This is a genomic window from Microbulbifer taiwanensis (genome assembly GCF_014904815.1).
GTDB lineage: Bacteria > Pseudomonadota > Gammaproteobacteria > Pseudomonadales > Cellvibrionaceae > Microbulbifer > Microbulbifer taiwanensis.
In genome coordinates this window covers 57,126-139,157 of sequence record NZ_JACZFR010000001.1, presented here as the reverse complement: position 1 = coordinate 139,157, position 82,032 = coordinate 57,126, and the positions used below count along the sequence as shown (strand labels likewise).

At 59.2% G+C, this 82,032-nt stretch carries 61 protein-coding genes (1 of these 61 cut by a window edge); 40 read left to right on the top strand and 21 right to left on the bottom strand.

Features of this window, described 5'->3' with window-relative positions:
* Positions 1-137: 137 nt before the first annotated feature.
* Positions 138-1,211 (top strand): AraC family transcriptional regulator, encoded by a 1,074-nt coding sequence (locus IG627_RS00575; RefSeq protein ID WP_319024453.1) that lies wholly within the window; start codon positions 138-140, stop codon positions 1,209-1,211.
* 257 nt (positions 1,212-1,468) lie between these two features.
* Here the strand turns inward: IG627_RS00575 and IG627_RS00570 are convergent, their stop codons facing one another.
* Entirely contained in the window at positions 1,469-2,689 is a 1,221-nt protein-coding gene (locus tag IG627_RS00570; protein ID WP_193189192.1) for an OmpA family protein, read from the bottom strand.
* A gap of 223 nt (positions 2,690-2,912) precedes the next feature.
* On the opposite strand from IG627_RS00570, the gene IG627_RS00565 reads away from it, so the two are divergent.
* The 4 genes from IG627_RS00565 to IG627_RS00550 all read left to right on the top strand — a co-directional run bounded on the left by IG627_RS00565 (position 2,913) and on the right by IG627_RS00550 (position 9,646).
* Entirely contained in the window at positions 2,913-4,124 is a 1,212-nt protein-coding gene (locus IG627_RS00565; RefSeq protein ID WP_193189191.1) for an acetyl-CoA C-acetyltransferase, read from the top strand.
* A 21-nt stretch (positions 4,125-4,145) separates the two neighbouring features.
* On the top strand, positions 4,146-6,299 hold the full coding sequence (locus IG627_RS00560) for a 3-hydroxyacyl-CoA dehydrogenase NAD-binding domain-containing protein (RefSeq protein ID WP_193189190.1): 2,154 nt from the start codon (positions 4,146-4,148) through the stop codon (positions 6,297-6,299).
* Between the two features lie 116 nt (positions 6,300-6,415).
* Positions 6,416-7,564, top strand: a complete 1,149-nt coding sequence (locus IG627_RS00555) for an acyl-CoA dehydrogenase family protein (RefSeq protein ID WP_193189189.1) — start codon at positions 6,416-6,418, stop codon at positions 7,562-7,564.
* Between the two features lie 888 nt (positions 7,565-8,452).
* A complete protein-coding gene (locus IG627_RS00550) occupies positions 8,453-9,646 on the top strand; it encodes a CaiB/BaiF CoA transferase family protein (protein WP_193189188.1) in 1,194 nt (397 codons plus the stop codon).
* Positions 9,647-9,839: 193 nt separating this feature from the next.
* Here the strand turns inward: IG627_RS00550 and IG627_RS00545 are convergent, their stop codons facing one another.
* Both IG627_RS00545 and IG627_RS00540 read right to left on the bottom strand, forming a co-directional pair.
* On the bottom strand, positions 9,840-10,892 hold the full coding sequence (locus IG627_RS00545; protein WP_193189187.1) for a lipase family protein: 1,053 nt from the start codon (positions 10,890-10,892) through the stop codon (positions 9,840-9,842).
* 99 nt (positions 10,893-10,991) lie between these two features.
* Positions 10,992-13,868, bottom strand: a complete 2,877-nt coding sequence (locus IG627_RS00540; RefSeq protein ID WP_193189186.1) for a M16 family metallopeptidase — start codon at positions 13,866-13,868, stop codon at positions 10,992-10,994.
* Between IG627_RS00540 and IG627_RS00535 the strand changes: the two genes are divergently transcribed.
* The 10 genes from IG627_RS00535 (at position 13,867) to IG627_RS00490 (ending at position 22,663) form a co-directional block, all read left to right on the top strand.
* Entirely contained in the window at positions 13,867-14,202 is a 336-nt protein-coding gene (locus IG627_RS00535) for a hypothetical protein (RefSeq protein WP_193189185.1), read from the top strand. The genes IG627_RS00540 and IG627_RS00535 overlap by 2 nt on opposite strands.
* Before the next feature lie 24 nt (positions 14,203-14,226).
* Positions 14,227-15,819 carry an SAVED domain-containing protein gene (locus tag IG627_RS00530; RefSeq protein WP_193189184.1) on the top strand — a complete coding sequence of 531 codons (1,593 nt, stop codon included), beginning with the start codon at positions 14,227-14,229 and terminating at the stop codon, positions 15,817-15,819.
* A gap of 11 nt (positions 15,820-15,830) precedes the next feature.
* On the top strand, positions 15,831-17,093 hold the full coding sequence (locus tag IG627_RS00525; protein WP_193189183.1) for a nucleotidyltransferase domain-containing protein: 1,263 nt from the start codon (positions 15,831-15,833) through the stop codon (positions 17,091-17,093).
* A gap of 1 nt (position 17,094) precedes the next feature.
* Entirely contained in the window at positions 17,095-18,753 is a 1,659-nt protein-coding gene (locus IG627_RS20770; protein WP_226864562.1) for a HesA/MoeB/ThiF family protein, read from the top strand.
* Positions 18,750-19,235 (top strand): Mov34/MPN/PAD-1 family protein, encoded by a 486-nt coding sequence (locus IG627_RS21235; protein ID WP_226864561.1) that lies wholly within the window; start codon positions 18,750-18,752, stop codon positions 19,233-19,235. The genes IG627_RS20770 and IG627_RS21235 overlap by 4 nt, the downstream gene beginning before the upstream one ends.
* A 102-nt stretch (positions 19,236-19,337) precedes the next feature.
* Complete coding sequence (locus IG627_RS00510; protein WP_193189181.1) at positions 19,338-20,111, top strand: nuclease-related domain-containing protein; 774 nt, start codon at positions 19,338-19,340, stop codon at positions 20,109-20,111.
* Between the two features lie 37 nt (positions 20,112-20,148).
* Positions 20,149-20,517, top strand: coding sequence for a PH domain-containing protein (locus IG627_RS00505; RefSeq protein WP_193189180.1), 369 nt, complete (start codon positions 20,149-20,151; stop codon positions 20,515-20,517).
* Between the two features lie 54 nt (positions 20,518-20,571).
* Positions 20,572-21,648 (top strand): alpha/beta hydrolase, encoded by a 1,077-nt coding sequence (locus tag IG627_RS00500; protein ID WP_193189179.1) that lies wholly within the window; start codon positions 20,572-20,574, stop codon positions 21,646-21,648.
* Between the two features lie 20 nt (positions 21,649-21,668).
* Positions 21,669-22,040: a cupin domain-containing protein gene (locus tag IG627_RS21230; protein ID WP_193189199.1), complete on the top strand. Its 372-nt coding sequence runs from the start codon at positions 21,669-21,671 to the stop codon at positions 22,038-22,040.
* Positions 21,932-22,663: a polyamine aminopropyltransferase gene (locus IG627_RS00490; RefSeq protein WP_193189178.1), complete on the top strand. Its 732-nt coding sequence runs from the start codon at positions 21,932-21,934 to the stop codon at positions 22,661-22,663. Before IG627_RS21230 ends, IG627_RS00490 begins: the two co-directional genes overlap by 109 nt.
* Positions 22,664-22,776: 113 nt before the next feature.
* Here the strand turns inward: IG627_RS00490 and IG627_RS00485 are convergent, their stop codons facing one another.
* Positions 22,777-23,397, bottom strand: a complete 621-nt coding sequence (locus IG627_RS00485; RefSeq protein WP_193189177.1) for a glutathione S-transferase family protein — start codon at positions 23,395-23,397, stop codon at positions 22,777-22,779.
* 119 nt (positions 23,398-23,516) lie between these two features.
* Here IG627_RS00485 and IG627_RS00480 point away from each other — a divergent pair, with 119 nt between their 5' ends.
* The gene (locus tag IG627_RS00480; protein ID WP_193189176.1) at positions 23,517-24,476 is read left to right on the top strand and encodes a helix-turn-helix transcriptional regulator; all 960 of its coding nucleotides are present in this window, start codon (positions 23,517-23,519) and stop codon (positions 24,474-24,476) included.
* A 597-nt stretch (positions 24,477-25,073) separates the two neighbouring features.
* Here IG627_RS00480 and IG627_RS00475 read toward each other — a convergent pair.
* Positions 25,074-25,772 carry a DUF3592 domain-containing protein gene (locus IG627_RS00475; RefSeq protein WP_193189198.1) on the bottom strand — a complete coding sequence of 233 codons (699 nt, stop codon included), beginning with the start codon at positions 25,770-25,772 and terminating at the stop codon, positions 25,074-25,076.
* A gap of 335 nt (positions 25,773-26,107) precedes the next feature.
* On the opposite strand from IG627_RS00475, the gene IG627_RS00470 reads away from it, so the two are divergent.
* A complete protein-coding gene (locus tag IG627_RS00470) occupies positions 26,108-27,715 on the top strand; it encodes an ABC-F family ATPase (RefSeq protein ID WP_193189175.1) in 1,608 nt (535 codons plus the stop codon).
* 203 nt (positions 27,716-27,918) lie between these two features.
* Here IG627_RS00470 and IG627_RS00465 read toward each other — a convergent pair whose 3' ends face one another.
* A complete protein-coding gene (locus tag IG627_RS00465) occupies positions 27,919-29,139 on the bottom strand; it encodes an NPP1 family protein (RefSeq protein ID WP_193189174.1) in 1,221 nt (406 codons plus the stop codon).
* Between the two features lie 403 nt (positions 29,140-29,542).
* Here IG627_RS00465 and IG627_RS00460 point away from each other — a divergent pair, with 403 nt between their 5' ends.
* Both IG627_RS00460 and IG627_RS00455 read left to right on the top strand, forming a co-directional pair.
* Complete coding sequence (locus IG627_RS00460; RefSeq protein WP_455429751.1) at positions 29,543-29,851, top strand: VF530 family protein; 309 nt, start codon at positions 29,543-29,545, stop codon at positions 29,849-29,851.
* Between the two features lie 28 nt (positions 29,852-29,879).
* Positions 29,880-30,278, top strand: coding sequence for a nuclear transport factor 2 family protein (locus IG627_RS00455; protein WP_193189173.1), 399 nt, complete (start codon positions 29,880-29,882; stop codon positions 30,276-30,278).
* Here the strand turns inward: IG627_RS00455 and IG627_RS00450 are convergent.
* Positions 30,275-32,017: an ABC transporter transmembrane domain-containing protein gene (locus IG627_RS00450; RefSeq protein WP_226864568.1), complete on the bottom strand. Its 1,743-nt coding sequence runs from the start codon at positions 32,015-32,017 to the stop codon at positions 30,275-30,277. The genes IG627_RS00455 and IG627_RS00450 overlap by 4 nt on opposite strands.
* 452 nt (positions 32,018-32,469) lie before the next feature.
* Here IG627_RS00450 and katG point away from each other — a divergent pair, with 452 nt between their 5' ends.
* The gene (katG, locus tag IG627_RS00445) at positions 32,470-34,683 is read left to right on the top strand and encodes a catalase/peroxidase HPI (protein ID WP_193189171.1); all 2,214 of its coding nucleotides are present in this window, start codon (positions 32,470-32,472) and stop codon (positions 34,681-34,683) included.
* A 151-nt stretch (positions 34,684-34,834) separates the two neighbouring features.
* Here the strand turns inward: katG and IG627_RS00440 are convergent, their stop codons facing one another.
* The 3 genes from IG627_RS00440 to IG627_RS00430 form a co-directional block, all read right to left on the bottom strand.
* The gene (locus IG627_RS00440) at positions 34,835-35,251 is read right to left on the bottom strand and encodes a VOC family protein (protein WP_193189170.1); all 417 of its coding nucleotides are present in this window, start codon (positions 35,249-35,251) and stop codon (positions 34,835-34,837) included.
* Between the two features lie 248 nt (positions 35,252-35,499).
* Positions 35,500-35,877, bottom strand: coding sequence for a lysozyme inhibitor LprI family protein (locus tag IG627_RS00435; protein WP_193189169.1), 378 nt, complete (start codon positions 35,875-35,877; stop codon positions 35,500-35,502).
* A gap of 137 nt (positions 35,878-36,014) precedes the next feature.
* Positions 36,015-36,704: a glutathione S-transferase gene (locus tag IG627_RS00430; protein ID WP_193189168.1), complete on the bottom strand. Its 690-nt coding sequence runs from the start codon at positions 36,702-36,704 to the stop codon at positions 36,015-36,017.
* A 439-nt stretch (positions 36,705-37,143) separates the two neighbouring features.
* Between IG627_RS00430 and IG627_RS00425 the strand changes: the two genes are divergently transcribed.
* The 5 genes from IG627_RS00425 (at position 37,144) to IG627_RS00405 (ending at position 46,046) form a co-directional block, all read left to right on the top strand.
* Positions 37,144-37,353, top strand: a complete 210-nt coding sequence (locus IG627_RS00425) for a cold-shock protein (RefSeq protein ID WP_193189167.1) — start codon at positions 37,144-37,146, stop codon at positions 37,351-37,353.
* A 507-nt stretch (positions 37,354-37,860) separates the two neighbouring features.
* Positions 37,861-38,424 carry a phosphoribosyltransferase gene (locus tag IG627_RS00420; RefSeq protein WP_193189166.1) on the top strand — a complete coding sequence of 188 codons (564 nt, stop codon included), beginning with the start codon at positions 37,861-37,863 and terminating at the stop codon, positions 38,422-38,424.
* A 262-nt stretch (positions 38,425-38,686) separates the two neighbouring features.
* Complete coding sequence (gene pepN / locus IG627_RS00415) at positions 38,687-41,362, top strand: aminopeptidase N (RefSeq protein ID WP_193189165.1); 2,676 nt, start codon at positions 38,687-38,689, stop codon at positions 41,360-41,362.
* Positions 41,363-41,720: 358 nt separating this feature from the next.
* Positions 41,721-42,908, top strand: a complete 1,188-nt coding sequence (locus IG627_RS00410; RefSeq protein WP_193189164.1) for an efflux RND transporter periplasmic adaptor subunit — start codon at positions 41,721-41,723, stop codon at positions 42,906-42,908.
* 12 nt (positions 42,909-42,920) lie between these two features.
* Entirely contained in the window at positions 42,921-46,046 is a 3,126-nt protein-coding gene (locus IG627_RS00405; protein WP_193189163.1) for an efflux RND transporter permease subunit, read from the top strand.
* 35 nt (positions 46,047-46,081) lie between these two features.
* Here IG627_RS00405 and IG627_RS00400 read toward each other — a convergent pair whose 3' ends face one another.
* Both IG627_RS00400 and IG627_RS00395 read right to left on the bottom strand, forming a co-directional pair.
* Positions 46,082-47,266 carry an MFS transporter gene (locus tag IG627_RS00400; RefSeq protein ID WP_193189162.1) on the bottom strand — a complete coding sequence of 395 codons (1,185 nt, stop codon included), beginning with the start codon at positions 47,264-47,266 and terminating at the stop codon, positions 46,082-46,084.
* 95 nt (positions 47,267-47,361) lie between these two features.
* The gene (locus IG627_RS00395) at positions 47,362-48,738 is read right to left on the bottom strand and encodes an alpha/beta hydrolase family protein (RefSeq protein WP_193189161.1); all 1,377 of its coding nucleotides are present in this window, start codon (positions 48,736-48,738) and stop codon (positions 47,362-47,364) included.
* Positions 48,739-48,844: 106 nt separating this feature from the next.
* Between IG627_RS00395 and IG627_RS00390 the strand changes: the two genes are divergently transcribed.
* The 4 genes from IG627_RS00390 to IG627_RS00375 all read left to right on the top strand — a co-directional run bounded on the left by IG627_RS00390 (position 48,845) and on the right by IG627_RS00375 (position 55,261).
* Positions 48,845-49,333, top strand: a complete 489-nt coding sequence (locus tag IG627_RS00390; protein ID WP_193189160.1) for a MarR family winged helix-turn-helix transcriptional regulator — start codon at positions 48,845-48,847, stop codon at positions 49,331-49,333.
* Positions 49,334-49,745: 412 nt separating this feature from the next.
* Complete coding sequence (pepN, locus tag IG627_RS00385; RefSeq protein WP_193189159.1) at positions 49,746-52,454, top strand: aminopeptidase N; 2,709 nt, start codon at positions 49,746-49,748, stop codon at positions 52,452-52,454.
* A 194-nt stretch (positions 52,455-52,648) separates the two neighbouring features.
* On the top strand, positions 52,649-54,196 hold the full coding sequence (locus IG627_RS00380; protein WP_193189158.1) for an MFS transporter: 1,548 nt from the start codon (positions 52,649-52,651) through the stop codon (positions 54,194-54,196).
* 177 nt (positions 54,197-54,373) lie between these two features.
* Positions 54,374-55,261, top strand: coding sequence for an Nmad3 family putative nucleotide modification protein (locus IG627_RS00375; protein WP_193189157.1), 888 nt, complete (start codon positions 54,374-54,376; stop codon positions 55,259-55,261).
* Between the two features lie 15 nt (positions 55,262-55,276).
* Here IG627_RS00375 and IG627_RS00370 read toward each other — a convergent pair whose 3' ends face one another.
* A complete protein-coding gene (locus tag IG627_RS00370; RefSeq protein ID WP_193189156.1) occupies positions 55,277-57,448 on the bottom strand; it encodes a transporter substrate-binding domain-containing protein in 2,172 nt (723 codons plus the stop codon).
* 228 nt (positions 57,449-57,676) lie between these two features.
* Between IG627_RS00370 and IG627_RS00365 the strand changes: the two genes are divergently transcribed.
* The 3 genes from IG627_RS00365 (at position 57,677) to IG627_RS00355 (ending at position 59,366) form a co-directional block, all read left to right on the top strand.
* The gene (locus tag IG627_RS00365) at positions 57,677-58,345 is read left to right on the top strand and encodes a hypothetical protein (RefSeq protein WP_193189155.1); all 669 of its coding nucleotides are present in this window, start codon (positions 57,677-57,679) and stop codon (positions 58,343-58,345) included.
* A gap of 30 nt (positions 58,346-58,375) precedes the next feature.
* A complete protein-coding gene (locus tag IG627_RS00360; RefSeq protein ID WP_193189154.1) occupies positions 58,376-58,987 on the top strand; it encodes a class I SAM-dependent methyltransferase in 612 nt (203 codons plus the stop codon).
* Positions 58,988-59,135: 148 nt separating this feature from the next.
* Complete coding sequence (locus IG627_RS00355) at positions 59,136-59,366, top strand: DUF4287 domain-containing protein (RefSeq protein ID WP_193189153.1); 231 nt, start codon at positions 59,136-59,138, stop codon at positions 59,364-59,366.
* Positions 59,367-59,434: 68 nt separating this feature from the next.
* Here the strand turns inward: IG627_RS00355 and IG627_RS00350 are convergent, their stop codons facing one another.
* Positions 59,435-60,970, bottom strand: coding sequence for a hypothetical protein (locus IG627_RS00350; RefSeq protein ID WP_193189152.1), 1,536 nt, complete (start codon positions 60,968-60,970; stop codon positions 59,435-59,437).
* Between the two features lie 353 nt (positions 60,971-61,323).
* Here IG627_RS00350 and IG627_RS00345 point away from each other — a divergent pair, with 353 nt between their 5' ends.
* The 3 genes from IG627_RS00345 to IG627_RS00335 all read left to right on the top strand — a co-directional run bounded on the left by IG627_RS00345 (position 61,324) and on the right by IG627_RS00335 (position 66,123).
* Complete coding sequence (locus tag IG627_RS00345) at positions 61,324-62,874, top strand: alpha/beta fold hydrolase (protein ID WP_193189151.1); 1,551 nt, start codon at positions 61,324-61,326, stop codon at positions 62,872-62,874.
* Positions 62,875-62,967: 93 nt separating this feature from the next.
* Positions 62,968-63,276 (top strand): hypothetical protein, encoded by a 309-nt coding sequence (locus IG627_RS00340; protein ID WP_193189150.1) that lies wholly within the window; start codon positions 62,968-62,970, stop codon positions 63,274-63,276.
* 111 nt (positions 63,277-63,387) lie between these two features.
* A complete protein-coding gene (locus IG627_RS00335) occupies positions 63,388-66,123 on the top strand; it encodes a M1 family metallopeptidase (protein WP_193189149.1) in 2,736 nt (911 codons plus the stop codon).
* A gap of 115 nt (positions 66,124-66,238) precedes the next feature.
* Here the strand turns inward: IG627_RS00335 and IG627_RS00330 are convergent, their stop codons facing one another.
* The 3 genes from IG627_RS00330 to IG627_RS00320 form a co-directional block, all read right to left on the bottom strand.
* Complete coding sequence (locus IG627_RS00330) at positions 66,239-67,825, bottom strand: tetratricopeptide repeat-containing sulfotransferase family protein (RefSeq protein WP_193189148.1); 1,587 nt, start codon at positions 67,823-67,825, stop codon at positions 66,239-66,241.
* Positions 67,826-67,956: 131 nt separating this feature from the next.
* Complete coding sequence (locus tag IG627_RS00325; protein ID WP_193189147.1) at positions 67,957-70,419, bottom strand: TonB-dependent receptor; 2,463 nt, start codon at positions 70,417-70,419, stop codon at positions 67,957-67,959.
* A gap of 137 nt (positions 70,420-70,556) precedes the next feature.
* On the bottom strand, positions 70,557-71,411 hold the full coding sequence (locus tag IG627_RS00320) for a carbon-nitrogen hydrolase family protein (protein WP_193189146.1): 855 nt from the start codon (positions 71,409-71,411) through the stop codon (positions 70,557-70,559).
* A gap of 319 nt (positions 71,412-71,730) precedes the next feature.
* Here IG627_RS00320 and IG627_RS00315 point away from each other — a divergent pair, with 319 nt between their 5' ends.
* Both IG627_RS00315 and IG627_RS00310 read left to right on the top strand, forming a co-directional pair.
* Entirely contained in the window at positions 71,731-72,978 is a 1,248-nt protein-coding gene (locus IG627_RS00315) for an MFS transporter (protein ID WP_193189145.1), read from the top strand.
* A gap of 447 nt (positions 72,979-73,425) precedes the next feature.
* Positions 73,426-74,343: a helix-turn-helix transcriptional regulator gene (locus IG627_RS00310; protein WP_193189144.1), complete on the top strand. Its 918-nt coding sequence runs from the start codon at positions 73,426-73,428 to the stop codon at positions 74,341-74,343.
* 16 nt (positions 74,344-74,359) lie between these two features.
* Here the strand turns inward: IG627_RS00310 and IG627_RS00305 are convergent, their stop codons facing one another.
* The 4 genes from IG627_RS00305 to IG627_RS00290 form a co-directional block, all read right to left on the bottom strand.
* Entirely contained in the window at positions 74,360-76,168 is a 1,809-nt protein-coding gene (locus tag IG627_RS00305) for an aminotransferase-like domain-containing protein (protein ID WP_193189143.1), read from the bottom strand.
* Between the two features lie 232 nt (positions 76,169-76,400).
* Positions 76,401-76,979, bottom strand: coding sequence for an HdeD family acid-resistance protein (locus IG627_RS00300; protein ID WP_193189142.1), 579 nt, complete (start codon positions 76,977-76,979; stop codon positions 76,401-76,403).
* A gap of 200 nt (positions 76,980-77,179) precedes the next feature.
* The gene (locus IG627_RS00295; protein WP_193189141.1) at positions 77,180-78,490 is read right to left on the bottom strand and encodes an aspartate aminotransferase family protein; all 1,311 of its coding nucleotides are present in this window, start codon (positions 78,488-78,490) and stop codon (positions 77,180-77,182) included.
* 178 nt (positions 78,491-78,668) lie between these two features.
* Positions 78,669-80,114 (bottom strand): NAD-dependent succinate-semialdehyde dehydrogenase, encoded by a 1,446-nt coding sequence (locus IG627_RS00290; protein WP_193189140.1) that lies wholly within the window; start codon positions 80,112-80,114, stop codon positions 78,669-78,671.
* A 276-nt stretch (positions 80,115-80,390) separates the two neighbouring features.
* On the opposite strand from IG627_RS00290, the gene IG627_RS00285 reads away from it, so the two are divergent.
* The 3 genes from IG627_RS00285 to IG627_RS00275 all read left to right on the top strand — a co-directional run.
* Positions 80,391-81,311: a LysR family transcriptional regulator gene (locus IG627_RS00285; protein ID WP_193189139.1), complete on the top strand. Its 921-nt coding sequence runs from the start codon at positions 80,391-80,393 to the stop codon at positions 81,309-81,311.
* Positions 81,312-81,473: 162 nt separating this feature from the next.
* Positions 81,474-81,827 (top strand): hypothetical protein, encoded by a 354-nt coding sequence (locus tag IG627_RS00280; RefSeq protein ID WP_193189138.1) that lies wholly within the window; start codon positions 81,474-81,476, stop codon positions 81,825-81,827.
* Between the two features lie 63 nt (positions 81,828-81,890).
* Positions 81,891-82,032, top strand: partial view of a hypothetical protein gene (locus IG627_RS00275; protein WP_193189137.1) — the start only. It continues 224 nt past the right edge of the window; 142 of the gene's 366 nt are visible here — the first part of the coding sequence; the start codon lies at positions 81,891-81,893; its stop codon lies off the right edge, out of view.

Sequence of the window (82,032 nt, the reverse complement as noted above, 5' to 3'; positions counted from 1 at the left end):
GCTAAACAGCCATTTGCGGCGTTGCATCTGCTTGACGTAGCCAGCTATGCCTGCGCAAATGCGCCTTGCATCTGGCTGTTTAGCGACCCGCTGATAACCGCATTTAGCGTGATACAGGGCACAAGAGGGCTGAGACAGTGGAAAGTGACACTCTGGAAACTGGGCCGGATAACGAGCTGGAAAACGCAACGCCAAAGTTCCGCGATACGGACCCGGGCATACTCGCCGCGGCGGTGCGCGCCCAACTGGCTGGCGCGCAGGCCTCGGGACTGGACTGTCGGAAACTGCTGAGCGACAGCGGCATAGATCCGCAGAAACTCGAGGAAGCGGACAGCCGCATCGGCCGCGAGCAGGTTGCCGAGCTGCTGTGCCGTGAGTGGGACCTGCTCAACGACGAGTCCGGTGGTTTTCTCGCCCGCCCCTGGCAGCGCGGTACCTTCGCCATGATGGGCCACGCCTGTATCAGCTGCCCCAACCTGCGCCGCGCCCTGCTGCGCTCCGGCCGCTTCGTCTCCATGGTCAGCGACGACCTGCAGATCAAGCTGGTGGAGGACGGCGAGGAGGCGCGACTCATTTTCCACCACGGCAACGACAAGCAGCTGCCCAACCAGATTTTCGTCGAGTCCCTGGCGGTCATCTGGCTGCGCTTCTTCAGCTGGCTGATCGACCGCAGCATACTACTGGAACGGGTGCACCTGGCCTTCCCGCCGCCGGATTACAATGAAGACTACAGCGATATGTTCCCCTGCCGGCACTACTTCCACCAGCGCGAGACCTGCCTGGTCTTCAACACCCGCTACCTGCAGATGCCGCTGGTGCGCGACGAACAGCAGCTGAGCGAATTCCTCGCCCGCGCCCCCGAGTGCCTGCTGGCCCAGTACAAGTCCGACAACAGCTACACCGGCCGCATCCGCCGCATGCTGCAGAGCCAGAACAGTATCGAAAACCTGTCCCTCGACGATGTCGCCGCGCGTCTCTACACCTCGCCGCAGACACTGCGCCGGCGCCTCAAGGAGGAGGGCAACAGCTGGCAGGACATCAAGGATTCCGTGCGCCGCGATATGGCGGTCTACCAGCTGAAAAAACAGGAGACCGCGGTGGCGGAAATCGCCGAACGCCTCGGCTTCTCAGAGCCCAGCGCCTTCAACCGCGCCTTCAAGAAATGGACAGGGCTGGCGCCGGGGGCCTATAGGGACAAGTATCGAGGTTGATGCCGGGGCGGGCGAACACAAGGTTCTTTCCAGCCGTGCCAGGTATTCACGGCGCCTTCGCCCCCTACAAGTCGAGCAACCACTTTACTTGATCCGTAGATATCCTGTTGCAAATCGAGCTTTTATTGGCTCGTCATCGCGGCGTGGGCCGGTATCGAGTTCGGTGGCACCTGGATTCCGGCATTCGCCGGAATGACGACTGTACTCCCCAAAAAAAATCCCCGCGATCGCGGGGATTTTTTGTTCGAAGTGCGCGGCTACTCGAAGGTCACCACCCGCACGCTGATGCGCCGGTTCTTCTGCTTGCCCTCCTCGGTCCCGTCATCGGCCACCGGCTTTGCGGAACCCATGCCGGTGGCGGTCACCCGGTTGGGATCTATACCCTTTTCCACCAGCATCTGCCGCACAGTATCGGCGCGCTCCTGGGAGAGCTGCTGGTTTTTTATCTCGTCCCCTTCACCGGAGGTGTGGCCCTCGATGGCGATGGTCAGGCCCGGATGATCCTGCAGGATCTTCGCCAGTGCATCCACGTCCGGCGCCGACGCGCTGGTGACCTCGGCGCTGTCGACTGCAAATTCAATGGTCAGCGGAAATTCGCGATTGGGGTCGCGCGCGGGATTGGTCAGGTATTCGGTGAAACTGCCAGTAAAGTCCACAGCTTCATCCGTTGTCGGCGCGGCCGTATCGGGCGGTGTCACCGCGCCATTGGGCGTCTCCTCGATGATTACCGACTCCTCATCCAGGATCACCTCCCCGGGTTCTTCTCCCATTTTCTCCTTCTTCGCACACATATTCAGTGCGTAGAGTGCGGCCAGTGCAATCAGCAGCGGCCAGAACCATTTGCCAAATCCGCCGCGTTTCTTCTCCTGGGCGTGCACCGCCTGCGGTCGCGGTTCCTGGGGCTGCGCGTGGCCGTGGGTGACCAGGGAATCGCCGAGCTTGTCGAAACTGGATACATCCAGCTCTTTCAAAAGCCCATCGGGAATCTTGTCCTTAATAAAGGATTTCTGCCCCAGCAGCAGCGACGCCAGGCTGGAAATATCCAGCCCCTTGCCCTTCACCAGTTTTCCCAGCAGCGACATCACCACCGGCGCCGCCACCTTCAGCAGGCTGCCGCCTTTGTCACTGCCGCTAAGCGCGGCCGATACCAGGTCGCCGATATTGCCGGCCTTGCCGCCGAAAATGCCCTCCAGCATATTGCCGCCGCTTTTCTGCAGGCTGCTCATCTGTGCCGGGTCCTTGAAAATATCGGCGATGGATGAAAAATCCAGGCCGCTGCTGTCGCTCACCATATTGAACAGGCTACCCATCCCCGTCTTGCTGCTGCCCTTGTTCAGCATGCCCGCAAGTACGGTGGAAAGCCCGGTCTTGACGGCGGACTCCCCCCTGTCTGCTGGGAGACCGAGCGCGCCGCTCAGCGCGTCGATACCTGAAGAGCCCAGCTGGCGTATCGCCATGTCCAGTAGATTGTCCGCCATAAATAAACCTCGTCGCTTAATACCTCTAAACGTCTCCACTGAGTGTATGGCAGCTTACCCGGTGAATTAGTTTGATTCCGAATAACTGCCAGCTGGGAACCTAATTTGTCTTTATGGTCACAGCCTGTCGCCGGCGTCACCACCCCTGGCGCCTTTCATCATTGCAGCGCCCGCCGGCGCAACTAAGGTATAGCAACCACCAATAACAAAGAGGCTCAACAAGGTGCCCACAGAAGCCTATATCTACGACGCCATCCGCACGCCCCGGGGCAAAGGCAAGCCCGGCGGCGCCCTCAATGAAGTCAAACCGGTCACCCTGCTGGCAGACCTGCTGCGCGAACTGCAACGCCGAACCCGCCTGGATACGCAGAGAGTCGATGACGTGGTCATGGGCTGCGTCACCCCCATCGGCGACCAGGGCGCCGATATCGCCAAGACCGCCGCATTGGTGGCGGGCTGGGACTGGGATATCGGCGGTGTCACCCTGAACCGCTTCTGCGCCTCCGGCGCCACCGCGGTGAATTTCGCCGCCGCCAAAGTGCGCTCCGGCTGGGAGCAGCTGGTGGTGGCCGGCGGGGTGGAATCCATGTCGCGCGTGCCCATGGGTTCCGATGGCGGCGCCTGGGCGGCGGATCCGCGCACCGCGATGGACACCGGATTCGCCCCCCAGGGCATAGGCGCCGACCTGATCGCCACCCTCGGTGGTTTCAGTCGCGAGGATGTGGACACCTTCGCGCTGGAATCCCAGCGCAAGGCCGCCGCCGCCTGGGAGCGCGGCGCCTTCGCCAGATCCATAGTGCCGGTGCGGGACCAGAACGGCCTGCTGATTCTCGACCGCGACCAACTGGTGCGCCCGGATACCTCGATGGAGGGTCTCGGCCAGCTGAAACCCTCTTTTGCCGGTCTCGGTGATCTCGGCTTCGACAGTGTCACCAAAGAGCGCTACCCGCAGGTGGAGCGCATCGACCATGTGCACACCGCCGGCAACTCCTCCGGCATTGTCGACGGTGCCGCCGCACTGCTGGTCGGCAGCGAACAGGCCGGCCGCGATCTGGGCATAGCGCCGCGCGCGCGTATCGTCTCCGCCGCCGTTGTCGGCACCGATCCCACCATCATGCTCACTGGCCCGGCGCCGGCCACGCGCAAGGCGTTAAAGATCGCCGGTCTGGCGGCGCAGGATATCGACCTTTACGAGGTCAACGAGGCTTTCGCCGCGGTGGTGATGCGCTTCCAGCGCGAGCTGGATATAGATCCACGGAAGATCAACGTCAACGGCGGCTCCATCGCCATGGGTCACCCCCTCGGCGCCACCGGCGCCATGCTGGTCGGCACGGTGCTGGATGAACTGGAAGTGCGCGAACAGCGCTACGGCCTGGTCACCCTGTGCGTCGGCGGCGGCATGGGTGTGGCGACCATTATCGAGCGACTTGGTTAACAGGGTGAGGGGGAGAGAAAAATGAAATCCATTCGCCTGGAAAAAGACAGCGACAACATCATCCACCTGATACTCGACAATCCCAACGCGTCCGCCAATGTGATGGACCGGGATTTTGCCGAGTCACTGCACGAGGTGGCGGAGCGACTGCAGAAAGACGACTACGCCGGCATTATCGTGCGCTCGGCCAAAAACACCTTCTTCGCCGGCGGCGATCTCAACTGGCTCTACGCGGCAAAAAAAGAAGACGCGGAAGAGTTTTTCAATTACTGCGAATCCCTGAAGGCGGATCTGCGCTGGCTGGAAACCCAGGGCAAGCCTGTGGTGGCCGCGATCAACGGCGCCGCCCTCGGCGGTGGCTGGGAACTGGCGCTCAGCTGTCACCACCGCATCGCCGTCGACGACCGGTCGGTAAAAATCGGCCTGCCGGAAGTCACCCTCGGCCTGCTGCCCGGCGGCGGTGGCTGCGTGCGTATGCCGCGCCTGCTGGGCATGCAGAATGCACTGCCCTATCTGCTCGAAGGCAAGCAGGTGGGCGCACAGCAGGCACTGGAGGCGGGCCTGATTCACCAGACCGCCAAAGACGCGGATGAACTGCTGGAGCAGGCGCGCGCCTTTATTCTCGCCAACGCCGAGACGGCAGTGCAGCAACCGTGGGATAAACCCGACTACCGCATGCCCGGCGGCGATGCGAAAAACCCCAGGAATGCGCAACTGCTGATCGTGGCACCGGCCATGCTGCAGCAGAAAACCAAGGGCTGCTTCCCCGCACCCGAGGCGATACTGGCCACCGTGGTCGAGGGCTCGCAGGTGGACTTCGATACCGCCACCCGTATCGAGTCGCGCTACTTCGTCGAGCTGACCTGCGGCCAGGTGGCGAAGAATATGATCGGCACCTTCTGGTTTGGCCTGAATGCGGTCAAGGCCGGCGCCTCGCTGCCGCAGGGCGCCCGCGACATCGAGTCTTCTCCGATCGGCCGGATCGGTATTCTCGGCGCCGGCATGATGGGCGCCGGTATCGCCTATGCCTGCGCCAGCAGGGGCATCGAGGTGGTACTCAAGGATGTTTCGATCGAGGCCGCGCAGAAGGGCAGGGGTTACGCCGAACAATCCCTGCAGAAGCGCTTACAGCGCGGGCGCATCGACGAGGCGGGTGTGCAGGCGATACTGTCGCGCATCCAGCCCAGCGACAGCGCCGCCGACTTGAAGGGCTGTGAACTGATTATCGAGGCAGTTTTCGAGGATCGCGAACTGAAGGCACAGGTCACCCGCGAGGCCGAGGCACAGCTCGAAGAGAGCGCCATCTTCGCCTCCAACACCTCCACCCTGCCGATTACCGGCCTCGCCCAGGCCTCGGCGCGACCGCAGAATTTTATCGGCCTGCACTTCTTCTCCCCGGCGGACAAGATGCCGTTGGTGGAAATCATCTGCGGCGAGCAGACCGACGACGCCACCCTGGCGCGCGCCTTCGCCTTCGTGCTGCAGATCGGCAAGACGCCCATCGTCGTCAACGACAGCCGCGGCTTCTTCACTTCGCGGGTATTCGGCTGCTTTACCAACGAGGGTATTGCCATGCTCGGCGAGGGCGTGAACCCTGCCACCATCGAAAACGCCGCCGCCCTGGCGGGATTCCCGGTGGGCCCGCTGGCGGTCAGTGACGAGGTATCGCTGACGTTGATGAGTCGTATCCGCCAGCAGACGATCAATGACCTGCAGCGCGAGGGCGAGCAAGCGCCATCACACCCGGCGGACAAGGTCATCGACCATATGCTGGAACTGGGTCGCGCCGGCAAGGCCGCCGGCGGCGGCTTTTACAGCTATCCGGAAGGAGCGAAAAAACACCTGTGGAGCGGCCTGGCGAAGGAGTTCCCCAGCGGCGAACAGCCGGCCCCCGAGGACGTAAAAGAGCGGCTGCTGTTTGTCATGGCCCTGGAGACACTGCGCTGTTACGAGGAACAGGTACTGCGCAGCGTGCGCGACGCCAATATCGGCTCCATCTTCGGTATCGGCTTCCCGCCCTGGACCGGCGGCGCCCTGCAGTACATCAATCAGTACGGGCCGAAGGAATTTGTCCAGCGGGCGCGGCAGCTGGCGGACAATTACGGCGAGCGATTCACTCCGCCGCAAACGCTGCGGGAAATGGCGGAAACCAACCTGCCGCTGACGGACGACTAGCCCATTGTAGGAGCGGCCCATGGCCGCGATCGATTTCACTACGCAGCAGAGACCGATCGCGGCCATGGGCCGCTCCTACAAGGTAAGAAACTGAAAAATAAAATTGGAGAACAGTGATGATCCCGAGAACCGTCTTCAACGAAGAACACGAACAGTTCCGCGATACCGTGCGCAAGTTCCTGGAGAAGGAAGCCGCCCCCTTCCACCACCAGTGGGAGAAGGATGGCCAGGTAGACCGCGCCCTGTGGAACAAGGCCGGCGAGATGGGCTTCCTGTGCCCGCAGATCCCCGAGGAGTATGGCGGCCTGGGGCTGGACTTCGGCTACAACGCGATTATCGACGAGGAGATCTCCCGCCTCGGCCTCTCCGGCATCGGCTGGGGCCTGCACTCGGATATCGCCGTGCCCTATATCATCCATTACGGCACCGAAGCGCAGAAGCAGAAATACCTGCCCAAGTGCATCAGCGGCGAAATCGTCACCGCCATCGCCATGACCGAGCCCGGTGCCGGCTCCGACCTGCAGGGCGTGCGCAGCACCGCGATCAAAAGCGGCGACCACTATCTGCTGAACGGCTCCAAGACCTTTATCACCAACGGCCAGCACGCCGACCTGGTGATCGTCGTCGCCAAGACCAATCCGGAAGAGGGTCACGCCGGCGTCAGCCTGCTGCTGGTGGAAGCGGACAGCCCCGGATTCAAGAAGGGCACCAACCTGGACAAGATCGGCATGAAGGCCCAGGACACCTCGGAGCTCTTCTTCGACGATGTAAAAGTGCCGGCGGAAAACCTGCTCGGCGCCGAGGGCCAGGGCTTTATCTACCTGATGCAGGAACTGCCCCAGGAGCGCCTCGGCGTCGCCATTGGCGCAATCGCCAATGCCGAGGCAGGGCTGCAGTGGACCATCGACTATGTGCGCGAGCGCAAGGCCTTCGGCAAACCCATCGCCGCCTTCCAGAACACCCAGTTCAAACTGGCGGAACTGGCCAGCGAACTCACCGCCATGCGCGTCTTCGTCGACAAATGCCTGGAACTGCACTACGAGAAAAAACTCGACGTCGCCACCGCCGCCAAGGCGAAATTGCTGACGACGGATTTCCAGTGCAAGCTGCTGGACGAGTGCGTACAGCTGCACGGCGGCTTCGGCTATATGTGGGAATACCCGATCGCCCGCGCCTGGGCCGATGCCAGAGTGCAACGGATTTACGCCGGCACTAACGAGATCATGAAGCTGATTATTTCCCGCGACCTATTGAAAGATAAATGACAAAGCCGTCGATAGACGTAGGGTGGGCACGCTGCGCTTTGCCCATCCTACAGAACTTTCCCGTCGTTCCGGCGCAGGCCGGAACCCAGGCTTCACCGAAGTGGATACCGGCATACGCCGGTATGACGAGCAAGAGTGGCTGCGGTTAAAAACCGAAGAAGTCGTCGTTCCCGCGAATGCCGGAACCCAGGCACTCCGAAACTGGATACCGGCATACGCCGGTATGACGAGAAAGAGTGGCTGCGGCTAAAAACCGAAGAAGTCGTCGTTCCGGCGAATGCCAGAACCCAGGCACTCCGAAACTGGATACCGGCATACGCCGGTATGACGAGAAAGAGTGGCTGCAGTTAAAAACCGAAGAAGTCGTCGTTTCGGCAAATGCCGGAACCCCGGCATCCCGAAACTGGATACCGGCATACGCCGGTATGACGAGAAAGAGTGGCTGCAGTTAAAAACCGAAGAAGTCGTCGTTCCGGCGAATGCCGGAACCCAGGCACCCCGAAACTGGATACCGGCATACGCCGGTATGACGAGAAAGAGTGGCTGCAGTTAAAAACCGAAGAAGTCGTCGTTTCGGCGAATGCCGGAACCCAGGCACCCCGAAACTGGATACCGGCATACGCCGGTATGACGAGAAAGAGTGGCCGCGGTTAAAAACCGAAGAAGTCGTCGTTCCGGCGAATGCCGGAACCCAGGCACCCCGAAACTGGATACCGGCATACGCCGGTATGACGAGAGAGTGGCTGCGGTTAAAAAGCGAAGAAGTCGTCGTTCCGGCGAATGCCGGAACCCAGGCACCCCGAAACTGGATACCGGTACCGGATCAAGTCCGGCACAGGCTCTGCGCCGGTATGACGACTACAAGACAATCAATAAAAAAATCAAATCATGCAAATCAATAACGGTCCACTAAAAGGTCTGAAGATCCTCGACTTCAGCACCCTGCTCCCCGGCCCCTACGCCACCATGCTGCTGGCCGACATGGGCGCCGAGGTGCTGCGCATAGAATCCCCGACGCGCCCGGATATGCTGCGCGGCCTGCCGCCGATGGTGGGGGGAGACAAGCCGGTATCCGCCGCCCACGCCACCATCAACCGCAACAAGAAATCCCTGGCCCTGAACCTGAAGGACCCGCGCGCAGGCGAGATAGTCCGGCGCCTGCTGGCGGAATACGATGTGGTGTTGGAACAGTTCCGCCCCGGCGTCATGGACAAACTCGGCCTCGGTTATGACGCATTAAGAGAAACCCGCGAAGATATTATCTACTGCTCCATCACCGGCTATGGTCAAACTGGCCCGCTGAAAGACAGGGCCGGCCATGATATCAACTACCTGGCCCTGTCCGGCCTCGCCAGCTACTCCGGCCGTGCCGAATCCGGCCCCAGCCTCAGCGGCACCCAGGTGGCGGATATCGCCGGCGGCTCGCACCACGCCGCCATGGCCATTCTCGCCGCCGTTTTCAAACGCCAGCAGAGCGGCGCGGGCAGCCGTATCGATATCAGCATGACCGACTGCGCCTTCGCCCTGAATGCCAGCGGCGGCGCCAACGCCCTGGCCGGCGCCGGCGACCCGCAGCTGGAAAAGGAACTGCTGAACGGCGGCAGCTACTACGACTACTACCGCACCGCCGACGGCCGCTACCTGTCCGTCGGCAGCCTGGAACCGCAGTTCGCGCAGCAGCTCTTCGCCACACTCGGCCACCCGGAGTGGCTCGAGCGGGTGCTCGATGCGGCGCAACAGGAATCCCTCAAAGAGGATATCGCCGCGACCATCGCAAGCCGCACCCAGGCAGACTGGGTGCGGCTCTTCGCCGACAGCGATGCCTGCGTGGAACCGGTGCTGAATTTCGGCGAGGCCGCCGGCAGTGCGCTTCTGCGAGAGCGGCAGATGTTGAGCGCGGCCAGGCTGCACGGCGGCAGCGCCATAGCGCAGATCAACGCCCCCATTTTTTTCGACGGCCAGAAACCGGATCAGCACACCGCCGGCGCGCCACTGGGATGCCACTCGGCCGATGTACTCGAAGCGCTGGGCTACTCGGCGGAGGAAATTGCCGGGCTGCGGGGAAGCGGCGCAATCGGATAGCGCCGGATCCACACCTTCGAATCCTCCTTCAGCCCGGAGATCGTCTGGATTCACCTGGACAGCGTCAACCCGAAGCAGTGCCAGAAACTCGACTTCAGCCGGGACGACCTGGTCGGCGCAGCGACAAGCTCGTGGCCGCCGAGCCTTTCCGGTTTGTTTCCGCGTAGAAAACCACGGCGGATCGAATGACCCGTCAGGGAGACAGGATTGCTTTCATGACATCGTAATCCTGGAAATAGAGCTGATGGCTCTTCCCAGAATATTTGTCGGTCATGCTCACTTTTGATTCAAGGGGCTTCGCTTCGTAGCCCGGCTGCGTCACTCCAGAGACGGAAACGGTGCACAACCAGTCCTGGTGGGAGTAAAAGTCCAACCAACTGTTGAGACGCCTGTCATCCCCCTGCATGCCGCCGATCAGACTCCGCGCGGCCTCCTCAATACGCGGTGCCCGCGCGCCCATCACCAGCAGCGGCCCGCCCAGCGTGATCAGGCGGATTTTGTCCGCTGCCGGCCCAGCGTAGTCAGCCAGGGCTTCAGCGGCCACGACAGTACCAAAACTGTGTGCAACGAGGGTAATGCGCTCATAATCCTGATTGTCTTCCACGCAGCTGATCGCCCGCGCCAGCCTGGCTTTCACTTTTTGCGAGAGCCCGTTCAGGTTTTGCAGGTAGGCCTTGGTACCGTAGGAAATATCCAGCACCAGCGTGGTGGGCAGGAGGATGAGCAGACCGCTGAAGACTGCCCAGAGCTGCCAGCCGGGGATCCTCTCAATCAGTTCTCCCAGCCGTCCCAGGTTAACGGGTATACCAAACAGCTGCGGCTTGCTGGCCACCGCTTCCAGGCCGGCCAGTAAGGCGGTTGAGTACCAGAAAAGGACAAGAGCAACTGTGAGCAGCATGGACACGGTCATATATTTTGCCTGCCGCACCACCTGCCAGAGCCGCTTGCTCCGCAACCAGAATAGTAACAGCTCAGCGCCGCGGATTATCTTGCCAAATACACTGAGCTGGCTGAGCAGAGGGACCAGGTCCGACCAGTAGACCTCCTGCATTTCCAGCCGGCGCCCCTCGTCGGGCAAATCGATAAATTTGGCACTCGAACCATCCGTCGCAGCCACTTCAGCACTTTGATAATTCAGCCCGTGGTCCGCGCAATACGACTTGAGTCCATCGTGGAGCATGTCGAGGTACTGCCCCCGGTGCTCCACGGCCATACCGGGAACAAACAGTATTAATTCCTTCTTCACGCCGTCTCTCCATAAGGAATGATATGGCATTGATTATCACAATGCGCCCTGTGAATCACCATTGGCATTTGATGACCGCCCAGCTCAATCCGGCGCGCGCTATTCCGCCGCCAGCTGCGACAGGCTCTCCCCATCCAGCAGCGTCAGTTCACCCAATCCCAGTTCCTGCAGCCGGCCGTACTGGCTCGCGCGGTCGCCCACCACCAGCCAGATCATCGAGTCCGGCTGCATATAGGTCTCGGCCATTTTCTGCACCCCGTCTACCGTCATGGCCCTGGCGATGGCCTCGCGGCTGCGCACATAGTCGGCGGGCCAGCCGTAGCGGCTCATATTTTCCAGCAGGCCGAGCTTGGCGGACGCGGTTTCAAAGGCGCGCGTGTTGCTGCGGATCAGGAAGGAGCGCGAGTTGTCCAGATCCTGCTCGCGGTAGGTGGGGGCGTAGTCTTCGAGAATGTCGTGGATCAGCTGCACCGACTCCGCCGTGACATTGGCGCGCACGCCGCTGGCGATGCCGAACTCGCCGCCGCCTTTGCCGGCATCGATATCGGAATAGATGCCGTAGGTGTAACCCTTGCCCTCGCGCAGCTGCTGCATCAGGCGCGAGGCAAAGCCGCCACCGCCGAGGATGTAGTTGGTGAATACCGCCGGGTAGTAATCCCCGGACAGCGCCGACATGGCCGGTCGGCCGATGCGCAGTACCGACTGCTTGGCCCCCGGCACGTCGATAAAGTAGATACCCGGCGCCGCCGCCACTGACTGCGGCGCGGGGATTTTCACTGCCCTGGCCGGCCAGCGCTCAACCAGTGAATTGGTCGCCTTGAGGAAATCCTCGCGGCTGATATCTCCCACTACATGGGCGCGGCTCACCGACGGCGAAACGTAGTCGCGGTGGAAGGCCTTGAGGTCGTCCATGGTGATGGCGGCCACCGATTCCTCGCTGCCGAGCAGGCTGTAACCGCGGATGCTGTCCTCGCTGTGCAGCAGGCGCGCGAAGGCCTTGCCGGCAATGGCGTTGGGCTCGGCGGCGGCGCGCTTGATCTGGCTGCTGACATTCTTCTTCGCCAGCACCAGTTCGCTCTTGTCCCAGCGCGGCTCCAGCAGCATTTCCTCCAGCAGCGCGAACACCTGATCGAAGTTGCGCGCCAGTGTGGTCACATCGAAGCGGATCGCCTCCTCCTCGGCGGACACTTCGATAGTGGCGCCCAGTTTCTGGATCGCCGTTTCCAGTTGTTCCGGGGTGCGCTTGGCGGTGCCGCGCTCCATCAGCATCGCGGTCAGGTTGGCCACGCCGGTCCTGTCGAGTTGCTCGTGCAGCTGGCCGCCGTCGATCACCAGGCTGAAGGTGACGGTCGGCACCTCGTCGCTCTCGATACCGGATACCTGCAGGCCGTTGGCCAGCTTCTGCTGCCACACCGGCGGCACCGCGGTTTCTGCCGGATCGCCGTAGGCGGGCTCTACGCTGCGGTCGAAACTGGACGGAGTCTGTTCGTAGTCCGCTTCGGCCGACGCATCGAAGGCCTCCTCGGCACCGTTGACTATCTGCTCTTCCACCACCTGCGCGACGCTGGAATCCGCCAGCGCCAACTCGGCCTTGCCTTTGGGCACGAAGCTCGCCGCCACATGGGGCTTGTCTTTCAGGTACTGGTTGTACACCCGCTCGACATCCTCGGCGGTCACCGCCAGCAGGCGCTGGATATCCTCGCTGACATAGCCGGCATCGCCCTGGTACACCTGGTATTGGGCCAGCTGGAAGCCCTTGCCCAGCACGCTGGCCAGGCCGTTGTAGAACTCGACCTCCTGACCCGCCTTGATGCGCTGCAGATCCTCTTCGGCGATGCCCTCCTTCTCGAACAGCGCAAAGGCTTTTTCGATACCCGCATAGACATCATCCAGGTCGCGGCCCTCGAAGGCGCTCACCTGCAGCTGCACCTGGCCGGCCAGCTCGGAATCGTAGCTGCCCATGGACACGTCCGCAGTCAGCTGCTCGTCTTCCACCAGCACCCGGTACAGGGGCGCGCGCTTGCCGTCGGACAGGTATTCCAGCAGCACCGCCAGCGGGTAGCTGTCCGGGTGATACTGCTCCACCGCCGGCCAGGCCAGCGTCAGCGCCGGTTCGCGGGCGAAGTTGTCCTCGTGGTAACGGCGCACCGATTCCTTTAATACCGCCGGCTGCTTGGGCGCACGCGCTATGGCCTCGCCCGCCGGTATCTCGTCGAAGTATTTGTGCACCAGGGCCCTGGCCTGCGCGGGATCGAAATCGCCGGCCACCACCAAGGTCACGTTATTGGGCACATACCAGCGGCGGAAGAACTCCTTCACATCGTCGAGGGTCGCATTCTGCAGATCCTCCAGCGAGCCGATCACCTGCCAGCTGTAGGGGTGCCCCTCCGGGTAGAGGTTGCGATCGATCACATACTGGGTGTGGCCGTAGGGGCGATTGTCGACGCTCTGGCGCTTCTCGTTCTTCACCACCTGCTTTTCCTTGGCCAGCACCGGCTCGGTCACGGTGTTGATAAACCAGCCCAGCTTGTCCGCCTCGGCCCAGAGCATCTTCTCCAGCGCGTCCTTGGGTACCGTCTGGTAGTAATTGGTGACATCGCGGGAGGTGGAACCATTGGCCCCGGAACCGCCGATACGCGCACTCATCGCATCCAGACCGCCCTTGCCCAGGTTCTCGGACTCCAGGAACAGCAGGTGCTCGAACAGATGCGCAAAGCCCGTGCGTCCCGCCTTCTCCCGCGCCGAACCCACATGGGCCGTCAGCGACACCGCCACCACCGGGTCGGAGCGGTCGATATGGAAGAGGACATTGAGGCCGTTATCCAGCTGGAACTGCTGGTAGTCGATGGCGAATTGGGGCGACTGTTCCGATTGTGGTTTTGATTCTGGCTTGGAGCTGTCGCAGCCCATTAGGCCGAGGGCCGGGATTGAGACGGCGGCCAGCAGGGCCATGGAGGCCGTGAGGTTCCTGAGCATGGGGAAATTCCTGTGCTTTGCTATGGGCGGGAAGATAGCAGGAGTGGTGGGTTTGGGCGACTGGGGGCAGCAGGAATTACTACAAGTGGCCAAAAGCCCATGCAACATACAGCTCAAAGTATGTGAACGCTCACATACAAAATTGCAGATAATTACAGGGGCTCCCCGGATTCCCTTTCTTCGTGATATAAATTCCGACAACAAAAACGTGACGGGAATCACAGTTTACGAGCGCATGGACGCAAGAGCTTTAAAGAAACCAGCAGAGATTAGATATATGCGGAGTCAAAACTTTACTCTGACCCGAATGGCAAAAATTTATATCGAATGGTGATCATAGAATGAGACAGGAATACAAATGCAAGAGGATATGACGAAGCCTGAAATAAAGCCTCAGGTGTCAGGTTTATCTGACGCAGAATTAGCTACATGGCTTTCTCTGCGCGATGCAAATGAAACACCAGTAGCTTATGCGCACGCGAAGCATTTATTCAAGGTTTATGAGCAATGCCAAGAACCCTCGCCATTGATTGTTGGCGACTTAGGAACAGAAACCGTAAAAGCCCTAAAGAAGCTATCAAAGTCAAAAATACTCCAACGCATAGAGCCTCCTTATGATGAGTTAAATAACATTGATACTTCCAATCCTGACTGGACATTGCTAGAAGCTAAGACCGGGGATATTACTGCTCTAAAGAAAGCAAGGGATAAACTATTTGGCCAAGGGCGAGGGAAAGCTATATCGCCTCTTACTGCAGCTATGGTTTGGCACGATGCTGGAGGACGATGCATGTACCGTGGATGTGGTCTCGATCTAGGTGTTACTCCACTAACGACAAAACCCGCAAGGGTTGCATATTTAGCACATATAGTAGCTTCTGACCCTGACGGCCCAAGAGGAAACGAAAATTCCCATACATTATCAGATGACTCAGAAAACATAATGCTAATGTGCGACGGCCACCATAGACTTATTGACAGGATTGACGTGAGTGGACACCCCGAATCTTACTTAAAGCAAATGAGGGGTAATCATACAGATCGTGTGAGAGTACTGCTGGATGGTCTGCGCTACCCCACTACTCAGATAATAACGCTACTTGCGGACTTGGCTCAGGTTCCAACAAACGTATCTAGAGCTGAACTATTTGGTTCAGTGCTAAGCAGAGAGCTAGGTCCTCTGTCTGAAATCAAACATATGATTCGAAGAACCCAGCGGGATGATCGATCACGCCCTGGATTCTGGGGGCACTTCTTACATGAGCATGAGTCAGATATCCGAGAACTGATTAACTTCACAAGCAATAGGCCTTCTCAAACATCAGCTGTAACGCCAGATGCTCTGGCTATTTTTCCACTCCATTTAGTCCCCGTGCTAGTTCTTTCTGGAAGGATTATCGGCGAGGCTAGAAATGTAGAGGTTTTTCAGTATGACCGCAGTATAAAAGCGTGGAATTGGCCAAAGCACGATACAACCTCAACCTCTACATTCAGCATTTCTTATGAAGTAGATAATTTTCATGATTTTGAAGAGACAATCCTCTCTTTCGAACTTACAGCTAGTCTTGACATTAATGCCTTGCCTGAAGAATTGGCACAAGGAGTCCAAGAGAAGAAAGTTGGCTGGGTTAGAATTACAAACAGTAATCCATGTTCTAATTGCATTGACTCAAAGGAACGATTAGAGGCTTTTTCAGGTTTAGCTCGACAAGCCATAAAAACAATTCAAGATTCTTGGCGATCGAAGAAGATACATGTGTTTGGGGTATCTCCAGCAAGTGCAATTTTCAAGTTTGGACAAATGCTACAAGCCGGAAATCACTCAATATACAGAACCTACGATAGACCTGATGGATCGAAGTCATTCGCACCCGCTCTCGATATAACTGGAAACGAAGTTTTGTCAGTTGGTTCCGAAAGCGGACAGCATCATCAAATCAGCCTCAGATAAAGGAAACTAACGTGGCAGAAACTCAATACTCATACCTCGTAAGTGAGGCCATCAATAGACGCGATGCGCAGATTAGCAAAACGTTGCGAAAGTCACTTTCCATAGAAAACTTTCACGATTCAAGTCATCAACTTGAAGCGTTGGCGCATGACATTCAGTTAGTTAACGACCACATAAAAGTTGATAGCAGAATCTTCGATGAGGCATCATCTGATTATGAAGGCATTGCTAGCAAACTAGTTGAAAAGCTACATTGGCCAAATGAGTCTATACGCATAATCCCACAGGGTTCTGCCACCACAAAAACGTTAATTAGATCACCAGACAACTCAAAGTTCGACATTGATGCGGTGTGCTCTGTCGATCTGACCATGGTAGAAGTTAGTGATCCTATGGATTTTTATGAGAAAGTCGGATCTGCTCTAGAAGAATGGGAACCAGAGCCAAAAAAGCGATGCTGGAAAATTGATTTTCAGGGACGCAGGTATTACATCGAATTTACGCCTTCGACGCCGCTAGATAAGATTCCACAATCAGCTACCGGCCAAATCACTTTTTCTCCAAGCAATCGTTATAGAGAAAAAGCTTTAGCAGTTGTCGACACTCCATCAAAACAATGGAAAACATCAAATCCAGAAGGATTCTCAAGTTGGGTATCAGATCAGTCATCTAGACCATTGCTACAATGGCTGCTAGAAAAGTCGATGCGAGATAGCTATAGCGCAGAGAGTGTCACTCCTGTTCCTGCGCAAGACGTTGAAATTTCAGACACCTTACGTGTAGCAATACGACTTCTGAAAAGGCATAGGGACATGGCCGTTAGGCGAAACTTCATAGAGCCTGATTTAAAACCTATTTCGATAATAATCGTGACTCTACTAACTCAATGTTATGAAGGCTTGGCTGATAAAGGTGCAGTTTATACGCACCCAATTGAGCTGCTCATCGATCTGGTTGAACTAATGCCATACATGGTCGAACGACGAGGGAATGAGTATTGGATTGCGAACCCAACAGTAGAAGGTGAGAATTTCGCAGAAGAGTGGAATGATAACATTAAATTAAAGCATTCTTTTGATACATGGACAAATCTACTGCTAGAAGATCTTACTGAAATCATGGCGACCACTGATAAAGATTCTAGAAGACAGACAATAAAGGAGGTCTTCGGCTGTACAGCTGCTCAGAGCCCAACTCCACCATATGGCAGTGGTTTAGCACCGAAAAAACCAAGTCAACATCACAAAGCGCCGCCGACAAAAGGGTTAGCTTAAGTTGCCAAATGAGTTTGATAAATTTCTTCGAGAACATGAGTGTCTATTAGATGAATTAATTTCATCTAATAGCACTCGGCGATTTCCCCTATACATTCCAAATTTGCCTGAAGGAAGAACCATTGACAAGGCATGGATAGAGATACCTCGCGATTTTGCTGACAGGGACTTAGCTAAAATTTTGCTTCCCAAAAAGTATATTCTTAAGATTCCTCATGTGGAGGCCGATGGCCACCTGTGTATAGACGGAGATCCAGGCCCATTGAGTGGAAGCTCTCCCAGAGCCAGAATTGATCAACTAATAGATCTATTTTATTCATCATTTATCGAACCATGGTCAAGAGGAGAATTGGACAGTCATTTTTCCAAAGAAGCAATGAATTACTGGACGATACACTGCTCAAGATGTATTACCAGAACCCAACCTATATTAAAAATATATACAACGAATCAGGAGACAGGTAAATCTAAGATATACAAATGCCCCTTTATAGAGAGTAAGCGAATCGTGATTGCTGGCGACGACTCATCAATACGAAATCGCTATGTCAATTCTATGAGCAACGGAAATACTATCTCAACCGTGATGGCAGCTGAAATACCCATTTCATTCCCGTTCATTCCAGACAATTGGCCAAAAAAAATAAAGGATATTCAAAGGCTAGTCACAGTTAAACTTGGACCTGACGATGCATGTAAATTCTTTGAATCTGTAGGGCGTAGAAACAGAAGTATTCACAGAATTATTGTTTTTAGAGCACCAGGCTGTGCATTTGGTTACCTTCTACCCGGCGGACCACCTTCGAAGACTAAAAAAGGAAATTCCCTCAAGTCTTTCCCAAGTAACAGCCTTATTCCCCTCAAAGTTGAGCGGCTAGATGTAAGCTGGACTACGGGAAGAGACCAACACCCGGAATATGTCGATAGACAGCTGAAGCACGTGTTAATTATCGGTGCAGGCGCTCTGGGCAGCCCAGTAGCGGAACAGTTAGCCAAGTCTGGAGTCGGCAAGTTGACGCTGGTTGATGACGATACTTTAAGTTCTGCTAACATAGGCCGTCACACACTGGGGGCAAATTCAATCGGTTCATCCAAGGTGGATCGATTAGCCAAAAGCATTTCAGTACGATGGGCAAGTTGCAATGCACTCGGCTTTTCCATGTCTATTCAAAAATGGTTAAAGAATAACACTCTGATAGATGTTGATATTGTCCTAGATCTCACGGGTGAGCCCGATGTTCGACTTCGTATCGACCAGGAACGAAAAAAGAATAATATAGATCTCGTCATTGCATGGATGGAACCCTATGTAGCTTCTGCTCACGCATGCCTGTTGCCGGCAGGTGATTTTTGGGTAACAAACGATGCCGACCGGCTAAAAAGCTTGAATGCTATTGACTGGCCTGACGAAGTAATACTGAATGAACCAGCATGTAGCAGTAGCTTTCAAAGTTATACATCAGCAGCCGCTACACATGCGGTTGCATTGACTACGGAAGCTACATTGGATCTTATAGATAAAAAGGTAGAGAGTCCAATCGTTAGGCACTGGATCAGAGGGCAAAAATATCTTGATAAATGCCATACAGGACTCCAGTTTAAAGAATGGGCGAAAAAAGCCTCTGATTTTGATGGCTTAATTATCGAGGATAACTTATGACTGCACGGAGCTTCAGTCTACCTGATAACAGAGGGGTTATACAGTTTAGCACTGAGGTTCTAACTCACATGTATAGCTATGCTCAGACCAAGTTTTGGAAAACAGAGGCGGGAGGCCAACTTTTCAGCGACGCACCAGAGAGCGACATGGTTCATATTGATATTGTAACAGGGCCTTACTCATCAGATAGACGAACGCGGTGCGGGTTTCATCCAGACCTAAATATTGCCAACAGAGACCGGAAAGAAAATTTTCTACGTGGCTTTCACGCTGTCGGACTATGGCATACTCATCCTGAGCATACACCATCACCCTCAGGTACAGACAGGCAAACAGCATGCGAATATCTTCACGCGTTTAATGGGGAGATGGATGGTTTCATACTGGTAATAATTGGAAATCGTGGAACGCCTTTGAATCTTTGCGTTTGGTTATCTTATACTGATCCAAGAAAGCCTTGGATTAAACTTGATGAAATTTAGAGGCGTGCCCGCCAACTTCCACGCCATGAAGAACCTATTTGAAAAGAATCTGGGGGTCAAAAGAATCCGGAGGTCAAATCTAGACATGGCAGTATTAACGCAATGAACTTCGACCCACTTATAAATCAAGTATTATCAGTTGTATACTGGCTACTACCAATTGCGCTGGCCGCCACCATTTTTAAATCCCCCTGGTTCAAGGGGATTTTGGGAGAAGCATTAGTCAAATTCTTTGGCAGACTGCGTCTTCCCATCGATGTGTATCACCGCATTCACAACGTTACCCTCCAGACTCCAGATGGCACTACGCAGATAGACCATATCTTCGTATCCCGTTTCGGTATCTTCGTAGTGGAAACTAAGAATATGCAGGGCTGGATATTTGGCGGGGAGCACCAGGCTCAGTGGACGCAGCGAATCCACAGAGAATCTTTCAAGTTCCAGAATCCGCTCAGGCAGAATTACAAGCATGTAAAAGCACTTGAAGCGCTTTTGGATGTGCCGGAAGACGCCATTCACTCCGTAGTAGTCTTTGCAGGCAACAGCACCTTTAAGACGCCGATGCCCACCAACGTCACTAAGCAAGACGGCTACATCCGCTATATCAAATCCTTCCAGACGCCAGTTCTGAGTGAAAGCGAAGTTCAAGATATAGCAAGCCGGATACAATCTAGCCGCCTAGCACCAACGCGTGAAACACACAGACTGCACGTACAGCAGCTGAAAGCTCGCAATAACCCCAATGCAGAAAGAGTATGCCCAAAATGTGGCATCCAAATGGTCAAGCGAACCAGCAAACGTGGCACGAATGCAGGCAGACAATTCTGGGGCTGCTCTGCATTCCCAGAATGCAAGACAATACAGAACATTAGCTAGCAGTTATTAGTTCGAATAAAGACAGGAACGTAATCCGGTGATCGACTTCGAAAACAAAAGCCTCTTCAAACTCAAACAGAACCCTGACTACGCCGAAAAGGTAGCCCCACTACTACTCGACGGCGAGGAAGTGCTGGACTCCTTCAAGTCCATGCGCGACGGCGTGGTGTTTACCAGCAAGCGCATTATCGCGGTCAATGTGCAGGGCATCACCGGCAGCAAGAAGGATTTCACCTCCCTACCCTACAAGAATATCGTCGCCTACTCGGTGGAGACCTCCGGCACCTTCGATATCGACAGCGAGCTGGAACTCTACTTCTCCTCGCTGGGCCGGGTGCGCTTCGAGTTCAGCGGCAGGGCGCGGATTATGGATATCGCGCACTATATCGGCCGCTATGCGCTGTAGATCAGCGCCTTCCGCGCGCCTTACCTTTGAAGTCCCACCATAAAGAGAGAGAACATGAAATCAATAATAATGCTCTGCACGCTGTTTTTCTCGCTTTCGTTCACCGCTTTCGCCGCTTCTGAGCCGCTGTCATACGGCGAGTCGCGCACCGTAAAATCGAAGCTGCTGGGTCAGGAAAAAGCCATCCAGATCCATATTCCCGCCGACACCGGCCATCCCAAGCAGAAATTCCCGGTGCTCTACCTGCTGCACGGTCAGTGGGATATGTTGCCTGCGGTGGCGACACTGGACCTGATTGCCACTAGGGTTCCGGATTTCATGGTAGTCGGTATCGACAGTCGCGGCGTTGAGCTGAATGTTGGCGAGGGCGAGGACAGGTTCGCGGCCTTTCTGGAAAAGGAGCTCTTTCCGCTGATTGAGCGCGAATACCCCGCGGCCGACTTCCGCATCCTGTCCGGGCACTCTCACGCGGGAAAATACGTGATGCAGCAGTGGCTGAGCGACGCATTGCCGGTATCCCGCTATTTCGCATTCAGTCCATCGCTGGATGATGGGGTTATCCTCGACAGGGTCCGGGCCCTACCCAAGGCCACCTTAGCCAAAAGAAAGCCCCTGGCGCTGACCATGGCCAGTGAGGGCGACCATATGTACACGCCGTACAGCAAACTCGACACTATTCTGGACGCCAGCGAGCCGCTTCAATACGTTTCCCGCCACTTTCCTGAAGAGACACACCGCAGCACCAAACACCCGTCGATGAAGTTTGCCCTGCAGGCAAGCTTCCCCGAGTGGGCGCCGTCAGGTGATGTAAAGATGTCTGGAGCTGCCGGGCTCAAACAGCACTACACCATGCTGTCCGCCCGTTACGGACTAGACGCGCTTCCCTCGGTAGAAATGCTGCAACAGATTACGGCGCGCTATTCGGTGGGCGGTTCGCCGGCGTGGCACGCGAAGCTGGAACCCATGTTCGACTATGCACTGCACGATCTCCGCGTACCGCCCGCGCCTTTTGTCGAGATTGTGGATTACCTGACGGATAACGGCTATGCAGATGCAAGTGCGCTTTACCTGAATGCCTTGTGCCGCACCGAGAAAAGTATCGAACGCTGCGAATCTGTTTCCGAGGATTAGCAGACTGAAGCAAGGATGAGATCTATTACGTGATCAGCGGCACCGGCGATCTGACGATGAACGGAGTGAAATCCGAGGTGGGACCCGGTACCGCGATTCTGACACGCCTGGGCAGTTCCCACGGTCTGCGGCAGACCGGCAGCGAGGGTCTGGTGACCTCTATTGTCACAGGAAAGAGGCACAACCCTAGGCGACAGACAGAGTTCGCCCGCCGATTCACGGGTGCTGTACACTGCCCCCGACACGCCGCCCCATTATTCCACCACGCCGGGATCGACCAGCCATGTCCGCAATGTTTGAAGAAATCGACAGCCAATCCTCGCCTCTGGGGGAGATATCCCTGCGCCGGCGGCGCATCCCCGCACTCGGCGACAGGGATATCTACGAGGTAAAACTGGGCGAAGAGTTCCTGATGTCGAGTATGTTTGTGGAGGCGGAAGAGGCGCTGTCCAGGCTCGGCCTGGCGGCAGTGCAGGGTGAGGGGCTCGATGTGGTCGTCGGCGGCTTGGGGCTGGGTTATACCGCCGTGGCAGCGCTGCAGGACGCGCGGATTGCCGAGCTGCTGGTGGTCGAGGCCCTGGACACGGTGATCGGCTGGCACAGGGATGAGCTGGTGCCGCTGGGGAAAACCCTCAACGCCGACGGGCGCAACCGCTATGTGCACGGCAGCTTCTTCGATCTGGCCACGGCCCCCGAGTCGGGCTTTGACCCGCAAAACCCGGGCAAGAAGTTCGATGCCATTCTGCTGGATATCGATCACTCTCCGAGCGAATACCTGAATGCCGCCAACGCGGGCTTTTATACCAGCGAAAACCTGGCGCTGATGGCAGAGCAGCTGAAACCCGGGGGCGTCTTTGCCATGTGGTCGCAGAACTTGCCGGAGGCACATTTCGAGACGCTGCTGAAAACGGTTTTTGCAACGGTCGAGTCCCACGTGATCTCTTTCTACAATCCGTTTCTCAGTGGCGAATCCACCAACTCTGTTTATGTGTGCGTTAAGGCCGCCGGGGAATAACGCTGCCTCACATCGACAAATAGGCCGCGACATGGTCGCAGCCTATTGCCTTCATCTACCCTGCCCGAACGAGCACATACCCAAGTGGCAGCTGCCGGGGCAGGCATTTTGTATCAGGCCGTGACCTCAAGCGCGTCATCTTTCTCCATGGCGCGGCGATAGGCGTCGCGCGCTGTGACCCGCTGCGCGTAGTCGATGAATTCAGCCCGCTTTTCGATGGTGCCGAATTCCAGCCCCCAGGCGATCTGTGATCCCACATAGACATCGGCGGCGGTAAAGCGCTCGCCGGTTACATAGGCGTGGTCCACAAGCCAGCTGGAAAGGCTGTCGAGTGCGGTCGCGTAGCTGCCGTAGCCCAGCGATCTCTGCTTCTGCGCATCCGCTTCCACACCGAGTATCTTGACGTCGCTAATCGCCGCCTCCAGTGGTCCGGCGGTGAAGAACAGCCAGCGGTAGTAACTGGCGCGTTCGTCGGGCAGCGGCGCCAGCCCCGCTTGCGGAAAGGCTTCCGCCAGATAGGCACAGATGGCGGCACCCTCGGTCACCACCTGGTCGCGGTGCACTATGGCCGGCACCTTGCCCATCGGGTTGATCTTCAGGTAGGCGGGCGCTTTCATGCTGCCGCCAAATTCGAGAATCTCCGCGCGATAGGACGCATTCACCTCTTCCAGTATCCAACGCGCAATACGACCGCGGGATTGCGGGTTGGTATAGAGAATGACTTCATCTTGCATAGCAGCTCTCCGTTGCTCTTCATTGCTCTTCGGTTGTTTGTGCCTGTGAAAGGAACGGGAGCACTGTAGCGGTTAAATAGGCTATATTCCGCCCTAATAAATTTTGCGGGATGCAAGACATGTCGAATCCGACGACACGGGTGCTGGCACTGCTGGAGTTATTGCAGATCCACGGCAATGCCAGCGGTAGCGAACTGGCGCAGATGCTCGGCGTGGACGGCCGCACGCTGCGTCGCTACATCGCGACCCTTGAGGAGATTGGCATTCCATTGACGGCCGAGCGCGGGCGCTACGGCGGTTACCGGCTGGTGTCCGGTTACAAGCTGCCGCCGATGATGTTCACCAACGAAGAGACGCTGGCCATCTCCCTCGGCCTGCTGGCGGCACGCAGCCTCAGTGTGGGCGAGGTCTCCACCGCCGTCGCCAGTGCCCAGGCCAAGCTGGAACGGGTCATGCCGCAGAAACTGAAACAGCAACTGCGCGCGCTCGGTGATAGTGTCACCCTGGACCTGGTGCCGACGGCGGCGCCGGACAGTGTCACGCTGGCAACCCTGGCTGCCGCCACCCAGAACCGATGCCGCACGGTGTTCGACTACGCCGGAGGCAGCAATAATGATAATGGGAGTGCGACGCGGCGCGAGTTCGACCCCTATGGCCTGGTGTTCCGCCACGGTCGCTGGTACGCGGTGGGTCACTGCCACCTGCGCGCAGATCTGCGCACCTTTCGCCTCGACCGTATGCAGCAGTTGCACCGGCTGGACATTCCTTTCCAGCGGCCACAGGATTTTGATGCCGCCGCCTATCTCACCAGCAGTTTTGCCAGCATGGATTCAGGCATTGAGGTGGAGCTGTTGCTGCACACGGACCTGGCAAAAGCCAGCGCCCTGCTCGGCGACGAGCTGGGCCTGCTGACCCCCAAAGGCGACGCGGTGTTATGGCGCGCACACACCGGCTGCCTGAACTGGTTTGCGGCGCAGCTGGTACGACTGCCGTTTACCTTCGAGATTCTCACGCCGTCAGACTTGCGGGCCGAGTTGCGCCGCCAGGCCGAGAAACTCCTGGCCATCGCGACGGCTTAGTCCCAGGCAAAATCGCATACGCGGCTGAAATCACCCTCTAAAAACAATGAGCGAAGATCTGTTCGGCAGAAACTGCGACAGGGAAAGCTGCAAACATTGAAGTTGGTATTGCATACCGCTTCCTGAGTAAGCCATATCACCCCTACAGAGTGCTGTCGTCATTCCGGCGAAGGCCGGACTGCGAAGGCATGGATGCCGTAGCGAGCATTCGCGAAGCGAATGGCCCGAAGGGCGTGGCGCAGGAGCGCTACCTAATCCAGGTGCCACCGAACTGGATACCGGCCTTCGCCGGTATGACGTGTCAATGAAAGCTTGTTTTGCAACAGAGTATCTACTGGTTCCGTTATATGAGCACAGGGTGCTGCATTCGGCGCACTGATTACCAACAATACTCATGCCTCTTAACTACTCGATATAATTTATCGAAAATCCAAATCAAGCGGCATGAGTAAAACCAAGGTTGCCTCCGGCAAACTCCGGGGTGATTCACGATAGGCTTTTTATTTGGCGGGCGTCCAGATCTTGTGCTACTGCAATAGCAGGTCATCAATGCCGGTGTATCCCTACCGGCATTGATTTCACTTGGACGGGGTAGGCTTACCCTGCGGTCTCCGGGAGGGATGAGATATCCACATGGTATTTCTTGGGATTCTCTTTCTCAATCAATACGGTCACTTCTTCATCGACAATGCGATCCGTCGGGTCAAACCAGATATTGTCACTGTTGAAGACATGTATCTCTGCGCTCTGAGGGCATTGCCACTCCGCGCTGATCTTGTAGGGGTTTCTGCCATTGACGGTAAACGCCCTGTCGATATAGACACTCTTGATTTTGGCCTTAACCGGCATGCCATATTTCCTCAAGGACTCGGCTTTCCTGTTTTTGAGTCTTCCGAAGACGATGATTGAAAAGCCCACGAGGAAAAACAAAATGCCCAATCCACCGAGAATGGTGGGAAGGCCCCACAGCGAAAAGAAGCCATTGATTCTGGCACTCTCGGGTGCGGACGCTTGATAGAAGACCTCAACTTTTTCGCCTTCATCATAGCTTGGTGGATTACTGCTGGACGAAGACATGAATTCAACCAGCCTACCCGTTTTGTCCTGAAACTGGATGACGGGCGCATAGGTGACCGAATTGCTTGAGCGTGATGGAACCAGGGCAACGACCGTTCCATCTGTGGTGATGGCCGTCTTCAGAAAGTCCCGGGTATTGGAATAGAGGAGGAATGTCCCGATCAGCATGGCGAGGCCGATTGCCGTGAAAGTGTATTTTAAGACCGAAACTGTTTTCATCATTTCCCCTTTTAACGCTAAATCCACCCGCAAGGGTGCCCACACCGAACACCAGGCCGATAAAAGTAGCGGCTCTTGCGGTCTTCCAATTCCTGGAAGCGGCGCAGTCTAGCAGATACCCGGCACTGGTGAGTCAGAGGCGTTGTCCCATCACGGCCTTTCCGCAAGCTCTTCGGGGGTGTCAATTCAACAGGTCCAGGCTTTCAGCTGTGCAATTTTTATACATTTCTCTCGACACACCGCCCCCGGGCTTTTATAGTGCGCGGCCCGCCGTGCGCCTGCGCGCTGGCGGACCGCTTTAATACCGCCCACCTGCAAGCCCCGGGAATAGACTCTTGATCACCACCGCCAATATCACCATGCAGTTCGGTGCCCAGCCGCTGTTTGAGAACATCTCCGCCAAGTTCGGCAACGGCAACCGCTACGGCCTGATCGGGGCCAATGGCTGCGGCAAGTCCACCTTTATGAAGATCCTCAGCGGCGCGCTGGCGCCGAGCGCGGGCAATGTGTCCATGGAGCCGGGCTGCACCCTGGGTATCCTGAGCCAGGACCAGTTCGCGTTCGAGGAGTACAGTGTCGTGGACGCGGTGATCATGGGCGATACGCGCCTGTGGGCGATCAAGCAGGAGCGCGACCGCATCTACGCGCAGGCGGAGATGAGCGAGGAGGATGGCATGCGCGTGGCGGAGCTGGAGGTGCAGTTCGCGGAGCTGGACGGCTACAGCGCCGAGAGCCGCGCCGGCGAGATTCTGCTGGAGGCGGGGATCGAGGAATCCCTGCACTTCGGCCTGATGAAACAGGTGGCGCCGGGCTGGAAGCTGCGGGTGCTGCTGGCGCAGGCGCTGTTTGCGGACCCGGACATACTGCTGCTGGACGAGCCCACCAACAACCTGGATATCCACACCATCCACTGGCTGGCGGAGGTGCTGAACCAGCGCCGCAGCACCATGATCATCATTTCCCACGACCGCCACTTCCTCAACCAGGTGTGCACCCATATGGCGGATATCGATTACGGCGAGCTGCGCATCTTCCCCGGCAACTACGACGATTTCGTCGCCGCCTCGACGCTGATCCAGGATCAGCTGCACGCGGAGAACGCCAAGAAGACGGCGGAGCTGGAAGAGCTGCAGTCGTTCGTCAACCGCTTCTCCGCCAACGCCTCCAAGGCCAAGCAGGCCAGTTCGCGGGCCAAGAAGATGGAGAAGATCAAGCTGGCGGAGATCAAGCCGTCCAGCCGGGTGCGGCCCTATATCACCTTCCAGCAGTGCAAGAAGCTGCACCGGCAGGCGCTCACACTGGAGGACCTGGCCCACGGCTTCGACGGCGAGCCGCTGTTTGCCGGCGGCGAGATGATTCTGGAAGCCGGCGCGCGCCTGGCGGTGATCGGCGAGAACGGCGTGGGCAAGACCACCCTGCTGCGCTGCCTGGTGGATCAGCTGCAGGCCGACAGCGGTGTGGTGAAATGGTCGGAGAATGCCGCCATCGGCTACTGCCCCCAGGACGCCAGTGCGGATTTCGACAACGACCTCACCATCTTCGAGTGGATGTCCCAGTGGCGCCAGCCCAAGCACGACGACCTGGCCGTGCGCGGCATGCTCGGCCGCCTGCTGTTTACCGCCGACGACGCCAACAAGAAGGCGCGGGTGTGTTCCGGTGGCGAGAAGAACCGCCTGCTGTTCGGCAAGCTGATGATGATGGACACCAATGTGCTGATCATGGACGAGCCCACCAACCACCTGGATATGGAATCCATCGAGGCGCTGAACAAGGCCCTGGCCCAGTACGAAGGCACCCTGATCTTCGTCAGCCACGACCGCCAGTTTGTGTCCTCACTGGCCACCCGGGTACTGGAGATCAAGGACCGCCAGCTGATCGATTTCCAGGGTACTTACGACGAATACCTGGCAGACAAGGCCAGGGCGGAAGCCCGCGCGGCCTGATCCGAGTGGACTAAGTTAAGGATTTCTGCAGCCAGTTTGTAGGTACTTGTGCTGTGGGAGCCTGCCCTGCAGGCGATTGGGATGGTGCTATCGGCAGTGTCGGTTTCGCCTGCAGGGCAGGCTCCCACAGGGGCTTTTCCCTTAACTTAGTGCCATTGCGGCCTGATCCGCGCACAGGCTGGGGGCAAGGGTGCGATTTGCCGCTATTGTTGCTGGCAGTAGAGACTCAGGTTGTCGCAGTAGCGACCGCTGCAACTGATACCGGCCACATAGCTGCCCCTGCTGCACTGGCCCAGCCCCTGCTCCTCGGAGAAGGAAGCGCTCCAACTGCCGGGGGCGGCGCTGTGATTGCGCAGCAGTAGCTTCAGGTTGTCGCAGTAGCGGCCGCTGCATTGGGCCCCCACCACCACGGCAGCGTCGCTGGCCCAGCTGTTGGGCGACTCCTCCGAGATCCAGTGCCCGGCCTCCCAGCGCTGGCCCTGCGGCATTGCGCCGGGCAGGTTGCAGCATTTCAGGCGCTTGTTGTCGCAGTAGCTGCCGGAACACTGAATACCCACCACCACGCGATCGTTCGCGCAGTAGGCGCCGGCACTGCCCTCCTCGGAAAACCAGCTGGAATACTCACAGTCTTCGCCGTCAAAAAACTCCGGATAGCTGGCGGGCTTGAAGCGGTTCAGGTTGCCGATAAAGTTGCTGTCTTTCAGCGGAATGGTCCCGGAGCCATAGTCAAAGGCGTTCAGCAGCGCGCGCATCTCGGCATTGGTCTTGCTGTCGCCGTAAATCCGGTACCAGCTGGTGATCGGCGGCGTGACGAAATCGGCATAGGGGTTTTCCGCGGCCTCCGTCGAGCTGGCAAAGCGCATGGCGTGGGTCGAGGCGCCGTCCTTGTGATAGACCACGCGGATATGGGTACCTGTGTGGGGAATGTCGGCCAGTGCACGGGTTTCCATATCCCCGTGGGCGCTGACGCTGCCGTGGGTGATGGCGCCGTCTTTCGTCCACACCGCCGCCTGTTCCCAGTCGTGCCGGTGGCCGAACGGGTCCCAGCCGGCGATCACCTGGTCCTTCTCGAAGTAGAGCGCGTAAAAGTGGCCGCAGTATTCCGAGCCGTCCTTGTTGGTGCACTGCGAGCGGTGCAATGTGTTGGAGTAATTCAGGAAGTCCGCCGTGCGGCAGTCTCCGCCCAGGCTGCCGGTGGTATCCAGGCCCGCGTTCTGTTCGCCGTCGCGACTGATACCGGCGGCGGGGAAGCAGCCGTCGCCGTCGAAGTCGAAAATGGGCGCTATCTCGAGCACCCGATTGTTATCCACCGCCTGGTCGAGATGGTAGAAATCGCTCGCCTGTGCCTGGCAGGTGAAAAGCGTCGCGGCCGCGAGGATTGCCGTCAGCCGGCCCGCCAGCTGGATGAGGGGTTTTAGCAGCATGATTGTTCCCGTGATTTATCGTTATTACTGTTTTCTGAAAAACCAGCGCGGAAGAAAATCCGACGCGATGCTTTTCGGAGCCACGCAGATCGTCGAATCCGCTTTTACCACAGGGCCACATTAAACGATGTTTGTGACGGTCACGCTCGCTGTTTAATTATTTTTTCGGCTTAATCAAACAGCTTTGTTTAAGCGGCTATTGCGGAAATTGATCAATCGAGAGTGATTGTTGCGCCACGCTTTTACCGCCGAGCTTTAAACCTGAGCGAGTGGCAACCGGGGCTAGTGGCAGCCGCGACGAACTCTGCGGTGCGAACTGCGGTGACAGATTTGACCTAGAGTTATCATAGAAAGCCGCGACAGAGCGTCGGGATAGAAAGCGACTATAGATCCACGGACGGGTGTGCCCGTACAATCCCGCCACACCAATGATCATGTCGGCCAGGCGCCGACCAGCCAGGCAGACCAGATGTCCGATTCCCAACCCAACAACCCACTCCACGGTATTACCCTGGCCACCATTGTCGAAGAGCTGGAGGCCCACTACGGCTGGGACGGGCTGGCGGAACGCATCGATATCAACTGCTTCAAGAGCAATCCGTCCGTGAAGTCCAGCCTCAAGTTTCTGCGCAAGACGCCCTGGGCGCGCAGCAAGGTGGAGGCGCTGTATATAGCGACTTTTAAACAGCAAAATCCCTGGGGCCAACGCTGATCCGATTTGATGGGCCGGGTGAACGCCGATGAAAGATGATGTGAAAGTCAGGATAGAGTCGCTCTGCCGGCGCTATCTGCAGGCGATGGAAAGCGGTGATCTCGCGGCACTGCTGGCGCTCTTTACCGAAGACGCCAGCGCCACATCACCGATTTCCGGTGCACAGCCGGCGCGGGATTTCTATCGCCATGTTATGGATATCACCAGCGACAGGTCCATGGCGCTGAAGACCATTTTTATCGGCGCATCCGATCCCCGTCACGCGGCTATCCATATGAGTTACACCCGTAGCGTACTGGGCAAGCCGCCCTCCACCATCGAAGGCGTGGATGTATTTTCCCTCAACGGGGACTGCAGCCGATTCACGAGCGTCACCATCATTTACGATACGGCGCCGGTGCGCTCTGAGTTTGATAGCGGGTGCTAAGCACCGGCCTCCTGGAATTGCAGCTCCGCCAGCCGCTTGTACAGCGGTGAGATTTCAACAAGTTCCGCGTGCCTGCCTTGCGCCACCAGCCGCCCCTGGTCCAGTACTGCAATGCTGTCCGCATGCAGAATCGTCGCCAGCCGGTGGGCGATGATGATGGTGGTGCGACCTTTCATCAGTGTCTGCAGCGCCTGCTGCACGTGGTATTCGCTCTCCGCATCCAGGGCACTGGTGGCCTCGTCCAGCAGCAGTATTTTCGGATCCTTGAGAATGGCGCGGGCGATGGCGAGGCGCTGTTTCTGCCCGCCGGAGAGGCGCGTGCCCTGTTCGCCCAGGTGGCTGTCGTAACCGTCCGGCAGCTGCTGGATAAAGTCGTGGGCGTGGGCGGCCCTGGCCGCGGCGATGACTTCCTCGTCGCTCGCATCGGGCTTGCCGTAGCGGATGTTGTACCAGACATCGGCGGTAAACAGCGCCGGTTGCTGCGGCACCACGGCCATCTGCCGGCGCAGGGTTCCGGTATCCATCGTGCGGATATCGACACCGTCGAGGGTGATACGCCCGCGCAGGGGGTCGTAAAACCGCTGCAGCAGTTCCAGCAGTGTGGATTTGCCTGCGCCCGAGGGGCCGACCAGGGCCAGGCTCCTGCCGGCTTCTACGATCAGGTCCAGGTCGCGTATTGCGGGGTGATCGGGCCGCGACGGGTAGCTGAATGCCACCACCTCGAAGGCGACCTGGCCCGCCGCTGCGCTTGCGGGCACGGCCGATCCGGTGGCGCCGCTGCCGACCGGAATCTCCGACTCAACCCGCAACAGGTCCATCAGCCGCTCGGTGGCACCGGTGGCGCGCTGCAGCTCACCGTAGACTTCGGAAATGGTCGCCACGGCGGAGCCCATCATGATGGCGTAGAACACGAAGGCGGCCAGGTCGCCGCTGCTCATGCGCCCGGCGATCATGTCGTTGCCGCCCACCCACAGCAGGGCGCCCACGGCCGCAAACATCAGCAGTATCACCACCGCGATCAGCAGCGCACGCTGGCGCACGCGGCGCCTGGCTACGTTAAACGCGATTTCCACCTCGCGGGCGAAGGCCCGCTTCTCGTCGCTCTCGCGGGTATAGCTCTGTACGGTCTTGATATGCTGGATAATCTCACCGGCATAGCTGCCCACATCGGCAATCGAATCCTGGCTGGCCTTGGACAGTTTCCTGACCCGGCGGCCGTAGAGCAGGATCGGCAGCAGCACCAGCGGCACACCCACCAGTACTATCAGGCTCAGTTTGAGATTGGTGAACAGCAGCAGTATCAGCGCGCCAACAAACATCAGCGCACTGCGCAGCGCCATGGAGAAAGAAGAGCCGATAATATTCTGCAGCAGGGTGGTATCGGTGGTGAGGCGGGACATGATCTCGCCGCTGCGATTGGTCTCGAAATAACTCGGGTGCAGGGTCACGATATGATCGAACACCGCCTTGCGCAGATCCGCCACCACGCGCTCCCCGAGCCAGGACACCAGATAGAAGCGCACATAGGTACCCAGCGCCATCAATCCCGCCAGTGCCAGCAGCACCAGCACAGCCTGGGCCAGGGCTCGGCTGGAGTCACCGGTCAGGCCCTCGTCTACCAGCAGCCGCACACCCTGGCCGATGGAGAGGGTGATGGCGGCGGTAAACACCAGGGCCACGGCAGCGCCGACCAGTACTGTGCGGTAGGGGCGCACAAACTGCCACAGCGCCGCCATCATTTCGCGCGCACTCAAACCGGGGGCATTACTGGCTGGGCGATCCGCCACTGGTGCACTGGCGCTGGCCTGGGTGGTTTCTGGCATGAATTTCTACTGACAGTGAGAGAGGGTCAGTCAGTATATGGGCTAGAGATGCGGATTTCGCGCTCACCTACTGCACTAGGCCGAATTCGTGGCAGTCGCCCCTGTTAAAGAAACGTGGGGAAATCTCCGTATTTTTTCTGCCACGATCGCTCGATCGGGGACTGCACCAGAAAAACCTGATACAAAAACCACCCAAAATATCGTTCTCAGAAAACAATAGCCTCCACCTATCATCATTATTTTATTTTCCAATCGCGCAGTATTGCCCCCCGCTATTAAATCGATAATCACACCTTATTTCCTTCAGATTGCGCAGCTTTATAGGATCTCCAAACCTGATCGACGAAAGCAATCAATAAGGAAAAACCATGCTCAAGAAAAGCCTGCCCCTGGCAGCGGCACTCGCCGTTGCCATCGCCGGCCACGCCAGTGCCGGCGATGTGCCCATGTCCAACCAGGACTGGTGGCCCAATAAACTCGACCTGCAGCCCCTGCGCCTGCACGCGGAAAAATCCAACCCGATGGGCGAGGATTTTGACTACGCGGAAGCCTTCCAGAGTCTCAGCCTGGATGCGGTAAAGAAAGACATAGAGCAGGTCCTGACCACCTCCCAGGACTGGTGGCCGGCGGACTACGGTCACTACGGTCCCTTCTTTATCCGCATGGCCTGGCACAGCGCCGGCACCTACCGCGTGTATGACGGTCGCGGCGGCGCCGGTGGCGGTCAGCAGCGTTTTGAACCGCTCAACAGCTGGCCCGACAACGTCAACCTGGACAAGGCGCGCCGCCTGCTGTGGCCGGTAAAACAGAAGTACGGCAACCGGATTTCCTGGGCCGACCTGATGGTACTGGCCGGCAATGTATCGCTGGAATCCATGGGCTTCGAGACCTTCGGTTTCGCCGGCGGCCGCGAAGACGAGTGGGAAGCGGACGTGGTTTACTGGGGCTCGGAGCGCGAGTGGCTGGGCAACGACAAGCGCTTCAAGGGCGACAAGCTGGAGAAACCGCTGGCCGCCGACCACATGGGCCTGATCTATGTGAACCCGGAGGGCCCCAACGGCAATCCGGATCCGAAACTGGCCGCCGAGCGTATTCGCGATACTTTCGGTCGCATGGCCATGAACGATGAAGAGACGGTGGCGCTGATCGCTGGCGGCCACACCTTCGGCAAGGCCCACGGTGCCCACAAGGGCGACTGCGTGGCAGCGGACCCCAGCGGTGCGCCAGTGGAACAGCAGGGTCTCGGCTGGAAGAACAAATGCGGCAAGGGCAATGCGGAAGACACGGTGACCAGCGGTTTGGAAGGCGCCTGGTCGGTCAACCCCATCGCCTGGAGTTCACAGTTCCTGGATAACCTGTTCGGCTTCGAGTGGAAGAAAACCAAGAGCCCGGCGGGCCACACCCAGTGGGAGCCGGAGAACGCCGAGCAGGCGAAGTTTGTGCCGGATGCCCATATCCCCAACAAGCGCCACGCGCCGATGATGTTCACCACCGACCTGTCCCTGCGCTTCGACCCGGAGTACCGCAGAATCTCCGAGCGCTTCCAGAAGAATCCGGCGGAGTTCCAGCGCGCCTTTGCCAAGGCTTGGTTCAAACTCACCCACCGCGACCTGGGCCCGCGCGCGCGCTACCTGGGCAGCGAGGTGCCGGAGGAAGTGCTGATCTGGCAGGATCCGATCCCCGCGGTGAATTACACCCTGATCGATGCGCGCGATATCGAGGCACTGAAAGCGAAGCTGCTCGACAGCGGCCTGACGGTGCCGGAACTGATCCGCACCGCCTGGGCTTCCGCCTCCAGCTTCCGCGGCACCGATATGCGCGGCGGCGCCAACGGCGCGCGCCTGCGCCTGGCACCACAGAACCAGTGGGCCGTGAACGACCCGACGGAGCTGAACAAGGTACTCAATCGCCTGGAGCGCATTCAGAAGGACTTCAACCGCAAGGCCTCCGGCAACAAGCAGGTTTCCCTGGCTGACCTGATCGTGCTCGGCGGCGCCGCGGCAATCGAACATGCGGCCAAACAGGCCGGCCACGATATCCGGGTACCTTTCAAACCGGGCCGCAACGACGCCACCCAGGCGCAGACGGATACCCAATCCTTCGCATTCCTGGAGCGCAAGGCGGATGGCTTCCGCAACTACTACAGCAGCGAGGCACACTATACGCCGGTGGATATGCTGATCGACCGCGCCAACCTGCTGACGCTGAGTGTTCCGGAAATGACCGTTCTGGTCGGCGGCATGCGCGCCCTGGGCGCCAACCACGACGATGTCAAACACGGCGTATTCACCGATCGCCCGGGCACACTGAGCAACGATTTCTTCGTGAACCTGCTCGACATGTCCACGCGCTGGTCGAAGTCGGCGAAGGAAAGCGGCCTCTACAGCGGCTACGACCGCGAGACCGGTAAGCAGAAATGGACCGCCACCCCGGTGGACCTGATCTTCGGTTCCAACTCCGAACTGCGCGCGGTGGCGGAAGTCTATGCCAGCGAAGGCAACGAGAAGAAGTTTGTGCAGGACTTTGTCGATGCCTGGACCAAGGTGATGACCCTGGATCGCTTCGATCTGGAAAAATCCTGATACAGGAAAAACCTGCAACAGGTTTTACTACGCGGTAAAAAGAGGGGGTGGCCAAGGGCCACCCCCTCTTTTTCCAACTAAGTTATGCAGCGGAATTGAAGGCAGGATGCAACCGGATTCGGCGAATGCGGAGCACGGCTATTAAAAGCGCTTAGCGAAACATCAGCTCCGGATTCACCATCGACTTCATCTCCAGCACATTGCCGTTGGGATCCTTGATAAAGAAGGTTTCCTGCTCATACTCGTCGCCGACAAAGCGGCGGTAGGGCTTGTCCAGATACTCCAGGCCAGCGGCTTCGATGCGCCCCTTCAATGCCTGGAATTCGTCGTCGGGCAGGTGAATTCCGAAGTGCGGCACAGCCACCGCGCCCATATCGACTTCGTGACGTACATTGGGCAGCTGCTCCTCGCTCTGGTGCAGGGTCAGTTCATTGCCCCAGAAGTCGATATCGACCCAGCGCCCCTCCTCACTGTTACCCGTCCTACAGCCCAGCACTTCGCAGTAAAAGATTTTGGCCTTTTCCAGATCCCCGGCGGGGATCGCAAGATGTAGACAATTAGACTTCATGCCGCCTCCAGCAATTCTTAATTCTTGAAATAATCAAGGGCATATTGAGCGCTTGACGCAATACTCATCCTCAATGATGGTGCAGTAACAATAAGAATTTACCAAAGCCCGACCATTACCCCAACTGTTCTTTCACGCGGGAAGTTCGTAGCAAAGGAGCACAGCCAAAGTGCTCAGATCAGGCTTTCTCAACGCAGAGCTGGGCGCTTTGGCGACGCGAACTGTCACTCAACTTTCCGCATGGCCCGCTAGGGGTGCCAGTCCCGCAATTGCTGTGTCCGGCGCGCCGTCGCCTCGGCGAGACACAGGGAGTAGAGCATCGGCAGGATGGATCCCCCCGCCGCCTCGGCCTCGACCTGCGCGCGGCAATCGGGGTCGCGGGATTTCAGCCAGGCCCGCTGCTGTTCGCGCAGGCGCTTCTGCTGCTCCGCCGGCAGTGACTGCATGGTGGTTTTGTACACCTTGTTCAGTTCCGCGTCGCGGCTCTGGTAGTAACGCTGCGCACACTGATTGAGTTCCAGCTGCGTTTGCTCGTCCGGTCGGCAACCCTCCTGCCAACTACTTCCCCGGTCATCCGCCAGGGCGGAAGCTGACACAGCCAGCGCTATCAACAGCAGTCGCTTCATAAGTTTCCCCTGCCGCCCAACGGGCGGTATCCGGTGTTGCCATCGCCAGGCGAATCGCGGGAGTACCCCATATCGCTGGCGCACATGGCGGATTTTAGGGTAGCGGCCTGCCGCCCGGCAGCGCTGGAACAGCCTTTCTATCCGAGCATCTTTCGCAGCGACGCCTCGATCTGGCCGCCGCAATAGCCATTGCCGAGCGCCGCCCTCTGCTCCGCGAGAAAGCGCTGGATGGCCGGTCGCGCCTCGACTCGCCGGCAGAGACTGGCGATGCAGGGCGCATTTTCCTGAAGATCGCTCTCCAGTGCCGGGAATGCATGGATCATTGTGCCGAAGAGTGCGGCCGTGGCGATATCGGCCACGGAGATGGTAGAGCCGAGCAGGAAGCCCCTGTCGCCGTTGAGGCCGTGCTCCAGCCCGGTTTTCTCAAAGATCGCCATCCAGTCCGGCAGCCGGGAATAGCGGAACTCTTCCCAGTTGCTTTTCTCCCACATCACCATGCCGTTGTAGTTGGTGATTTCCATCAACACATCGTTGCAATCCAGAATCACCTTCAGGGCCAGCGTATGGGGTTCGGCTCTTTTGGGCAGGTAATCGTACTCCCTGCCCAGGTGCATCAGGATGGCCGGCATCTGCGCGAAATAGGTCTTGCTCTTGCACTCATAGAGATAGGGCGGCGCCATGCCGGGGTTCCTGATACTCAGGCTGCGTCCCGGGTAGATATCGGTGGCATCGCACCGCTTGTAGCCGGCCCCGACCTCTTCCAGGAATAGCTGGATGAAGTTACCCCGGAAAGGCAGGTCCCAGTAATAGAGTTTGTACTCCAACATAGGCTCCCTCGGGAAATAGGGCAGTGATTCGGCGCTAAGCGCTCGCGGAATTGACTATCTAGCAGGTTAGCAGAAGACCGCAGTAGCAGTGGGCGGAGCTGCAGAGCCGGCGTATCCGGTCAGACTCAACGGGGATCTACTTGCGGCGAGCCCTCTTCTGAGCGACTAGAGCGCCGGAACCAGTCCCGTCCCGGTCCCATAGGGCCATGGTGGGCCCCTGATGCCACGCAGCAAATCAAATCGAACAATTTGTGGACAACCCTTCACTTTTCCTATAGAGTCGCCACCAGCTAGAAAGACTGTCTTTTATATACAATCTACATTTCGCTGTATTACTTGTAACACCTCGTCCTGCAGTTTTTAAGTTTCAGTCAGAATTTTCGAGCAACACCCAGCCTTTTGAAGGCGCTTTTATTTTCAAGTTTCAGGATTTATTAACATGTCTAATACAGTGAAAGGAACCGTAAAGTGGTTCGACGAAGCTAAAGGTTTTGGTTTTATTCAGCAGCCGTCCGGCCCCGACGTTTTCGCCCACTTCAGTGCAATCGAGAGCTCGGGCTTCAAGACCCTGGCGGAAGGCCAAACCGTTGAGTTCACCGTGACTCAAGGTAAAAAAGGCCCGCAGGCTGAAAATATCGTAGTTGTGTAACACTTCTACGCTATAGAAAAGCAGGCTTTCAGAGCCTGCTTTTTTTTGCCTGGCATTTCGCCCAGAAGCCGCCATTCAGCGCCGGCTTCTCCCGACCCGCGCGGTCACCCGGTAAAGATTTCCGCTCACACCCGTCCGGTATGCCGCTGCGCGCAAGCCTCCCCGACCTCACGAGCAAATTATCCTCAATGCGATCGGTTATCCGGTAAAAATATTCTAGCCGTCCCGGCAAATGCCCAGTCACCGAAATGAAATAAATTGGAAAACAGGCCGCGATTCCGGTAAATTTCGCGCTCATTTTTTGAACAGGTGGCACTCACGGCATCTGCCGCGGCCCGGTACCAGCGGTTGCCGCCAAGGCGGGACCTCTCTGTTCACCGCCCCACATTCAACGCCGGCCCCGACAGTCGTCATGGCCCGGTCTCCCGGAGAGGGGATTGGTGGGCGGCGCTACTTTTCACTGCCAGTTATTGCTGCCAGATTTGTTTTCTTCCAAGGGTCAGAATCGTGAAAAAGCACTTTATCAGCGCACAGCAGCTACTGACGGATTCCTACGCGCTTGCGGAAAGAGTCTTCCAGAGCGGCTTTCGCCCCAATTACATCGTCGGCGTCTGGCGCGGCGGAGCGCCCGTGGGCATTGCGGTACAGGAGCTGCTGCACGTGATGGGCGTCGATGCGGACCATATCGCCATCCGCACCTCGTCCTATACCGGTATCGGCCAGCGCGACAAGAGTGTGCGCGTGCACGGCCTCACCTACCTGATCAAGCGCCTGGAATCCCACGATAACCTGCTGATCGTCGACGACGTGCACGACTCGGGCCTGAGCATCGACCAGACCATCAAAGACCTGCACAAGGCGTGCAAGAAAAACACCCCGGAAATCCGCGTCGCCACGCCCTACTTCAAACCGGCGAGCAACCAGACAGGGCGCGAGCCGAATTACTACGTCCACAAGTCGGACAAGTGGCTGGTATTCCCGCACGAGATCGACGGCCTGTCGCGGGAGGAAATCCTGGAGCACAAGCCGGAGCTGACTCCATACCTGGACCGAATCGCCACGGCGAACTGATCGCCCAATCCATCGGGGACGACTCACAGTTGTCCCCGAGCTGTACACCGCTACCACACCCCACTTACTTCCCCCTCATCCCGACTGCAAGGCAATATCCTCGACAAATAACCAACAGAATTCACTAGCCAGCGATAATCCGCCCCCTACGTGCGATTAAGCGCCATTCAGCACCTCTTTCATCATGTTATAAGGGTCGGCTGCTTTTCCAACAATTCGTCCCGGCCATAGCCGGGCTCATTAGCAATCCTGCGGGGTAACCATGATCAGAACCGGAAAATTCGCCGCGACGCTGCTGTGCAGCGCCATCCTCGCCGCCTGTGGCCAGGAATCCAGCAACCAGCCAGCCATCGAGTCCTCCGCGGCGGCCGTGATCCGCGCCGATGCGCCCGGGCAATCGGAGACCTACGCCAAGCTGCGCAAGCGGCAGATAGCCACTGTGGATTACCAGCTGTCGATCACCCTCGACAAGAGCGGCGAAAGCTTTTCCGGCCAGGTGATCGCCGATACGAAATTCAACGGCGCGCTCAAGCAGCCGCTGACCATCGACTTCGCCGGCGGCAGTGTGGATTCCGTCAGTGTGGACGGAAAGGCAGTGCCGTTTGAATACAACGGGCACTTCATCACTATCGCCCCGGAGCAGCTTACGGGAGACGCGCATGCGATTGCGGTGAACTACCAACACCCCTATTCCAGCGACGGTTCCGGCCTGCACCGCTTCGAGGACCCGGAAGACGGCAAAGTCTATATGTACACCGACTTTGAGCCCTACGATGCCAACCGCCTCTTCCCGCACTTCGACCAGCCGAACCTGAAGGCGCACTACACCCTCGATGTAGTCGCACCCAAAGACTGGATCATCGTCAGCTCGGTACGCGAGAAAAAAGTTGAGAAAAACGGAGCGCTGAAGCACTGGTATTTCCCGCAATCGGCCAAGTTCTCCTCTTATATTTTCTCGCTGCACGCCGGCCCCTTCCATGTATGGGAAGACGATGCCGATGGCATTCCACTGCGCCTGATGGCGCGCCAGAGTCTGGCGCAGTATGTGAAGCCGGATGACTGGTTCACCTTTACCAAACAATCCTTCGAGTTCTTCCAGCCCTACTTCGAGATCGATTACCCCTTCGTGAAGTACGACCAGGTTATAGTGCCGGACTTCAACGCCGGCGCCATGGAAAATGTGGCCGCCGTTACCTTCAATGAAGCCTATGTTTCCCGCGGCGAGAAGACCCAGGCGCAGCGCATGCGCCTGGCCAATGTGATCGCCCACGAGATGGCACACATGTGGTTCGGCGACCTGGTGACCATGAACTGGTGGGACGACCTGTGGCTGAACGAGAGCTTCGCCACCTATATGGCCAACCTGTCCCTGGCGGAGAACAGCGAGTTCACCAACACCTGGGAGAACTTCTACCTGGGCACCAAGCAGTGGGCCTACCACTCGGACCTGCAGCCCACGACCCACGCGATACAGCTGCCGGTCAAGAATACCGACGAGGCCTTCGCCAACTTCGACGGCATCACCTACGGCAAGGGCGGTTCCATCCTGAAGCAGCTGCCCTATTACCTGGGCAAGGAGGAGTTCCGCAAGGGCGTGAGTAATTACCTGAAGGATCTGTCCTACAAGAACTCCACCCTGGACGACTTTATGGGTCACCTGGGTGCGGCCGCCGGCAAGGACCTGGACCAGTGGCAGCAGCAGTGGCTCTACCAGGCGGGCCTGAACACCATCGCCGCCAGCTTCCAGTGTGACAAGGGCGAGGTCACCAGCCTGACCCTGACCCAGTCGGCGCCGGAGGATTACCCGACCCTGCGCGAGCAGCGCACCCAGATCGGTTTCTACAACATGGAAAACGGCAGCATGGTGCTGAGCAAGGCCATCCCGGTGCTGTATCAAGGCGGGAAAACCAAAATCGCCGAGGCCGTCGGCCAGCCCTGCCCGCAGATCGTCTATCCCAACGAGGGCGACTGGGCCTTCGCCAAGGTGAACCTGGATCCGGTATCCGTTGAGAATATGTCCAGGCACATCAACGATATCGAAAAACCCTTCACTCGCCTGATGCTGTGGCAGAGCCTGTACGACAGCGTCTACGATGCCAAGCTGCCACTGGACGAATATGTGAGCTTTGCCCTCTCCAACGCCGGTAGCGAGCGCGATATCAATGTGGTGCGCCTGGTCTCCCACCACCTGGGATACGCCTATAGCTACCTGAACCAGGTTGCGATCGACCCGGCCAAGCGCGATGAACTGCAACTGGCGATTGAAAATTTTGTCTGGGAGCAGCTGCAGCAGGCGCAAGCCGGCAGCGATGCGCAGAAAACCTGGTTCTCGACTTTTACCGACGTGGCCCACTCGGAAACTGCCCTGGCCGATGCCAGGCTGCTGCTGCAGGGTGAGCGGAATATCGACGGCCTGACCCTGGACCCGGATATGCGCTGGGACCTGATCGCACTGCAGAACCAGCACCTGTTCGGCGACTACGAGCAGGCCATAGAGCGCGAGCTGGCCGCGGACAACTCCGATCGCTCCCAGCTCAACGCCATCGCCGCGGAAGCCGTGCGCCCGCTGGCCGAGAGCAAGACCAAGTGGCTGGAGAACATCCTGCAGCACCGAGACGACTTCAAGCTGAGCCAGCTGAAATACGCGGCCTTCTCCCTATTCCCGACCGAACAGGGCGAACTCTATGAAGCCAATATGGAACGCATCATCTCTGCCATGGACGAAGTGAACACCAGCGACGCACCGGAATACGTCGGCACCTATGCGAAACTCTTCCCGCTGAATTGCAGCGACAGGGGTGTGCAGCAGCTGAGCGAAATCCTCGACAGCGGCAAGCCGCTGAATCCGCTGCTGGAGAAGGCCCTGAAGAACCGCCGCTTTGAAAACCAGCGCTGCCTGAATATGGCTGCGCTGCTGAACGGCAGTAACAAGGGCTGAACCCCATATCGTCATCCCGGGCTTGACCCGGGATCCAGTGCCACTGAACCCTGGATCCCGGTACCGGATCAAATCCGGCATGACGTTCCTGCGCCGGGATGACGACAATGGATTTGCAAAAAGGCCCCACGGGGCCTTTTTGCTACCCAGCCAAAAAAGTCTCAGCACTCCACCTCTTTTTTTCACACCCACTGCATCCAAACCCACCCCCAAGGCGGTCAATAGAAGGGTACGCCGCTGTATCGGCCCTACCCGGCTCTTGGTCCGTACGCAGCTGCAGGGTTCCGTGTTTATTTGGAACCGGCCAGGCACCAGTGGACGCCGCTGGTGAATTTCGCATTCCACGCAGATGAGACAAATGAATAAGAAATATCTAAAGGGCGCCGCGCCCGTTCTGGTACTGGCACTGGGTTTTGGGGTGGTGCAGGTCATGAGTGCCGCCAAGCCGGCACCGGAGAAAAAGGAAGAGACGCAACGGCTGGTATCACTGCTCTACACCGAGGCTCGGGAGCAGGCCGTGCACCTCGCCGTCGACACCCAGGGAGAGGTGCGGCCGCGCACCGAGATAGACCTGACGCCGCAGGTGGCCGGGCGTATTGTCGCTATCTCCGACAGTTTCGCCGAGGGCGCCGGTTTTGAGCCCGGCGAGACGCTGATCCAGCTGGACGACGCCGACTACCGCCTGGCCCTGGCCCGCGCCGAGGCCGGTGTGGCCGCCGCCGAAGTGGTGCTGTTGCAGGCCCGCGCCGCCGCCGCCATCAAGCGCCAGCAGTGGCAGGCCGCCAACCCGGGGCGCGAGCCCACGCCGCTGCAGGTGAATCGACCCCAGGTGGCGGAAGCGGAGGCCGAGCTGCGCTCCGCCAAGGCCGAGCTCGCCGATGCGCAACTGAACCTGGAGCGCACCCGCATCAAGCTGCCGTTCCGCGGGCGGGTGATCCGTCGCGATGTGGGCCTGGGCCAGTATGTCACCGCCAGCACCGTCCTCGGCCGCGCATTTGCCACCGACCGGGTGGAAGTGCGCCTGCCGCTGACAGATTTCCAGCTGCAGGAACTGGACCTGCCGATGGGTTTTGTGGCCAGCGACCGGAATCCGGGGCCGCAGGTCACGCTGTCGGCCCGGGTGGGCCGGGACCAGCGCCAGTGGCAGGGGCGCATAGTGCGCACCCAGGCCGCAGTGGATCAGCAGACCCGCCTGATCTATGCGGTGGCAGAGGTCAACGATCCCTACGGCGAGGGCGCCAGCGACGGCGTGCCGCTGGCGGTGGGGCTCTTCGTCAGCGCCGAGGCCGAGGGGGTGCGGGAGCGCCGCGCACTGGTGCTGCCGCGGGATGCACTGCGCAGCGCCGACAAGGTGTATGTGGTGGATGAAGACAACCGCCTGGATATCCGCACCGTGGAGGTAGTGTCCACTTCCGAGGAACGGGTGGTGATCGCCTCCGGCCTGGCCGACGGCGAGCGGGTGGTCACTTCCACCATCGCCAACGCCGTGGACGGTATGGAAGTCCAGCCCATCACCCAGTTGGCCCAAAACCTATCCCTGCAGTAACGGAGCGCACCGATGAACAAGTTGATCGAATGGTGGGCGCGCAACACTGTCGCCGCCAACCTCGCCATGGTGGGCATTCTGGTGGCCGGATTCTTCGGCTTTGGCGCCATGGAGCGGGAAATGGATCCCCAGGTGCGCTTTCCCGGCCTGCAGATTGCGGTCTCCTGGCCAGGTGCCGCGCCCCAGGAAGTGGAGGAGCAGATAGTCGCGCGCATCGAGGAGTCCGTCAGCGACCTGGACAATATCGAGTGGGTGCGCTCCACGTCGGCAGAGGGCCTGGGCGAGGTCTATATCCTCGCGGAGCAGACCGTCGACTTCTCCCGTTTTATGAACGACGTGAAGATCCGCGTGGACAGCATCTCCTCGTTTCCACGCGACATAGAACCGCCGCAGGTACAGCAGTGGGTGAACCGCGAGGAATTTATCCGCGTGGCGGTACACGGCGATCTGGGCGAGCGTGAACTGAAACGCCTGGCGGAAGAACTGCGACGCGAGGCCGCCAACCTGTCCGCCATTTCCGTGGTGGAACTCTTCGGTACCCGCCGGGAGGAGGTGTCCATCGAGGTCAGCGAGCTGGCCATGCGTCGCTACGGCCTGAGCTTCCAGGAAGTGGCCGACGCCATTCGCGCCAGCTCCCTCAACCAGTCCGCCGGTACCGTGCGCACCCAGGTCGGCACCTACCAGCTCAAGGTGCGCAGCCAGGCGGATACAGAGCAGGAATTTGCCAACATCATCGTGCGCCAGAGCGCGGACGGCGGCACCATCCGCGTCGGCGATGTGGCGAAGGTGGTGGACGGCTTCGAGGACAGCGAAATACTCGCCACCCTGAACGGCGAACCGGCGGTGCTGATCCAGGTAATGACCACCGAGACCATGGACATCGTCACCGCCTCCGAGTCGATCCGCGCCTGGATCGCCGAGCGCCGGTCCACTCTGCCCGCCGGTGCCAAGCTGACCCTGTGGACCGACAATGCCGAGGATTTCAACAGCCGCCTCAACACCATCGGCAGCTCCGCACTACAGGGCCTGGTGCTGGTGCTGCTGATACTGCTGCTCACCCTGCGCCCGAAGGTGGCCTTCTGGGTGGCCGTGGGTATCGCCACTGCCTATGCCGGTGCTTTCGTACTGCTGCCGAGCGTGGGCGTGTCCCTGAATATGCTCTCCACCTTCGCCTTCCTGCTGGTGCTGGGCATTGTCGTCGACGACGCCATCGTGGTGGGGGAAAGTATTCACACGGAATCCCACAACGGCAGCGGTGGCCTCAGTGCCGCAGTGCTGGGCACGCAGCTGGTGGCCAAACCGGTGATCTTCGCGGTGTTGACCACCATCCTCGCCTTCCTGCCGTGGATATTCCTGAGCGGTTCCACCAGCGAGTTCACCCGCCATATCACCTGGGTGGTGATACTGGCGCTGGTGTTCTCGCTGATCGAATCCCTGCTGATTCTGCCGGCGCACCTCAGCAAGCTGGAGCCGCGGGAAGAACTGGGGCGCTTCGGGCGCATGCAGAAGCACATCGCCGACGGCATCGTCTATTTTGCGCAGAACCACTACCGCCGCATCGGCAGCTGGGCGGTGGAGCGCCGCTATCTGACACTGAGTATTTTTATCTCTGTACTGATGATCGGCTTCGGACTGTTTGGCAGCGGCTGGGTGAAGAAGAGCTTTATACCGGAAATCGAATCCGACGAGATTGTCATGAACGTGGTGATGCCGGAGGGCGCGCCTTACAGCCGCGCGCTGGAAGTCCTGGCACAGATGCAGGATGCAGAGAAACGCCTCGAGGAAGAAGTGAACCAGCGCACCGGTGGCGAGGGCGTGCTGATTGAAAACTGGTATACCCGCTCCCGCCGCGACAGTGTCATCGCCATCGTCAAACTGGCGCCGCCGGAAGTGCGCGACATGTCCGCCAAGGAAGCCGCCGTGCGCCTGCGAGACCTGATGGGGGATGTGCCGGATGCGAAAGAGGTCTCGGTGCGCTACACCTCCGGCGACGACAGCCCCGGCTTCGAATTGTCCATCCGCCATCCGGACCTGGAGATATTGCGGGCCGCCACCGCCGAGCTGGAAAACCAGCTGCGCACTTACGAGAGCCTCTACGATGTGCGCAACAACCTGGAGGGCGCCTCGGAGGAAATCCGCCTCACCCTCAAACCCGGCGCCGCCAGGCTGGGGCTGACCCTGGCGGAAGTCAACCGCCAGGTGCGCCAGGCCTATTTCGGCGAAGAGGTGCAGCGGCTGCCACGGGCGGGCCAGGACGTCAAAGTGATGGTGCGCTATCCGCTGGCCTCGCGCCGCTCCATCGAGAGCCTGAAGGATTTCCATGTGCGCACCAGTGACGGCCGCGAAGTCCCCCTGCTGGCGGTGGCCGATCTGGAGTACACCCCGGGTATCAAGCGCATCCAGCGCTGGAACGGCAACCGCGCGGCGCGGGTCATGGCGGACCTGAAAGACGATGTGCGCGGCGACATCACGAAGGACCTGGACGAGAACTTTTTCCCCGAGTGGGAAAAGCGCTACCCCGGCATCAGCCGCGGTGCCGTGGGCCAGGCGGAGGGCGAGAAGCGCTTCGTGCGCGAGGTGATCGGTCTCTACACCATGGCTTTCTTCGCCATGTACAGTCTGCTGGCGGTGGCCTTCCGCAGTTACTTCCAGCCGATACTGATACTGATCGCGATTCCCTTCGCCTTTGTCGGCGCCATCTTCGGCCACGGTGTAATGGGTATGACCATGGCGATATTCAGCTACTTCGGCATAGCCGCGGCCGCGGGGGTGGTGGTCAACGACAACCTGGTGCTGATGGACTGCTGCAACCGGTTGCGGGATAAGGGCATGCAACCGCTGCAGGCCATAATCGAGGCCGGCGTGGCGCGCTTCCGCCCGATACTGCTGACCACCGTCACCACCATTGTCGGCCTGATGCCGATGATGCTGGAGCGCAGTATCCAGGCCGCCTTCCTGCAGCCGATCGTGGTGGCACTGGCGTTCGGGGTCTTCGTGGCCTTTTTCGTCACGCTGCTGCTGGTGCCGGCGCTCTATGCCATAGGCGTGGATATAGCCGCGCTCACGGGGCGCATCCGCGCCTGGCTGCAGGGGCTGCTGCGCGGGCGATTGCCGGAGAGCGGTGCAGCGGCCGAATAAGCGCGCTTACTACCAGGGCCCTGCGGGGCCCTTTTTCATGCCAGACCAGGCTCCACCCCGGATCGAGCGCGCACACCGGCATACCACACCAGCGACATGGCCAGCCCGATCACGGGCAACATCCACAGATTCAGCATCTTCCAGCCCAACCACAACTGCAGATGCCCCGACATCAGGCTGCCGAAGGCGGCGCAGCCGAATACCACAAAGTCGTTGATGCCCTGTACCCTGGCCTTCTCTTCCGGCCGGTAACTGAGCGCGAGCAGCGAAGTGGCGCCGATAAAAGTGAAGTTCCAGCCCACGCCCAAAGTGACCAGCGAGAACCAGAAATACCAGTAGCCCGCTCCCCACTGCGCCACCAGGCAGCAGAGCGCCAGTAACAGGCAACCGCTCTGGATGATGCGCGCCTCGCCGAAGCGCGAGATCAGGCGGCCGGTGACAAAGGAGGGCAGGAACATGCCCAGCACGTGCCACTGAATAACACTGGCGGTATCGCCAAAAGCATGGTGATGGCCGTGCATGGCGATGGGCGTTGCAGTCATCACCAGTACCATGACCCCATAGCCGATGGACCCCGCCACTATCGCCGTAAACAGTAGCGGCTGGCGCAGCAGTGTGCCGTAGCTCCGCGCCGGACCCGCCGCGCTGCCGGCAGCCTCCGGTTTCGGCAGCGGCAGCCAGGCTATCAATGCCAGGGTGAACAGGTAGAGCCCGATCAATACCCCGAAGGCACCGAGAAATTCCCGCCCGGGCGCGAAGTGCCCGGATAGCACCGCCAGCTTTGGCCCCAGCACCGCGGCCACTACGCCGCCCGCCATCACCAGGCTGATTGCCCGCGGTCGCAGCGGGGCTTCACAGGCCTCAATGGCGGCGAAGCGGTATTGCTGTCCCGCGCCGATGGATATACCCAGTAGAAAGGTTGCCGTGCAGAAGAGGCCGAAATGCTCCACCGCCAGCGCCTGGTAGGCCAGCCCCGCGCCGCCGACGCCCACCAGGTTTCCGATCAGGAAGCCCGCCTTGCGCCCCAGGCGCTGCATCAGGTGCGCCGCCGGCAGGGCGGCCGACATCAGGCCGAGAAACTGCAATGCCACCGGCAGGGTAACGTAGAGGGGAGAAGGGGCCAGTTGCTGACCGACCAGCGCGGTAACGGACACCAGTAGAATATTGCCGGTAACCAGCAGAGCCGTACCGAGGGCCAGGCCCCAGACAGTGATGGGCATAGTCGTCCTTGAACACGGTATTACAGGGGACGCTACTATATCACCACAACAAAATTTAACGGCCGGGATATACGCAAGGCGCCGAAGAAGTATTACTACCTCCTCTGCCCCCTGCGCGACCCAGAGCGATCAGCTGATATTTCCGCGCTTCCGTATTCCGAATCCAGCAGCTTCCCCTTGATGAAGTCCCTCATCAGATAGAAGTAACCTTCCGGTTGCCGTGTGGAAACACGCTCTCCATCCGGACTTTTCTCAAATTCATACATGCCGTGATCGGCTTCGGGAAAGACGGCTGTCGTGATCGGGCGGCCGGCACTGCGCAACCCGGTCAGGCGGCGGAGCGTTTCGCCGGAGGGGGCATCCCTATCCTGCCCGCCCAGTATCCATAGCTGTTGCACATCGAGGCCGGCCAGCACCGGCATGGGATCATAGTCCGCTGGAACGCCGTCCAGCAGTCTTGGAGCGTCCCTGCGTATCGTCTCCGTTGGCGTGTTGAGCAGATAGCCGGTGATGTTGCCGCGGACTGATCCGAACCATGGTTCGTTGCGGTACTTGTTTTTCACGGCTTCTAGCTGCTCGTAGCCCTCGGTAAAACCGCTCTCTACGATCCTTGCCGCGGCATCAGCAAATTCCATGGCTTTGGCCTTGACCTCAGGGCCAAAGCCGGCTCGCTCCATGTCGAACTCAATCGCTTCCCGGTCCTCATCCAGCGGCGAGACCGCCAGCCCAAAACTGACGATGACAAAGTCCACCGGTTCTATACGTGCCGCCAGCGGGGCCACCCAACCGCCCTGGCTGCCAGCCTGGTATCCCATCCGCCCCGCGCGCGCACCCGCGAGACGCCTGGCTTCACGGGTAGCGTGGATCGCGTCGATCGCCAGGGTCAGGTAGTTCTGCGTGTAGCGGCCGCCCGAAGCGCCCGTGCCACGCTTGTCATAGGCGAACACACCAATGCCGGCACTGGCAAATTCCCGCTGCAGCGAATAGCGCTGCAGCGCCGAGGAATGCTCGGCTCCGTGGATCAGCACGACGATCGGAACGCGCGCCTGACCTGGCGGCAGGGTCAGCCGCCCTGCCAGAATAACGTCTCCGCTCTGGAAGCGCGTATCGGTTTGGACCAGCGGCTGTCGCTGTCCTGCCACCTCGTCGAAGCGGATCTCGCCACGCGAACAGTGAATGATGACCTGGTGCCCGTCGGGCCGGCCGGTCCAACCCAGCGCGCTGGTCCATTGATTCCCTCCCTGCGGCGCCAGTGCACCCGTACGCCCATCAGGGCGTCTCCAGCGAAGCTGCCCCGGGCTGCCCGGGCCGATATCGAGCGATGTGCCATCCGCCATCAGGTAACTCCCTACCTCACATGGAAGCGAGGCAGCCTGGGCTTCGGATGATGCATGGACGTTCAGCGATGCCAGGCCGTACAACGCCACGAAGGCCAGGGCGCGCAAGACAGCCAGTTGAGTGGAGCAGGCCATTTCGATACCATTTATGTAAATATTTACGTAAACATTGACGTAAATTTATTATACAGTCAAGCTCACGTATTCCAACGGAGCCGGGACAAGGCTATAGAGAGGTGTAATGAACGATTTTATCCACCAACAAGGCCCTGCATTCCTTGCGCACATATTGAGGCGCCTTGCCGATGAACTGGTCCATGCCGCTGCGGACTGGTATCCAACGGTGGGCGTCTCGGCACCGCCGCGCACGATTTCGACACTGCTCGCACTGAATGAACGCGGGCCACTCGGGGTCACCGAATTGGCCGGTCTCCTTAAGCAATCACACACTCTGGTCATTACCTGGATCAAGGAGCTATCGCGCCTATCCCTGGTGGTTCAGAAGAGCGACCCGGCCGATAGGCGTCGAACAGTGATCAGCCTTACCGCAAAAGGTCGAAAAGAGCTTCTGCAAGTGCGGGAGGCCTTAGAGGCAATGGAGCAGGCGTCAACCGAGCTGATGAGCCTGGGAGGCGGCGACGTCTGGCAAACGCTGTGGTCGATGGAGCGCGCTTGTCGGGAGCATTCTTTCCTGGAGCGCCTGCACCGTGCGGCGGACTCCCGGAAGTAGGAAGGCTGGTGTGACGGTATCCATCTGAAACCTGTTCGCACCGGCCGAGTAAGCGCACTTTTTACCTGTGCCCTGCGGGGTCATTTTAACAGCCCGAGTTTTCCGAAAGCCGCGCAACTCGCCTGTGGATACTCCGTTTCAGATCGAGAATTCATTGGCTCGTCATACCGGCGCAGGCCGGTATCCAGTTCGGGGGCATCTGGATCCCGGCCTGCGCCGGAATGACCAGAAAACTGTCCTGTAGGACCAAACTTCGTGTTCGTCCACCCCACCGATGGCAAGGCAACCGTCACCCTGTTTCCAGTAAGCGCCCACTCACCATGCGCGGTGCCGCTCGGCGTGATATAACCTAAACAGGTAATAAGGCAGCCAACGCAATCCTTGGCGCCACCGCCACCAGCCGGAGAATTCGATGAGCACCACAAGGAAAATTGCCACCGCGCTGCTGTGCACAGCGCTGATCGCCAGCTGCGGCGATAAAACACCTCCCTCGGAAAAGGCCACAAAAAAGGAAGCTGCAGAGACGGTAAAAGCGCAGAAAGTCCCGCGCGTGTCGCGCCCCGACGCCCCCGGCCTGACCGCCGCCACGGCGGCCCTGCGCAGATTGCAGATCGCGGATGTGGACTACAGGATCTCCGTCGTGCTGGACAGCGAATCCGATAGTTTCTCCGGCCGCGTGGTCGCCGAGACCGAAATTGCCAGGCCGCTGCAACAGGCGCTTACCATCGATTTCAGCGGCGGTGAAGTTCAGTCTGTGAGCGTTAATGGCCAGGAAATTCCCATCCAGTACAACGGTTATTTCGTTACCATCGAGCCGGGGCAACTGAATGTCGGGCCCAATACAATCGCCATCGACTATACGCACCCCTACTCCAGTGACGGCTCGGGCCTGCACCGCTTTCAGGATCCGCAGGACGGCAACGTCTACCTCTATACCCACTTCGAACCCTACAAGGCCAACCGCTTCGCGCCGCTGTTCGACCAGCCGGATCTGAAGGCCAGTTATACGGTCGACGTAAAAGCACCGGCGGACTGGCAGGTGGTCACTGCCACACGCGAGAACAACATCGAGACGCTGCCGGATGGGCGCAAGCACTGGCAATTCCCCGCCAGCAAGAAATTCTCCACTTATATCTTCCCGCTGCACGCCGGTCCCTTCGTGGTGTGGGAAGACAAGGCCGGGGAAATTCCCCTGCGCCTGATGGCTCGCAAGACACTGGCTCCCAATGTGAAACCCGATGACTGGTTTACCTTCACCCAGCAGTCCTTCGACTTCTTCCAGAAGTATTACGGTATCGAGTATCCGTTCGATAAATACGACCAGGTGATAGTGCCGGATTTCACTATCGGGGCCATGGAAAACGTCGCCGCGGTAACCTTCAACGAAGCCTATGTATCCCGCGGTGAAAAAACCCAGGCCGAGCGGCAGAGGCTCGCCAATGTGATCGCCCACGAAATGGCACATATGTGGTTCGGCGACCTGGTGACCATGCAATGGTGGAACGGACTGTGGCTGAAGGAGAGCTTCGCCACCTATATGGCCAGCCTGGCACTGGCCACCAATAGCGAGTTCGACGACGTGTGGGAAAACTTTTACCTGCGTTCCAAGCAGTCCGCCTACCTGGCCGACCAGCTGCCCACCACCCACCCCATTGAGGTGCCGGTCCCCAACACCGCAGAGGCCTTCTCCAACTTCGACAGCATCACCTACGGCAAGGGCGGCTCGGTGCTGGAGCAGCTGCCCCATTTCCTCGGCAAGGAGGCATTCCGCCAGGGTGTGAGCAGCTACCTGACCGACTTCTCCTACGGCAACGCCGAACTGAAGGATTTCATGGGCCATCTCGGCAAGGCCGCCAACCAGGATCTGGCGCAGTGGACCAATAACTGGCTCTATAAGGCCGGCGTGAACACCATCTCCGCCGACTACCAGTGCAGCGACGACAAGATCACCCAGCTGACGATCAACCAGACGGCGCCGAAAAAGTACCCGCTCCTGCGCCAGCAAAGAATCCAGCTGGGTATATACCGCATGCAGGACAGTATCATGACCCGCGTGGCCGCGGTGCCGGTGACCTATAAAGGCGTAACCACACCGGTGAAGGAAGCCAAGGGCCAACCCTGCCCGCAGATCCTGACCCTGAACGACGAGGATTGGGGCTATGTGAAAACCCGCCTCGGTGAAAAATCCATCGCCCAGGTAAGCCAGCATATCAACTCGATTGAAAGTTCTTTCACCCGCCTGATGCTGTGGCAGAGCCTGTTCGACAGTGTCACCGATGCCAGGATGCCGCTGGCCGAGTGGATCGACTTTGCCCTGAACAACGCCGGCGCCGAGAGCAATATCAATGTGATCCGCCTGATCAGCCACCACCTCGAAGCGGCGGCGGCCTACGCCCACCGCTTCGCTGTGCCGGAAGAACTGCGCAGCGAGCAGCTGCAGGCCATCGAGAACTTTGCCTGGAAACAGCTCAACACTGCCCCCGCCGGCAGCGACGCACAGAAGACCTGGTTCACGGCCTTTACAGACCTCGCCCACACGGACGCAGCACTTGGCAACGCCGCCCAGCTGCTATCCGGCGAACTCAAAATCGACGGCCTGACCATCGACCAGGACAAGCGCTGGCAGCTGATCATCCTGATGAACCGCAACCTGCACGGCGACTACGCCGGCCTGGTCGAGGGTGAACTGGAGAAGGACAACACCGACCGCGCGCGCAACTACGCCATCAGCGCCAACGCAATACGCCCGACGGCAGAAGTCAAGCGGGAGTGGCTGGACAATATCCTCAACAAGCGCGACCAGTACAAACTGAGCCAGATACGCGCCGCCGCCAGCGCACTCTTCCCGGCTGAGCAGCTGAACCTGTACCGCGATTTCAGAAAAGAGCTGTTTGGCGCCGTGCCGCGGGTCAGCGACACAAAGGACACGCTGTACAACAAGGCCTATGCCATGCTCTTTCCGATCGCGTGCAGCAAGGGTGATATCAACCGATACAGCCAGGTACTGAAGCAGAACAGCGAACTGATGCCGGCACTGGGCCGGGTACTGAAAAACCGCCGCCAGCAGAGTCAGTGGTGTGTCGCCATGGAGGGGCGACAGTTGAAGGGAAGTGGAAACTGAGGATGCCAGCACCCATACATAGACACAGGAAATGTCCATAAGAAAACGCGGAAGAACAAGGCCAGACACCAGTATCACCTGGTGTCTGTTTGTCTGCCTGAGCATTTTCTATTTCCTGTTTCGATGGGAACCGATCTTCTCGATTGTCACCGGTACGCCCTGCCACTCACTCAGCGATTGCCGGAATTCTCCGCATGCCTTCTATAACTGAGCCCCCCACATCTCCAAACCCCTGGCTCGTACTCACCGGTGTTGCCATCGGCGTATTCAGCCAGACCATGAATGGCACGGCGATGATCACCGCCGTGCCCCCGATCCGGCACGATTTCGACCTGAGCCCGACCATGTTGCAATGGGTCGTCACCATCTATTTCCTCGTCGGCGCTATCTTTCTCGCGGCGGCGGGCCGGATGGGGGACCGATTCGGTCTCGGCCGAGTATTTCTGGCCGGAACACTGTGCTTCGTCGCTGCATACATCATTATGGCACTCGCGGCCGACGGCCTGACCATGCTTGTTGGTCGGGGGCTCCAGGGATTGGCTGGCGGATTGCTGTTACCTATGTCGCTCGCGCTCGTCAGAGCCACCTTTCCCGAACAGAAGCGGCAATTCGGCGCGGCGATCTGGAGCGGTGTTCTCGGTCTCGGACTCGGCATCGGCCCTATCGTCGGCGGCCTGTTGACGCATTACCTGAGCTGGCGCTATATATTCTGGTTCAGCATGGCGATTGTTGTAGCAGCATTCATCATTGTTGCCATCGCTTTGCGCGGTCGGCTATCGCCACCTAAGCGGGGGCAACCCGAATTCCAGGACTTCACTGGTTTTTTGCTGATTGCCACCGCGATGGCAACATTCACCTTCGCGCTCACGCATGCACAAGACCTTGGGTGGCACTCCGGCACAACCATATCGACCCTGCTCGCCAGCATTGTGGCGACGATTGCCCTATTACTGCGCGAGCGCAGCGCTTCTATGCCGTTCCTGAATCTCGACTTTTTTAGGAATCGCGATTTCATTGCGGCCAGCCTCGGTATCTTTTCCGCCTTCTTCCTGATTTACGTCATTCTCGTATTCGCGAGTATCTTTACGCAAAATATACTTGCGTTCGACTATACGCCGGCGCTCGCGGGTTTCTCCTTGTTATCCCTGACGTTGCTGATGTTCTTACTCTCGACGGTGGTGCACAGAGTGGCAGCCCGATACGGATATCAAGTCGTCGTCACAACCGGCATGCTACTGCTGATGATCGGCGCGACCTTGTTGCATGTCGAAGCAACGGGCAATGGCGTCCTGGGGTTTGAAACCGCGCTCGCCGTTTGTGGGTTGGGATTGGGGTTAACCCTCCCGGTGTTTTCCGGCCTTGGCGTGCAAACGCTACCGCCGGATCAAACCGGGCAGGGCTCGGGCGTTCTCACGACCTTCACCTTTCTCGGCGCCACAGTTGGTGTATCGATCGGCGGACTCGTATCGGCCAACGGCGCCCGTTCGTCCCTCGACGGGAGCTTATCCGCTCTCGATTTGCCACCTGCAGAGGTCGCGAATCTAACTGCCGGTCTGCACGCAACCGAGCAGAAACTTTCGATGTTACTGTCCCGATACGACGCCGCAACCGCGGAGACTATCCGCGAAGCACTGATACAGGCCGTCTATAGCGGCTTCGCAGATCTTACACTGCTCTGCGCCGTGCTGGCTGCACTCGGCGCACTCGCTCAGTTCCGGCTGCTCAGGGCGCACTCGAGTTGATGCACATCAACTGTGCACCGGGGTGACGGAGCAGTGCCGCCATATTTGTGCCGAAAAATATCGAGGTATCTCAGCGCATCAGTGTAGTATTCCACCTGTTGAACTGAACACTGTACCCAATGCAGCAGCGGGCTTCGCCCCGGCGGATCCGCGCTGACAACACCGACACTCGTACTGATGCGCCTGATCCTGAGCCGCAAAGGCTTCGACTCCTCCGCCGGCGGCTGCCCCAGCCCGGTTTTTCCCGACGGCTCTCTCTACGCATTGCCGATTCCGGATGCCAGGTCCGGGATTCGCTACGGCAATATCACGCATGCCGGGCAGAATATCGGCGGACTGGTCGAGGACCTGACGCGCGGCAAAGTCGGATCGGAACAGGGCGCACACCTGGATCCGGATATGCATTTCGATGCCCTGCCGCGCCAACCGGGCTGGAAGCCATTGCTGGGGCAGGCGGGGGCGGCACAGGGGCATCTGCGCAAACAGGGGGTGCAGGCCGGTGACCTGTTGCTGTTCTTCGGACTTTTCCGGTCAGTGGAGAAAACTGATGGGCGCTGGCGCTTCGTCAAGGACGCACCGGCCCGACATATCCTCTGGGGCTGGCTGGCCATCGGCGAGATCGTCAAAGTCGATGCACTGCGGGAAGGCGAGCTGCCCTGGGCGCGCTACCACCCGCACTTCCAGATAGGCCCGGATGCAGCCAATACGCTCTACCTGGCCGCCGATCGCCTGGTGCTGGAAGGACATTCCAAACCGCTGCCCGGTGCGGGGATATTCCCGCATGTAGATCCGCAGTTGGTGCTCACGCGGCCAGACTCACCCAAAGCCACCGCCTGGCAACTGCCTCACTTCCTGTACCCCGGTTCGGGGCGCACACCACTCAGTTACCATTCGAAGATGGAGCGCTGGAATCCGCTCCCCGAAGAAGGCGACAGCGATCGCTGCCACCTGCAGTGCGCCGCTCGGGGGCAAGAGTTCGTATTGAATATGGATGAGTATCGGGAAGCCAGCCCATGGCTGGCCAATCTGATTTCGCGACACGGAAGCCAGGGCGTCTTCGAATAATCGCTCTCAGTACGACTATTCCACGATGCCCGTTTCATTTCTCGCTACGGACAGGTAGCCCAGATAGCGCGCGCGAATCTCCCGCACATAATTCACCGGTTCGCGCCCTCGCACATAGCCAAAACGCGCCTGGCGATAGTATTCCGGTTGGGACAGCATCAGCATCGCCTCCTCCACACTGCCGAACCAGCGATTTGGGTCCCTGCCCAGTCGCGCGGCCAGTTTGCGCGCGTCCCTGACATGGCCGTGGCCGGCGTTGTAGGCGGCGAGGGTGAAGTAGATCTTCTGGTCGAAGGGCAATTCCCGCGGGAAGCGCTCCTCCAGCCAGCCCAGGTAGGAGACACCGGCCCTGATGCTGTTCTCCGGCTCAAACAGATTATTGATTCCCATCTGTTTTGCGGTGCGCGGCAGTACCTGCATCAGGCCCTGGGCTCCGGCGAAAGACTCCGCGCGCGGGTTGAACTGGCTCTCCTGGTACATCTGCGACACCACCATGCGCCAGTCGCGATCGACATCGGCGGCGTGCTTGCGCACTATCGGGTCGTAGGGGGATAGCTGATCGATATTGCGCAACCGATCGCGCTGGTGGCGGCGGATGCGCTTGGCGTTCTTGAAATATTTATTGTAGGTGACGTTGAAAAACAGACCGCGGTGATGCTTTTTCAGGAAATCGTCCAGCTGCTGCAACAGTTGCGGCTGGTCGGGGCGCACCGCCCAGGCGATATCCCGCTTACCCGGCAGCGCCCCCACCACCGCGAAATCGTTGCGATAGGTGCTCTCTATAGCGACCAGGTGGGAGTCGGCCACCGTGTAGGGGTAGGTGCCCTCCGCCACGGCATCGATCAGCTGTTCGGTGGTAGCGCCCTGAACCGGGACAATCTGCAGCGGCTCTTCCTGCACCCCGGCCAGCGCAAGCAGGTTGGCGTGGTAGCTCGTCAGCGGATTCACGGCCACCCGCTGTGCGGACAGCAGTTCCGACACCGAAGGTGTGGGATCAGCGGCCGGTGTGGAAACTGCGGCAATGACCTGCTCGGTCACGGTCATATAGGGACGCGAGAATACCAGCCCCTGTTGACGGCGCGCATCGGTCACGGTCAGCGACGCGGCGATCACATCCCCCATACCCGCCTGCAGCGCCTCGGCCAGATCCACATCGGGGCCGGGCACCACCATACTCAGGCGCAGCCTGTTTTCGCGTGCAAACTGCTTGAGCAGATCATAGTCGAAGCCCATCAGCTCGCCGCGCCACATAAAGTAAGAGGCGGGGTGATTGCGGGTCAGAACGCGCAACGTGCGGGTCTCCCGGATTGCACTCCAGTCGCGGAGGGGGTATTCGCGGTGCTGGCTGGCAAGTACGTGCTCAGCGGTGAAGAATTCGTCCAATGCGCGTTTCAGCTGTGGTGCATCGCGACGCACCGCCCAGGCAATGGCGCGCTGGGATTGCAACTCTGCGCTGGCAACCAGGCCCGGGTAGGACGGCAGCAGGGCATCGGCGAGATTGCTGTCGATGACCGTGGCCGGATATTCACCGGCGGCCACGGCGGCGAGCAGGTCGTCGTGCTCAATAGGCTCGTCCAGGTAGGCGATGCTGAAGCGCTGCTGCGACGCTTCAGCGGACAGGGTTTCAGCAAAGGCACTGCCGCGGCGCACAGCCACCTGTAAGGGTTCCACATCGAACTGCGCGGCGGGCATATCCCGCCGCGTTACCAACAGTTCGCGCACATGCTGGAGGGCACGGGTAAAGGCGACCTGCCCGGCGCGCTCTCGGGTACGGGAGAAATTCGTGGCAATCACATCGCCGCGCCCCCCAGCCAATGCAGGAATCAGGTCGGCGAAACTGTCCACATACACCCACTGCGGCTGCAAGCCGCGACTGCGCGCGAACTTCTCGGCCAGCGCTCGCCACTCGGTGCTGGGCAGGCCGTCGCGGGGCAGGGATTCATCTTCCGGTCCGCGCGGTGCCAGCAGGCGCAGCAGGCCGCGCTGGCGGATCGCCGACAGGTCTCCAAGCTCGACATAATTTTCAAACGCCGGCGGCTGCGGTTCTGCAGGCGGTTGTTCCGGCGCCCGCTCCTCTGCCGGCGGCACAGGCTCCAATACACTCTGATCCCGCTGTTTTTCACAGCCGGCCGCGATCACGAGTGTCGACAAAGTGAAAACCAGCGCGGAGAGAAATCTGAAATTCACGCTTCTACCTTTCCTGAATGGCATTTTTAACGGGCGAAACGGGATTATGCCACGACCCGCCTGTTTAATTCTTAGCCAACAACCCTATACAACGAGCGCGCCGGCCATGGGGCTATGGTCATGAATTGCGGATACGTTATATAAACGGCTTGGGGAGTGCTGGTTGGTCTCAGGGGTAAGAGCTTCCCTTTCGCAATAAATACAATTCTTAAACAGGGAAAACTTTCCATGGAACCGTTAATCGTCATTTCCTGGGTGATTGTCGCGGTATTTGCATTTACCTCTGCCGCATCCTGCCTGGCGCTGGTAGGCATCATCCAACTCCCCAACCCAAAACAGCAACAGCGCCTGTTCCAGGTACTGATCGTGCAGATAGTGGTAATCTCGCTCGGGCTCTTTTCCGACAAGATGCGCCTGAACGAGGAACAATCGGAAGGGCCTGAGAGCAGCCCACAGCTGCTCGCCCAGGGAGCACCGACCACCGCGGTGGATGCTGTGCCCGTCTCCAATAGAAAGGCGGTTCGCCCCTCCGAACCGGCCGGCGACAATGCACCGACCGGGAATGACCAGCAGGATGTTCAGGCAGCTGCGCGGACCACACCTGTCGAATTCAGTGAAATCAAAATCAGCGACACCATAGTGCTGAAAGCCAGAACCCCGGGGGAGAACCTCGCTTTCACGGTCTATAACGATCATCCCAGCGGCCTGTTCGGCTCCTTTGGCGACGAGACGGGCAAAATATTCAATACCCAGGAACTCAAGGTGATCGGCAAGCACGTCACTCCCGTCAGGGGCTACCCCTGGCTTCAGGTGGAGTACGAAACCGGCGAGGGTGAATCAGTGGGCTGGTTTTCCTGGGAGAATGTGCAGTCGCAGACTTACCGTATCGAATCCTGATTGCGCGAACGAGCGGGAGGGATATCCACCATGGGCTTCTACGCCGACCACTGCCTGCCCCACCTGATCAATTGCGCCTGTGGCCTTAAGGCTTTTCGCAGACAGCGCCAGCTCCTGGTACCCCGGGCGCGCGGCCGGGTGCTGGAAGTGGGATTCGGCTCCGGCCTGAACCTGCCATTCTACGACTCCAATAAAGTGGAATTCGTGTGGGGGCTGGAGCCTAGCGAGGCAATGCGCAAACGCGCTCGCGCCAGGGTCGACAGCTCCCCGCTCGAAGTTCGCTGGCTGGAACTACCCGGCGAGGAAATCCCACTGGAAGACAGCAGCGTCGATACGGTGCTGCTGACGTATACCCTGTGCACCATTCCCGACTGGCACCGGGCTCTGAACGAGATGCGCCGGGTATTGAAGCCGGACGGCGAGCTGATCTTCAGTGAGCACGGCAGCGCGCCGGATGCGGGAGTCAGGCAGTGGCAGGACAGGCTGAACCCCTATTGGCGCAGGGTCTTCGGCGGCTGTAACCTGAATCGGCCGATTCCGCAATTGATTGAGGACAGCGGCTTCGACATACGGTCGATGGAATCGGCCTATATACTCGCGCTGAAGTTTGCCGGCTTCAATTATTGGGGTATGGCGAAATAGGCCAGCGATATCAAAGGGTCTCCCGATAATCCCAATCCGGCGCGAAAACCCTAATTCTGATAATCCTGTCTATTCCCGGCCCTCCCAATCGACCACTGCACTGAAAACCCGTTTTTACCCTCAACCAATCACTACCAGGGAGTTCAGCATGTCGTTCCAGGCCTATCTCGACAGTATCCAGACCAAGACCGGTCAGAGTCCCGATGATTTCCGCAAGCTGGCCGCAGAAAAAGGCTTTATGGAGGGGCGCCTGTTAAAGGGCGGCGTCAAGGCGGGGGAAATCACCACCTGGCTGAAGGCGGAGTTTGCCCTGGGGCACGGCCATGCAATGGCCATCTATGCACTTCTCAAGGGCACCAAGTCCGAGGGTGACAGGTAACCGACCGCGGCCGTCCAGTATAAATAAAGAACCCCGGCGTCGGGCCGGGGTTCTTCGCTACAAAAGATTTACTCTTCGCTCTGCGCCAGCCTGGCGTGCTGCTTGTCTTTCGACTTGGGCTTGGGCTGCAGCTCCGCCAACATCAGTTTCATCTGCTGATACTCGTCCTCGCTCTCCATCTCCAGCATCAGCGGCTTGGCGACGCGGGCGAAGAATTCTGCATCCTTCTGCTCGTACAGCTCGTGCGCCAGCCACTGGGCGATATGTGCTTCGCGCGGGGCGCGCAGGTAGGCCTGCTCGAGCATTTCCACGTATTTGTCCCGCGGGTAGCCGAGCATCTCCATGGTCATGGCGAGCCCGAACCAGTTGGACGCCGTGTCGGAGTCATTGTTGACCAGGAAGACGAACTTGTCGCGCACCCGCTTCAGGTAGGCGCGGTCGCGCGCCTCACCGGGCAGGTTGACCTGGCGGTTGAGCCCCAGCCAGGCCTCGGTGTTCTGGTACCAGAACTCGCCGCGGTGGGCCGCCGGCACAGTCGCCAACAGCTGCTCGGCGCGGTCGAAGTTGCCGATGCGAGTTTCCGCATCCGCCTGCACCGCGGTCAGTTCCGGGCTGTCGACGCCGGCCAGGTGCGCATACTTGAACAATTTCGCCAGTCCCGCGAGGTTGTAACCGGACATCACCAGGAACTGTCCGACTTCAGCCACGGCGTCTCGCGGGGACAGCTGGCGCACCGCGGGGTTCGCCTCGCGGAAGTCCGCCGGCACCGGACCGCCGGCGAGATCGAAGCTGCCGTCCTGGAACATGGCTTCATATTGCTCGTCGATCTCGGCCAGGGACATACCGAAAGATTTCTCCAACGCCTCTACCGGATCCGCACCATTGTTGAAAGCCTGCACATAGTCCTTGAACTGCTCGACCTTGCCGCTCTCCATGATCAGCCAGTGCGCCAGCATCCAGCCGCTGGCATAGATGCGGCCCTTCTCATTGTCCGGCGTGTTGGACACAGTTGCGCGCAGCAGCTCCTCCAGCGGCACGGGGCTGGTGAAGAGCAGGGTCATGGCGCGCTCTTCCGGAATGGCACCCAGCTGGTAGCGACCGTCCGCGCTGAATGTCATGGTGGACATAAACTCGGCAAAGCCCTCGCTGTACCAGTAGGGGTAGTGGGTGGTGTTGCCGTTGTAGCTGAGGAAGTGGGTGTACTCGTGGAACAGGAACTCGCGCGCCTGCAACTGGCGCTTGCCACTGCGGCCGTCCAGGTTGACCAGCGCGTAGCTGCCCTGGGCGGTGGTGTCGAAGAGACCGTTGGTCATTTCCGCCAGCTCCTCGCCCACCAGGCCGGCGTAGCTGCGGCGGTCGGCAGCGGCGTAGATGGTGAGCTTCTCACTCTCCTGGCTGGCACCGAGCAGCTTCAGGGCCACGGCACGGTAGCGCTCCAGGTCTGAGGCGAGAGTCTTTACGGCGGCCGGATCGCCGTTGGTGACGATGCGGAAGTTGTCTGTATCCACCTGGTACCAGGTTTCTTGACCCAGGTTCTGCTCTTTACAGCCTGCCAGGACAAACCCGAAACAAATTACCAACAGCGTGAGGGTGCGTGGAAACATAGTTCTAGCCACCGAGGTTGATTCTTGCGGGCCCTCCGTGGCTGAGCATTCTTCCCTGGGCTCTTACCAGGGGAAAGAGCACGGAAGCCAACACCCTACCGGTTTTCACTGTACAAAAAAAGAACAATTTTAGACCAGCGCCCGGATTCCGTTGGATTTTTTCGGACTTAAAAGTCCGTACAACTCAGGGATTCCGGGACCTGCGGCTAGACGCAGCAGACGCCAATGACCGAGAAGAGCTTCTCAGTTCTCGCACCTCACGGCCCAGGGCGGAGCCGACAGCTCTTATAGTCAGCAGTTGACCAGCGCAGACCAACTGGTCACAAAAATAATAACGGAAACGAGAGAAAACGATGAAATGCTCCCCGCTACTGGCGCTGCTCGGCGGCGCCCTGCTGGCGGCGCAGGCCTGGGCCGCGCCGCAGTTTATTCCCGACCTGGATATCACCAGCTTCGACGGCACGGAACTGGACGCCAACCTGTTCCTGCCCGATGCACCACCGCCCGCCGGCGGCTACCCCACGGTTCTGTTCACCAACAGCTGGGCGCTGGACAAGCACCAGTACCTGCTGCAGGCGAAGGCGCTGGCCGAGAAGGGCTACCTGGTGATGAGCTACTCCACCCGCGGTTTCGGCCAGTCCGGCGGCCTGGTGGATGTGGCCGGGGGCAACAGCCTCAGCGACGTCAGTGTGCTGATCGACTGGCTGGAGGCCAACTACCCGGTGGGCAAGCTGGGCATGGCGGGCATCTCCTACGGCGCCGGCCTCTCCCTGCTGGGCGCTGCCGCGGACCCGCGTGTGGATGCGGTGGCGGCACTGTCCGGCTGGTCCGACGTGGTGGAGGGGCTCTACCCCAACGAGACGGTGAACCTGGTGTGGGGCACACTGCTGGTGAACACCGCCTTCCAGCGCGAGTCCTATATCGACCAGGTCTGGAGCGACCTGCGCGGTGGCCACAATATTGACGGCGTCATCGAATTCGCCGCACCGCGCTCGGCCCTCGGCTTTGCCGACGCGCTCAACGCCAATGGCACCGCCGTGCTGATGTCGAACAACTTCGCCGACTACCTGTTCAAACCCAACAGCATGACGGATCTCTACACACTGCTGGAGGGCCCGAAGAAACTGCTGTTGAACCCGGGCACCCACGCGGTGACCGAAACCCTGGGCGGTAACCGCGGCCATATCTGGGCCACCAGCTTCCGCTGGTTCGACCGCTACCTGAAGGGCGAGGACAACGGCATAGACCGCGAACCCAAAGTGGATATGACGGTGCGCATCAGCAATCGCCTGGAGCAGTTCGACGATTTCCCGGTGACACAGAACAGCAGCCACTGGTACCTGCACCCGCGCCTGACCTATTTCGGTAACGGCAGTCTCAGGAGCAGCCCCTATTCCGGCTGGCGCTGGAGCAACGAGTTCCACGGCGGCGCCGATACAGCGGCCGGCACCGGTATCCCGATCGTGTCCGACGCGCTGGAGGGTTTCGGTATTCCCGTCTACACCTATATGCCCGCCATCAACGGCTACCACGCCATCGAATACCAGTCGCCGCTGCAGTGGAGCACATTGAAAATCCGCGGCACGGCGTCGCTGGAGCTGTGGATAAAACCGAGCAAGCCGGAAGTGCAGCTCCAGTTGCATCTGTACGATACGGATGCCCTCGGTATGGGCCGCCTGATCACGCACGCCCCGATCACGCTGCACAACGCCGAGGTGGGGCGCGAGCAGAAAATCAGCGCAGAGTTTTTCACCACCAGTTACGACGTGCCGGTGGGACACAGGGTGACCCTGGCGATAGATACCGAGGGGCTGATCTACCAGAAGCCCGCCGACACCAACTATGAAATAGTGGTGCCCTATCGCGGCAGCCGGGTTTCCAGGCTGACGGTGCCGCACCTTTAGTCGGGATTTTCGCTATCCGGATACACGGGCGAACACAAGGTTCGCCCCTGCAGAGGGCTATGGTCATTCCGGTGAAAGCCGGACTGCGAAGGCATGGATGCCGTAGCGAGCATTCGCGAAGCGAATGGCCCGAAGGGCGTGTCGCAGGAGCGCTACCTAATCCAGGTGCCACCGAACTGGATACCGGCCTGCGCCGGTATGACGAGCCAGTATAAGTTTGTTTTGCAACAGAGTATCTACAGAGCACTAACGTCATTCCGGCGAAAGCCGGACTGCGAAGGCATGGATGCCGTAGCGAGCATTCGCGAAGCGAATGGCCCGAAGGGCGTGGCGCAGGAGCGCTACCTAATCCAGGCGCCACCGAACTGGATACCGGCCTTCGCCGGTATGACGAGGATATGAATGGGGCCAACGATCGCTGGTCCCCGCTTTTCCCCCGCCTTCGGCAATTCCCACCCAAACCGCTACAATGGCCCCTTCGCCAAAACCACATTGCCGAATTAGCGATCAACTATGAATAAAACCATCCTGCGCTGCCTGCTGGCCGCGCCGCTGCTGGCGCTGGCAGCCTGCGGCCAGCCAGAGAAAACACCCGCAGACTCCGAACAGAAAACCACCGCCGAAGTGACCACCGAAGCGGCAGTGGAACAGGTCGATTACAGCGATGCCCCCGAGGGCCGCCTGCCGGAGGGCGTGCGCCCCGAGGCCTACCGCCTCGACCTGGAGCTGGACCCGCGCCGCGACGACTTTTCCGGCAGTGTGGAGATCGATATCCAGATGGCCAACGCCGCCGACCATATCTGGCTGCACGGCAAGAACATCCGCGTCGGCGATATCGGCGCGACTCTCGCCGACGGCAGAACAGTAGCGGCGCAATACCAGGAGGTACTGGATAGCGGTGTGGCCAGGGTCGGCTTTGCCGAGGAGATTCCCGCGGGCGAATTTACCCTGCGTATCGATTACAGCGCCGACTACGACCGCAACCTGGCCGGCCTGTTCAAGGTGGAGGAGAAGGGCGATGCCTATGCGCTGGCCAAATCCGAGTCCATCCAGGCGCGCAAGTACCTGCCCGGGTTCGACGAGCCGGGCATGAAGGCACCCTTCGATATCAGCCTGACCGTGCCCGAGGGCTACGCGGCCATCAGCAACGGCGCGGAACTGAAGCGCGAGCCCGCGGGCGAAGGCCTGGAAAAAGTCACCTTCGCCACCACCCGCCCCATGTCCACCTACCTGCTGTCACTGTCGGTGGGCCCCTTCGATGTGGTGGAGCGCCCGGCGATCCCGGCCAACCAGTACCGCAAGGAACCCATACCGCTGCGCGGCTTCGCGCGCAAGGGCCGCGGCGGCGATATGAATTACATTCTCGATATCACCCCGCGCATGGTGGAGATCTTCGAGACGCAACTGCAGCGCCCCTATCCGTTCGAGAAACTGGATATCGTCGCCGCGCCCCAGTGGCCCAGCGGCGCCACCGAACTGTCCGCGGCCATCACCTATCGCGAGCAGCGTATCCTGGTCGGAGACAAGCCGGCCCCGGGCGCGCGCCTGGCGCTGCTCGGTGTGCACGCCCACGAAATCGCCCATATGTGGTTCGGCAACCTGGTCACCCCGCCCTGGTGGGACGACCTTTGGTTGAAAGAGGGATTCTCCACCTGGGGCACGCCGCTGGCACTGACCATCTACGAACCCAACGGCGGCCACGACCTCAACGCCGCGGTGCGCGCCATCAGCGCGATGCAACTGGATTCGTTGGCCAGCACTCGCGCCATCCGCGAGCCGGTCACCGACAACAACAATATCCGCAACGCCTACGATGCCATCACCTACGCCAAGAGCCTCGGCGTTATCCATATGGTGGACAACTACTTCGGCGCGGACAAATTCCGCCCGGCCCTGGGCCGCTATATCGAGAACTTCGCCGACGGCGAGGCCGACTCGCCGGCCTTCTACGAGGTAATCGGCGAGGAGACCAATACGCCGGAACTGACCGAAACTTTCCGCAGCTTCGTCGAACAGAAAGGCGTGCCGCAGCTGGATATTGTCGTGGACTGCGCAGAAGGCGGGCAGGCCAAGCTGCTGGTACGCCAGAGCCGCTACAAACCGCTCGGCTCGCCGATTCCCACTTCGGATCAGCACTGGAGCATCCCTTTCTGTTTCAGCAGCAGCAACAATGTGCAGCAATGCCTGATGCTGACCAGTGTCGAGCAGGAAGTGCAGATCCCCGGCGGCAGCTGCCCCGAATGGCTGCTGCCCAATGCCCAGGGCAGCGGCTACTACCGCTGGACCCTGGCCGACGACCAGTGGCAGGCACTGATCAAACGCTTCAGCAAATTCACACCCACCGAACAGCTGGCCATTATAGACAGCGCCTTCGCCGCCTTCGAGGCCGGCAGTCTGCCGGAGTCCACGCTGCTGGAAGTAGTGCGCCAGTCCGCCGCGGCGGACAAGCGCCAGGTGGTGGTCGCACCGCTGCGCTATTTGCAGAAATACCGCCAGAATTACCTGGTGGAAGAAGAACAACCGGCATTCCTCAACTTCACCCAGAACCTGTACCTGCCGATACTCGAAAATACCGCCGACAGCCCCGACAGTGAGGAGCAGCTGCTGTACAGCGAACTGCTGAGCTTTATGGCCCTGGTCGCCGCCGATCCCGACGCGCGCAAGACACTGATGGACAGGGCCGAGGCCTTTACCGGATACCAGCGCAAACGCGATGAAGAGGCCCTGGACTCCGACCTCTACGAAGCCGCACTGACGGTAGCGGTACAGGACGCCGGTGAGGATTTCCTGGACCACCTGATAGAAGTGCGCGCGGAACTGGATGACCCGCGCTTCGACAGCGCCAGCGCCAACGCCATCGGCAGCAGCAACAATCCGAAACAGCTGGACAGGATCCACAAGCTGGCGCTGGCAGAGCAGATGGGCGCCCGCGAAGCATTCGGACTGATACAGCACGGCCTGGCGGAACCGGCATTGCAGGAGCAGAACTGGCAGTGGCTGCAGCAGAACTTCGCGCAGGTAGTGAAAAAGATCCCGGAACAGTGGCGCCGCCAGACCCCGGCCTTCGCCCGCGCCTTCTGCGACGAGGAGAAGCTGGGGCAGGTGCAGCAGCTGTTCAGAAAATACGGCGACCAGGCGCCCGGCTACCAGCGCAGCCTGGCGCAGACTGAAGAGCAGATTCAATTGTGTATGGCGTTGAAAGAGAAAGGGGAGGTGCTGCTGGGGGCGCTGCCCGGGGTTTCCAACTGATCAGATACTTCCAGTATTGATCGCGGCCATGGGCCGCTCCTACGGGTTCTGAATAACCCTTTGTAGGAGCGGCGGGGCGGCCATCCGCCCATGGCCGCGATCGATCTACCCGACTCTAATCAACCTCTATCCCACCCGCCTGCAGAATCCCGACCAGCGGCTGCAACTGCTGCCGGTAATTCTTCCACTTGCCGATTGAAGAACTGTAAATGGGCTGGCGCACCTGGGCCGCACTGGCGGTTGTGGAGGCCTCGCGACTGCGATAGAAGTCGAGGCACTGGACCTGCCACTCCAGCCCGCAATAGTCCATTACCCGGTGCGCCGTGGCCTCAACATTCTCTACCAGGTCCTCATAGCGCACCTCACAGATGCGCCCCGGCAACACTTCCTGCCAGTGATCCATCAATTGTCGATAGGCCAGGTAATAGTTGCCCAACTCCTCGAGATCATAGGAAAAAGGGTAGGCACTCTCGAACAGCTGTTTGTAAATAGCGTAGCAGGTATCCATTGGATGGCGCTGCATATGGATTATTTTCGCGTTGGGCAATGCCGCGTGAATAAGTCCAATATACAGGTAGTTGAATGGCAGCTTGTCGATAAAGTGGGGCTTTTTGCCTGTCAGCAAGCGTGTGCTGTCGATATAGGCCACTCCCAACGCGCCAAAATCGATTCCCCGACTCGCTTCAACCAGCTGCAGCTTGGTAAGCCTCGCACTGCTCCCGGTACTGGCAGAGTGCACGGCTTTCATCATTTGCAGGGCAAAATTATTCAGCTCTCCGGCGGACTGAACCTGGGAGTGCGATGACAGGATACGCTCAAGCAGGGTGCTACCGGTGCGCGGCATGCCCAGGATAAATATGGGCTCGACCGATTCACAACCAGCGACGCACCTGGCAAAAAACCCAGAATCAAAATTCCGCTGCAGGGACTGCATGACTGCCAGATCGCCCTGCAGGTTGTAGCGCATATTCTGGCGCCGCAAGCGAGCACCGGACTCCAGCTGCTGAAAGGACCCCTTGTAATGCCCCAGGTCCTCGAGTTCCTTGGCGAGTGCGTAATGCAGGTTGACCCTTTCACGTGCGGGCAGACCACCGTCCGCCAGAAGGGCCTGCATAGGGGCAATATGGTTGAACTCCCCATCCTGTCGACGCAGACCGGACAACAACAGGTAGGCTTCGCTGTCGCGGGGATTCAGCTCCAACACCCGGCGCAGGGATTCCTCGGCGTCCGATAATTTCCCGAGAAATCTCTGGGCCGTGGCGAGGTTGTAATAAAAACCCGGTTCATCTCCACGCAACCCTATCGCATGGCGATATTGCGCTTCCGCCATCTCATGCTGTTCCATGGACGCGAATATCCTGCCCAGCTCGTTGAGCTGATGGGGATCCGCCAATGCCATTTCCGCCAGCTGCAGTGCATAAGATTGAACCCGGTTGCTTGCAGATCCCGCTGCGAGGCCGCAACGGCAGTACTGCAGCAGCGCATCGATACTATTCGGCGCCAGAGACAGGGCCCTGTCGCAGGCCATCGAGGCCTGTTGGAAATTACCCGCTGCAGCCTGGATTTCGCTCAAAACCAACCAGCCATCCGCATACTCTGGCTGCGCGTCGAGCAGTGTGCGTATAGCCGCTACGGCTTCTCGCACCTGGCCCTGTGACAAGAGCCCGCGCGCCTGCAGGCAGACCAGCTCCGTATTATTCATTGGATCCCACTATCTCAGCATCACAGCTTGTCACTCTATCATTGCCCCTCTCGCTCTGCAGCCAGCACCTCCCGACCGCAACAAAAAAGGCCGGGGGTTGCCCGGCCATTAAAGCAACAATGCAATGGTGCTTAGAAGGTGTAACTTGCACTCAGGCCGATGGTTCTCGGCGTGGTGATGTACTGGCGCTGGTTGTTACCGTAGTAGTTCTCGAAGATACCGGTGTCCGTACTCATGTAGGCAGAGGGATAGCTACCGGTAACGCCTTCATCGTTGAGCAGGTTTTTGGCGTACAGTGACAGCACCCAGCTATCGGTCAGCAGGGAGGCGGAGGCATTCCACAGACTGAATGCATCGTGCTCATCCTGGATGGAGGTATCCTGCACCGAGTTGATGGTCTGTGACTGGTAGTAACCGCCGATGCGGCTCGCCAGTTCCATACCCTCGGATATGAAGTAGCGGTGGGAGAGTGCAATGGTGGCGACATTTTCCGGAATACCCGGCAGCTGATGACCGTCTTCGGCGATCAGGTTGCCCGCCTGCGGTCCAACCAGATCGGCAGTCAACTCAGCCTTGGTGTAGGTGTAGCCGGCGTGCAGGCGCAGGCTGTCGGTCAATGCAAATTCGGCATCCAGCTCGAGACCGCTGGTTGCGGCCGAGTCGCCATTCTGGGCCATAAAGAAGGCCCACACGTACGTTGCGGTGTTCAGCTGCGGATCCTGCCAGTCCACGTAGAAGACATTGGCGGAATAGCGTGCGCGATCAGTTTCACCTTTTAGACCGAGCTCATAGTTCTGTGCCGTGTCCTTGCCGTAAGTGCTGGCAGCCTCACAGTTGGGCTCCACAAAGAACCCACCACAGGGCACGGCATTGGAACCGCCGCGGCGGAAGCCTTCGGAGTAGGTGGCATAGGCCATCAGGCTCTCGCTGATATCCCAGGATGCGTTGAGCTTGAACTGGATATCGTCTTCTTCCTGATCCGGATATTCTTCGAAATCGACGCTGTCTCCGGCAAACAGCGGGAAGCCCAGCGCTGTGTCGTTGGTCAGCGCATTGTTGAACCAGCGCAGGCCACCGGTCAGGTGGAAGCTGTCGCTGATGTGATAAGTCAGTTCGCCATACACGGCCAGATCTTCAAACGTCTCCTGGCGTGTGTAATCGAAATCGGTTTCCTGCAGCGAATACCCCACCCACCACTGGCCGTCAGCGGCGCATGCTGCACCTATGTCGGCACAGGCCCGGCCGTATTCATCCAGGCCAAGCAGGTAACTCAGGTTATAGGTTTCGCGCTCCTGATCCATGTAGTAGGCGCCGGCGACCCAGTCCACGCTACCGTCGGAATTGGAAACCAGGCGGAACTCCTGCACCAGTGCCTCTTCGCTGTAGCCGGCATCCACATGGGCAACCGGACGCGGGTTACCGGTATACAGCCAGTGGAACCAGTCCCTGCCGGTCACCCACAGGCTAGTATTGTCGCGCCAGCCATTGCCGGTATGCTCATACTTGGAGGTGGTCGAGGTCAAGGTGGCGAAGCCCAGGTCGGCTTCCACTTCCAGACTGAAAAGATCCACTTCACGCTCGGAGGGTTCCAGCATGGTGGAGCCAAGGTCATCATCGCCGTAGCTGTCGCCGAGCAGGTTTCCTCCCAGACTCACTGCGCGACGCGCACCTATCTCGTCACTCTGGGTCTGGTAGGTGGCGATGGCACTGACGCTATCGCTGAAATCCACTCGCAGGGCTGCGCGGGCATGGGTAATCTCTACCGTGTCGGCGTCTTCCCTGGAGGTGTAGCAGGAACCGTTGAAGGCGATCTCCTCGGCTGTCAGGGAAGGATCTTTTACACTGACACAGGACCCGTCATCGGTCTTCACCACCGGCTTGCCATCCGCCAGCTCGTACAGGTTGACATAGTCAATCACGCCAGCGTTATCCACAGTGCCGCCGGAAAACCGGAACGCAGCCTTGTCGCCCAGCGGCAAGTTCAGGATTACATCGGCACTGTAATTGTTGCCGCCGGAACCATCGGTCTGACTGAGGCTGGTGGAGGCCTTGACCATTGTTTCTTCGATGTCCGGCTTGTTCATGATATAGCGCACGGTGCCGCCCATGGCGCCAGACCCGTAGAGGGTACCCTGAGGGCCGCGCAGCACCTCCACTCGCTCTATATCCTTGAGCAGGAAGTTGGCGAAGATCGGCGTGGAGTCCACATAGGTGGAAACGGGGGAGACCGAGGAGAGGCCGATATCGCCGTTCGCACCATTGTCCACGTTCAAGCCACGGATAATCATGTTGTTGGCCATGCCGGAGTTGCGGTAGCCACGGTCCAGTACCGCAACACCTGAAACGCTGCGCAGCAGCTCGGTAGCATCGGTAATATTCTGCTCGGTGATCTCCTCGCCGCTCACTGCGGAAATATTGTAGGGAATATCCTGAGCATTCTGTGCCCGTGCGCTCGCGGTCACTATGACTTCCTCGAGTATCGCCTCCTGCGCCACCGTAACCTGTGGTACGGAAAGCAGTGTACCGGCGGATACGGCCGCAACGGTCGATGCCAGAGTTTTCTTGTTAAACCCCTGCTTGCTTTGCTCTTTCATGGCTCTCTCTACCCTTATTTTATTTGTCTGGCCAAACCGCGCCGATAGGTGTTGTTGATATCGAATATGCTACGCGCCTTACCGCGGATACCTAGCGCCAGTTAGTGCGCAGTGACTGGTCCAGTTTTTACTGCAATTTACTCCGGCACCTTCAAGGGACCGAGCTCCTCATAGGCCGGCGATACTGCACCCGGCTCGTACTGCGGGTACTGCACCCGCGCGTCGCGGAAACTTTTCAGTGTCTGCCCCAGGCCCTTCATACCGCGCTCGCGCACCTGCTTGACCTTGGCGAGATCCACCTCGAATGCGATCACCTCTTCCTCCACCGAAGCCTGGTGAATCACCTCGCCTTCCGGACCGACGACAATCGAGCGGCCCACGCCCTGGGCACCGGCGGAGTTGACGTCCACCACGTAGCACTGGTTGGTGACCGCGCTGGCGCGCACTATCGAGAGTTCGTCGCGGCGGTCGATGGTGTCGGTCTTGGTGGGATGGATAATCACTTCCGCCCCCAGCCAGGTGAGCGCGCGGGTAGTTTCCGGGAACCAGATGTCGTAGCAGATGGAGACACCGAATCGGCCCACTTCCGGCACATCGAATACCAGGAACTGGTCGCCACCGGTGACCCCCTTTTCGTAGGGCAGGAAGGGATAGATCTTGCGGTAACGGCCCACCACCTCACCGTTCGGATTGATCACCGGTGTGGTATTGAAGACGGCGCTGCCGCACTTCTCGTACATGGAACCGGGTACCAGCCAGATACCCAGTTCCCGCGCGCTGCGGCAGAAGGCATCCTCCTCCGCAGAGGGCAGTTCACGGGCGTGCTGCACGCCCACGCCGCGCAGGGCCAGCTCACTCAGTACGACCATCCGCACCCAGGGGAAGCGCAGTTTGATCTTCTGGATTCTCTCCAGCAGCAGTTCCAGGTTATCGGCCTCAGCCAGGTTCAGCTGCAGCGCCGCGATTCCGAAGTGTTTGCTCTTATTGTTCATCGCCAGACAGTTCCTGCTTGTCGGTGCCGCTGTGGCGGCTTGTATCTGGCTGTATCTTGGGGGATCCGACTGCCCTGCAATAGGTCCAGATTTTAATAGGCCATGAGTCCAACACACACCAATGGCTTCAAATGGCAATAAATCACGACTTGAAATCACGACTTGGCTCCAAAGCCCGGGCGCATCTGGACCTATATTCTCCCCCATAATCGGTTAGCGTTGTGCCAGGTAGAGGAATTAAACTGATCGCGCGGTGCGCTTCCGCTACAAGAGCGATGGCATCGGATAATAAACAGGGCAGCGCCCACCCGGAGTATCCATGAGCAATAACGCAGAAAGTCTGGCAAGTCAGCAACTCGACACCAGCAAACCGCCGGGAAATTTTTCCAGAATTATCCCAACTGCTGCACCACAAGGGTGGCCTGCCAGCATACTGCTCGCCTTTCTTTCCTCCGCCGGCCTTTATTACGTAAATATTTTCCCGGTGATCGTCGACTCGCTGATGGCCGGCGCCGGCCTCTCTGCGGCACAGGCCGGGGAGATCACCTTCGCCAATACCATCGGCGCGGTGATCGGCGCCTTTACCGTATCACTGCTGGTGAAGAGGATCCCGCAGTGGAAAGGCGCCGCCTTTGCGCTGCTGCTCTGTTCCATCGGCATGGACCTGCTGACCATCTTCCTCGCCAACCTCGACCTGCTGATTCCGCTGCGCCTGGTGCACGGTATCCTCGGCGGCGCCCTGGTGGGACTGGGCTTTGCGGTGATTGCCCGCAGCGGTATTGCCGGGCGCGCCTACAGCATGGTGCTTTTGGTGCAGTACACGGGCGGCGCCCTGGGACTCGGATTCCTGCCGGGACTGGTGAGCGAGTTCGGAACCTATGTGCCCTTCTACGCGCTGATCACCTTCAGCATGATCACCCTGGCCATGCTGCCCTTCCTCGCCGACTACCCCCTGCCCGTAGAAAAGGCGCGCGCAGTTTCGGAAGCTGCGATGGAAAAGGTGTCCTTGATGCCGATCCTGATCACCCTGGTGGCGCTGTTCTGTTTCCAGTTCGCCAATATGTCCCTGTTTGCGTTTATCTTCGACCTGGGTAAATCCTTTGGTCTGGAAGTGGCCTTTATCAGCCAGACACTCTTCTGGGCCAACCTGATTGCCATCGGTGGCGCGGCCCTGGCATCGGTTACCGGCCAGCGCTTTCCGCTGGCGCTGCCGCTGGGCATCGCACTGCTGGTGACACTGGGCGGGCTGCTGATGTTTATTTACAGCGGTCTCAAGCCGGTATTCATTGCCGCCAATATATTGACCGGCATTACCTGGGCCTTCTGTGTCCCCTATCTGCTGACCATGGCCTCGAGGTTCGACAAGGCCGGGCAGATGGGCGCCTTCGGCGGCTTCGCCTCCAAGATGGGGCTCGCCTGCGGGCCTCTGGTTGCCGGGCACTTTATTTCCGCGGGCGGCAGCTATACCCAACTGATCTGGATTGCGACACTGGTGCTGGTCATCTGCCTGGCGGCACTGCCATCGGCCGCGAGGCTGGACCGGGAAGTGACCGCCGCCGGCCAATAAAACCCAGATACAAAAAAAGGGAGCAGAGGCTCCCTGTCAATCGCCAGACAGTGGGCTCTCAGAAGAAGGACTGCAGGCGGGTGGGTTCAGTAAGCGGAAAGTAGCAGGCCGGCGGTTGGCGCAATGGCCTTCCACTGGCTTCTGACGAATTGCGGGTAAATCGGAAGAATCTGCCTGCAATCGAATACCTTCTCGGCGCCCCTATCATCGGTTCCATCCTGTGTTGTCATTCATTCCATTGTGGCGCTGCATGCGCCGCGCCAGGCGGGGAAGTGAATCTGAATTCCTTCAATCAGGAATTCCGGTGCCATCCGGGTTTTCTTCCCTGCACTTTAAAATTTAGGGAAGTCTGAACGGCGGGCTTTTCTCTGAGTACAGATCACTTGCCCCTGAATCCAGCACTGCGACGCTGCTCAAAATAGCTACAATAAAAAAATGCAGAAAACGATGACACGCGGCCGTCAACAGCCGCGCGAGCTGATCGAGAACCGCATTTCGTTTGCCGGACCCAGCTCGGAACTCAGTATTTACGACACCTATTTACCGGCGGAAAAGGTAGGCCTTACCGCGGGTGAATTACTCTATGCCGGCATGATCAATGGCCGCAAAACCATTTATGGCGCCCAGGGCTTCGAAGCCGATTTATTGCCTCACGAGACTTTCGTCATGGCACCGGGCCAGCATATCGAGATCGACTTTCCCGAAGCCAGCCTGGAGTGCCCGACCACCTGCCTGACCATCGAGATCGCGCGTGAACGGGTGGATGAGATCTGCTCGCGCCTGAATGCGGATGCGCCACTGCAGCGGGAATTCGAGGAGTGGCGCTTCCACCCGGAATCGCTGATCCACACGCCTCACAGCGCGGCCACCCAGGCGCTGCTGCAACGGCTGGTAGCCACCTTTACCGAGCAGTCCCACGACAGGGACCTGCTGATTGACCTGGGTATCGATGAGTTGCTGGTGCGCATGCTGCGCACCCAGACCCGCGGCCTGCTGCTCTCGACCTGCGCACAGAACCCGGAGATCAACGGGCTCGGTGCCGCCCTGCACCATATGCAGCAACACCTGGCGCAATCACTGGATATCGACGAGCTGTGCAAGATCGCCTGTATGAGCCGCAGTCGGTTTTTTAGCGAGTTCAAGAAACATATGGGTTGCACGCCGCAACAGTTTCAGCAGCAACAGCGTATGGCGGTGGCGCGCGAGCGATTGCAGAAAGGGGAATCGATAAGCCGCGTGTGCTTCGACCTGGGCTATCGCAACCTGAGCCATTTCAGCCGCCGCTTTCAGATGCAGTTTGGCAGCAGCCCGAAACAGTTCCAGCACAACCACACAGAAAAGCAGGCCGCCGACAAGACGGATTGAATTTCTCGCTGAAGGGTCAGCTATCCCGGGCGAGGATGGCAGAATCGATCAGCTTGCCCTCCTCGTTAAACCACTTGATACGGTGCCCATCCGCAACCACATAGAAGCTGGCCTTGCGGCCGTAGGACCAGTTGCGCCACTGGCGCACCCACAAGTCACCCTGCAGCCACCAGCGGCCGGTATCGGTTTCATCCACATCCACGTCATTGCGGGAATAGCCGAGCATGGTGCCATCGGCCATCAGTTGAATGCGGTAGGACTCGCCCAGGGTGTTGGTGCCGAGCAGCACGGATCCGGAGAATTCCTTCTGCAGCGCTTCCGCATTCAGGCGGCGGCCACAGGCCTCGGACAGGGTCTCCTCCGTCTCCGATACTTCGCCGTTGATCAACTGCGCCAGTATACGGACACCGGCTTCGATCTTGTCCGCCTCTATGGCGGCAAAACCCAAACGCAGGGTACTGGAATCGCGTACGGCTTCCACCAGCAGGCCCTCCTGCTCGGCGCGTTTTTGTAACAGTTCCGCGTCGACCCGCTGCGGCAGTTCCAGCCAACAGGCGGTGCCGCAGCTGGCGCGGCGCACGTGCAATTTGGGCAGGTGATACATCAGCGCCTCGCCGAGCGCGTTCCAGCGTTCGCGCAGCTGCTGGTTGATGCGGAAGCTGGCCGAGTCCAGGTGACCGGAGGCGACGAACTTGGCCAGCAGGCGCTGGTTGATCGCCGGCACCCTTTCCCTGAGCGTGTAGCGCAGCGCGCGCAAGCGCTGGATCACCGGTTTGGGCGCGACCACGAAGGCGAGTTGCATGCCCGGGTCTATCACCTTCGGGAACTGGTAGAGATAAATCACCGAGTCGCCACCGCTCATACTCTTGATCGGCGGCAGCGGGTTACCGTGGTAGCAGAATTCGTGATCGCAGTCGTTCTCGATAATCACCGAGCCCTGCGCCAGCGCCCACTGCAAAAGCTGGCGGCGGCGCTCCAGGCTGGTAGTCACCGCGGTGGGGTTGTGGGCGTTGGGTTGCAGGAAACAGCAATCGCTGTTTTGCAATTCCTCTCCGAGCAGCGGGCCGTCGCCATCCTGGGGCAGCGATGCGAGCCGGGCCCCGGTGCGGCGGAAAATCTCCTCGGTTTCCGTGCAGGCAGGCTGCACCAGTCCCACTGCGCGATTGCTGTTGAGCAGTAATTGCCCGAGCAGATAGCAGGCCTGCTGCAGGCCGCTGGTCAGCAGTATCTGCCCCGGCTCCACATAGATGCCGCGGCGCGGCAGCAGGCGGGTACAGATCTGTTCCACCAGCTGGCGGTCGTCCTCGTTGGCGCCGAGGGTGGCCCACTGGGCCACTTCGCGCCCGGCGTAGATATCCCGGGTGCACTCGCGCCACTCAGCCCCGGGGTAAAGGCGCGGATCGTATTCGTTGCTGACAAATGGAAACGGATACTGCAGCCAGTTGGCCGGGCGCGATTGCAGTGCGCGGCGGCTGACGGAAACCGGATTGCAGTGCCCGCGCCAGAAGGCCCGGTCCACATCGCCGCTGCTCGCCACCGCGGCGGCGCCCGTGTGGCTGATCACTCCCTGCTGCAGAATCGCCTCGTTGACATAGAAACCACTGCGCTCGCGGGTGACCAGGAAGCTGTCGTCCACCAGCTGCTGATAGGCGAGCACTACGGTATTGCGCGCGACCCCCAGCTGTTCCGCCATGCGGCGCGAGGACGGCATCTTGTGGCCGGCGGGGATGCTGCCGGACAGAATGCCCTGGATGATTTTTTCCCGTATCTGTGTCTGCAGGCTCTTGTCCGCCTGCGGGTCCAGTACGATCAGTGATTCTGCCATGGTAGAGCCGTTGCTGTTACGCACTTATTGTTATGGTTGCAAGAATAATGCCCCCGGTGATGCGCGCAAATCAAGCGCGTAGGAGGCCGCGGGGCTGAGGGCGAACACAGGGTTATCCCTCAGCAGATTTTTCGTCATACCGGCGAAGAGCCTGTGCCGGACTTGATCCGGTACCGGTATCCAGTTTCGAGGCACCTGGATTGCGGCCTTCGCCGGAATGACGATAGAGGATTTAGGAACTGGTCTCGTGGTGCTTGCGCAACCGCAATGCCAACCAGATCATCGCAAAGCCGAGCAGCATCACATAGGCGCCGATCAGCCACACCAGCGCCAGTGCACCGGCGCCGGGATTGAAGAGTATCGCCAAGCCGAATATCACCGACAGCAGCCCGGCGGCGATCAGCAGCCACTCGTTCCTGATTTCCTTGCGCAGCATCATGGCGCCGGCTATTTCGAAGAGTCCGCGCACCAGGGCCCAGACGCCGATAAAGATGACCAGCACCAGCGCGGTGACCTGCGGATACATAAAGGTCACTATACCGGCGGCGACACTGACCAGCCCGGCGACAATCAGCCACCACAGCGGCGTGGACTTGTGTCGACCGAGTACCGCCGCGACCAGGGACAGGAAGCCGTCGAGCAGGACGTAGATACCGAAGAGCAGTACCAGGGTCAGCAGCGAGAGACCCGGCCAGATAAACGTGAGTAGGCCGAAGATCACCGCGCAGATGCCGCGCAGCAGCAGCAGCCACCAGTTGTCGGTGAGCACTCGGAGAATCGGGCGGGTGGAGAGATTGGTCTCGGCAGACATACATCGGTCCCCGGTTGCACAGCTCCATTTATTTAAGTGTCGCCGGCCACGGAAAACCAATTTTTTGGGAATTTTTCCCAATAACAAATATCCGAACAGAGAGCGGCCCATGGACGCGACCTGACAGTCGACTCTGCAAAGACTGTGGTCGCGGCCCTGGGCCGCTTCATAAAAGTGTAGTTATATAATTACACTTCTGCTTATAGCGAACTGATGACGCCGCGCAGCTTGTCGACGATTGCATCTATCTCGTGCGCCTCGATAATCAGCGGCGGCGACATGCACAGGGCATCGCCGATACCGCGCGCCATAACACCGGCGTCCCAGGCCATGCCGGAGACCTTGCCACCGAACTTGCCTTTCAGCTCGTCCGGCGCGCGCAATTCGATAGCGCCGACAAGACCGTAGTTGCGCACGTCGATCACATTGCCCAGGTCGGCGAGGCTGTGCAGGGCATTTTCCCAGTGCTTGCCGATATCGCCACTGGCGCGGGTCAGCAGGCCCTCGCGCTCGTAGATATCCAGTGTCGCCATACCCGCGGCGCAGGCCACCGGGTGCGCGGAGTAGGTGTAGCCATGGAAAAACTCCACCATGCCTTCCGGAGCCGCGTTCATCACCGTCTTGTAGATTTCATCCTTCACGAACACGGCACCCAGCGGTACCGCCGCGTTGGTGATGCCCTTGGCGGAGGTGATCATATCCGGGGTCACGCCGAATTCGGTGGAGGCAAAGGCGGAACCGGTGCGCCCCCAGCCGGAAATCACCTCGTCGAAGATCAACAGCAGGTCGTGCTTGTCGCAGATTTCGCGCAGGCGCTGCAGGTAGCCTTTCGGCGGCAGTATCACACCACCGGCACCGGCGAAGGGCTCGACAATCACCGCTGCAATCTGGTCGGCGCCATGGAAAGCGACAAGACGCTCCAGGTCTTCCGCCAGTTCCACGCCGTGCTCCGGCAGGCCGCGGCTGAAGGCATTGCGCTCTATATCCAGCGTGTGGCGCATATGGTTGGATTTCACCGGCTGGCCGAAGGTCTGGTAGTTGGGCGGCAGGCCGCCGACGGAGATACCGCCGAAGTTCACCCCGTGGTACCCCTTCTCGCGGCCGATAAACATGGTGCGGGTACCCTTGCCGCGGGCGCGCTGGTATTGCAGGGCAATTTTCAGTGCACTCTCCACCGCCTCGGAACCGGAGTTGCCGAAGAACACATGGTCGATGCCATCCGGGGTATGCTTTACCAGGCGCTCGGCGTACTCAAAACTCAGCTCGTGGCCGAAGTTGAAGATGGAGCTGTAATCCAGCGTCTTCGCCTGCTGGTGAATGGCCTCGGCGATTTCCGCGCGGCAGTGACCGGCGTTGGAACACCATAGGCCGGCGGTGGCATCGATAATCTGGCGGCCGCCCTTTTCGGTCAGGTAGATACCCTCGGCGCGCTCGACAATCCGCGGCGCGGACTTGAAAGTGCGATTGGGGGTAAAGGGCATCCAGAAGGCTTCGGTTTTCAGTTCGGACATTTTTTTGCTCCGCGGTTTCCCTGTGAATTCGGTTAAATTTTCTGATCAATTCCAATCGTCATCCCGAACTCGATCCGGGATCCAGCTCCGGAGGTCAGGTTTAACCCCGGAGATTCCTGGATACCGGTACCGGATCAAGTCCGGCACAGGCCCTGCCCGGTATGACGATAGCGCCCAATCAGGCACCAAAACAGCAGTACTTGGTCTCGTAAAATTCTGCCATCCCCTCGACACCGCCCTCGCGGCCGATACCGGATTCCTTGCAGCCGCCAAAGGGCGCTACCGCCGTGGAGAAGACGCCGGTATTACAGGCCACCATGCCGTAGTCCAGCGCTTCCACCACGCGGTTGGCGCGGCGGATATTCTCGCTCATCACATAGGCGGCGAGTCCGTAGGGTGTGGCGTTGGCGCGGCGGATGACATCGTCCTCATCGGTGAATTTCTGCACCGGCGCCAGCGGGCCGAAGATCTCTTCCCGGGCGATACGCATCTCGTCGGTGACACCGGTAATCAGTGTAGGTGCAAAGTAGTTTTCGCCGTGTGACAGGAAGTCGCCGCCCAGCTCCACCTTGGCGCCGGATGCGATGGCGTCCTGCACCAGGTCGTTTACCCGCTCCGCGGCACGGCGGTGGATCAGCGGGCCCACGGCCACACCCTCGTCGCAGCCATGGCCGATTTTCAGTTCCGCGACGGCTGCGCGCAGCTTTTCGACAAACTGGTCGTGTACCGCCTCGTGCACATAGATACGGTTGGTGGACACGCAGGTCTGGCCGGCGTTGCGCATCTTGGTGGCCACACAGGCGCTCACCGCGGTGTCCAGGTCCGCGTCGTCGAAGACGATAAAGGGCGCATTGCCACCCAGCTCCATGGACATCTTCTTCACGCCACTGGCGCACTGGGCCATCAGCAGCTTGCCCACGGCGGTGGAACCGGTGAAGGTGAACTTGGCCACCCGCGCATCTTCGGTCAAGACCCTGCCGATACCGGGGGCGTCGGATCCCACCACCATATTGATGGTGCCCTTGGGCAGGCCAGCCTGCTCGGCCAGCTGGCACAGGGCCAGGGCGGACAGGGGCGTCTCCACCGGGGGCTTGATCACGACCGTGCAGCCGGCCGCCAGCGCTGGCGCCGCCTTGCGGGTGATCATGGCATTGGGGAAGTTCCACGGGGTGATACAGGTGACCACACCCACCGGCTGGCGGATGGTATTCAGGCGCATGGCCGGGTTGTGGGTGGGAATTGTCTGGCCGTAGGCGCGGCGACACTCCTCGGCGAACCACTCTATAAAGGAGGCGCCATAGATAATCTCGCCCTTCGCCTCTGCCAGCGGCTTGCCCTGCTCCAGGGTCAGGATACGCGCCAGGTCGTCGGCGTTATCCATAATCAGCTGGTGCCAGCGCTTCAGCACCGCCGCGCGCTCGCCGGCAGTCTTGCGCTTCCAGGCCGGGAAGGCCGCACTGGCCGCGGCCACGGCCGCCTCGGCATCTGCGGCACTGCCATCGGCCACCCGGGCCAGCAACTCGCCGTTGGCCGGGTCCCGCACCTCAATGGTGGACGCCCCGTCACGCCATTCGCCGTCGATATAGTTCTGAAGCTTCAACAAATCACTATTGGCCAGTTGCACCGCGTATCTCCTTGCAATTATTGGTCTAGAACAGCTGTTTTAGCAATTCTGGCGTGACTGGGCAGTGGCGAATAGTAGTATTTTTCCAACTAAAATTTACCTTTATCAAACTTTCCCCTAAGCTAGTCGAGCCTCCTGCAGGATGGACAAAGGAGCGCAGCGACGTGCCCATCTTTCAGCACGATGGGCACACTGCGCTTTGCCCATCCTACGCCCCCTCGCAGGGCCCTGATTACAGGTGAAGTGAAGAGTGCACCAATCCCCGAAGACATCACCATGAGCAAACCAAAATCCACCCTGACCGGACGCCTGAGTGATATAGACCTGCGCCTGCTGCGCGTCTTCCGCGAGGTAGTCCGCGCCGGCGGCCTGGCTCCCGCCGAGGTAGCCCTGAATATCAGCCGCTCCACCATCAGCACCCACCTCTCCGACCTGGAGGCGCGCCTGGGCATGCAGTTGTGCCTCCGGTCCCGCGGCCGCGCCGACTTCAAGCTGACCCAGGAAGGCGAGGCCGTCTACCAGGCCATCACCGAGCTCGACGGCCACCTGGAGGCCTTCAAAAGCCAGGTCAACGCCATCCAGTCCAGCCTCACCGGCCAGCTGCGCATAGTGCTGCCGGACGACGTACTGGAAATCCCCCAACTGGACCTGCCCGCCACCCTGGCCCGCATCCGCGACCGGGCCCCGCAGCTGCAGCTGGACCTGCAACTGGCCGCGCCGCAGGAACTGGAGCTGGAAATCCTCGCCGGCCGCGCCGACGTCGGTATCAACCCCCTCCACTCCCGCCGCCCCGGCCTCGACTACCGGCCGCTATTCCACCATCAGTCGCTGCTCTACTGTGGCAGCCAACACCCACTGGCCGGCGAACAGCAGGTAAGTGAGGAATTGCTAACCCAACAGGAACTGGCCGCTCCCAGCCACGCGGTGCTGTCCGGAGCGGCGCACCTGTATCGACTGTTCCCGCACAGATCCACCGCCAACCATATGGCCGCACGACTGGCGATGATATTGTCGGGGCAGTTTGTCGGCTTTCTACCGGAATACCTGGCGGAGCGCTATGTGCAGAGCGGAGAACTGCTGGCGCTGCACCCGGAGCGGTTTCGGTATCGGATTCAGAATGCGGCGACCTATAAGCGGAGTGCGGCGGAGCATCCGGCGCTGCGGTTGTTCCTGGAATCATTGGTGGTTAGAGACTGAGTTAGCCTTCCCGATATCAGAACCATCGTGCCAGCTTGGTGGGTTTCCGGCGTGGCTATATCTGGTGATTTATGGCTATATATGGGTATACACGGTCAGGTATGCCCATATGCCTATATATGCCCATGCCTATGAATAAAACTGTTAAGCATAAATACGGAAATGCCGAGAAAAATTGAGTTAAGTTACATAGTTTTTGCAGCATTAACCGCCGGTTACGCGGTAATTTCTGCTGCTTTAGGAGAAGTGATTTCATTTCAGCGTGCTGGATCTGAAGCTATTAGTGTTTTAGATGATCCGGAAAGATTCTGGGGCACTGTCTTAGTTTATACGGGCTTAGCACTTATAGCAGCCATTCTTGGAGTGAAATCCTATTTCCATCCAAAAATCTACAACTTTCTAAGTTTTGGCTTTGAATCTAAGCTTTCTTGGCAGCAGGTAATATTTGTTCTATGTCTCGCTGTTGCAATGTATTCTGGTATTTTCTGGCTTTCAGGAGTCTTGGCAAATGCTTAACAAGGCCATGAACTTCTCGCCTGACGGCGCCGGACAGCCTACGCTGCGCTCCGGCTGCCGGTTATGGCAACGTTATGTGTCAGTATGAATTTAAGTCCTCTAGAACAAAAAATATTCGATCTGTTGATTCAAGAAGATCCTGAAAAAGAAATCCTTAAAAGCCAGATTTCTCAAGTAGAGATTCTAGAGCGTAGTTATAGCGGCG

Bases quoted from the DNA above. Each gene is read 5' to 3' on its own strand.
- IG627_RS00570 (WP_193189192.1), bottom strand. From the start codon at position 2,689: ATGGCGGACAATCTACTGGACATGGCGATACGCCAGCTGGGCTCTTCA.
- IG627_RS00560 (WP_193189190.1), top strand. From the start codon at position 4,146: ATGAAATCCATTCGCCTGGAAAAAGACAGCGACAACATCATCCACCTG.
- IG627_RS00555 (WP_193189189.1), top strand. From the start codon at position 6,416: ATGATCCCGAGAACCGTCTTCAACGAAGAACACGAACAGTTCCGCGAT.
- IG627_RS00550 (WP_193189188.1), top strand. From the start codon at position 8,453: ATGCAAATCAATAACGGTCCACTAAAAGGTCTGAAGATCCTCGACTTC.
- IG627_RS00535 (WP_193189185.1), top strand. From the start codon at position 13,867: ATGGGGAAATTCCTGTGCTTTGCTATGGGCGGGAAGATAGCAGGAGTG.
- IG627_RS00540 (WP_193189186.1), bottom strand. From the start codon at position 13,868: ATGCTCAGGAACCTCACGGCCTCCATGGCCCTGCTGGCCGCCGTCTCA.
- IG627_RS00530 (WP_193189184.1), top strand. From the start codon at position 14,227: ATGCAAGAGGATATGACGAAGCCTGAAATAAAGCCTCAGGTGTCAGGT.
- IG627_RS21235 (WP_226864561.1), top strand. From the start codon at position 18,750: ATGACTGCACGGAGCTTCAGTCTACCTGATAACAGAGGGGTTATACAG.
- IG627_RS00510 (WP_193189181.1), top strand. From the start codon at position 19,338: ATGAACTTCGACCCACTTATAAATCAAGTATTATCAGTTGTATACTGG.
- IG627_RS00500 (WP_193189179.1), top strand. From the start codon at position 20,572: ATGAAATCAATAATAATGCTCTGCACGCTGTTTTTCTCGCTTTCGTTC.
- IG627_RS00490 (WP_193189178.1), top strand. From the start codon at position 21,932: ATGTCCGCAATGTTTGAAGAAATCGACAGCCAATCCTCGCCTCTGGGG.
- IG627_RS00485 (WP_193189177.1), bottom strand. From the start codon at position 23,397: ATGCAAGATGAAGTCATTCTCTATACCAACCCGCAATCCCGCGGTCGT.
- IG627_RS00480 (WP_193189176.1), top strand. From the start codon at position 23,517: ATGTCGAATCCGACGACACGGGTGCTGGCACTGCTGGAGTTATTGCAG.
- IG627_RS00475 (WP_193189198.1), bottom strand. From the start codon at position 25,772: ATGAAAACAGTTTCGGTCTTAAAATACACTTTCACGGCAATCGGCCTC.
- IG627_RS00465 (WP_193189174.1), bottom strand. From the start codon at position 29,139: ATGCTGCTAAAACCCCTCATCCAGCTGGCGGGCCGGCTGACGGCAATC.
- IG627_RS00455 (WP_193189173.1), top strand. From the start codon at position 29,880: ATGAAAGATGATGTGAAAGTCAGGATAGAGTCGCTCTGCCGGCGCTAT.
- IG627_RS00450 (WP_226864568.1), bottom strand. From the start codon at position 32,017: ATGATGGCGGCGCTGTGGCAGTTTGTGCGCCCCTACCGCACAGTACTG.
- katG (WP_193189171.1), top strand. From the start codon at position 32,470: ATGCTCAAGAAAAGCCTGCCCCTGGCAGCGGCACTCGCCGTTGCCATC.
- IG627_RS00440 (WP_193189170.1), bottom strand. From the start codon at position 35,251: ATGAAGTCTAATTGTCTACATCTTGCGATCCCCGCCGGGGATCTGGAA.
- IG627_RS00435 (WP_193189169.1), bottom strand. From the start codon at position 35,877: ATGAAGCGACTGCTGTTGATAGCGCTGGCTGTGTCAGCTTCCGCCCTG.
- IG627_RS00430 (WP_193189168.1), bottom strand. From the start codon at position 36,704: ATGTTGGAGTACAAACTCTATTACTGGGACCTGCCTTTCCGGGGTAAC.
- IG627_RS00425 (WP_193189167.1), top strand. From the start codon at position 37,144: ATGTCTAATACAGTGAAAGGAACCGTAAAGTGGTTCGACGAAGCTAAA.
- pepN (WP_193189165.1), top strand. From the start codon at position 38,687: ATGATCAGAACCGGAAAATTCGCCGCGACGCTGCTGTGCAGCGCCATC.
- IG627_RS00410 (WP_193189164.1), top strand. From the start codon at position 41,721: ATGAATAAGAAATATCTAAAGGGCGCCGCGCCCGTTCTGGTACTGGCA.
- IG627_RS00405 (WP_193189163.1), top strand. From the start codon at position 42,921: ATGAACAAGTTGATCGAATGGTGGGCGCGCAACACTGTCGCCGCCAAC.
- IG627_RS00400 (WP_193189162.1), bottom strand. From the start codon at position 47,266: ATGCCCATCACTGTCTGGGGCCTGGCCCTCGGTACGGCTCTGCTGGTT.
- IG627_RS00395 (WP_193189161.1), bottom strand. From the start codon at position 48,738: ATGGCCTGCTCCACTCAACTGGCTGTCTTGCGCGCCCTGGCCTTCGTG.
- IG627_RS00390 (WP_193189160.1), top strand. From the start codon at position 48,845: ATGAACGATTTTATCCACCAACAAGGCCCTGCATTCCTTGCGCACATA.
- pepN (WP_193189159.1), top strand. From the start codon at position 49,746: ATGAGCACCACAAGGAAAATTGCCACCGCGCTGCTGTGCACAGCGCTG.
- IG627_RS00380 (WP_193189158.1), top strand. From the start codon at position 52,649: ATGCCTTCTATAACTGAGCCCCCCACATCTCCAAACCCCTGGCTCGTA.
- IG627_RS00375 (WP_193189157.1), top strand. From the start codon at position 54,374: ATGCGCCTGATCCTGAGCCGCAAAGGCTTCGACTCCTCCGCCGGCGGC.
- IG627_RS00365 (WP_193189155.1), top strand. From the start codon at position 57,677: ATGGAACCGTTAATCGTCATTTCCTGGGTGATTGTCGCGGTATTTGCA.
- IG627_RS00360 (WP_193189154.1), top strand. From the start codon at position 58,376: ATGGGCTTCTACGCCGACCACTGCCTGCCCCACCTGATCAATTGCGCC.
- IG627_RS00355 (WP_193189153.1), top strand. From the start codon at position 59,136: ATGTCGTTCCAGGCCTATCTCGACAGTATCCAGACCAAGACCGGTCAG.
- IG627_RS00350 (WP_193189152.1), bottom strand. From the start codon at position 60,970: ATGTTTCCACGCACCCTCACGCTGTTGGTAATTTGTTTCGGGTTTGTC.
- IG627_RS00345 (WP_193189151.1), top strand. From the start codon at position 61,324: ATGAAATGCTCCCCGCTACTGGCGCTGCTCGGCGGCGCCCTGCTGGCG.
- IG627_RS00340 (WP_193189150.1), top strand. From the start codon at position 62,968: ATGGATGCCGTAGCGAGCATTCGCGAAGCGAATGGCCCGAAGGGCGTG.
- IG627_RS00335 (WP_193189149.1), top strand. From the start codon at position 63,388: ATGAATAAAACCATCCTGCGCTGCCTGCTGGCCGCGCCGCTGCTGGCG.
- IG627_RS00330 (WP_193189148.1), bottom strand. From the start codon at position 67,825: ATGAATAATACGGAGCTGGTCTGCCTGCAGGCGCGCGGGCTCTTGTCA.
- IG627_RS00325 (WP_193189147.1), bottom strand. From the start codon at position 70,419: ATGAAAGAGCAAAGCAAGCAGGGGTTTAACAAGAAAACTCTGGCATCG.
- IG627_RS00320 (WP_193189146.1), bottom strand. From the start codon at position 71,411: ATGAACAATAAGAGCAAACACTTCGGAATCGCGGCGCTGCAGCTGAAC.
- IG627_RS00315 (WP_193189145.1), top strand. From the start codon at position 71,731: ATGAGCAATAACGCAGAAAGTCTGGCAAGTCAGCAACTCGACACCAGC.
- IG627_RS00310 (WP_193189144.1), top strand. From the start codon at position 73,426: ATGACACGCGGCCGTCAACAGCCGCGCGAGCTGATCGAGAACCGCATT.
- IG627_RS00305 (WP_193189143.1), bottom strand. From the start codon at position 76,168: ATGGCAGAATCACTGATCGTACTGGACCCGCAGGCGGACAAGAGCCTG.
- IG627_RS00300 (WP_193189142.1), bottom strand. From the start codon at position 76,979: ATGTCTGCCGAGACCAATCTCTCCACCCGCCCGATTCTCCGAGTGCTC.
- IG627_RS00295 (WP_193189141.1), bottom strand. From the start codon at position 78,490: ATGTCCGAACTGAAAACCGAAGCCTTCTGGATGCCCTTTACCCCCAAT.
- IG627_RS00285 (WP_193189139.1), top strand. From the start codon at position 80,391: ATGAGCAAACCAAAATCCACCCTGACCGGACGCCTGAGTGATATAGAC.
- IG627_RS00280 (WP_193189138.1), top strand. From the start codon at position 81,474: ATGCCGAGAAAAATTGAGTTAAGTTACATAGTTTTTGCAGCATTAACC.